We start from the raw sequence: 113,374 nt of genomic DNA, 5'->3' as shown, positions 1-113,374 counted from the left end.
GGTCTTCGTCCACGGCAAGTTCGCCGAGCTTGTCATTGACATAGTCGGCATCGATGACCAGCGGGCTGGCGAAGTCGCCGCCCTGGAACGAGGCTTCCTCGAGCAGTCGCTCCATTACCGTATGCAGGCGTCGGGCGCCGATGTTCTCGGTGCCGTCGTTGACCTGCCAGGCGATCTCGGCGATGCGGGAAATGCCGTCTTCGGTGAACTGGACATCCAGCCCTTCGGTGCCGAGCAGTGCCCGGTACTGCTTGGTCAGCGCGGCCGACGGCTCGGTCAGGATGCGCTTGAAATCGTCTGGCGTCAGCGCCGTCAGTTCGACCCGGATCGGCAGGCGGCCCTGCAGTTCCGGAATCAGATCCGACGGCTTGGAGAGGTGGAAGGCGCCGGAGGCGATGAACAGGATGTGGTCGGTACGCACCATGCCGTGCTTGGTGGAGACGGTAGAGCCCTCGATCAGCGGCAGCAGGTCACGCTGGACGCCCTCGCGGGAGACATCGCCGCCGCTGCCGGATTCGCCGCGCTTGGCGACCTTGTCGATCTCGTCGAGGAACACGATCCCGTTCTGTTCGACCGCTTCCAGCGCGCGCTGCTTGATCTCTTCCTCGTTGACCAGCTTGGCGGCTTCCTCGTCCTGCAGCAGCTTCCAGGCGTCCTTGACCGTGACGCGGCGCGTCTCGGACTTCTGCTTGCCCATGTTGGCGAACAGGCTCTGGAGCTGGTTGGTCATCTCCTCCATGCCGGGCGGCGTCATGATGTCGACCCCCTGGCTGGCCGGCGTCACCTCGATGTCGATCTCCTTGTCGTCGAGCTGGCCTTCACGCAGCTTCTTGCGGAAAACCTGACGGGTGGAGGAGTCGTCGCGACCGGCATCGTACTCGCTGCCCCGCGGACGCGGCAGCAGGGCGTCGAGAATGCGATCCTCGGCGGCATCCTGCGCCTTGTGGCGAACTTCGGTCTTGGCCTGCTCGCGCACCATCTTGATCGCCATTTCCATCAGGTCGCGGATGATCGATTCGACATCGCGGCCGACATAGCCGACCTCGGTGAACTTGGTCGCTTCGACCTTGAGGAAGGGGGCGCCGGCCAGCTTGGCCAGGCGTCGCGCAATCTCGGTCTTGCCGACGCCGGTCGGGCCGATCATCAGGATGTTCTTGGGCACGATCTCGCCGCGCATGTTCTCGTCGAGACGCATCCGGCGCCAGCGGTTGCGCAGCGCGATGGCGACGGCACGCTTGGCGTCGTGCTGGCCGATGATGTACTGGTCGAGCGAATGGACGATCTCACGCGGCGTCATCGAAGACTGGGTCAGCGCCGGCTGCATGCTGGCGGTTTCCTGGGAAGGAGTCTGAGACATGGGAATGGGGCCTCGTTACAGCTCTTCGAGCGTGATCTGGTGATTGGTGAAGACGCAGATGTCGGCGGCGATGTTGATCGACTTCTCGGTGATCTCGCGTGCGCCGAGATCGGTGTTCTCGAGCAGTGCCCGCGCCGAGGCCTGGGCGAAGTGGCCGCCGGAGCCGATGGCGATGATGCCGCGCTCGGGTTCCACCACGTCACCGTTGCCGGTAATTATCAGCGAGGCGGTCTTGTCGGCGACGGCCAGCATCGCTTCCAGGCGGCGCAGCGCGCGGTCGGTGCGCCACTCCTTCGCCAGCTCGACCGCGGCCTTGGTCAGATGCCCCTGATATTTCTCGAGTTGCGCCTCGAAGCGCTCGAACAGGGTGAAGGCGTCGGCGGTGCCGCCAGCGAAACCGGCCAGAACCTGGCCGCGATGGAGGCGGCGAACCTTGCTGGCATTGCCTTTCATTACCGTATTGCCCAGCGACACCTGGCCATCGCCGGCCAGGGCAACCTGATCGCCACGGCGCACGGATACGATTGTGGTCATGCAATTAACTCCCAATGGCGCGCCGTCAAGTCTGGCCGACGGCGCCGAAAAACCGGTGTCATCGCGTCCGAATCAAGGATGACGGGTACGACGCGATGCAGCATGAATCATCAAGTGCGGGCAGGACCTTCGGAAATCAAGCCATCGGCGAGCAACGGCGGGAAAGCGGCGAGGCACAGAGGGGCAGAACACAAAGGGCAGAAGAAGGGAAAAGACGGGAAGAATGATAGGGGGAGAGACGCAGGGGAGAAAGACAGGAGGGAAAACCGCGAAGGCGTAACGGCCGGCGAAGAGTGCCGGCCGTGTTCTGTCTCGTGCTCGCGACGTTGCAGACGTCTCGCCTGCGGGGCTCAGTTCTGCAGGCGCAGCAGCAGCGGCTCGATGCCCTGGGTCACCATCAGGTCCTGGGCACGCGAGAGTTCGCGCTTGTCCTCGTAGGGGCCGACCTGAACCCGGTGCCACAGTTGATCGCCGTTGGCGCGGACATCGGTGATCTTGGCCAGCAGGCCGAAGTCCTTGAGCCGGTTGGCCAGGCGCTCGGCATCGCCGAGATCCCGGAACGAGGCGGCCTGCAGGACATAGCGGCCACCGCTGGGCGTCGGCTGCTTGGTCTGGTTCGCGGCGTCGTCGGCAGCGGCTTCCTGCGTCGCCTTGGCGGTCGGCTCCGGCGACGAGCTATCGCTGCTGGGCGCGATGACTTCCGTTTCCGGCAGCAGCGTGTAGAACTCGAACGTCGGCGTGGCCGGCTGTTGTGCAGTGCTGTCGCCGGCATCGGCGTTGCCACCACTCTGCTGGCCCTCGCTACCGCCGCTGGTCTGAGTGGAGGTCGGGCGAGGCACGACGGCAGCGACGGGCTCCGGCGAGGAGCGGTCCAGATACTGCGACAGGGCGAAACCGGCGATCAGGCCGGCAATCGCCCACAGCCACCCCGGAATGCCGCCGAGACCACCGCCTGGACTGCTGCCGGATCGGCGCGGGCGAGCCTTCGTCGTTGCACCTTTGGGCGAAGAACGGGAGGGGGACGGGCGGCTGTTCTGAGCGGGGCGGCGTGCCATGTCTTACATCTCCTCCGGGGCGCTGACGCCGAGTAGCGCCAATCCATTGCCGATGACCTGGCGTGTCGCCAGACCCAGTGCCAGGCGTGCGTTACGCAGCTCGGCATCGTCTACCATGACTTTCTGGGCGTTGTAGCAGGTGTGGAAGTCACTGGCGAGCTCGGTCAGATACTGCGCGATCTGATGCGGCTCGCGGGTGCGGGCGGCGCGCTCGACGACATCGGGATAACGCGCCAGACGATTCATCAGCGCCTTCTCCTGGGGGGCATCGAGACGCTCCAGATTGGCCATCGCGATGGCGTGGTCGAAAGCGAGATCGTCGCTTTCGGCCTTGCGCAGCACGCTGCAGACGCGGGCATGGGCGTACTGGATGTAGTAGACCGGATTGTCGTTGGTCTGCGACCGTGCGAGATCGATATCGAACGTCAACTGGGAGTCGGCGCGTCGTGCGGCGAGGAAGTAGCGCGTGGCATCGCGGCCGACTTCGTCGATCAGATCCCGCAGCGTGACGTAGCTGCCGGCACGCTTGGAGAGCTTGACCTCGACACCGGAGCGGGTCACCAGCACCATCTGGTGCAGCACGTAGTCCGGCCAGCCCTGCGGGATGCCGGCTTCCAGCGCTTGCAGGCCGGCGCGCACGCGAGTGACGGTCGAATGGTGGTCGGCGCCCTGTTCGTCGATCACGGTGGTGAAGCCGCGCTGCCACTTGTTGTAGTGATAGGCGACATCGGGCACGAAGTAGGTGTAGTCGCCGTCGCTCTTGCGCATCACCCGATCCTTGTCGTCGCCAAAGTCGGTGGTGCGAAGCCAGAGCGCGCCGTCGGCCTCGTAGGTGTGCCCGCCGGATACCAGCGCTTCGACCGTCTCTTCGACCCGGCCTTCGGCATATAGCGACGATTCCAGAAAATAGACGTCGAACTCGACTCCGAACGCCTTGAGGTCGAGATCCTGTTCGCGACGCAGGTAGGCCACGGCAAAGGCGCGGATGGCATCTTCGTCTTCCGGATCGGCCTTGGCGGTGACTTCGCGGTCGTCGGCAGTCACGGTCTCGCCGGCCAGATAGGCCTGGGCGACATCCTTGATGTAATCGCCGCGATAGCCGTCCTCGGGCCAGCCTTCGTCGTCGGGGCCGAGGCCGAGGGCGCGGGCCTTCACGGAGCGCATCAGGTTGTTGATCTGGGCGCCGGCGTCGTTGTAGTAGAACTCGCGGGTCACGTCGAAGCCGGTGGCTTCCAGCACCCGGCACAGGCAGTCGCCGATGGCGGCGCCACGGCCATGGCCGACATGCAGCGGCCCGGTCGGGTTGGCGGAAACGAACTCGACCTGCACTTTTTCGCCGGCGCCGATCATGCTGCGCCCGAAGGTGTCACCGGCATCCAGAATCTGGCTGACGATGCCCGCGATGGCATCGGTCGCGGCGAAAAAGTTGATGAAGCCCGGCCCGGCGATCTCGGTCTTGCGGATCGCGTCGTTGTCGGGAAGGGCTGCGACCAGCTTGTCGGCGAGCTCGCGCGGCTTGCAGCCGGCCGGCTTGGCGAGCACCAGCGCCAGGTTGCTGGCGTAGTCGCCATGGGCCTTGTCGCGGGTCGGGTCGACCTTGATCGCCGGACTCACGTCTGCCGGTAGATCGCCTGTCTGCTGCAGCTTGGCGATGGCGGCTTCGAGCAGTTCTGTAATCGTCTCTTTCATGGGTTACTTCGTAGTCGTGGGGCCTGGGCTTGGGGCTCTCGGCCCGACCCGGCGCGGGGTGCCGCGGATCTGGGCGTCGTGAACCTGCCGTCACGACGCGGGAAAAAGGCAGCCATTATCGGTGATTGCGGCATGGCTTTAAACCCTAGTCCCTTCGGGAGCTATAAGTTAGAAGCTTTAAGCTGTAAGAAAAGCGAAACCATCCGATTCCGGCTCGAAAGGTGGTTGCATCCCGGCTTACGGCTNNCTCAACGTCATCGGGTCGATATCCAGCGACCAGCGGACGCGTCGCGAGGCGGCGTTCTCCAGCCAGCCGACCAGCCAGGCGCCGGCTTCGTGCAGGGCGCTGCGTTTTTCCGCCGACAGCATCAGTTGCAGGTGATACCGGTTCTGGCGCCGTTCCATGGGCGCCGGCACGGGGCCGAGACAGTGGACTGCCAGACGACGTTCGGCAAGCCAGGCGCGTACGGCATCACCGGCCGCGTCTGCGGTCTCGCGGGCGTCTTCCTCGCGGGTGGCTTCGAAACGCGCCAAGGCCAGATAGCGATAGGGCGGCAGCCCGGCCAGGCGTCGCTCTTCCAGCATCTGATAGGCCAGCGCGTCGTAGCCGCTATCCGCCAGCAAACGCAGGTTCGGGTCGTCGGGATGCAGCGTCTGGACCAGCACGCGGCCGGCTCGGTCCGCCCGCCCGGCGCGTCCGGCCACCTGTACCAGTAGCTGGGCGCTCTGCTCGAGCGCGCGGAAATCGCTGGCGTAGAGGCCGGCGTCGGCATTGACCACGACGACCAGTGTCACGTGGGGAAGATGGTGGCCCTTGGCCAGCATCTGGGTGCCCACCAGGAGGCCCGGTTCGCCGCGGCGGATCTCGGTCAGCAACTGGTCGAAGGCTTCCTTGCGTCGCGTGCTGTCCCGGTCGATGCGATAGACCGGGACGTCCGGAAACAGCGTGGTCAGCGTTTCCTCCGTGCGTTCGGTTCCGGCGCCGAGCGGCCTCAGGTCCGCACTGTCGCAGCTCGGGCAGGCGTCCGGTTGCGGCGTCTGGTGTTCGCAGTGATGACAGACCAGCCTCGGCGGCTGGCGGTGCAGGGTCATGCGCGAGTCGCAGTGGCGGCATTCGGCGATCCAGCCGCACTGGTGGCAGGCCAGCGAAGGCGAGAACCCGCGCCGGTTGATGAAGACCAGTACCTGCCCCTCGGCTTTCAGTGCCTGGCGGATGGCATCGATCACTGGCGGAATCAGGCCGCCCTGGCGCAGGCGGCCGCGCAGATCGACCAGCTCCAGCTTGGCCGGGGCATGACGACTGGCGCGCTGGGTCAGGCACAGGTGCCGGTAGCGGCCGCTGCGTGCCTGGGCCAGCGTTTCCAGCGATGGCGTCGCGCTTCCCAGCAGGATCGGCACCCCGTCGCGTTGCGCGCGGGCCATGGCCAGGTCGCGGGCGTGGTAGCGCAGGCCGTCCTGCTGCTTGAACGAGCCATCGTGCTCTTCGTCGACGATGATCACGCCGGGCCGCGCCAGTGGCGTGAAGATGGCGGAGCGGGTGCCGATGATGATCGGGGCGCGTCCGCTGCGGGCGGCCTCCCAGGCATCCAGCCGCTCCAGGTCGGTAAGCCCGGAATGCAGTGCCACCACCGGCGCACGAAAGCGCTTGCGAAAGCGCGATAGCGTCTGCGGTGTCAGGCCGATCTCAGGCACCAGTACCAGTGCTTGGCGGCCCTGTCCGAGCACGCCTTCGATCAGTTGCAGGTAGACCTCGGTCTTGCCGCTGCCGGTAACGCCATGGAGCAGGCAGGGGTGGAAGCGGTCCAGCCCTTCGTGCAACGCGGCCAACGCTGCCGACTGCTCGCGATTGAGCGGCAGGGCGGGTTCGGCCAGCAGCGCTCCCGACCACCCTTCGCCGGCGGTCAGCGGCTCCCGAATGCAGGTGATCAGCGCCTTGTCGAGCAGCCCCTGCAGTTGGGCACGGGTGTAACCTTGTGCGGTTATCGCGGAGGTGATCATGCCGTGGCGATGCTGGGCCAGGAGCTTTACCAGTTCACGCTGGCGCGGCGCGCGGCCTAGCGCGTCGAGGGCGAGGGCTTCCGAGGCGTTCAGTTTCCAGCGTTCGCGAACCCGGGCCTCGAGCGGCCGTCCCTGGCGTAGCGGGCCGGGCAGGGCATGATGCAGCGTATCGCCCAGCGAATGCTGATAGTAGCGGGCGGTGAACTGGCACAGCCATAGCCAGTCCGCCGGCAGTGGCTCGTCGTCGAGGCGCTCCGTGATCGGCTTGAGCTGCTGGGCGGGCAGTTCGCTGTGCGTGGTACATTCCATCACGACCCCGACCAGGTGGCGCCGGCCGAACGGGATCTTGACGCGCAGCCCCGGTCGCCACCCGCCTGCGGGCGGTTGACCGGCGGGGCGATAGTCGAAAAGTCGCCTCAGCGGCGTAGGAACGGCAACGCGAAGAATCCGAGGAGGCGTTGATGCGCTCTCGGGGGCGATACGGGAATCTGCCAATTGGCCTCCATGAAGAGTTCTGCTAAAATACGCCGCCTTCCGACGTAGGGTTCGTCTTTTATCCGTGGTGCGATCATCGCCTGGCGATGCCGACTACGGGATTCCAGGCGGGCCGGTCGCGCGGGAGTGAACCGCGATTCCCTATCCGTGTACGGTGCCTGGCAAGAGATCAGGTGGCGGTACACCGCAAAGCGAGGCTTCACGATGAAACAGTCTATTCATCCCGAATACAAGACAGTCACGGCGACCTGTTCCTGTGGCGCGACCCATTCGATCGGCACCACGGCCAGCGAAGATTTCCACATCGACGTCTGCTCGCAGTGTCATCCGTTCTACACCGGCAAGCAGAAGCAGGCGACCACCGGTGGCCGCGTCGAGCGTTTCAACAAGCGCTTCGGTGCTGCAGTGCGTCGCGGTTAAAAGCGCGTCTCGCTACAACCGATTGGTTGTCGAAAAGCCCGCCTTGATGGCGGGCTTTTTTGTGCCCGCTCGATGGCTTTTTAAGTTTTAAAAGGCAAGGGTTAAGTTTTAAAAGATAAGGGGCATCGGATTTATCGACTGCCCCGAAGAGATGGATAAGGAATGTTTTATGGCTGAGGCTCTAGATATAAGTGTCGCCAAATGCACCCAAGTGGTTCAAACAGGCGCTTAAAATTCGCGAAAGGCAGAAAATGGGCAAAAGTTGTGTGGGGTGGGTTTTTTCTATAATCTGATCCGACTTCAGGCAAGACACTGTCGAAAATTCCCATCATTTGTCTTTGGAAAATCCTCATGAGTGACGATAAGAGACAGGCGGCGCTCGATTACCACGCAAAGCCGATTCCGGGTAAGTTGTCGGTCGAGCTGACCAAGCCGACCAACTCCGCCAAGCATCTTGCGCTGGCCTACAGTCCCGGCGTGGCGGAACCGTGCCGGGAAATCGCGCTGGATCCGGAAAACGCCTACCTCTATACCGGCAAGGGGAACCTGGTAGCCGTCGTTTCCGACGGCAGCGCCATTCTGGGGCTGGGCAATCTGGGACCGCTGGCGAGCAAGCCGGTCATGGAAGGCAAGGGCGTTCTGTTCAAGCGCTTCGCCGGCATCAACTCGGTGGATATCGAGGTCGAGGCCGACTCGGCCCAGGCTTTCATCGATACCGTGGCCAACATCGCCAATACCTGGGGCGGCATCAACCTGGAAGACATCAAGGCGCCGGAGTGCTTCGAGATCGAGGCGGCGCTCAAGGCGCGCTGCAGCATTCCGGTATTCCACGACGACCAGCATGGTACCGCGATCGTGACCGCGGCAGGGTTGCTCAACGCGCTGGATATCGCCGGCAAGACGCTGGCCGAAGCGCGCATCGTCTGTCTCGGGGCCGGTTCCGCCGCCATTGCCTGCATGAAGCTGCTCATCGAATGTGGCGCCAAGGCCGAGAATATCTTCATGCTGGATCGTAACGGCGTCATCCATAGCGGCCGCAACGATCTCAATCAATACAAGGCGCAGTTCGCGACCGAAACGCCGCTGCGTACGCTGGACGACGCCATCGAAGGCGCCGATGTCTTCGTCGGTCTGTCCGGGCCGAACCTGTTCAAGCCCGAGCAGCTCGAGAAGATGGCCGCGAACCCGGTGGTCTTCGCCTGTTCCAATCCGGACCCGGAGATCCACCCCGACGTGGCGCGGGCGACCCGGAGCGACGTGATCATGGGTACGGGGCGCTCCGATTACCCCAACCAGGTCAACAACGTGCTGGGGTTCCCGTTCATCTTCCGGGGTGCGCTGGATGTCCGGGCCACGGCCATCAACGAGCAGATGAAGATCGCGGCCGTTCATGCCCTGAAGGATCTGGCGCGAGAGCCGGTGACCCAGGAAGTGCTGGATGCCTACGAGCTCGACTCGCTGGAGTTCGGTCGCGGCTACATCATCCCGACGCCGGTGGATTCGCGCCTGCTCGAGAAGATTCCGGCGGCCGTCGCCCAGGCTGCGGTGGAATCCGGCGTGGCACGCAAGCCATATCCCGCGCACTACCCGCTGAAGAGCGTCAAGGAGATCTACGGCTGATCGCGAGCCTGTCATCTCCAGACGACGATGCCGCCCACAGGGGCGGCATCGTCGTTTGTGGCATCCAGTGCAGGTCTTCCACGCTGTCTCGCTACACTTCTGCGGCTCGTGGCTCGTGGCTCGTGGCTCGTGGCTCGTGGCTCGTTACCAGCTGTAGAGAAGCGATACCGATGTCGTGGTATCGGTGCGCGCTTCGGCATCGGGCGGCGGGTGCGTGTTGCTCCTGACATCGTAGGAGACGCGTAGCGCGAGGTGGGAGTTCAACTGCGAGGTGATCGTCGACAGCGAACGGGTCGTGACGCTGATATGCGTTGCTTCCGCGGACAGCTCCTGGTCGAAGGAGATGTCATCGCTGAAGTGGTAGGTGTAGTCCAGTGCCGAGTAGGCCAGGGTCAGGTCGTCGCTACCGCCGGCCGCGTAGGCGTCGTGACGATAGCCCGGGCCGACTTCGGCGGAAAGCGTATGCGTCGGCCCGGTCAGCAGTTGACGGCCGTAGCCGGCGATAGTGGTGAGCTGCGAGTCGTAGCCGCTGAACCGGTCGCGCTCCCAGCGCGCAAAGCCGAACAGGTAGTTGTTGTTCTCCAGTTCGTAGCGTTCACGGGCACCGACCAGATACCGCTCGGAGGTGGTGTCGTCGTTGTCCTGGACACTGCGGGTTTCGGCGCGGAACGTATGGGTGTTGCGCCCGGTCAGCCAGGTCAGGCGAGCCTTGGCGAGCAGCGTCTGGGTATTGGCGTTGCCGGTCAACTTCGTATAACCGAGTTCCGCACTGCCGCTGAAGTTGGGGGCGTTCTCTTCCGGCGCCGGCGGTGCGTAGAAAAGCTCTGCATATGACGGTGATGCCATCAGGCAGGTGGTCAACAGCCACCAACGGCAACTAGGCAGGGACATGATATTTCTCTCAGCGTCGCTGCGACGTCCTGTTGCGGTGAAGAGCGAGTGTGGGACGAAAAAGTCGGGGCCAGAGCCCCGACTCATGTATCAGAAGATCGCTTCGTAAGTGCCGGTGCCCTGCGAGCCGCTCTCGTCTTCCAGTTCCGGACGAATACCGCGCGGCTGATACTCAGGCAAGTTGTCCTTGCGGAATATCTCGCTGATGCCGCCGGGCTGGTCATCGTGCAGGCGCTTGCCGGTATCCGGGTCGATGCGAACCTGAACGATATCGTCGGGGGCGTCCGGGATCACCTCGGGCGTGCCTTCCAGTGCCGGACCCATGAACGCTTTCCAGATCGGCAGGGCGGCTTGAGCGCCGTATTCCGCCGTGGTGGTGTTATCGTCCTTGCCGACCCAGACCGTGGCCACGAGCGAGTTGTTGAAGCCGGAGAACCAGGCGTCACGCTGATCGTTGGTGGTGCCGGTCTTGCCGACGATGTCGCTGCGATCGAGCGACAGGGCGCCGCGTCCGGTGCCGTGTTCGATGACATCACGCAGGATGCTGCGCAGGATGTAGAGCGCGTCGGGTTCCACCACGCGGGGGGCGATGCGACGCGGCTCGCCATCGATGACGGTCTGGGTCGCGCCGGGTGCGCAGTCACGGCACGCCACCAGCGGATTGGCCTGTTCGACCACGGTATTCTGGCTGCCCTGGGTGACCTTCTGAATGTACCAGGGCGACACCTGGAAGCCGCCGTTGGCGAGCACGGCGTAGGCGTTGGCGATCTCCAGCGGTGTCAGCGAGGCACTGCCGAGAGCCAGCGAGAGACCGTGGGGCAGGCGGTCCCGTGCAAAACCGAAGCGCTCGAGGAAGTTCAGCGCGTTGTCGAGTCCGAGCGACTGCAACACACGGATGGTCACCAGGTTGCGCGAGGTGTAGAGCCCGACGCGCAGACGCGTCGGCCCCTGGAACTGGCGCTCGGCATTTTCCGGGCGCCAATCGTCACCGCTGAACTGTGACATGACCACCGGCGCGTCATTGATGATGGTCGCCGCGGTCATGCCGCCTTCCTGCAGTGCAGCCAGATAGACGAACGGCTTGAAGTTGGAGCCGACCTGACGCTGGGCCTGGATGGCGCGGTTGAACTTGCTGGCGGCGAAGCTGAACCCGCCCTGAAGCGCCTCGATGGCACCGGTCTGCGGATCGAGGACGACGATGGCCCCTTCGGCGCCGGGGCGTTGCGACAGGCGCCAGTGGTCGCCTTCCTTGAGGATGCGTACCAGATCGCCGCGGCTCGCGATCGCTGCGGCATTGGCGGGAACCTCGCCGCGCCACTTGGCGCTGTGGTAGACCCTGGCCCACTTGAGGCCGTCCCAGTCCAGCGTGATCACCTTGCCGTCGGCATTGAGCACGCGCATCTGCTTGCCGTCGGTGGCGGTGACGATGGCCGGCTGGAGCGGGCCGAACGACGGCGTGCGCTCAAGCACCTTGAGCCAGTTGCTGACGTCACCGTCGACACCCTCGATCGTGGCCTGGCTGCTCTGGGCTGCCTGGCGGGCGGTTTCGATGACCTCGGGGGATTCCGAGAGCTCTTCTTCCAGGCCCTGGCGTTCGGTTCGGTCCTGCGCTTCGACCAGACTCGGCGGCACGTCCTTCTCTTCGGGGCCGCGCCAGCCGTGGCGGGTATCGTAGTCGATCAGGCCCTGCACCAGCGCATCGCGGGCCTCGGTCTGCAGACGGCTGTCGAGGGTGGTGGTGATGCGAATGTTGTCGGTATAGGCCTTGTCGCCGAAACGCTCGACGGCGTAGGCGCGGGCCATCTCCGCGACGTAGGGAGCATCGACTTCCGAACGCGCCGTATGGCGGCTGGCCGTGATCGGCGCCTTGACGGCCTGGTCGTAGCTCGCCTGGTCGATGGAGCCGAGCTCGCGCATGCGGTAGAGAATCCAGTTGCGGCGGATCAGGGCGCGCTCCGGATTGGTCAGCGGATTGAAGCTCGACGGTGCCTTGGGCAGCCCGGCGATCATGGCATACTGCGGCAGGGTCAGATCCGTCAGCGGCTTGCCGTAGTAGGTATTGGCCGCGGCGGCGATGCCGTAGGAACGGTGACCCAGATAGATCTTGTTGACGTAGAGTTCGAGGATCTCGGGCTTGCTCAGGATCTGTTCCATCTGCAGTGCCAGCAGAATTTCACGGATCTTGCGCGTGAAGGTCTGATCCAGAGTCAGCAGGTAGTTGCGTGCGACCTGCATGGTGATGGTGCTGCCGCCGGACTGGATATCACCGGAGGAGGCCAGCTCGACCGCGGCGCGCAGGAGCCCTTTGGGATCGACCCCGGGGTGGTTGTAGAAGTTGGCGTCTTCGGCGGCCAGCAGGGCGTTGATCAGCGGTTCGGGAATCTCGTCGTAGCTGACGGGCATGCGACGTTCCTCGCCGTATTCTCCGATCAGCTTGTCGTCTTCCGTATAGATGCGCAACGGAGTCTGGAGTTCGTAATTCTGGAGCTGATGCACGTCGGGCAGGCCAGGGGCGAAGTAGAGCCCGGCGCCAATGACTGCCAGCACCATGCCTGCGCAGAGCGACAGCAAAAGCCAGAAGGCAGTCGTCAGTAGGCGGGTAAAAAGCTTCATATAAAGGGGTAATCCTTGACTGGTGGCGGTCCGGCCGCGTGTTCGCTATCCCTGGCGTCGGATGATTCAGCATCGGAGCATTATATGGATGCGGTAGAGCCGGGGCCAGTTTCGCCCCTTCCGCTTCCTGCAAGTAAAGCGAAATAACTGTAACGGAACGTTCAAGTTGTCCGTGTCACCGCCGTTAAATCCGGTTAGGCTTTTCCTGCTTAGGCTTTTCCAGTTTCGGCGAGGTGAGACAGTGTTGCGCTTGAAAAGATCCTCGAAAGGATTGGTGGGAGTGGACATCACGTCTGCCACCGTCAAGCTGCTGGAGCTGGAACATCGCGCCGGCGGCTTGAGAATCGACAGTTATGCGGTGCGTCCGTTGCGTGAGGGGGCCGTGGTCGAAAGGCGCATTCGCGACAAGAGCGAAGTCGTGGATACGCTGGGCCGGGCGGTCGATCACGCCCGGCTGCAGTCTCGGCGCGCCGTGGTCGCGGTGCCCAACTCGGCCGCCATCACTCGCGTGCTGTCGTTGCCCTCGTCGCTCAGCGACGACGACATCGAGGCACGGATTCAGATGGAATCCGACAAGTACATCCCGTTCCCGCTCAATGAAGTCGCCTTCGATTTCCAGCGTCTGGGCCGCCATTCGCGTTACGACGACCAGCAGGAAATCATGCTGGTGGCCTGCCGTCTGCAGGATATCGATACGCTGTCGTCGGTTCTGGATGCCGTGGGGCTCGAGACGGTGGCCGTCGATGTCGAAGGCTTCGCGCTCGAGCGCGTCTGTCGTGCTTTGCAGACCTCCGAGGATAAGGAGGGAGATAGCACGGCACTGGTCGATATCGGCGCCAACCTGTGCGCGTTCCATGTGCTCAAGGAGGGGCGGATCGTCTATAGTCGCGACAGCCTGTGTGGTGGGCGGCAGCTCACCGATGCCATCAGCAAGCGCTACGGCATGAGTTTCGATGAAGCTGGTCGCGCCAAGAAGCGTGGTGGATTGCCCGACGATTATCGCCAGCAAGTCCTGTTGCCTTTCATCGATACCCTGATCCAGCACATCGGACGCTCGCTGCAGCTCTATTACACCTCCGCGGGCCAGCAGCAGATTCGGCGCCTGGTCCTGGCCGGCGGGTCGAGCGCATTGCCGGGCTTGGCGGAGCGATTGCGCGCCCAGAGCGGGCTGGAAGCCACGCTCGCCAACCCTTTCACGCACATGCGGATCCATCCGCGGCTGGACGTCACGGCGTTGGCCGCGGATGCGCCGGCCATGCTCACGGCCTGTGGCCTGGCCATGCGAGCGCTGCCATGACGATCGAAATCAATCTGCTGCCATGGCGGGAGCAGCGCCGCTTGCGGAAGACCCGGCGCTTCAAGCAGAGCCTGCTGCTGGTGCTGCTGCTCGGGCTGCTGGTCGGTTGGGGCATCGCTCAGTACGAAAAATCGATGGTGCGGGCGGGACAGGCCCGGTTGGCGCTGATCCAGCGGGAAACCGATGCGCTCACTCGCGATATCCAGGAGATGCACAATTTTCGTCAGCTGCGGGAGCGCATGCTGAAACAGATCGATCTGATCGGCGAGCTGCAGTCGAGCCGCCCGTTGACCATCCGCGTGCTCGATCAACTCACGGCCACGCTGGTCGATGGCGTCTACTATACCGAGTTGACTCGCAAGGGTAGCCGGCTCGAGTTGAGCGGCGTCGCGGCCTCGAATCGTCAGGTGTCCGACCAGATGCGAGCGCTCGACAACAGTCCTGCGTTCGATACGCCATTGCTCTCGGACGTGCAGTCCGCAGAAGGGCCGGCAGCGGCCAAGCGCTTTCACATGAGTGTCGATGAACATCTTGGCGACGACACTCAGGCTGGAGCTGGCCCATGAAGCGCCCGACGCTGAATGGTCCACGATGGAATGCCTTGCGGGAGGCGTTCACAGAGCAATGGCGCCAGCTGCGTGAACTGCAGTGGCGTGAACTCGATATCAGGGAGGCGGGTAGCTGGCCGGTCAGTCTTCAATGGCTGATTGCGCTGGGCGTGCTGATGGGTTCGATATGGGTCACGCAGTGGTTGTTCGCCTCCACTCCCCGGGAAACGCACGAGCGCCTGGTCATGCAGCAGCAGCAAGCGTTGCAGCGCTTCGAGACGCTCTCTTACCAGGCGGTCAATCTGCCGGCGATGGAGCATCAGATGGAAGAGCTCCAGGGGCGCATGCAGAGCGTGCTCGAGATGCTGCCCAGCGATGCGGAAGTCCCCGCCTTGCTGGACGCCATCAGTGATGCGGCGCGGCAGCAGCAGCTCGATATCGACAGCATCAAGCTGCGACCGGCAGTCGAGCAGGCGTTCTACATCGAGCAGCCTTTCGACATTCAGGTGCGCGGCGACTTTCACCAGATCGCCTCGTTTCTGGCTCGTGTCGCCGCGATGCCTCGGATCGTCACGCTTCATGATTTCACGCTGAAGCCGATGGGTGACCGCCTTCAACTGTCGATGCTGGCAAAAACGTACCGCTATCGAGAGGATGTCGATCCAGGCAAGGAGGGCGGAAAGTCGTGAGTTCACAACGATTCGTTCTCATCGGGCTGCTGTTTGCAAGCATCGTGCTGAGCGGGTGCGAGGACGCCGACCTGGAGGGGTTGCAGGCGCGACTGAATACCCTGCGAAACAATCCGAAGGGGCAGATCGCCTCGTTGCCGGAGATGCCCCGGTACGCCACGGCCAGTTACGACCAGCAGCAGCGGCGGAGCCCGTTCGTGGCCGAGCAGGCTGTCGCCGCCGCCGCCCCGAGCGAGGTCTCGCCGCTGCCGGATGCCGATCGGCCGCGCCAGCCACTCGAGGCCTTCGAGCTGGATAACCTGAGCCTGGTCGGCACGATGATCGTGGGCAAGACGCCCTCGGCGCTGATCGCCGCGCCGGACGGCAGGGTTCATCGGCTCTTCGAGGGAGATTATCTGGGCCGGGACTACGGCCGCATCATCAGCGTGGAACCCCGTGGGCTGACGCTCCTCGAGACCGTGCGCGGCCCTGGGGGAGAATGGACCGAGCGTCGTCAGCGCCTGGAAATGGCAGGACAAGACTCCGACGGTGCCAGCCGGCGGCAACAGTAGCAGGGGACAACATGACTTCTCGACGGCGCCTGGCCGCAGGCTTGGCAGCACTGACATTGTGGGGACTGGCGTTTTCCGCCTGGGCGGCACCGACCTTGACGGCGATGACCTTCACCGATCAGGGAGCCGGCCGCCTGGACGTCGGGCTCGATTTCGTCGGCGGCGTCCCGGAGATTCGCGGCTATCGTACGGAGGCGCCGCCACGGCTGGCGCTGGATCTGCTGCAGGCCCAGAGCGGCCTGACGCAATCGAGCTTTGCCATCGGCAGTGGCGGTGTCGATTCCGTCAGAGTGCTGGGGGCGGGGGCGCGTACGCGCCTGGTGTTCGATCTGGCCTCGCCCACCGATTATCGACTCGAACGTCTGGATGACAAGGTCATCGTGCATTTCGGTGACGAAGCTGCGCCGGCTGCGACCGACGCATCGCCCGAGCGTTCCGCGGCGGCGCTGCCGCGCCAGCCGGAGGTGAGCTCGATCGATTTCCGCCGGGGCGAAGACGGGGCCGGCCAGCTCGATCTGGCGCTAGATCGCGCCGGAGTGGCGGCGGAAGTCTCCGGGCAGGGGCGTCAGGTCTCGGTCTCGCTACCTGGCGTGACCTTGCCCGACGCGCAGTATCAGACGCTCGATGTCAGCGATTTCGGCACTGCCGTCGAGCGCATCGTGCCGCGTCGGAGCGCTGATGGCGTTACCTTCGATATTGTGGCATCCGATGCGGTGGAGCCGCTGGTGACCCAGAACGGGCGCCGTTTCACGATCGAACTGGCGCCCGCGGGCAGCCTCGAGCGCCCCGAGACGGACTCCGGCCCCAGCTATACCGGTCACCGCATTACCCTCGATTTCCAGGACATCCCGGTGCGTGACGTGCTGTCGATCATCGCCGAGGAGTCGGGACTCAACGTGGTCGCCAGCGATAGCGTGCAGGGTAACGTGACCCTCAATCTGACCGATGTCCCCTGGGATCAGGCGCTCGATCTGGTGCTGCGCAATCATGGCCTGTCGGCGCGACGTGAAGGCAACGTGATGATGGTGGCGCCGACCGGCGAGCTGGCCAATCTGCAGCGCCAGACGCTGGAAACCCGTGAACAGACGAAACAGCTGGCTCCGCTGGCCACGGAGTTCCTGCAGATCCGTTACGCCAAGGCCGAAGATCTGGCGGCGCTGCTGCGCGGTGGTGAGGGTGTCGGCATGATGTCGGAGCGCGGGCGTGTTACCGTCGACCCACGCACCAACACCCTGATCCTGCAGGATACGCGAGAACAGCTCGATGCCATTCGGCGAACCATCGAGCATCTCGATGTGCCGGTGCGCCAGGTGCAGATCGAGGCGCGAATCGTGATCGCCCGTGACAGCGCGACCCGCGAGCTCGGGGTCAACTGGGGGCTCTCTTCTCCGGCGGGTCGACATCTCGATCTGAGCGGGGCGGCCGATGGCGATCCCTCGACCGTGCCGACCACGTCGGACGACCCCGATACGTATGGCGGCGGCCTGGCGGTGGATCTGGGCAATGCCGTCAATCCCGCCAGCGCGTTCAGCTTCGGGTATGTTTCCGGCGACATCCTGATCGATCTGGAGCTGCGGGCGCTGGAGAGCGAAGGCAAGAGCCAGACCATTTCCCAGCCCAAGGTGATCACCGCCAACCAGCGCACGGCGATCATCAAGCAGGGCCAGGAAGTGCCTTATCAGGAAGCTTCGTCCAGCGGTGCCACCTCCACCGAGTTCAAGGAGGCCGTGCTGTCGCTCGAGGTGACACCGCAGATTACCCCGGACGACCGCATCATCATGGATCTGCGCATCAATAACGATGATATTTCCGACACCCGCTACGACGGCGCGCCGGCCATCGATACCAACGAGATCCAGACTCAGGTACTGGTCAATAACGGCGAAACCGTGGTGCTGGGCGGGATCCTGACCTCCGAACAGCTGCGGACGCTGTTCAAGACACCATTCCTCGGCGACCTGCCGGTGATCGGCAACCTGTTCCGCTATACCCAGAACAGCAACGAGAAGGTAGAATTGCTGGTATTCATCACGCCCAAGATCATCGAGGACGGACTGGCCATTCGCTGATGCGGTCGCTTCCCAATCTTTTTCTCATCGGTCCCATGGGGGCCGGCAAGAGCACAATCGGCCGCCTCCTGGCGGCCGAATTGCAGCGCGAATTCCTGGATAGCGACCATCAGATCGAGGCTCGCTGCGGGGCGAATATCCCATGGATTTTCGATGTCGAGGGTGAGCAGGGCTTTCGGGACCGCGAAACGGCCATGATCGACGAACTCACCCAGCGCAGCGACATCGTCATGGCAACCGGTGGCGGCGCGATCATGCGCGAGATCAATCGCCAACTGCTGCGGGAGCGGGGGACGGTCGTCTATCTCGCCACCACCGTCGAACAGCAGATCCGGCGCACCTCCCGGGATCGCAATCGGCCGCTGCTGCAGACGGCCAACCCCGAGCAGGTGCTGCGGGATCTGTTCGCGGTTCGCGATCCGCTCTATCGCGCAACGGCGGATATCATCGTGCGCACAGACCGCCGAGGCCCCAGGAGTGTGGTGAACGACATCCTGCGCCGGGTTTCGCATCTGACGGAGCCGCTTGGCGAATCGGTATCTCTTTCGCATCAGAGGTGATGTCTCATTCTCGTCGGCCTTTCCCGCGGCCGTCTTTTCTACACTCGTCTTCCTACATCCGTCTTCCATATCAAAGGTAATGCCCATGTCCTCCGCTTCGTCGCTTCCCGTGGAATCGCTGAACGTTTCGCTGGGTGACCGCAGTTACCCCATTCACATTGGCGCGGGCATTCTGACGAGTCGGGAACATCTGCTGCCATACCTGGCCGGGCGTCAGGTCATGATCGTGACCAACGAGGTGATCGCGCCCCACTATCTCGCGGCACTCAAGGCGACGCTCGCCGATGCCGACCTGGACGTCCGGGAAGTCATTCTGCCCGATGGCGAGGCGACCAAGTCGCTGGCCTCGGTCGAGCGCATCTGGGACGCCCTGCTGGCGGCCGGATTCAACCGCCGCTGTACCCTGATCGCGCTCGGTGGCGGTGTCATCGGCGACATGACGGGCTACGCCGCCGCCAGCTATCAGCGCGGTGTCGCTTTCGTCCAGATTCCCACCACGCTGCTGGCCCAGGTGGACTCCTCCGTGGGCGGCAAGACCGGTGTCAATCATCCGCGCGGCAAGAACATGATCGGTGCGTTCTGGCAGCCCCGGGCGGTAATCGTCGATACCGATACCCTGCGGACGCTGCCGGCACGGGAGCTCTCCGCCGGGCTGGCGGAAGTGATCAAGTACGGTCTGATCTGGGATTCGGCGTTTCTCGAATGGCTGGAGAACAACCTGCCCGCGCTGCGCGCGCTCGAGGAAGCCCCCGTTCGTCACGCCATCCGGCGCAGTTGCGAGATCAAGGCGGAAGTGGTGGCCGAGGACGAGACCGAGCAGGGCGTGCGCGCGCTGCTCAACCTGGGGCACACCTTCGGCCACGCCATCGAGGCGCATCAGGGCTATGGCAACTGGCTGCACGGCGAAGCGGTGGGGGCCGGCATGATGATGGCCGCGCAGCTCTCCTTCGAGCGCGGCTGGCTGAGCGAGGCCGATGTCGAACGTGTCGCTGCGATTCTGAAGGCGGCGGATCTCCCGGTTACGGCGCCGGCCAACATGCAGGCAGAGGATTTCCTTGCTCGCATGCGGCTCGACAAGAAGAATCTCGACGACCGGCTGCGGCTGATTCTGCTCGAAGCGCTGGGTAAGGCGTGCGTTCGAGACGATACGGACGCCGATCGGCTCGAGCGGCTGCTGGCGAATTTTCCGCGAGCCTGATCGGATCCGTTCTCGGGAGCCGGATCGTCCGTGATTCGGCCCTCGATCCCGATCCCCTGGCCAGCCTGGCTGACTTACTTCCCTTCCTTTGCCGATCACCTTGCCCTGTCGGCGCCGATTGGCGGCGTCCGTTTCCTGTCGCCTCCTCAAAGCCATCGTCTGGTACTGCTGTCGTCCGGATCCGTGTGATCGATGCCGCCCCATTACTTTGCCGCCCCATTGCCTTGTCGCTCCGTTATCTTGCCGGCACATGCGCGGTGGCGATGCCGCATGTCGACAATCTGGATGATCGCTGCTGCTTTTTCGAGGCGTTGACGATATAATTGGTATGCTCCATGCCGTATCGGTATGGGGTTCGCGCCACGATCCCACCCTGATCGGGCCACGGCTCAAAAGATTAAGACTTTAGTCTTACCCTCATGTCTAAGCCTTTGAGCTAACAGCGTATTTTGGCCAGTATTCCGCTAAGTATTCGATTTTAAATGCGTTTGCGGGGGAAATGCCCGACGGCTCAATTGCGCTGTGACGGGTAACTGGCTATTCTGTCCGGCCTTTTGGCGACCGCCAGTAGCAATATTGTCGGTGTTTCGAGACGAAAATAGGCCGGATATTCAGCCATCAATTCGGTCATAAAAATAACAAAACCTTAAATTATCTCTTTTTATTCGATCGAATGCAAGATCTGTATTCTGACACAGCTTTGTGAGGCACGCCCATGATGAGAGGTCTTCACCAGCCCGGCGAATTCCGCGACAACTGCGGTTTCGGCCTGATTGCTCATATGGAGGGGCAGGCCAGTCACGATCTGCTCAAGACGGCGATCGAATCCCTGACATGCATGACCCACCGAGGTGGTATCGCGGCGGACGGCAAGACCGGCGACGGTTGCGGCCTGCTGCTGAAGATGCCGATGAGCTTCATGCGAGCGCTGGCCCAGGAGCAACTGGACGTGACCCTGGGCGAGCGTTTCGCGGTCGGCATGGTGTTCTTCCCCGATGACGACGCTCGCGAGCAGCACGCACGGGAAATCCTGGAAGGCGAGCTGGCCGAGCGCGGCTTGAGCGTCATGGGTTGGCGCGACGTGCCCACGGACCCCAGCGTCTGCGGGCCGATGGCGCTCGAGTGCCTGCCGCGCATTCGTCAGGTGTTCGTCGAAGGGGATGCGTCCCAGTCCGACGCCGCGTTCAATGTCGAGCTGTTCATGGCTCGTCGCCTGGCCGAGCAGAAGCTGCGTCAGGAAGAAGAGTTCTACGTCTGCTCGCTGTCGTCCAAGGTGGTGTCCTACAAGGGCCTGATGATGCCCGTGGATCTGCCGACCTTCTATCAGGATCTGGGCGACGAACGTCTCGAAACCGCCGTCTGCGTCTTCCACCAGCGTTTCTCGACCAATACGGCGCCGCGCTGGCCGCTGGCGCAGCCGTTCCGCTTCATGGCGCACAACGGCGAGATCAACACCATCGAGGCCAACCGCAGCTGGGCCAATGCGCGCAAGGCCAACTTCGTCAGCGAACTGCTGCCGGAGATCGAAGGCCTCGACGAGATCGTCAACACCACCGGTTCCGATTCTTCGAGCATGGACAACATGCTCGAAGTGCTGCTGACCGGCGGCATGGATCTCTACAACGCGGTGCGCATGATGGTGCCGCCGGCGTGGCAGAACGTGGAGACCATGGACGGCGACCTGCGCGCCTTCTACGAATACAACTCCATGCACATGGAGGCGTGGGACGGCCCCGCCGGTATCGTCATGACCGACGGCCGCCATGCCGTCTGCATGCTCGACCGCAACGGTCTGCGTCCGGCGCGCTGGGTGATCACCGACAACGGCTACATCACCCTCTCCTCCGAGATCGGGGTATGGAACTATCAGCCGGAATCCGTCGTGGCCAAGGGCCGTGTCGGGCCGGGGCAGATCCTCGCCGTCGATACCCAGACCGGCGAGGTGCTGCATACCGACGATATCGATCAGCGGCTCAAGTCCGCCTACCCCTACCGTCGCTGGCTCAAGGAGCACGCCCACTATCTCGAGTCGGCGCTGACCGAGCTGGCCCGCTTCCAGCCGATGGAAACCGACGAGCTCAACGTCTATCAGAAGATGTTCTCGGTCACCTTCGAAGAGCGCGATCAGCTGCTCAGGCCGCTGGCCGAGAGCGGTCAGGAGGCGGTCGGGTCGATGGGCGACGACACGCCGATGGCGGTACTGTCGCGGCAGAACCGTCTGCTCACCGATTTCTTCCGTCAGAAATTCGCCCAGGTCACCAACCCGCCGATCGACCCGTTGCGTGAAGCGATCGTGATGTCGCTGGAAACCTGCATGGGCGCGGAACTCAACGTCTTCCAGGCCACCCCCGAGCACGCGCATCGCCTGATCCTGACCACGCCGGTGCTGTCGCCGCGCAAGTTCACCGCCCTGGTGACCCAGGAAGATCCGGCGTTCACCTCGATCCGGCTGCCGTTGCACTACGACCCGGAAACCACCTCGCTGCGCCAGGCGCTGGTAGCGCTCTGCCAGCAGGCCGAGCAGGCGGCTCGGGATGGCAAGGTGATCCTGGTGCTGTCCGATGCCGAACTCGAAAAAGGCAAGCAGCCGATCCAGGCGCTGCTGGCGACCGGCGCCGTGCACCATCATCTGGCCAGGCTGGCGCTGCGCCCGCGCGTCAATATCGTGGTCGAGACCGGCTACGCCCGTGACGCGCACCAGATGGCGGTATTCTTCGGGGTCGGCGCCACCGCGGTCTATCCGTACCTCGCCTATCAGGTGATGGCGGACATGCACCGCACCGGCGAGCTGGTCGGCAACCCGGCGGACGCGCGCGAGAACTACCGCAAGGGGATGCAGAAGGGGCTTTACAAGATTCTGTCGAAGATGGGCATCTCGCAGATCTCTTCCTACCGGGGTTCGCAGCTGTTCGAAGCCGTCGGACTGGGTTCCGAAGTCATGCAGATGTGCTTCGACGGCATGATGTCGCGCATCGAGGGCACCGGCTTCAGCGAGCTGCAGATGCAGCAGACGCTGGCGGCCCGCGATGCCTGGATTCCCCGTAAAGGCATCCGCCAGGGCGGCCTGGTCAAGTTCGTCCACGGGCACGAATACCACGCCTACAATCCCGACGTGGTGATGCTGCTGCAGCAGGCGGTCCAGCAGGGCGACTACGCCAAGTGGAAAGCCTTCGCGCGGCTGGTCAACGAGCGTCCGGTGGCCACGATCCGGGATCTGCTGAAGCTCAAGCCGGCTCCCGAGCCGTTGCCGCTGGACGAGGTCGAGCCGGTGGAAAACCTGCTGCCGCGCTTCGACAGCGCCGGCATGTCGCTGGGCGCGCTGTCGCCGGAAGCCCACGAGGCGCTGGCGCAGGCGATGAACGAAACCGGTGGCCGCTCCAACTCCGGCGAAGGCGGCGAGGATCCGGCCCGCTACGGCACCATCCGCTCGTCGAAGATCAAGCAGATCGCCTCCGGGCGCTTCGGTGTGACGCCGGCCTATCTGGTCAACGCCGAAGTGCTGCAGATCAAGGTCGCCCAGGGCGCCAAGCCCGGCGAGGGCGGCCAGCTGCCGGGTGGCAAGGTCAACGACATGATCGCGCGGCTGCGCTATGCGGTGCCGGGCGTGACGCTGATTTCGCCGCCGCCGCATCACGACATCTATTCGATCGAGGATCTGGCTCAGCTGATCTTCGATCTCAAGCAGGTCAACCCGAGCGCCCAGGTCTCGGTCAAGCTGGTCTCCGAGCCGGGCATCGGCACCATCGCCACCGGGGTGGCCAAGGCCTACGCCGACCTGATCACCGTCTCCGGCTACGACGGCGGCACCGCGGCGAGCCCGATCACCTCGATCCGCCACGCCGGGAGCCCGTGGGAGCTGGGCCTGCCGGAAGTGCACCAGGCGCTGCGCATCAACGGCCTGCGCGACAAGATCCGGTTGCAGACCGATGGCGGCCTGAAGACCGGGCTCGACGTGGTCAAGGCGGCGATTCTTGGCGCCGAGAGCTTCGGCTTCGGCACCGCGCCGATGGTGGCACTGGGCTGCAAGTATCTGAAGATCTGCCACCTCAACAACTGTGCGACCGGCGTCGCGACCCAGCATCAGGAGCTGCGCGACGAGCACTTCCGTGGCACGGTCGACATGGTCAAGCACTACTTCCGCTTCATCGCCGAGGAAGTGCGTGAATTGATGGCGCTGCTCGGCGTGCGCCAGCTCACCGACCTGATCGGGCGCACCGACCTGCTGGAAATGCTTGAAGGCGAGACTGCGGCGCAGCGCAAGCTCGACCTGAGCCCGCTACTGGCCAACGATTTCGTACCCGCGGACGCGCCGCAGTTCTGCGAGGTCCGCCGCAACGTGCCGCATGATCCGGGTGCCAAGAACCAGGAAGTGTTCGACGCGTTGCTGCCGGCGATCGAGTCGAAGTCCGGTGGCGAGTTCTCGTTCACGATCACCAACTGCGACCGCTCGGTGGCGGCTCGGGTTTCCGGCGAGATCGCCAAGCGCTACGGCGAGGCGGGGCTGGAAGATGCACCGATCACGGTCCGCTTCAAGGGTGTTGCGGGTCAGAGCTTCGGGGTATGGAACGCGCGCGGGCTGAACCTGTATCTGGAAGGCGATGCCAACGACTACGTCGGCAAGGGCATGAACGGCGGCAAGGTGGTGATCGTGCCGCCCAAGACCAGCCGCTTCCAGAGCCACGAGACGGCGATCATCGGCAACACCTGCCTGTACGGTGCCACCGACGGCAAGCTGTTCGCCGCGGGAATGGCCGGCGAGCGCTTCGGCGTGCGCAACTCCGGCACCCACGCGGTGATCGAAGGGGCCGGCGACCACTGCTGCGAATACATGACCGGCGGCCTGGTCTGTGTGCTGGGCAAGACCGGGATCAACTTCGGTGCGGGCATGACCGGCGGTTTCGCCTATGTGCTCGACGAGGATCGCGGTTTCGTCGACCGCTACAACCACGAGCTGGTGGAAATCCATCGGATCAACACCGAGTCGATGGAGGCTTACCGCCGTCACCTGCGCGAAGTGATTACCGAGTACGTGGAAGAGACGGACTCGCCACGCGGGCGAGCGATTCTCGAGGATTTCTCCGACTTCATCCGCCACTTCTGGCTGGTGAAGCCCAAGGCCGCAAGTCTCAACGGTTTGCTGGCCCAATCCAGGCGGCAGCCTGAATAAGAGGCGGCGACAGCCCGAACGGCCCCCGGTGTCAGCCACCGGGGCAGGGGCTACAGCTGCAATCCGAGAGCGTCGTCGGCCCAGTGAGGAGAAAAGACATGGCAAACCGTTTGAGTAACGACTTTCAGTTCATCGATGTAGGGCGACGCGATCCGCAGAAAAAGGATGCGCGCAGCCGGGCGAAGGAGTTCGCCGAAATCTACGAGCCGTTCAAGCCCAGCGAGGCGGCCAGCCAGGCGCATCGCTGCCTGCATTGCGGCAACCCGTACTGCGAGTGGAAGTGTCCGGTTCACAACTACATTCCCAACTGGCTCAAGCTGGTCAGCGAGGGGAACATTCTCGAAGCGGCGGAGATGTCGCACCGCACCAACTCTCTGCCCGAAGTGTGTGGCCGGGTCTGCCCGCAGGATCGCCTGTGCGAGGGCGACTGCACGCTGAACGACGGCTTCGGCGCCGTCACCATCGGCTCGGTGGAGAAGTACATCACCGATACCGCCTTCGCCATGGGCTGGCGTCCGGACATGTCCAGCGTGACCATGACCGACAAGCGCGTCGCCATCGTCGGTGCCGGGCCGGCCGGACTGGGCTGCGCCGATATCCTGATCCGCAACGGGGTCAAGCCGGTGGTGTTCGATCGCTACCCGGAGATCGGCGGTCTGCTGACTTTCGGCATTCCCGAGTTCAAGCTCGAAAAGCACGTGATGGAACGCCGTCGCGCGGTGTTCGAGGAGATGGGGGTCGAGTTCCGGCTCAATACCGAAATCGGTCGGGACATCACCTTCGAACAGCTCAACGACGAATTCGATGCGGTCTTCCTCGGCATGGGCACTTACAAGTACATGGTCGGCGGCTTTCCCGGCGAGGAGACGGAAGGCGTCTACAAGGCGCTCGATTTCCTGATCGCCAACGCCAACCATCACCTCGGCTTCGAGAAGGATCCGGCCGACTACGTGTCGATGGCCGGCAGGCGCGTCGTCGTCCTGGGCGGTGGCGATACGGCGATGGACTGCAACCGCACCTCGATTCGCCAGGGCGCGGCCAGCGTGACCTGTGCCTATCGTCGAGACGAGGAGAACATGCCGGGCTCCAAGCGCGAGGTGGCCAACGCGCGCGAAGAGGGCGTCGAGTTCCTGTTCAACCGCCAGCCGGTGGCGATCGTCGGCGAGGGCAAGGTCGAGGGCGTCAAGCTGGTACGCACCCGCATGGGGGAGCCGGACGAGAAAGGACGGCGCAGCGCGGAAGTGGTGCCGGGCTCCGAAGAGATCCTGGCCTGCGATGCGGTGGTCATCGCCTTCGGTTTCCAGCCCAGCGAGATCGAATGGTTCGACACGCACCAGATCGAGGTGGACGAGCGCGGCCGCGTGCTGGCGCCAGAGATTCCGGCGCAGATGGAACGTTTCGCCTATCAGACCAGCAACGAAAAAGTGTTCGCCGGTGGCGACATGGTGCGCGGCTCCGACCTGGTGGTGACGGCTGTCTACGAAGGGCGTCAGGCGGCGGAAGGCATCCTCGGTTATCTCGAGGTGTGAGGGTTGCGGCTCGTGCTGGCGGTAGCGCCGGCACGAGCCGCCCGGCGCTACCGATCGCGTTCAGCGGTGGTATAAAGTCGGATGAGCCTTTACAGTGGCGCGCTCGAAACGAACTGCAATTCTCAAAAGGTCACACCATGATCAGGCTTGAACGCAACATTCTCGACCAGGCAAACACGCAGCTGCGAGCGCTGGAAGACCATGTGCTGGATCAGGACGGCGGCTATCAGGCCACCATGATCAGTGGCCAGTTGAAGGCCCTGTTCTCGCTCGCCAAGCTGCATGACAGCGGGATGTCCGACGAGTGCGCCGGGATGCTCGAGGAGATCGAGCGTCGTTCCAATATCCTGGTTTCCCGCCTGCCCGAGTCCAGCTGACGCCGCGGGTCACCAGGCCCGGTTACCGAATTGCCGGATCAAAAGCGCCAACGTCATCGTTGGCGCTTTTTCGTTGAAGGCATTCGCATGAATGTCATGCAGGGCCCCGATCACGACCGGGCAATGCGGCCCATCAGGGTATCGGGGCGCTGCGGTGACTTGTCCGCCAATACCTCGCGAGCCTCGTCGAGCTTGTCGGCTTCCAGGTTGAGCAGCAGTACGCCGACGACGTTCTCAATCTCATTGTCGAGATAGTAATAGACGCCTTTGTCGTCTTCCACGTCCTCGACGGTTGTCAGCGAACTGTCGAGCTTGCCCACGGCTTTCCAGGCGAAGTCGAACACGTTCGAATAGAAGTAGGGCGTGTAATCGTAGGTCTCGTCGCTGCCGGCCATGATCCGGCCGACCGTCGCGCCCATCTGGTTGGCATTGTCGACGTGCTCTGCGTGCCAGCGGCCGAGAATGTGGTCCGGGTAGGTCACGATATCGCCGGCGGCGAAGATGGCGTCATCGCTGGTCTCGAGGCGCGCATCGACCACGACCATGCCGTCCTCGACCTCCAGCCCTGCCTGTGCTGCAAGCTCGACTCGCGGCTTGACTCCCAGTCCGAAGACCGCCGCGTCCACTTCCAGGCCGTTGCCATCGTCGAGTTCGAGCGTGACCTTGCCGTCGGCCTCGCGCCCGCCGCTGACCTTGCGGCCATTCAATAGCTCGACGCCCTTGTCGAGATAGGTCTGGTGGAAACGGTCTGCGAGGCTGGGCGGGAACATCTGGCTTCCCAGTACCTCATGGGGATGTATCAGGGTCACCCGGCATCCATTCTGGATCAGTGCCGCGGCCAGTTCCGTACCGATATAACTGCCGCCGATGACGGCAATGTGCAGCCCCTTGCCGGCAAGTCTTCTCAGGCAGTCGTAATCCTCGACCGTGCGGAAATAGCGCACGCGGTCGCTCGCCGGCAGATCGATCGTCATCGGTGCGCCGCCAGTCGCCAGCAGCAGTTTGCCGTAGCCGATGGTGTCGCCGTCATCCGTCGTCACCGTTTTCTGGTCGCGATCGATGGCCGTGACGCGAGTGCGGGTATGCAGCGTGGTGCCGTCGTCCTGCTCCGGCTGCATCCAGATCTTGTCGTAACCGAATTCGGGGTCGGTCCAGAGCTTTTTCGTTAGCGCTGGCCGCGTGACCGGGCCGTTGGGCTCGGCGCCCAGAATGCCGATCGTGCCTTGGGTGTCCTTCTCTCTGATGCCTTGAACGGCATTGGCGGCGACCATGCCGGCGCCGACGATCAGGTAGTCGTAGCGTTGCATATCCACTCCCTGGCATGCCTTGAGTTTAGACGAGACACCACCGTTCAAAGTGGCGTCGCTCGCTCGGTATTCCCGTTCGATCCTTGGGGTCGATGGTGTCAGCGTAGTTCAGTCGTGAGGCACTGTGCCAAAAACGCGAGGTCGGGAGGCATCCCGCCATCGCTGAAGGTAGAATGCGCGTCGGGTCGGTTATCCGCCGCTCGTCCATACAACAATCGCTTTCACGCATTCGGAAATCGCCGGCGTCGACCGGTCGTTTCCCTGGAGAACAAGTTCGATGTCATCCTGGTTCCCCCGCTGGCGCCGCGTCGATGCCGCTCGCCAAGATCTGGTCGCACCCGACGAGACGCTGCCACCCGCGCAGACGCTATTGATGGGCGTGCAACACGCCGTCGCCATGTTCGGTTCCACCGTGCTGGCGCCGCTGCTGATGGGGTTCGATCCCAACCTGGCGATCCTGATGTCGGGGATCGGTACGCTGCTGTTCTTCGTGATCGTCGGCGGGCGGGTTCCCAGCTACCTGGGGTCGAGTTTCGCCTTCATCGGGGTGGTGATTGCCGCCACCGGTTACGGCGGGAGCGGCGGCAATCCGTCGATCGGGCTGGCGCTGGGCGGCATCATCGCCTGCGGCGCGATCTATGCGGTCATCGGCCTGATCGTGATGGCCATGGGCACGCGCTGGATCGAGTTCCTGCTGCCGCCGGTCGTGACCGGCGCCATCGTCATGACCATCGGTCTCAACCTGGCTCCGGTAGCCGTTTCCAGCGTGGCCGGCTCCAACTTCGATGCCGCGATGGCGCTGGTGACCATCCTGTGCATCGGCCTGGCGGCGGTGCTGACTCGCGGCATGCTGCAGCGGCTGCTGATCCTGGTCGGGCTGGTTGCCGCCTACGCGATCTATGCGCTGGTCACCAACGGCCTGGGCTGGGGCACGCCGATCGATTTCTCGATCATCGAAGAGGCCGCCTGGTTCGGGATGCCCGCGTTCACCGCCCCGACGTTCAGCCCGCACGCCATGGTGCTGATCGCCCCGGTCGCGATCATCCTGGTGGCGGAAAACCTGGGCCACATCAAGGCGGTGGGAGCGATGACCGGGCGCGATCTCGATCCCTATATCGGCCGGGCCTTCCTGGGTGACGGACTGGCGACGATGGTCTCCGGGGCGTCCGGCGGCACCGGCGTGACGACCTATGCCGAGAACATCGGCGTGATGGCGGTGACGCGGGTCTACTCGACATTGATCTTCGTCGCGGCGGCGGGATTTGCCATTCTGCTCGGGTTCTCGCCGCGCTTCGGCGCGCTGATCCAGACGATCCCCGGCCCGGTGCTTGCCGGCGCTTCGATCGTGGTGTTCGGCCTGATCGCGGTTGCGGGCGCCCGCATCTGGGTCCAGAACCAGGTCGACCTGGGGGAAAATACCAATCTGATCGTCGCGGCGGTCACCCTGGTGCTGGGCGCGGGCAACTTCTCGATCGATTTCGGCGGCTTCACGCTCGACGGAATCGGTACGGCGACGTTTGGCGCGATCCTCCTGCATCTCGTCCTGCGTCACGGCACCGGAGGCGGGCGGGGTCGCGCGATCTGACGTTTGCATCTCGTCCAACTAGCGCTTCGCTTTGCGCCCGTTGGACGTTAGTCTGGGGTGATGGCATCGTNNACGATGCCATCACCCTTGTTTTCCATGATCGTATCGATCGCGCCCGAGATTAGAGTCCCAATGAGTGAGCCGCAGCCCAGCGCTATCAGTGTCGATGAAGAAGAGACTTCCGCCGGAAAGTCGATCGCCATGACCCGCGAGGTGCTGGAGCAGGATCTGATTCGTCGCCACTTCGAAGCCGTCTACCCCGACGTGGCCTTGAAGAGCCACGAAGAGCTGCAAAGCTCGATCCATCAGGTGCTGGCCTCGGCGCCGCCCGGCGTGCAGTGTCGCGACGGTGTCTATCTGTTCGCCTACGGCTCGTTGATCTGGAACCCTTGCGTGGAGGTCGACGAACGCCATACCTGCCGCCTCTACGGCTACCATCGCGATTTCTGCCTCAAGCTCGACCACGGCCGTGGCACGCCAGATACGCCCGGACTGATGCTGGCGCTGGCGCCGGGCGGCTCCTGCCGTGGCGTCGCGCTGCGGGTCCCCGGTGACAATCTCGAACGCGAGCTGACGCTGGTGTGGCGGCGCGAGATGCTGACCGGCGCCTACCGCCCGCGCTGGATCAAGCTGAAGACGGACGTCGGCCCGATCTGGGGCATCGCCTTCGTGATCAACCCGCATCACGACCGCTATATCGGTCGCCAGCCCGACGAGACGGTAGTGCATCTGCTACGGACCGGCCGCGGCGTGCTGGGGTCGTGTCGCGAGTATCTCGACAACACGGTGGGCGACCTGCATGCGCTGGGAATCCGGGATCGGCGCCTGGAGTCGTTGCAGCGCGCGGTGGCGAGCTGACGTCCGGATGTCGGCGCGGCACGCGATCCAAAATTGAGCCTTTCGATCGAGTCTGGTAATCTGACGTCCCATCCTGGCCCGACTTTCTCCCCCGGGTCTTTTCTCACGAGCTTTACGACCACGATTCGACAGGTTTTCCATGACACGATATATCTTCGTGACCGGCGGCGTTGTGTCCTCCCTGGGCAAGGGTATTGCCTCCGCTTCGCTGGCTGCGATCCTCGAGGCCCGCGGCCTCAAGGTCACCATCCTCAAGCTGGACCCGTACATCAATGTCGATCCGGGCACCATGAGTCCGTTCCAGCATGGCGAGGTGTTCGTCACCGAAGATGGCGCGGAAACCGATCTCGACCTGGGCCACTACGAGCGCTTCATCCGTACCAAGATGACCCAGAGCAACAACTTCACCACCGGCCGGGTCTACGAGCACGTGCTGCGCAAGGAGCGCCGTGGCGACTATCTCGGCGGTACGGTGCAGGTGATTCCGCACATCACCGACGAGATCAAGCATCGTGTGATCAAGGGGGGAGAAGGTTACGACGTGGCGCTGGTGGAGATCGGCGGCACCGTCGGCGACATCGAATCGCTGCCGTTCCTGGAATCCATCCGTCAGCTGCGCAGCGAAGTGGGTGCCAACCGCGCGCTGTTCATGCACCTGACGCTGGTGCCCTACATCAAGACCGCCGGCGAGACCAAGACCAAGCCGACCCAGCACAGCGTCAAGGAGCTGCGCTCGATCGGTATCCAGCCCGATATCCTGATCTGCCGCAGCGAAGTCGAGCTCGAGGAGAGCGAGCGGCGCAAGATCGCGCTGTTCACCAACGTCGAAGAGCGTGCGGTCATCCCGCTGCAGGATGCCGATACCATCTATCGCATTCCGCTGATGCTGCATGAGCAGGGTCTCGACGATATCGTCTGCGACAAGTTCCGCCTCGAGGCGCCGCAGGCGGACCTGGCCGAGTGGATCCACGTCCTCGACGCCAAGCTCAATCCGCTCAAGACGATCAACATCGCCATGGTCGGCAAGTACATGGAGCTGCTCGACGCCTACAAGTCGCTCAACGAGGCGCTGATCCATGCCGGCATCCAGACGCGGGTGAAGGTCAACGTCGAGTACATCGATTCCGAATTGATCGAACGTCACGGCACCGAGCGTCTGGCCGGCAAGGATGCCATCCTGGTGCCGGGCGGCTTCGGCGAGCGCGGCGTGGAAGGCAAGATCCAGGCCGCCCGCTTCGCGCGCGAGAACGACGTTCCCTATCTCGGCATCTGCCTCGGCATGCAGGTCGCGGTGATCGAGTTCGCGCGCCACGTGGCGGGTTGGGAAGACGCCAACTCCACCGAGTTCACCCGCGATACCCAGCATCCGGTGGTCGGCCTGATTACCGAATGGATCAACCCGGAAGGGCAGATCGAGTTGCGCGACGAGGCCTCCGATCTGGGCGGCACCATGCGTCTCGGCGGGCAGGAATGCCGACTCAAGCCCGGTTCCAGGGCGCACGAGGTGTACGGTCTGGACACGATCACCGAACGTCACCGCCATCGCTTCGAGGTCAACGAGCAGTTCGTCGAACAGCTCGAGGCCGCGGGCCTGATCGTCTCGGGCAAGAGCGGCGATCAGTCGCTGGTCGAAATGATCGAGCTGCCGGACCACCCCTGGTTCCTGGCGTGCCAGTTCCACCCCGAGTTCACCTCCACGCCCCGCGACGGCCATCCGCTGTTCACCGGCTTCGTCAACGCGGCGCTGGAGCACAAGGCGCAACGCCAGCGCCAGCATGGCATGGCGCATCAGGAGTGATCGAATGACCGGCGGGGGATGAAGCGATTCATCCCCCGCCATCGTTGGAGACGCTGGACCTGACCCGCCAACGCTGGATAAGCTCCAGAACTGCTACCATGACCGAATCATCGCGCCCGGAGTCCGCGCAAGAGCCGGGCGCTTCACCCTCGATCATTGATTTTTCAACCGACAGGACGACGTAACATGGCTGAGATCGTTGATATCCGCGCCCTCGAAGTACTCGATTCCCGCGGCAACCCCACCGTCCAGGCACAGGTCACGCTGAGCGGCGGCATCACGGGCAGCGCCTGTGCGCCCAGCGGTGCTTCCACCGGCTCTCGCGAAGCGCTGGAACTGCGTGACGGGGACAAGTCGCGCTATCTGGGCAAGGGCGTGTTGAAGGCCGTCGAGGCCGTCAACGGCAAGATCCGCGAGCGCCTTCTGGGCATGGACGCCAGCGATCAGCGCGCTCTCGACGACGCCATGCTGGCGCTGGATGGCACCGACAACAAGGCAAGCCTGGGCGCCAACGCGATTCTCGCCGTTTCGCTGGCCGCGGCCAAGGCAGCGGCGACCGAGAAGGGCGTGCCGCTCTACGCTCACATCGCCGAACTCTACGGCCAGCCGGGCCAGTACACCATGCCGGTGCCGATGATGAACATCCTCAACGGCGGCGAGCATGCCGACAACAACGTCGACATCCAGGAATTCATGATCCAGCCGGTGGGCGCGCCGAACTTCCGCGAAGCGCTGCGCACGGGCGCCGAGATCTTCCATTCGCTGAAGAAGGTGCTCTCTGCCAAAGGGCTTTCCACCTCGGTCGGCGACGAGGGCGGTTTCGCGCCGAACCTCTCCTCCAACGCCGAAGCGCTGGCAGTCATCAAGCAGGCGGTCAGCGACGCGGGCTACACCCTGGGCAAGGACGTCACGCTGGCGCTCGACTGCGCCTCCAGCGAATTCTTCAAGGACGGCACCTACGATCTCGCCGGTGAAGGCAAGCAGTACGACGCCGCAGGCTTCACCGACTATCTGGCCGATCTCTGCGACCAGTATCCGATCGTTTCCATCGAAGATGGCATGGACGAGTCGGACTGGGATGGCTGGAAAGCGCTGACCGACAAGCTTGGCGACAAGATCCAACTGGTCGGCGACGATCTGTTCGTCACCAACACCAGGATCCTGAAGCGCGGTATCGACGAGAAGATCGGCAACTCGATTCTGATCAAGTTCAACCAGATCGGTTCGCTTTCCGAGACGCTGGATGCGATCAAGATGGCGCAGGATGCCGGCTTCACCGCGGTCATCTCCCACCGTAGCGGCGAAACCGAAGACACCACCATCGCCGATCTCGCCGTGGGCACCGCCGCCGGCCAGATCAAGACCGGCTCGCTGTGCCGCTCCGATCGCGTCGCTAAGTACAACCGCCTGCTGGTGATCGAGCAGGAGTTGGGTGACAAGGCCGCCTATCCGGGCCTAAAGGCGATCAAGGGCCAATAAATGCCTGCACGGGCAAATCACTACGTTGCACGGTGCGCGGAATCCTCACCTATAACCCATAGGCTCCGGTTCCTGTGCGCCGTGCGCCTTGTGCTTTACTCCGTTCGGCTATTTATTCAACCTTCCCAAGGACGGTTTTCGCTTCAAGTCAGTCGAGCGACATCGATGGCGATCTAAAAGTAGCTTGCTGAAACTCGTAGCGAAGACTTTGGTTTGTAGATGCAAGAAGGCCGCTCATCGAGCGGCCTTCTTGCGTTCTTAGGCAGCGAGCGCCCGATTTGCGTAATGAGCTCAGGCCAGACAAGGCGAAATCAATCTAAAAAGCGGAGTTTACGAGTTGTAAATGAGCACTTTGAGATTGATTTCAACACAGTATGGCCAAGCGCAATAGCAAATCAGCGTTCGAGCAGCTCGATCTTGTTCGGCTTCCCATCCCACTCCTTGGCATCTTCCGGCGGGTCCTTCTGCTCGGCGATGTTCGGCCATACCTCGGCGAGTTCGGCATTGAGCTCGATGAACTGCTGCTGGCCTTCGGGCAACTCGTCTTCCGAGAAGATCGCCTCCGCCGGGCATTCCGGCTCGCAGAGCGCACAGTCGATGCACTCATCGGGGTGGATGACGAGGAAGTTGGGTCCTTCGTAGAAACAATCCACCGGGCAGACTTCGACGCAGTCGGTGTATTTGCACTTGATGCAGTTCTCGGTGACGACGAACGTCATGGGTGATCTCTCCTGATTGACGGCCCGGTCATGTGGCTTCTTTTGTCACAACCCTTTTCATGGCTTTTGGTCATGGCTCTTGGTCACAGCTCTTTGTCGCGGCATTGGCGGATATGAAGACGTTCTTGAAATCACCGTTTCCACGGTGCCGCCGCGTGCTGTTCGAATGGCGCCATATTTTAGGCGGGCGGCGCCAGCTCCGGCAAGCCGCGGCGTGGAACATCGAGGAATGGCGTTATAGCCACCAGGCCATTCAGCACTGCTCGCGCCAGGCATAAAGCAGGTCCAGCGCGGCCCGCGGCGTCAGCGAGTCGACGTCCAGCGACCCCAGCGCTTCCAGTACCGGGTGCGGCGTCGCGGCAAACAGGTCCGCCTGCTGCGGCCCGGCGGACTGCGTGCGGGCGTCGGTGGCGACCGGCATGGCTGCGGGCTGCTCGAGACTGGCCAGCTTGTCGCGGGCACGGGCGATCACGCGCTGCGGCACGCCGGCGAGCTGGGCGACCTGCAGGCCGTAGCTCTGGCTGGCGGGGCCGTCCTCGACCCGGTGCATGAAGACGATGCCATCCTTGTGCTCGGCGGCCGTCAGATGGACGTTGGCGACCGTCTCCTGCTGTTCGGCCAGCGCGGTCATCTCGAAGTAGTGGGTCGCGAACAGCGTGAAGGCGCGCTGGGCCGCCAGGTGTTCGGCGCTGGCCCACGCCAGCGAGAGGCCATCGAAAGTGCTGGTGCCACGGCCGATCTCGTCCATCAGCACCAGACTTTCCGAGGTGGCGTTGTGGAGAATGCTGGCGGTCTCGGTCATCTCCACCATGAAGGTCGAGCGCCCGCCGGCCAGATCGTCGCTGGAACCGATACGGGTGAAGATCCGGTCCACCGGGCCGATCTCGGCGCTGTCCGCCGGCACGAAGCTGCCGGTATGGGCGAGCAGGGCGATCAGCGCCGCCTGACGCATGTAGGTCGACTTGCCGCCCATGTTGGGGCCAGTGATCACCAGCATGCGGCGATCCTCGTCGAGACGCAGGTCGTTGGGCACGAACGGATGCTGGCTGACCTGCTCGACCACCGGATGGCGGCCGCCGACGATATTGAAGCCGGGGGTTTCCATTAGTTGCGGGCGCACGAATTCGAGGGTCTGTGCACGCTCGGCGAAGGCGCAGAGAACGTCCAGCGCCGCTAGCGCCCGGCCGGTGGCCTGCAGCGCGTCGAGATCGGCGTTGAGGGTGTCGATCAGGCTCTCGTAGAGCAGCTTTTCCCGTGCCAGCGCGCGGGACTTGGCGGAGAGCGCCTTGTCCTCGAACTCCTTGAGCTCGGGGATGATGAAACGCTCGGCATTCTTCAGCGTCTGGCGACGAATATAGTCCGCCGGCACCTCGCGTGCCTGAGCGCGGGGGATCTCGATGTAGTAGCCGTGGACCCGGTTGTAGCCGACCTTGAGACCCGGCAGGCCGGCACGTTCGCGCTCACGGACTTCGAGCTGGACCAGATAATCGCCGGCGTGCTCGGCCAGGCCGCGATACTCGTCGAGTTCAGCATCGAAACCCTCGCGGATGACGCCGCCGTCCCGGATCACCACCGGCGGGTTGTCGATCAGCGCCTGGGTGAGCGTCTCGGCGAGCTCGGGATAGGGATGAATATGACGGGCGAGATCGTTCAGTGCGCTTTCGCCTTCGATGCGCTGCAGGTCGCCCTGGAGCGCCGGCAGCACGTTGAGCGCATCGCGCAGGCGGGCCAGATCTCTCGGCCGGGCGCTGCGCAGCGCCACGCGGGCCAGGATGCGCTCGACGTCGCCGACCTCGTTGAGTGGCTCGCGAATCAGCAGGTACTGGTCATTGTCCAGCAGCAGTTGCACGGCGGCCTGGCGCCCGCCGATCTGGGCGCGATCCCGCAGCGGGCGGTTGAGCCAGCGCTTGAGCAGCCGCGAGCCCATCGGCGTGACGGTGGTGTCGAGTACGCTGGCCAGGGTGTTGTCGCCGGTGCCGCCGAGGTTGATGTCGATCTCGAGATTGCGCCGGCTGGCGGCATCGATCACTACGGATTCGTCGCGGCTCTCGACGCCCAGCGCGGTGACATGGGGCAGGCGCGACCGCTGGGTATCCCGTGCGTAGTCGATCAGCACGCCGGCCGCGATCAGTGCGGTCTCGAGATGCGTGCAACCGAATCCCCGCAGATCGGCGACCTCGAACTGGTCGCACAGCAGCCGGTGGGCGGTCTCCAGATCGAAGTGCCAGTCGTGCTGGCGGCGCAGGCCGGTTCGGGCGGCCAGCGAGGGCGGCAGGTCCAGGCTCTCGGCGGCGAGCAGTTCGGCGGGCTGCAGGCGATGGATCTCGGCCAGCATGTCGGCTTCGCCTTCGACCTCGAGCACGCTGAAGCGGCCGCTGGAGAGTTCGAGCCAGGCAAGCCCCCAGCAGTTGCCCGTCTGGTGCAGAGCCACCAGTAGGTTGTCGCGCCCGGCATCCAGCAGCGCCTCGTCGTGCAGCGTGCCCGGCGTGACGATACGCACGACGCGACGCTCGACCGGCCCCTTGGAGGTAGCGGGATCGCCGATCTGCTCGCAGATCGCCACCGATTCGCCGGACTTCACCAGCCGGGCCAGGTAGGACTCGGCACTGTGGTAAGGAATGCCGGCCATGGGGATGGGCTTGCCCGCCGACTGGCCGCGCGCCGTCAGCGTGATGTCGAGCAGCCGCGATGCCCGCTTGGCATCATCGAAGAACAGCTCGTAGAAATCGCCCATCCGGTAGAAGAGCAGTACGTCAGGATGCTCGCGCTTGATCTTGAGGTACTGCGCCATCATCGGCGTATGCTGAGTGCTCTTGCTGGAGGCCACGTCCTGCATGGTGTCTCGGAAGCTCCGTCGATTCTTGGGGCACAGAGGGGGCATCGAAATGCCGGGTCGTACGGTGAAGGGCAAGGTTACCACGCCGTGGCCGGGTCCAGCACGGCGCGGGGTCGACGGCCTGCCTGCCTTAGAGGGGATCATGCCTCAGGTCTAGTGATTTCAGCCTGAGTACCCGTCGATAACTCGTTACAGTGTCAGAAACCGGCACTCGAGGACTCCCATATGGCCCGGTTGGTGCTCAACCACCTCAGCGATTCCACCTATCGACTACTGGCGACCGAGGCCAGCAAACGTAACGTCAATGTCAGTGAGCTGGCCGTGGTTCTGCTGGAGATCGCCGTCGCCGAGCTGGCGGCTCGTCAACCGGCAGTGATGACACCGCCCGTCCGGGAGCCCCGCGAGCCGGAGTGATGCCCGCTGCTATGATGGGACTGGATCGGCGGGGCTCGATCAGCCACTTGTTTCGAGCCGGCTCGTTGCCGGGCGGCCGGACGAACACCTTGCCGGAAGCATGAACCGTTCAGCTCGGTGCTGGAACGAGCGATCAATACATGCCGCCGTTCACCGCGATCACCTGACGCGTGATGTAGGCGGCATCCGCCGAGCAGAGAAAGCTCACGGTGCCGGCGACTTCCTCGGCGGTCCCGGTGCGCTGCATGGGAATCAGCTTGCGAATCTCGTCGCGGGGCAGCTCATCGGTCATGCGCGTCTCGATCCACCCTGGCGCGACGCAGTTGACCGTGATGCGGCGCTTGGCCAGCTCGACGGCCAGCGCCTTGCTGGCGCCGATGATGCCGGCCTTGGCCGCGCTGTAGTTGACCTGGCCGCGATTGCCTATCAATCCGGACATCGACGAGAGCGCGACGATACGTCCGGGCCGGCGCCGCTGGATCATCGGCATGACCAGCGGATGCAGGACGTTGTAGAAACCGTCCAGATTGGTTCGCAGCACGCTGTCCCAGTCCTCGCCCGTCAGCGCGGGAAAGGGCTTGTCCGCGGTGATGCCGGCGTTGCAGATCACGCCGTAGTAGCAGCCGTGCTCGGCGATGTCCGCCTCCAGCACCGCCTTGACGGTTTCCCGCTCGGCGACGTCGAAGTGGACGATGCGCGCCTGGCGTCCCTCGGCTTCCACTGCGGCCCTGACCGCGTCGATGTCGTCGCCGGGGCGCCGGCAGTGCAGTACCAGATCGTGGCCGTCGCGGGCCAGGCGTCTGGCGATCGCTTCGCCGATGCCGCGATTGGCGCCGGTGACCAGAATCGTCTCGGGATGTCGTTCTTCCATGGGGCCTCGAGCGCAGAGCTGCGAATGGTGAAGTCAGGGCGTCAGGCGCCGTTCAGTGCCGGCATCGCGGCGGGGCGATAGAGCGTCAGGCTGCCGCGAGCCAGCGGCTCGGCATCGTCCGGCACCGCCGTGGCGTGCTTTCCGATGTCGTACTTTTCGATGGCATGCTTTTCTATGGCGTACAGCGCGCCGCTGACCTGGGTGACGCCATTGTCGGCGACGAAGTCGATGGTGACGGTGACACGGATCCGCTGGTCGAAATCGAAGACCGGCACGCGCGCACGATAGCGTTTGGCGCCCAGCAACAGACCCGGGGCCGGTGCCTCGCCCGATGCGACGACCCGGAAACCGGCCCAGGCGGCGACGGCCTGAGCCAGCCACTCGACACCGACCCACGCCGGGATGCCGTCGGGCTCGGCGAACAGATCGTCGCGCCGGGTCACGGTTTCGGCAGTCGCCCCCTCTTCGCGGACCTCGACCAGTTGCGTCAGCAGGCACATGCCTCTGGCGTGGGGGACCAGCGGCGCGACGGGGCAGGGGAGCGAAGGCGTATCGGATGCAGTCAAGGGAATTCCGTCGTCGTTCTTGCGTTTCTCTTTCCGGGCAAGCCAGCGCTTCAATCGGCCCGGGACAGCAGCAGACTGGCGTTGTTGCCACCGAAGGCAAAGCTGTTGCTCAGGGCATGACACAGCGGGCGCGCCGGCGTGGCGTTTTGCGTCACCAATGGCAGGGCCGGAATGTCCGGGTCGTAGTCATCGTCGAAGACGTGTATCGGCAGATGGCCGCGATCCAGAGCCAGCCAGCAGAACGCCGCCTCAAGTGCACCGGCCGCGCCCAGAGTGTGGCCGGTCAGCGCCTTGGTCGAGCTGCAAGCCGGGGGCGTGGCGAACAGCGTCGCGACGGCCGCGGCCTCCATGCTGTCGTTGAGCGGTGTGCCGGTGCCGTGGAGGTTGAGATAGTCGATCTCCGTCGGATCGCGTCCGGCCATCGCCATTGCCTGGCGCATGGCTTCGGCGGCGCCGCTGCCGTCGGGACGCGGAGCCGAGATGTGGTGCGCATCGACACTCTCGCCGACGCCGGCAAGCTGGATGCCGCCGGCCTCCGGGGTAACCACGAACAGCGCCGCCGCCTCGCCGAGATTGATCCCGTCGCGATGGCGGGAAAAGGGCAGGCAGGGCGCGTCGCTGACGGCTTCCAGGCTGGCGAAGCCGTTGACCGTGAGGCGGCAAAGGCTATCCGCGCCGCCGGCGATCACCGCGTCGCATTGGCCGCTCTTGAGCAGACGCCTGGCGCTGGCCAGCGCCCGGGCGCTGGAACTGCAAGCGGTGGAGAGGGAATAGCAGGGCCCGGCGCTGCCCAGCCGCTCGGCAATGAAACGTGCCGGCGCGCCCAGTTCCTGGCGGGCGTAGGCGAAGTCCTCTGGCAGCGGCCCTTCACGGCCGCTGGCGGCCAGCGCCAGCTCGGTTTCGCCGATGCCGGAAGTGCTGGTGCCGATCACCACGCCGATCCGATCGCTGGGCACCCGGGTCAGCAGCGGTTCGATTTCCGCCTCTAGCCGTTCCAGCGCCAGCGCCAGCAAACGATTGTTGCGGCTGCGGTGATTCTTCGGCCAGCCGGTGACGTCCGGCAGTTCGCCGACGACCCGGCCCAGGGGCAGGGGGCGGCCCGGAGTGAAGGCATCGCTGGTCGTCAGGCCGCGCTCGCCAGCGAAGAGCGCGCGAGCGATCGCATCCAGATCGTCACCCAGCGAGCAGACGACGCCGGGGCGGGACAGGCGACAGGGAAAGACAGCACTCATGAGTCAGCGTTCTTCTGCATTAGTTCTTCTCCATTGGCGCTTCTCCATCATCGCGCGCCTGCATCGGGTCGATCGTCAGTCGATAGTCGCCCTGGCGATCGTCCAGGGTCAGCGTCCTGGCGTGTTCGCGGTCCGGCACCGGGGTGATGCGGGCGGCCAGCTCGCCGCGATAGAGAATGTCGCGATGCGCCGAGTCGTCGACGACCTGCCAGGCGCTTCCGTCGAAGGCGTCACGCAAGGCGTCGAGCGGCCACAGGCTCCACTCCAGGCGCGATGCCAGCCACGCTGGCGGGATCGGCAGCGGCGATTCGCCCGGGGCGTCGCCGGCCTCGAATCGCGCGCCGTCGGCATCGCGGACCAGCGTCGTCACGCGCTGACCGTACGGCGTGACCAGCACGGCTCGCAGTCGGTCGGGATCGATGCGGATGAAGGCGATCAGCGTACGGGGTTCGCCCTCGTCAGGCTGGAACGTCAATCGACTCTTCAAGGTATCGGCGGTGGTCGCGGCGGCCAGGGGCGGCGTCGGTGATACCGGCGGCGTCAGGCTGCAGGCGCTCAGGACCATCGCCAGACAGAGTAGCCCTAGCGGCCGCAGGCTGCGCTTCATGGTCTGTTCTCCGTCGCCCGGGCGGGCGGCCGTGGGGTCTCGGTCTGTGTCGTCGAAGACTCCGCCTGCCTTTCGCAGATGGCCGCGAGCGTGTCGAGATGACGACGCGATGCGCTGACGAACGGATTGCTTCGGTCCCACGCGTATCCTGCCAGGATGGCACTGATGCGCCTCTTGATGTCGCTCGGCGCGTCGGCATGGAAGATGATCGTCTGCAGGCGGCCGTCGTACCAGGCATCGACGAAGGCGCGAAACGTCTCGATACCCTCGCGCAGCGGTACCTCGAACTCGGCATGCCAGTCGATCGCATCGCCACCCAGTTGGCGGTCGACCAGCGGCGCCGCCAGGCTGGCCGACCGCAGGGCGATGGTCACGCCGGACGAGAACACCGGGTCCAGGAATTCGCCGGCATTGCCCAGCAGCGCATAGCCGGGGCCGTGCAGACGTGTCACATCGGCGGAGTAGCCGCTGAGCTCGCCCACTGCACGCGTGGGCCGAGCGCCTTCGAGGAGCTGGCGGAAACGGGGTTCGGCATCGATCAGCGCTTGCCATCGTGCTGCCGGGGTGGCGCCGTAGGCTTCGAGGCGCTCGGTCTCGCCGACCACACCTACCGAGGCACGCTGGTGCCGGAACGGGATCAGCCAGTACCAGATGCCGGCATCGTCGGGATGCACGCCGATCAGGATCTTTTCGCGATCGTGGCTCGAATCCGCAGGGTAGGCCTCGACGTGGGTAAACAGCGCCGTGCGGGGATCCTGACGCGCGTCGCGCTCGAGATGCTCGAGCCGGGCCAGCACACGGCCATAGCCGCTGGCGTCGAGCACGAATCGGGCGGTCAGCGTGCGGGCGTTGCCGGATTCATCGACCACGTCGACCTGCGGGCGGTCGTCGTCGGCCCGGAACGCGGTGACGGTAACGCCGAATTCGACCTCTGCACCCTGGTCGCGGGCGCCATCGATCAACCGATGATCGAAATCGGCGCGTTCGACCTGGAACGTGGTGCCCCAGCCCGGGGTGAACTTCTCGCGGAAGTCGATTGCCGTCTCCAGGCCGTCGCGGGTGAACGCGGCGCCATTCTTGGGCTGGTAATCGGCGGCCAGGACGCTCTCCAGCAGACCGGCCTCCTCGAGATGACTCATGCACTGCGGCAGCAGGCTTTCGCCGATGGAAAAGCGGGGAAAGTGGCTGCGCTCGACCACCAGCACGCGTCGGCCGAAGGCTGCCAGGCGTGCGGCGGCCGCGGCCCCGGCCGGCCCGGCACCGATGACGATGACATCGTGATCGACTTCAGCCATGTTCGTTCTCCTGTTGATGGATCCGGTCTGGATCGACAGGTCTTACCCAGGGAACCAGAACCCACACGCTGGCCAGCCCGATCAGGCAGGTCAGACCCAGATAGTGCAGCGCCGGCGTGGCACTGAAGGCGAGCATGCCGAACGCCAGCAGACTGGTCAGGGTCGACAGCGTGATCGCGAGCCAGGCGGATGGCTGTCTGGCGTGCTCCACGTTGAAGATGCCGGCATCCAGCCCGATCCCCAAGACCAGCAGCAGGCCCAACTGGTTGAAGATATTGAGCGGGACGCCGCCAAGGGCGAAGGCCGCCAGCACGATCAGGGTGGCACCGAAGGGCGGCACGATCACGCGCCACGCGCGGCGCCGATACCGCCACACCAGCGCCAGCGTCATCAACGCCATCGCCAGCACGACCCAGAGCGCGGTATGGCGGCGCAGCTCGCCGAGCAAGGCGCCGATCCGGTCGACCCGATCGACATACTCGACCCTGGCTTGCGGGCCGCCCACGGCCTCGGCCACTGCCTGCAGGGTGCGCCCGGTCTCGGCGTCTCTGGCCCCGGAGACGACCACCATCGCGGCGACGCCGCCCTCCGGTGTCTCGCCCAGCCATAGCCGCTGCTGGTACTGCCCCAGCGGCGTGTCCAGCCAGTCGGACACGGTCAGCGGGGCAGAGGTGTCGAGCCGCGCCCTGGCTTTCTCGGCCACCTCGGCCGGTAATCCGGCGCGCCGGATCAGATCGTCTAATGGCTCGCCATAGAGGGAACGCACCCTTGCCAGGTTGGCCTGCTGCTGCGCTGCCGTCGGCACTGCGTCGGCCAGCGATTGAAAGTCGATTTCGAGCCCGTCGGCAATGGCGCGATCGAGCGCGGTGTCGAGCGAGTCGAGCCGGGCCAGCAGCGTTTGGGTATCCTCGGCCTGAACCAGGAAGTAACGGCTGCCGGTATCGCGATCGAGCAGTTGCTGTACCCGCTGCTCGTCCTGCATCAGCGCCGCCGGCGAGGGGTTGAGCAGCTCCAGGCTGTCGTCGCTGGTCAGGCGGACGGCGCAGATGACGACCAGCACGACGGCGCCGATCAGGGCGAGCCAGGGCGGCAACCGCCAGCGAGGTTGGCACAGCCGCCACCAGCGTGTCGCCAGACGTGCGGTGAACGGGCTGGCATGAAGCGTGAAGCGAGGCAGCCACAGCACGACCGTCAGCCAGGCACCGACAAGGCCGAAGGCGGCGAAGGCGGCCATCTGGCGCAATCCCGGCATCGGTGTCAGCGCCTGCGCCACGTAGGCGACGACGCTCGAGATCAGGCCCAGCGCGAGACTCGGCAGCAGCCGGCGCAGGCGGAACCCGGCGCCGGTGATGGCGCGATCGCACTGCAGGTGCAGCACATAATCGATGGCGATACCGATCAGGCTGGCGCCGAAGGCTAGCGTCAGCAGGTGCAGGCGGCCGAAGAAACCCAGGGTCAATGTCAGCGCGAACAGCGAGCCGGCCAGCAGTGGCACCATCAGTTGCAGCAGCACCCGGGGCGAGCGAAAGACGAACCCGATGATCAGCAGCACCCCGAGCAGGGAGGCCGCGCCGATGGTGGACATCTCGTGCTTCGCCTGGCGCGCGCCGGCGGCGGCGTGGAACACCAGGCCGGAGCGCAGCAGCTCGGCGTCGGGATGCTGCTGCTGGAACTGCTCGAGCGTCGCGTGCAGAGCGTTCTGCATCGGCTGGTCGTAGGGCGAGCCCTCGAGTTCGCCGATCAGCACGCTCCACTGTCGGCCGTCGCGACCCAGCGTCAGCAGGCCATCGGCGGCCCCGATGGGGCTGCCGGGCAGGCGTGCAAGCCAGGTATCCAGCAGGCCGAAAGGGTCGGCGACGGGGTCCGGGCGTGCCGTCGGCGAGAACAGCCGGCGCAGCGCCGGCTCCACCAGCGTGCCGGCGTCGCCGCGATCGATGGTTTCCTGCCATTCCGGTGTCAGCAGGCGATAGCGCCACTGGCCCATCCAGTCGTGAGGATCGGCATCGGCCAGATCCAGCTCGCGCCAGTCGATGGCCGCAAGCTGGCAGTCGTCGACCAGCGTCTGCAACGCCTGCCCCAATGCCCGGGTCGTCGTGACGCGCTCGTCGTCGCCGAGCAGCAGCAGGAAGCGATTCTCGAAGCCGCGTCCCAGTTCGCGGTCCGCCTGCTCGATCAGCGGCGCCTGCCGATCGGCGGGCAGCAGCGCGGTGAGGTCGGTATCGGCGGGCAATCCGTGGCGCAGCATCCATCCGAGCCAGATGGTGCAGAGCGCCAGAACCGCGAACCAGAGCCAGCCGAGCCGGCGATAGCCTGCGCGGCTCATGAACCGTTCAGCGGGTGCTGGTCGAACAGACGAACCTCGAGCCGGTCGCCATTCGGCGTGCGCATGTCGAGACGATCGATGGTGCGATCACCCTGCAGGGTGATTCCGGCGATACGTTCACGCAGCGCCGCTTCTTTCGGGGTCAGCGCGACCTGCCAGGCATCCTGATCGCCGGAGAGCGCCAGCGTGAAGCGCGACTCCAGCGCCTGCCAGTCCCCTTCCAGCAGTTGCAGGAACAGCTGGGCCACCTGTTCGCCGCCGGGGGGCGCACTTTCGCCGCTGCCATTGGTGATCGCTTCCGGGGTGAGCTCGATGCGCTCCTCGACCGGGGTTTCGAGCTGCCAGACGACGCGCTTGCCGCGCTCGAAGAGGAACGTGCCCCGGCTGGTGAGAGAGCTATCGAGATCCGCCAGTTCGCGCTGCTGTTCGAAACTGCCTGCCAATGCCGGGGTGGCGGCGAGCTGGCGTTGCAGGTCGTCCAGATCGAAGGCCTGGGCGCTCAATGGCGCCAGTAGAAGCAGAAGCGTGATCAACCATCGGCGAAGCGGCATGCGGAAGTCCTTTTGGGGTTTCAGGTCTCGAGTGGCGAGGGTCAGCCGGCGGGTCGCCCGTCCTCGGAGCCGGCGTCCGGGTGGGCGTCGTCGCAATCCAGCCAGAAGGGAAAGAAGTTGAACCACTGCAGCGGCGTCTTCTCGCATTGCCGTGTCAACCAGTCGACATAATGCTGCATGGCGCTGTCGATCCAAGCTGCCCGATCCCGGCGGCTCAGTTCGCTGGTATCGTCGAAGTGGTCGAAATCGACGCGGTAGCCCTTGGCCTCGCGAAAGCAGCCGATGGTGTAGACCGGACAGCGCAGCAGGCTGGCCAGCCAGAACGGCCCCTCCGGGAATCGTGCCGGGTGGCCCAGAAAGGGCAGGGTACGGGCGCGGCCGCTGTCGCTGATCGGCACGCGGTCGGCGGCGATGACCACGAAACCACCTTCCGCGATCCGGCGGCCCAGCTTCATCGCCGTCGTCGGGGTGATCTCGCTGACCTCGATGATCTCCGGCGGATTCTCGCGGTGGGTCGAGCGAGCGAGGACTTCGTCGAACTGCTGCGCGTTACGGGTGTGCATCAGCAGCGTCGCGCGGAAATCGTCCTGCATGTCGCTCATCGCGGTGCAGATCTCCATGTTGCCGACATGGGAGACGAGCATGATGCCCCCGCGTCCGCCGGCGACCGCCTGGCGAAAGCGCTCTCGAGTGTCGCCCTCGAAGCTGAGCGCCGGCGGGATGCCGCTCCAGGCGTCGATCTTGTCCATCAGGCTCTGGCCGAAGCTGCGGAAGTGGCGCAGGCTCAGCCAGGTCAGATGGCTGGGGGGCTGACCGTGAAGATGCCGCCACAGCCTGGTCAGGTAGGTATGAGAAGCGCGTCGGTGCAGACCGTGGGCGATGTAGTAGTAGACGATCACCAATAGCAGCATGATCTGGAACGGTAGCCGGCCCAGCTTGCGCCGGATCCAGACCATGGCGCGAATGCCGCCGGCGGTGCCGGTTTCGCGAATTCTCGACCAGTGATTGGGATTGCTGCTGATCGGTGTCATGAAGGCGTTTCCTGGCGGCGTCGCAAGAGGATGGGAAGACGTCCGAGCATGCCGAGCGCCAGACGCAGATGCATGCGGGCCAGCAGCACGTTGTCTCGCCACAGCTTGAAGTGGGAGACGCCATCGATCGGATAGTGCACCCGCACCGGCAGATTGCCGACGCGCCCGCCCTGCCAGTGCCAGCGCACCGGCAGCTCGCTGTCGAACTCCATGCGGTCCCCGCAGGGGTGTTCGGCGATCAGGCGATTGACGGCGGCAACCGGATAGAGCTTGACCCCGCACATGGTATCGCGGAGGTCGAACGACAGCGTCGCCAGCCACACCAGCGAGTGGGTGATGTAGCGGGAATAGAAACGGTGTCTGGGGACGCTGGCGTCGAACCGCGGATAGCCGAGCAGCAGGATCTCGTCGTCGGCGCGAAGCCCTTTGATGAAAGGCGGCAGGTCGCTGGCCTCGTGCTGGCCATCCGCGTCCACCTGGAGCACGTGGGTGAGCCCGCGCTCGGCGGCTCGCGCCAGCCCTGCGCGGATGGCGGCGCCCTTGCCGCGATTGACGGGCAGCCTGACCAGGTCCACCTGTGGATCGCGGGCGAGATCGTCCAGCACGCCGGCACAGTGGGCGTCGCTACCGTCGTCGATCAGGATGATCGGCAGGTCCAGCAGCCGGAGCCGCGCCAGCGTCTGGCCGATGGCTTCGGCGTGGTTGTAGACGGGGACCAGCACCGCGATGCGGGCGGTATCTTCACTCGACATCGACTACCTCTTCAGCTCTTGCCGGGCCGTTAGCGCGATGCGGCCGCTGACGTGCTTGCCGCGCTGGCTGTCGCACTCGAGGCGCAGGCTCGCCCCGGCGTCGTCCTGGCGATGCTCGAGCGTCATCTCGAAGCGGTCGCCGGGCAGCAGCGGCTGCGGGAATCTCAGCCGCTCGAGGCCGCTGAAATCGGCGTCAATGGCGAACAGCCGGCGCGCCTGCTGCATCGCCCAGTGTACCAGCGCGATGCCGGGGAGGACGGGCTGGCCGTCGAAGTGACCGTCGACATAGATGCAGTGCTCGGGCACTTCCAGAATGATGCGCCAGCCGCTCTCGTGCGGGCGCTCGCCCAGCCAGCGCGGTGCGCGTCGGTCTTCCAGATCCTGAAACAGCCGCTGACGAATCTCCGCGCTCAGCTTGCCCTGGGTGTTGGTGGGCCAGTGATCGACGAAGCGCCAGTAGCGGGGCAGCGCCGGGGTCTCGAAGCGCGCGGCGAGTGCCCTGCGCAGCCGTTTCACCGTTTCGCGACGCTGTCGGTGGTCATGTGGCATCGCGTCGGGTGACAGCTGGATGACCGCGGCCAGCCGCAGGTCGCGCCGCTGCAGTGTCCAGGTGGTCGCCCGTTCGACGCCGGGCAGCGTGGCGAGGGCGCGATCCATGGCCGTCAGCGAGAGTCGCTTGCCGCCGATCTTGACGATGCGGTCGGCCCGGCCCAGCAGCTCGAACCCGTCATCGGTCGGCGCGATCAGGTCGGCCTGGCGCTGCCACTGGTTCGGCGTCTCCAGATGGGAAGAGCGCAGCCACAGGCGACTCTCCTCGTCATGACGCACCTCGACGCCGGGCAGGGCGGTCCACGCCGAACCGCGCTGCTGAACGCGCCAGGCGATGCCGCCGGTCTCGGAGCTGCCGTAGATCTCGTGAACCGGCTTGCCGAGCCGCTCGAAGACCTGGTCACTGGCACCCTTCGATAACGGCGCGCCGGAGCTGTATATGGTCTCCAGGACGGCGCGCTCCGGCTGCCAGTCGAGCGCTTCCGGTAGCCGCGACAGTGCCGGTGGGGCGCTGACGAGAACGATCCGGCGGCCTTCCGTCTTACAGCACCGCAGCCAGGTATGCAGGGTCTCCGGGTAGCGGCAAGGCTGCGCCGAGAAGGGGCTGGCCTCGCAGAGCGGACGCAGGATCGAGAACAGTAGTCCGTAGATATGCTGGTGGCTGACCTGGCTGACCACCAGTTGGCCGCGCAGGGGCCAGAGCGATGCCTGGGTGGCGAGTTCGGCATCCAACTGGTCGAAACGCTTGTCGATCCGCTGCGGATCGCCGCTGGAGCCGGAGGTATAGAGCGAAACGGCGACGGCGGGCAGCGGTTCGGAGGACCACCGAGGCGGTCGGCTCGGGAGCCTTGTCGACGGCATCTGTTCCGGCGTCTGCCCGCTCGATCCCAGAACGACGCCCGCGTCGCGCAGGCCCGATAGCGTTTCCGGCTGGTTGTCCGCCGGCAGGACGACGCGGTCGCCGCGTTCCCAGATCGCGATCAGGGCGGCGCCGAATTCGATCGGATCCGGCTCGTAGAGTCGCCAGCTGTCGCTGTCGTTGGGCGTGTCGAGCAGCTGTTGCTGCCAGGCGCCGATCCGTCCGTGCCACTCGCCGACGCTGAACCAGCGCGCGGGCGTATTGCCCTCCGGCGGTAGCCAGGCGAAGGGCTCCGAAAGAGGGCGATGGCGCCATGGGCGCGCGCTCAATTCACGAAACGTCATGCGGCCTCTTTTCGTCGTGTCCTGCTGCGTCATGCATTCTCTCGTCATGCGCTGCGGCCCGGCGCTTGACGCGCTGGCGGATGCACCATTCGCCCAGGAACATCGCAAGCATCAGCGCGTAGACGATGCCGCCGTTGTACCAGGCCCAGACGTCGAGATCGGCATGGATCGCGGTGATCAGCGCCACGCTGCCGTTGAGCACGAAGAACACGCACCAGGCCTGAGTGACTCGGCGGGTATAGCGTACGGCATGAGGCGGCAGATCCGGTTCCTGGCGACGGGCGAGTCGCTCGATCAGCGTTGGCGGGTGACGCAGTCCGTGGGAGAAGAGCAGCAGCAGGGCGAGGTTCACCACCACCGGCCACAGGCGAAGCCCCAGCTCGGCACTGTCGGTCATCATCAACAGCAGGAGCAGCGGCAGCAGGCCCCAGCCCCAGCGGCGCTGTGCCGGCGGCAGGCGCCACCAGGCGATGGCGGCGAGCGCGATCAGCAAGGGCCAGGCACCGTAGTGCGGCAGCAGATAATGCACCACCAGCGGCCAGAGCAGGCCAACGAGACCCGCTGCGGCCCACAGGAGGCGGTTGCGGCCCTGGGCAGGCGCTGACGGAATCAAGAGGACACCGCCGGGTTCATTTCTGGCGACGCGATTCGACCAGTGCCGCCAGGCTTCGCAGGTTGGCGAAATGCTGGCGCGACGATTCCGCTTCGGACTCCAGCGTGATGCCATAGCGCTTCTGCAGCGCGAGCCCCAGTTCCAGCGCATCGATGGAGTCGAGCCCCAGCCCTTCGACGAACAGCGGCTCGTCGGGGTCGATGTCATCCGGCGTGACATCCTCCAGTTCCAGGGTCTCGATGATCATCTCTTTGAGTTCGTGTTCCAGCGCTGTCGTTGCCATCGGTCTTGGTCGTCCTTGTCACTCGTTCATTATCAGTTGCGGGCGCTCGATCCCGCATCGGGCGCGTTGCCGGTGGCGTCCGGCGTGCAGGCCTGTCGTTTCGGCCTCGGGAAATGTCATGCGGTAAACGTCATGTCATGGGCTGCGGATCATGGCCGAACGCTGGCGAGTTGCCAACCACGGCGGCTCATGGGACACGCCACGGTCGCACGCTTGTCCATCAGCCAGTCGATGATGTCGAGTGGCTGCAAGGTCGGCGTCTCCACCGTGACCGAGGTTTCCGAGAGTCGTCGTGCATCGGGGGCCGGGGCCTGGCCGATTCGAAGGGCAACGGCTGCCGAGCAGGATTCCGGCGCGTAGGCGGCGAAGCGTCGAGGAACGGGCTGGTCACTGAAAACGACCACGACGCTCGAATGGTCGTCGGCGAGATAGCCGCGCGCCTCGGCGATCAAGGCGGCCCACTCGCCGCCGCTGGCTGCGATCGCCTGCTGGCTGCGTCGATTGCCGCTGGCGATCGAGTAGACGCCGGCGATGGCATTGTGTACCGACAGGCCGAAACGCGCCGGCGACAGCGGCTCGCCTTCAGTCAAGCCGTACAGCATCTCCAGCGTGCGCTCGCCGTCGCCATGACGAGAGGCGTGAAGCACGATGGCGTCTGCACTGGGATCGAGGTCCAAGAGCATGTCGCAAACCGCGCGTCCGAGCAGGTTGAGACGGCGCCGCAACATCGAGGGAATGGCCTTGCCGGCAGGCTTGTCACGCGTGTCGAGCCGGGATTCCCCGTCGGTTTCGCGGTGAGGTGTCCAGGCTCGCCAATCCTGTAGGTAAAGGTCCGTCATGGCGTCGTTTCAACGATCCGTATTGCTGCAACTTTACGCATCATAACGGAAAATAAGGTCAGCGCGGTGCAAGCTTTATGCATTCTGAAGGAGGGTGGCGCCATGGGCGGAGGGCATCAGAGCGCCGAACCGGGGTTCGACGCACCCCGGGAGGACGATCCCTTGGGCCTGAATAAGCCTACCCTCGGTTTCCTCGGTTGAACTTGATACAGATCAAATATCGACGGGCGTTGGCCCACAAACCGGCCCCTAGCGACTACAGGGATCGTCGAGCGGGACGTCGCGAGGCCGGAAACGGCGGGAGATGGTGTCGATGGCGATGTTGAGGCCGGCGGTGACCAGCAGCAGAAAGAAGGCCTGATCGAACATCAGGTACTGGAAGCTGGAGTCGATGTAGAAGCCCAGCGTGGCGACACCCAGCATGCCGAGCAGGGCGGTTTCGCGCATGATGACTTCCGCGCGATAGCAGAGCAGTGCCAGCAGGTTGGGGTAAAGGCGCGGCAGCAGTTCGTAGGCGTAGCGTCCGGAGGCCGGCAGATCCGCCATGCCGATCGTCAGGCCGTCGGCGTGGCGTGCGACCAGAAAGGCGATCAGCGCGCCGTTATGCAGGGCCAGGGCGAGCCAGGCCGGCAGCATCGAAGGCCCCAGCATCAGCAGGAAGATGAAGGCGAGCATCAGTTCCGGCGTCGAGCGCAATACGACCAGCAGCAGCCGGCCGCCGAAGCGCTGCCATGGGTGGCCGAAGTGAAAGCTGGCCAGCGGCCACAACAGCAGCGCCAGTACCAGGCTGCCGACGGTGCCCATCAATGCCAACAGTAGCGTATTGCCGATGGCCGGCAGCAGGTCCGGCAGGCTGGACAGCCACGACCCCAGACCGGCCAGGTTCCCGTCGAGTAGCGGTGCCGGCCACAGATCATGGCTGACGAAGCGCCATAGCAGATGGCCATCGACATCGGGCCACGGCCCCAGAAAGAACAGCGCGCCGATCAGCAGCGGTAACAACAGCCGGCGATGCCCCCACCACGGCAGCGTGGCGACGAGGGCATAGAAGAGCCACAGCAGTGCCCCGGCTTCACCGAAACGCCCCTCGCGGAAGGCGCTCTCGAGATAGAAGCCGAGCGTCGGCAGCCCCACGAAGCCGAGCAGCACGCTGGCCCGCATGGCGCATTCGAAACGGTAGCGGGTGTAGCTGGCAAGCCGTTCCCAGACCAGCGGCAGCTCGGCATAGAGAAAGCGGGACAGCCGGTCGGTGCCGGCAGGCAGCGCCTCCGTCGGGGCTTTCGGCGTGAGTTCCAGAATCTCTGCGTAGACCTTGGCAAAGATCCCGGCGTAGGGGATCGCCAGCGCGGCGAGCGCGGTGACCGCGGAGAGGCCGAAGACCTGCAGGAACAGCAGCGCCCAGAACAGCTCATGGATGGCGCGCATGAAGGCGCAGAAGGCGCGCACGAGCCGCGAGCGATGAAAGATCAGCGCCAGCGGGAAGCCGAGCACGGCGCCGATGAGGGTTCCCCATAGCGCGACGCTGACGGTCAGGGCGATCGCTCGAAGCGGGCTTTCCAGCGCGACGAAGTCGGGCCGGACGAAACCTTGCGCCATTCGCCACACTTCCCCCCACGGATCGACGGCGACGATCCGCAGGTCGGCGAAGGGGAGCAGCAGCAGGCACAGCAGAATCAGCGCCAGCGAGCGGCGTGCCAGAGTGAGTCCAGGGCTATTGCCTTGCAGCAGTCCGGGAGGCGCGCTCATGTCGTGGCATCTACCTCGGTCCCGCGACTCGATTTCCTCGCATCCGGATAAAGCGCGTCCAGCTGGGCGAGCGTCAGCTCTCGCGCTGGGGCATCCAGGACTATCCGACCGTCACGCAGGCCGATGACCCGATCGAAATGCGCTAGCGCCAGCCGATGCTGGTGCAGGGCGATGACGCTGGAGGCATGGCGAGTCTGGATATGCTCCAGCAGTCGCAGCGCCTGATGAGGATCGACGCTGGCCAGCGGTTCGTCGCCAAGGAAGACCTCGCGCTGCTGGTAGAACGCTCTGGCGATCGCGACCCGCTGGCGCTGACCGCCGGAAAGCTGCGCCACGGGGCGGCGCAGCAATCCTTCGAGGCCCAGCTCGTCAGCCAGGGCTTCGATGGTCTGCCACGCCTGGCGACGAGGCTTGAGGAGGTTGAAGAGGTTGCTCAGCGCGGCGTGCCGTTCGAGCTGCCCCATATAGATGTTGTGATAGACCGAGAGCAGTGGCACCAGCCCGTGTCCCTGCGGGCACCAGGCGGCGGTATTGCCCAGCCGGCGACGAATCTCGGCAAGCAGCGTCGACTTGCCGGCGCCGCTCTGACCCAGTAGCGCCACGCGCTCGCCGGCTTCCAGGGAGAGCGTCAACGCCGGCAGCACCACCTGCGTCCCGTAGCCCAGGTCGGCGCTATCGAAAGTCAGTAGCGGCATGGGTCTCAGCGCAGCAGGCCGATGGACTTCCCGACCGACTCGATCGGGCCGTAGTCATCGTTGCTGGCCGGAATGAAGCCCGAGCGCGGAAAGCTCTCCAGCAGTGCCGGATCGGTCATGTCGACCAGTGCCTGCTGCACCTTCTGCGTGAAGCCTTTGCCGTAACGCTCGTCGGCGTCGCCGCGCAGCGTCCACTGATAGTCCGGATAGGTCGGCGATTCCCAGATCACTTCGACCTTGTCGGTATCGACGCGCCCATCCTCGACGGCAGCCTGCCAGACGGTGAAGTTCACCGCGCCGACATCGTAGGTGCCGGATTCCACCAGCGCGATGGTGCGCGTGTGATCACCGGAGAAGCCCACGCGGGAGAAGACCTGCTCGGGAGCCTCGTCGAAGCGCTGGCGAATGAAGTGCTCCGGCATCAGGCGACCGGACGTCGAGGTCTTGGCGCCGAACGTGAACGAGTGGCCGGCCACGGATTCGGGCAGCGCTTCCTGCTGCGGCTCGATGCCGGTGGCGGTATTGGCGATGAAGTAGCTCACGAACTCGGCATCTTCCTTGCCCTGGGCGATGGCTTGCGAGCCGGGCACCAGTTGGCGGGCCTGGACGCCGGAGAGGCCGCCGAACCAGGCAAGCTGTACCTGGTCGTTGCGGAAGGCGGTGACCGCGGCGCCATAGGACGTGACGGGAACGTATTCGACATCGACGCCGAGCCGATCCGAGAGGTAATCGGCAACCTTGGAGAAGCGTTCGACCAGGCGAGACTGGTCCTCATCGGGGATGGCCGTGAAGCGGAAAGTCTCGTCGGCATGGGCGAGCGAACAGCCGATCGACAGAACCAGGGCAAACATCCAGCGCATGGGAAACGGGCCTCGATGATTTCAGAAGGCGGCCATGATAACCGCATGAGCGCATCGGCATTAAGCCGCGTGTGGTTATCCATGTTGATGGACGTCTGGCTGCCCGGTGACTCGAAGGCCGAGAGACTGTCGTCACTTATCCTTCGGCGGGAATTTGGTCGGCCGCAGGCTCTCCTTGATCTTCTTGAGATGAGGCAGGAACGACTCGCCTCGGCGCAGCGTCACGCCTGTCGCGAGCACGTCGATCAACGCCATGTGGATCATTCGCGAACTCATCGGCATGTAGACTTCCGTGTCTTCCGGCAGGTCGACCGGCAGGATGTCGGTGCAGACTTCCGCCAGCGGCGACCCATCGCGAGTGATGCCGATGACCAGTGCACCGCTGTCGCGGGCCACCTTGGCGACTTCCACCAGTTCACGGGTGCGGCCGGTATAGGAAATCACCACGATGACGTCGCCGGTATGGGACGCCGCCGCGATCATGCGCTGCATCAGCACGTCGTTGTAGGCGGCCACCGGCAGGTTGAAGCGGAAGAACTTGTTCTGCGCATCGAAGGCCGCCGGCGCCGAGGCGCCGAGGGCGAAGAAGCTGATCTGGCGGGCCTGGGAGAGATGATCGACGACGCGCTCGATCCGCTTCGGGTCGATCTCGCGGCGAGCCTCGTCCAGTGCGGCGATGGTCGCGCCGATGATCTTGTCGGTATAGGCCGCCGCATCGTCGTCGCTCTCCACGCTGCGGCTGACGTAGGGCGTTCCGCCTGCCAGACTCTGGGCCAGCTGGATCTTGAAGTCCGGATAGCCTTTGGTTTCGAAATTGCGACAGAAGCGGTTGACCGTGGGTTCGCTCACCGTGGCAGCCTGTGCCAGAGTGGCTATGCTCATGCCAATTGCCGCGTTGGGGTCCTGCAGGATGACGTCGGCGACCTTGCGTTCCGAGCGATTGAGGTCGTCGACCCGCGAACGAATGCGGGCGATGAGATCGTGCATTGCCATGGTTGCGGGGCATCTCCTTGCGGCGGAATGACGGGTGAATCATCACAGGCCCTGCATCCTAGCGTCTGCCGGCAACAGCGCCAAGCGGTGATAGGCCGTGATCGCCAGGTTACGCCCTCGTGGCCCTGCGGCGCGGTATACTGGTAGGAGGCGGTAATTTAATGACGAAGTCGAATGTCAAATGACGCCTGGATGGCGTATTTTATTCGTAAATTAACGACACTGGCGGAGGGAGGCAATGACTCGAGAGGCAACGCCCAACGTGGACTTGGCTCTGTTCGGCGCGCTTGGCGACTTGGCGCTGCGCAAACTTTACCCGGCACTCTATCATCTGGATCGCGATGGCCTGCTGGGTACCGATACCCGAATTCTGGGGCTGGCACGTCGCGAGCATGACATCGACAGTTTCCGCAGCACCGTACTCGGGACGCTCAAGAAGCGCATCAAGCCCAAGGAGCTGGAGCAGAGGTGTCTCGACCGCTTCCTGGCCCGGCTCGAGTACGCGCAGCTCGATTTCGACACCGTCGACGGCTACGAGAAGATTCGGGACTGGCACGCCCAGAGCCCGGATCCCCTGTGTCCGCTGACCATCTACCTTGCCGTGCCCGCCAGCATCTACGGGGCGATCTGCGCCAATCTCGAGCAGAGCGGCAGCCTGGATGGCGAATCGCGGGTGGTGGTCGAGAAACCGATCGGTTATGACCTCGAGTCCTCGCATGAGATCAACGACGCCATCGGTGCCGTCTTCCCCGAATCTCGCATCTATCGCATGGATCACTATCTGGGCAAGGAAACGGTCCAGAACCTGATCGCACTGCGTTTCGCCAACCCGATGTTCGGCAACCAGTGGAACCAGAGCCAGATCTCCCACGTCGAGATCACCGTGGCCGAGCAGGTTGGTATCGAAGGGCGCTGGGGCTACTTCGACAAGGCCGGCCAACTGCGCGACATGGTCCAGAACCATCTCCTGCAGCTGCTGACCATGCTCGCCATGGATCCGCCGGCCAACCTGGACGCGGATGCCATTCGCGACGAGAAGGTGAAGGTGCTCAAGGCGCTCAAGCCGCTGGAAGGCGAGGACCTCAACCGCCACGTGGTTCGCGGGCAGTACGTCGCCGGCACCATAGACGGCGAGAGCGTCCCGGGGTATCTCGACGAAGAGGACGCCAACACCTCCAGCACCACCGAGACCTTCGTCGCCATGCGTCTCGAAGTGGCCAACTGGCGCTGGGCCGGCGTGCCGTTCTACCTGCGTACCGGTAAGCGCATGCCGGAGAAGCTGTCGCAGATCGTGATTCACTTCCGCCAGCAGCCGCACTACATCTTCGATCCGGACCAGCGCAACCTCGCTGCCAACAAGCTGGTGATCCGGCTGCAGCCGGAAGAGGGGATCGCGCTGCAGGTGCTGACCAAGGACGGCGGCCTCGACAAGGGCATGCGCCTGCGCCCCGGCCCGCTGCATCTGGATTTCAACCACGCCTTCCCCAAGGAGCGGATTCCGGACGCCTACGAGCGCCTGCTGCTGGAGGTCATGAAAGGCCAGCAGTATCTGTTCGTGCGTCGCGACGAAGTCGAGTACGCCTGGAAGTGGGTCGATCACCTCATCGCTGGCTGGGAAAAGCGTGATATTCCGCCGCGTCGCTATCCGGCGGGCTCCTGGGGGCCCGTGGCCTCCATCGCGATGATCACGCAGGACGGTCGCTCCTGGTATGAAGACTACTGACAGCGCTCGCGAGCAGATCGGTGCGCAGCTGGCTGTCGCTGCCGCCCAGGCATTGACGGCGGACCTGGCCAGCCAGCCACGCGCGCTGCTGGTCGTCTCCGGCGGTTCGACCCCGCTGCCGTTCTTCCGGCGGCTGGCCGAGCAGCCGGTGGCGTGGTCGCGGGTCGATATCACCCTCGCCGACGAGCGCTGGGTGCCCGAGGAGCACGCCGACAGCAATGCGCGCCTGGTCCGGGAAACGCTGCTGACAGGGCCGGCCGCCGCGGCGACCTTTCACTCGCTGACCACCTCCGACCCCACGCCGGAGCAGGGCGCGGCGACGGTCGCCGCCCGTCTGGCGACGCTGCCGTGGCCGGCCAGCCTGGTCGTGCTCGGCATGGGCGATGACGGCCATACCGCTTCGCTGTTCCCGGATAGCGGCGAGCTTTCGCTGGCGCTGAGTACGGATGAGAGCGTCGTCGCGGTACGCGCGCCCAGCGTGTCGCAGCCTCGCATTACCTTGAGCGCGGCGCGATTGCATGACGCGCGCCGCCTCGCGCTGCATCTGGTCGGCGACGCCAAGAAGGCGGTGCTGGCCCAGGCGCTCAGCGGGGATGACGTCCGCGAACTGCCGATCCGTGCCTTCCTGGCCTGTCCGCTTACCCTCTACTGGGCGCCTTAGCGCCTGCCGGCACCTGCCCGCCGACCGAGCGAGTGCCGATATTCTTCAAAGGAGTCTCCTCTCTATGTCATCCGCTCAACGTTTGCCCGCTTCACACATCGAGCGTCTGGACGAAATCTGCCGCTCCGGCGCCATCATCCCCGTTCTCGTCATCGAGCGTCTCGAACATGCCGTACCGCTGGCCAAGGCGCTGGTCGAGGGCGGTCTGAATGTCCTCGAAATCACGTTGCGTACCGAGTGCGCGGTCGAGGCCATCAAGCAGATCAAGCAGGCGCTGCCGGATGCGATCATCGGCGCGGGCACCGTGCTGGGCATCGATCAGTACCGGGTCTGCGAGGAGATCGGCGTCGATTTCGTCGTCACGCCCGGCACGACGCCGGCCCTGTTCGAGTATGGCGCCGGCAGCGACGTGCCGCTGCTGCCGGGCGTGGCCACGGTTTCCGAGGTCGTCACCGGCTGGGAGTACGGCTATCGCCGTTTCAAGTTCTTCCCGGCGGAAGCGAATGGCGGTGCCAAGGCGCTGAAATCCTTCGGCGGTCCGCTGCCGGAAGCGCTGTTCTGCCCGACTGGCGGGGTCACCGTGGACAACGCCGCAGACTATCTGGCGCTACCCAACGTGATGTGCGTCGGTGGTTCCTGGATGGCGCCAAAGTCGCTCATCGATAACGAAGATTGGGCGGGTATTACCGAACTGACACGGGAAGCCACGCAGCGCTATCCGCGCTGAACCGGCATCGAGCGCCCGGTCTTCCGGGCTCGGGCGCTCGGGCCGCGCTCCCTGGTGATCGACCGGGTCGACCGGGATTAGCGATGGGGTATCAGTCCTCGAGGCGCGCCAGAAGACGCTGACCGCGACGCGAGCGGCGAGTACGCCGCATGCCGGCCGATGCCAGTTTCCAGCCAACGATGCGCGCCATTCCTACTGCCATGCCGGAGGCCGCACCCCAGAGCAGCGCCTGACGCCATTCGACATCATCCTCGTCGGGATTGATCGGTGGCTCGAAAACGCCCTTGCGAAAGGTCTGTTTGAGGCTTTGACGAGCCAGCACGCCGGATAAAACCGCCGTGCTCGTGCCAACGATGGTCCACAGTGTCTGAGGCTTCACGAAATTCTCCTTCCTGGATAGATTGTCCCGATAGTCTGGTCGATCCTTCGAAGACTCACCAGTCGAATGCCCGAGGCGCACACCGGGCGAATTCGACGGCCAGGGCTTACGGTTTGGGGTTTAGGATCATGGACATGGAGGATCACGGCTTCGGCAGGCACGACGGCGTTCTGCCGCCTGACGTTCTGGCGTCTACCGCTCGATCGCCGTCGCCACGCCCTGGCCACCGCCGATGCATAGCGTCGCCAGTCCCTTGTGGACGTCGCGGCGCTGCATCTCGTGCAGCAGCGTCACCAGAATGCGGGCGCCGGAGGCCCCGATTGGGTGACCCAGCGCGATGGCGCCGCCGTTGACGTTGACCTTGCTGCCGTCCCAGCCGAGATCCTTGGCCACGGCCAGCGTCTGGGCGGCGAAGGCTTCATTGGCCTCGATCAGGTCCAGCTCGTCGATCGTCCAGCCGGCACGTTCCAGACAGCGTCGGGTCGCCGGTACCGGGCCGATGCCCATGGTCGCTGGGTCGACGGCGGCGTTGGCGTAGGCACGGATCGTCGCCAGCACGGGTAGCCCAAGGGTCCTGGCCCGTTCGGCGCTCATGATGAGCAGGGCGGCGGCACCGTCGTTGAGCGAAGAGGCGTTGCCGGCGGTGACGCTGCCGGTCTTGGAGAACGCCGGCTTGAGCTTGCCCAGCGATTCGGCGGTAACGCCGTCGCGGGGCTGTTCGTCGCGCTCGATCATGATGGGGTCGCCGCGCCGCTGAGGCACGCTCACCGGCGTGATCTCGGCATCGAAGCGTCCGGCTTCGCGAGCCTGCGAGGCACGCCGCTGGGATTCGGCGGCATAGGCATCCTGCTCTTCGCGGGAGATGCCCCAGCGCTCGGCCACGTTCTCCGCCGTGATGCCCATGTGATAGTCGTTGAAGGCGTCCCACAGGCCATCGTGGATCATGCTGTCGAGCAGCTCGGCGTGACCCATGCGCAGGCCGGTGCGGGCCTTGGGCAGTACGTAGGGTGCCAGGCTCATGCTCTCCATGCCGCCGGCGACGATGATCTCGGCATCGCCGCAGCGGATCGCCTGGACCGCCAGGTGCACCGCTTTCAGCCCGGAGCCGCAGACCTTGTCGATGGTCATCGCTGGCACGCTGTCCGGCACGCCGGCTTCGATCGCGGCCTGGCGCGCGGTGTTCTGGCCCAGGCCGGCGCGCAGCACGTGCCCCATGATCACCTCGTCGACGCCGGTCGGGTCGATGCCTTCCAGAACGCGTCGAATGACGGTCGCGCCCAGCGTTACCGCTGGAACGCTGGAAAGGCCGCCCTGGAATGTGCCGATCGGCGTGCGCGTGGCGGCGACGATCACCACGTCGCGCATGGGCGTGGTCGGTCCGGAAACGTCAGGCATGGGAAGTCTCCCGTTTGTCGATCAGCTTGCAGCCTGTGGCTGCGGAAATTTCCTCGAGGGTGACACCGGGTGCCAGCTCGACCAGGGCCAGCCCTTCCTCGGTGATATCCATCACGCCCAGGTCGGTAATGATCCGATCGACCACGCCGACCCCGGTCAGCGGCAGCGTGCATTCGCTCAGGATCTTGTGCTCGCCCTTGGCCGTGTGGCTCATCAGCACCACCACGCGCTGCACGCCAGCGACCAGATCCATCGCGCCGCCCATGCCCTTGACCATCTTGCCCGGGATCATCCAGTTGGCGAGGTCGCCTTTCTCGGAGACCTGCATCGCGCCCAGAATCGCCAGGTTGATATGGCCGCCGCGAATCATGGCGAAGGATTCGGCATTGTCGAAGTAACTGCTGCCCGGCAGGGCGGTGACGGTCTGTTTGCCGGCGTTGATCAGATCGGGGTCGACGGTCTCTTCGGTCGGGAAGGGGCCGATGCCGAGCAGGCCGTTCTCCGACTGTAGCCAGACGTCCATGCCCTCGGGAATATAGTTCGCTACCAATGTCGGCTGACCGATGCCGAGGTTGACGTAGAAGCCGTCACGCAATTCGCCGGCGGCGCGCTCTGCCATCTGTTCCTTGGTCCAGGCCATCTCAGTTCACCTCCCTGAGCGTGCGTTTCTCGATGCGTTTTTCCGGTGTCGGATTATGGACGATGCGATGCACGAAGATCCCCGGCAGATGGATATCGTCGGGATCGATGGCGCCCGTCTCGACGATCTCTTCGACCTCGGCGACGCAGACCTTGCCGGCCATCGCGGCCAGCGGGTTGAAGTTGCGCGCGGTCTTGTTGAAGCGCAGATTGCCCGCCTTGTCGGCGACCTTCGCCTTGATCAGGGCGACGTCCACCGGCAGGCCGCGCTCCATCACGTAGTGCTCGCCATCGAATTCGCGCACCTCCTTGCCTTCGGCGATCCTGGTGCCGTAGCCGGTCTTGGTAAAGAAGGCGGCGATGCCGGCACCGCCTGCGCGCAGGCGCTCGGCCAGCGTGCCCTGCGGGCAGAATTCGAGCTCCAGTTCGCCGGAAAGGTACTGGCGCTCGAACTCCTTGTTCTCGCCGACATAGGAAGAGAGCATCTTCCTGATCTGACGCGACTCGAGCAGCAGCCCGAGGCCGAAGCCGTCGACGCCGGCATTGTTGCTGGCGACCGTCAGATCCTTCTTGCCGGTGTCACGCAGGGCGACGATCAGCGATTCGGGGATGCCGCACAGGCCGAAGCCGCCAACGGCGAGAGTCATGCCGTCTTCGATGAGACCTTCCAGCGCTTCAGCGGCGCTGCCAAACACTTTGTCCATGAGTCCTCGTCCTGTGAAACGGAAGTCGTGCAAAAGATCGCTTCGAAGCCGCTGTGCCGCAACGTTCGCTCCGTTCAGATTGGCAATGAACGTGCGGACACGCGCTATCTCAAGCGATCGATGGAGGAAGACATTACCACCCGAGCGAGAGCGACGTGGGCAGGTTAGACGATAGTAGCAGCGCCGCCAGGAAGGCGGCGCTGGTTGTCTCGATGAAGGTGGATGGCGGCCTAGCGGGGCAGGTCGTCGAGATCGTCGGTGCCGGGCAACGAGACGAAGGCGCCGGCACGAGTGGCCGCGAAGGCACCGCAGCGACAGGCGAACGTCAGCGCCTCGGTCAGCCGGGTTTCGTCGGCCAGCCAGTCGGCGAGTGTCTCGCAGGTCACGTCGTCTCGCGCCAGGGAGGCCAGCAGGCCGCCGATGAAGGCGTCGCCGGCCGCGGTGGTATCCACTGCCTGAACGCTGGGCGGAATCGCCTGCAGCTGGCGATCGGCCAGGTGCGCGCTCACCGGCCCCGGGCCGTCGGTGATCACGATCAGTCGGGTGCCCTTGGACAGCCTGGCGCTGATCCATTCCTCGGCGCTGCGATCACCGCGCAGGATGTCGAGCTCTTCGGCGGAGAGCTTGATGACATGAGCGCGTTCGAGCAGCTGTTCGACCAGGGGCACATCGATCTTGCCCTGGGGCCACAGCATCGCGCGCAGGTTGGCATCGACGCTGATCAGACAGCCGCCGCGCCGCGCAATGCTGGCGAGATCCAGCGTGGTGCGGGCAATGGCGGCATCGGTCAGGCTGTTGCTGCAAAGATGGACCAGCGCGGGCTCGGTGAAGATGCCCGGCGGCAGGTGCTCGCGACGGTAGAGCAGATCCGCGGCGGGCGGACGGTAGAAGTCGAACTGGCGCTCGCCGCGGCTGTCGCGGGAAACGAAAGCCAGTGCCGTGCGAGCCTCGCGGGTGCGCACCACGTATTGGGTGTCGACGCCGTAGCGGGTCAGTTCGTCGATCAGGAAGTCGCCGAAACGGTCATCACCGATCATGCCGAGAAAGAGGCTGGGGACACCCTGGCGGGCGCAGGCCACGGCAGCATTGGCGGGCGCGCCGCCGGCGTAGGGCGTAAAGGTCTCGGGGCCGCTGTCGTCACCCAGACGGCTGGACAGCATGTCGACGAGGGCTTCGCCGAAGGCGATGATGGGAGTCATGGGTCAACCGGCTCTCTATGTCGAACGAAAATCGAGGTGCGGCGTGCTTGATCTCATCGAAGCTGATTTCATCGAAACTGATCTCAAACAGGATGCCGCACCGAACGTCATCACGGCACGCGGTAACTGCGGGCTTCCTCAAGCAGCGCAAACCACGTCGGGCGATCGAGTTCGAGATTACTGCTCAGCAGCAAATTGTCGATACGTCTTTCATTCAACGTTCCGATCACTGGAATCGGCTGGCCGGGAAGGCGCCGCAGCCAGGCCAGTGCCAAGCCGGCCGTGGTCGAGTTGAGCTGGTCGGCCAGCCGCGAAAGCGCCGTGCCGAGAACGTCTTCGAACACCGAGCCGCCGCCCAGCGGCGACCAGGCCATCGGTGCCAGTCCGTCGGCCAGGACGGCGTCGTAGAAACCATCGAACAGCGCGTCGGGATGGGCCAGCGAAAGCTCGAGCTGGTGAGCGCCGAGCCGGTGATGCATCGCGGCTTGCAGGCGCCGCCACTGTTCGGGCAGGAAGTTGGAAACGCCTACGGCGCCGACCTTGCCGGCAGCGATGGCGTCATCCAGTGCTCGGGCCGTGGCTTCGGCATCCATCAGTGGGTCGGGGCGGTGCAGCAGGAAATGATCGAGCCGGTCGACGCCGAGGCGGGAGAGTGAACTGTCGATGACCTGGGCAAGATAGCGCTCGGACGTGTCGTAATGCTTGACTCCGAACGGAGAGATGTCGCGATGCGGCAGGACGATATCGCCTTTGGTCACCACTCGAACCCGGGACTTGAGCGCCGGGCGATGCGACAGCGCCTCGCCGAACAACTGCTCGCACTTGTGGTTGCCGTAGATGTCGGCGTGATCGAACCAGTGCAGGCCCTGATCGACGCGCGCTTCCAGCCAGTCGGCGAGCTTCTCTGGCTCGTTGAAGTCGGGCCTTTCGTGCAGCCGCATCATGCCCAGAATGAACGGGGCATCGAAGTAGAGATCTTCGCTCACGCCGGGGTTTCCTCTCGGCTGATCGTGGTGGCGAGCAGATGCTGGCCATCCGGCACCAGCCAGACGGGATCGACCCGGGTGCAGGCCGCTTCGATGCACAGAAAGCGCTGGCCGACGGCGGCGGGGGTATCTCCCGGCAGGCCGTTGCCCGGGTGCCAGACGACGGTGGAGTCGCTGCCCTGCTTGCTGATCCGCAGACGTCGTTGGCCATCGTCGAGAACGACAGGGCGGTTCGACTGGTAGATACGGTCCAGCGCGCCACGAATGCCCAGTTCCCCCTGCTGATGATGCTCGGCAAAGTGTTCGAGCTTGTCCAGATAGCGGGCGCCGGCCAGCCCTTCGATACGGCACCGGTGCGTATCGGCGACGGCAAAATAGGTGTGCAGCGCGCCGGTCAGCTTGACCGGGGTGGTGCCGGCGTGGCGAGTCATCAGTTCGACGCTCAGGCGCTGGGCGTTGGCGTGAACCACGGCATTGGGAACGAGCTGATCGTGCAGCCGCTCTTCGGGGGAGAGGTGAATCTCGACCCCGCCGCCGGTCACGCTCTCGTCGACGGCATCGATGCGCCATTGCACTGTGCGGGCGGGGCCATGCATCGGGCCCTTGCCGTCCGGCGACTCGTCGGCGAACCACGGCCAGCACAGCGGGATCCCGCCGCGAATGGCACCGGGCATCGGCTGCGGCGTCGGGGTGACCCAGAGCCAGCCATCCTCCGTGCCGGATGCCGGTCGGACGCCTTGCCCGGCTTCGGGGGCGAAAGGTAAAAAGTGCAGAACCTGAGCGCCCTGCAACGAAATCGCCAGCTCGCCCCAGTCGGCATTGATCAGCAGCACGCGCCGACCTTCCCATTCGGCTTCCCGCTGACCGTTCGTCGCGTCGATCAGCTGCCGCAGCGTATCGGGAATCATGTCACCTCCTCGTTGTGCAGGGCTTCCGCCGCACCCAGAAGGCCGGTCCACGGCGCCGTCACCACCCAGGTGGGAATTCCCGCATTGTAGGCGCTCAGCCGGCCCTTGTCGGCAAAGGCGCGACGGAAATCGCTGCGCGGCAGCCACTCGATCAGACGTGGCGTGATACCGCCGCAGAGATAGACCCCGCCCAGCGCGCCGAGGGTCAGCGCGGCGTCGCCGGCCACGCTGCCGAGGATCTTGAGAAAGCGCATCAAGGTCTCGCGGGCAACGCGATCGCCCGCCCGGGCGGCCCCGGTAATCTCCGCCGGGGTGTTGTAGTGGGCGGTGACATTGAGTAGTGCCGCATGGGCGAGATAGAGATCGAGCAGGCCCTGGCCGCACAGCAGACGTTCGATCGAGACCCGGCCATAACGGGCTCGGAAATGGTCGAGAAGCTGGTATTCGCGCTGATCGGTAGGGGCAAAGGTGGCGTGGCCGCCTTCGGTCGTCAGCGGAATCCAGGCGCGCCGACTGGGGACCAGTCCGGCGACGCCGAGCCCGGTTCCCGGGCCGATCACCAGGCGCGGGCGTCGAGGTTCGGCCTCGCCTTCACCGATCTTGACCAGTTCCTTTTCGTCGATGTGAGGAATGCCGAGGGCCTGGGCGGTGAAGTCGTTGATGACCTTGAAATTCGACAGGCCGAGTTCCTCGGCGACGGCCTTCTTGGAGAACGCCCAGTCGTTGTTGGTCATCTTGACCCAATCTTCGTGCACCGGGCAGGCGAAGGCCAGGCACGCCTCGTCGGGCGTCTCTGCGCCGACCTGTTTCAAGTAGGCCTGGATGGCCTCGACCAGCCCGCCATAGCGCGCGCAGGGGAGCGTCTCGATCGATTGCAGCTCGACGCTGCCGGGCATCACCAGCGCAAAACGTGCGTTGGTTCCGCCTATGTCGCCGATCAGGGCGGGAATCGTCATTGGTGCCCTCCGGGCAAGTCGGCGGCATCGAAACCGCCAAAGGTGGCCGCGCCTTCCTCGGCACCGCCGACCAGCTGGCGGAACCCGGCGAACAGTTCGCGGCCCATTCCATGATGATAGTGGTTCAGGTCGCAGGTCGCCGGTTCGCGTTGCGCCCAGGTTTCGGCATCCACCAGGGCCTCGAGCACGCCGTTATCCGGGTCGAGCAGCACCGTGTCGCCGTCGCGCAGATAGGCGATCGGGCCGGCATCGACGGCTTCCGGAGTGATGTGGATGGCCGCCGGTACCTTACCAGAGGCGCCGGACATTCGTCCGTCGGTGACCAGCGCGACCTTGTATCCGCGATCCTGCAGCACGCCGAGAAACGGCGTCAACTGGTGCAGTTCCGGCATGCCGTTGGCGCGCGGCCCCTGGAAGCGCACGACGACGATGACGTCGCGATCCAGCTCGCCGCTCTCGAACGCGGCCTTGACCTGGCTCTGGTCGTCGAAGATCCGCACCGGCGCCTCGACCCGGCGGAACTCCGGTTTGACGGCGGAAACCTTGATCACCCCGCGTCCCAGGTTGCCGTCCAGCACGGCCAGCCCGCCGGTGGGGGAGAACGGGCGCGTTACCGGCCGCAGCACGTCTTCGTCGAGGCTCTGTCGGGTGCCTTCTCGCCAGATCAGCTTGTCATCTTCCAGGAACGGCTCCTGGGTGTAGGCGGTCATGTCGGTGCCGAAAGCGGTGCGGACATCGGCATGCATCAGGCCCGCGGACAGCAACTCGCGGACCAGGAAGCTGACGCCGCCGGCGGCGTGGAAGTGGTTCACGTCCGCCTGCCCGTTGGGGTAGATCCGGGTCAGCCCGGGAATCACTGTCGACAGCTCGGCGAAGTCGTCCCAGGTGATGGTCAGGCCGACGGCGGCGGCCATCGCCACCAGATGCAGCGTGTGGTTGGTCGATCCACCGGAAGAGAGCAGCCCGATCATGGCGTTGACGATGGCATGGGCATCGATCTGCTTGTAGAACGGGTGATAGCTGCCCCCCTGGTCACTGTTGCGGATCACCTGCTCGGTGCTGAATCGGGTGATCGCGTCGCGCAGCGGCGTGTTCGGATTGACGAACGAGGTGCCCGGCATGTGCAGGCCCATCATCTCGAGCATCAGCTGGTTGGAGTTGGCGGTGCCGTAGAAGGTGCAGGTGCCCGGGCTGTGGTAGGAGTCCGACTCGGCTTCCAGCAGCGCATCGCGGCCAACCTTGCCTTCGGCATAGAGCTGGCGGATCCGGGACTTCTCGGCGTTGGGCAACCCGCTCGGCATCGGTCCGGCAGGAACGAACACCGCCGGCAGGTGGCCGAAGCGCGCGGCACCGATGAACAGACCCGGCACGATCTTGTCACACACGCCAAGATACAGTGCACCGTCGAACATGTTGTGCGACATCGCCACGGCCGTCGACATGGCGATCACGTCGCGAGAGAACAGCGACAGCTCCATGCCGGGCTGGCCCTGGGTCACACCGTCGCACATGGCCGGCACGCCGCCGGCGAACTGCGCGGTGCCGCCCATGCCGCGAGCGGCTTCCTTGATCAGCTCCGGGAAGTGCTCGAGCGGCTGATGAGCGGAGAGCATGTCGTTATAGGAAGAGACGATGCCGACGTTGGCGCTGTTCATCAGCTTCAGGCTGTTCTTGTCGCCGGCATTGCAGGCGGCGAAGCCATGGGCCAGGTTGCCGCAGGAGAGTTCGGCGCGGTGGACGCCGCGACGATGCTGTTGCTCCATGCGTTCTTCATAAAGGCGGCGGCGATCGGCCGATCGAGCCTCGATACGTCGGGTTACGCGGTCGACGGTAGAGTTGAGCGTCATGGGGTTGCCTCATCGAGCTGTCATGGTTATTTGGTAAACTTACCAAAAATTATGGCATTTGTTCGCGAATGAGCCTTTTGTATTAGTCTTTCGGAGTAATATTTTTTCATGCGCCGATGTTCTAGACTGGTGTTCTAGACTATTGGCAGTTCGCGGTGATCGAGCGTCGCCGTTCGATTGCGCCACACACGACTGCGTGATCAGGCGCGACCGTGCCACATTCCCCAAACCAAACGTTCGAGTTACGTCAGTCATTAGGAGGAGAGCACCATGACATTGCGTGTCGCCATCAACGGATTCGGCCGTATCGGCCGTAACGTACTTCGTGCCATGTACGAAAACGGTTATCGCGACCGGATCGAAATCGTCGCCATCAACGATCTGGGCGACCCGGCACTTAACGCACACCTGCTGCGTCACGACAGCGTGCACGGGCATTTCGGCTTCGACGTCACTCACGACAGCGATACCCTGAGCGTAGACGGAGATAGCATTCGCATCCTTTCGGAGCGTGATCCGTCGCAGTTGCCCTGGAAATCGCTGAATGTCGACCTGGTGATGGAGTGCACCGGGCTGTTCACCAAGCGCGAGGCCGCAGCCAAGCACATCGATGCCGGTGCGGAACGGGTATTGATTTCCGCACCCAGCGGCGATGCCGACGCGACGATCGTGTTCGGTGTTAACGAAGGGACGCTGAAGGCGGAGCATCGGGTGGTTTCCAACGCTTCCTGCACCACCAACTGCCTGGCGCCGGTAGCCCAGGCGCTGCAGGAGAGCGTGGGTATCGAGAATGGCCTGATGACCACGGTGCATGCCTACACCAACGACCAGAACCTGTCCGACGTCTACCACAAGGATCCATATCGCGCGCGCAGTGCCACGCAGTCGATGATCCCGACCAAGACCGGTGCCGCCGCGGCCGTCGGGCTGGTGCTGCCCGAACTGAACGGCAAGCTCGACGGGCTCGCGGTGCGGGTGCCGGTCATCAACGTATCGCTGGTGGATCTGGTCTTCACCGCCGGTCGCGAGACGAGCAAGGAAGAGATCAACGAGATCGTCGAAAAGGCAGCGGCCAAGTCGCCGGTACTGGCAGTGAACTCGCAGCCGCTGGTGTCGATCGATTTCAATCACGACCCCAATTCATCGACTTTCGATGCCAACCACACGCGTGTGAACGGTCGCCTGGTCAAGGTCATGGCCTGGTACGACAACGAGTGGGGCTTCTCAAACCGCATGCTGGATACGGCACTGGCCATGCAGGCCGCCAGCTGAGGTGAATATCGGTTTCGCTGGCTGAACGCCTGGCAAGAGTGGCTCGAAAGCGAGTCGCAAGCGACAGTCAAAGGCGATAGCCGAAAACGATGAAGCAGGATCGAGGGGTGGCAGAGCGTCTGCCGCCCCTCTTTGTCTGCCGCCCTTCCTTTTTGGTGTTTTTGGTATTTTCTCCCTCCGGTGCACCCTCACGACGTGTCCCGCTCGGCTAGAAAGCGGCAGGCCGCCGAGTCGCATACGCTCGAAGTAACGCCAGTTTTGCATTCAAGTCATCCAATCCGTTGTCGATACAACACTGTATGCTGGACAATTGCGGTGGTGGGCTTGGACTTGTCAGGCTGACCCTCTAGTGTAAGTCTGCACAGGCTCTATCTTTCCACCATGCATTGAGGTTGGCGGCGTCATGCAGGACAACATCATCAACGCACATCGCCTGATTGGCGAGACCATTCGCGATCCTGAAGAAAAGCGGCTCGGGAAGATCGTGGGTGTCGACCAGTCGCGTGCCGTGCCAGTGATCTTCGTGATCTGGCGGGAGCGGGCAGGCGTGCAGCGTTTCGAGCTGACTCGCGACGAGCTGCGCCAGCTGACGGATGCCTGCTGCCGTGCTCAGTCGAAGGGGCGCGATCATCGAGCCAGTGGGCACGATGAGGTGCGAACTTCATCTGACGAGACATCCTCTTCGCCCGCAGTCGCTCAGCGTCGTGTCGGCTTTCGCTGACGCGATCTCGTTTCACCACCCAGCCGCTTGGAAACAGCACTGCGGCTAGACGAGGCCGGAGTGCATGGATTCACGGGATGCCTTCGTGCATGACGATGGAGCTTTGGGCGCGGAAGCCCGACAGTGGTTGCAATCCTTGCCGGGTACGGTCTACGTCACCGACTCGGCCTGGTGGTTGGGCGAGCTGCGTTTCGTCGCCGATTCCATCGGCGCGCTGGGCCATCGTCCGGCCACGGACTATCTGGCCCGACCCGAGCTATGGCTGGCGCAGATCCCCGAATCCGAGCGCCGGCCGCTGCTCGAACGACTGCAGCAGGCTCTGAACGAGGGCGAGCTCTCGGTGCGGTTGTCCTATGCCATCGAAAGGCGAGACGGCTCCGAGTGTCAAGTCGACGACAGCCTTCATATTCAGCGTGACGCGGACGGCGAGGTCGTGACACTCGTCGGCTTCCTGCAGCCGCGCCCGCCTGCCGTTCCCGCGAATCCTGCCGCCCCCGCGGATGACGCCGGCTTGTCCCGGCAATCCCTGCTCGACCACAGCGGCGATGTGATCATGGCGCTCGACGAGGATCTGGAGTGTCATTACGCGGCGGGCAACACCCAAGGCGCGCTCGGTGTCAGCGCAGCGTCGCTGCTGTCGACGTCTCTCTTCGCCCTGATGGCGCCCGAAGATGGCTCCCGGGTCAGGCGCCTGTTGATCGAAGGGGCCGCCGAGGCGAGTTCGCCCATGGTGGAGCTGCGGCTGAGGCACCGAGATGGGGGATATCGCTGGTTCGAGATCCATTTTTCGCCTTATCCGCTGCCGTTGGGGCAGACGCTGGAGCCCCCGGTCATGCCGGGCTGGGTTGCCATCGCGAGGGATATCACCCAGCGCCGCCAACAGTCGCTGCAGTGGAACGCGTACACCGCTACCGACGAACTGACCTCGGCGCTCAATCGGGTGCCTTTCATGGGCCTGATGCGACATGCGTTCGCCAGCGGAGACGTCGGCGCCAGATTCACGCTGATCGTGTTCGATGTCGACCATTTCAGTGACATCAATCGCGACTGGGGGCGCGAGGGCGGCGATCTCGTGCTCAGTTGCATCGGCGAAATGTGTCGGGCGACGTTGAGAGAGCGGTTCAGCTTCGGTCGACTGGGCGACGATTCCTTCGCGCTGCTGATGAGCGGCAAGTCGCTGCAGGAAACGGCCGCCATTGCCGATAAGCTGCGCGGACGTCTGGCCTCGACCCGGGTGGAGTTTCATGGTCATTGGCTGTCGTTCTCGGTTAGTCTTGGGGTCGCCGAACGGCGCAGTGACGAGACTGCGGAAGCCATGCTGGCGCGTGCCGAGGCGGGAATGCAGAATGCCAAGCAGCGCGGGCGGGATCGCGTTCAGCAGGCGCCATGAGCCGCTGTGCCAGTCGACGTTGCGCCAGTCGAACCTGCGCCAAGCCAGTCAAAAGAAGGAGAACGATGATGGGACGATTACTGCTGGCCTCGCTGCTCAGCCTGATGTGTCTACCGGCGTTGGCCGACGAAGTCGAGGGCCCGCACGTTCAGGGCGAGACTTTCGAATATGCCACGGGCGGCCAGACCTACCAGGGCTATCTTGCCTACAACGCCAGCGATGACGAGCCTCGCCCCGGCGTACTGCTGGTCCATGAATGGTGGGGGCTCAACGACTACATCAAGCACAAGGCCGATCAGCTGGCGGCGCTGGGCTTCGTGGCGCTGGCGGTAGACATGTATGGCGACGGCAAGGTGGCCCAGCACCCCCAGGATGCCAAGGCGTTCTCCAGCCAGGTCATGCAGGACTGGCCCTCCGCCCGGGCACGGCTGGAAGCGGCGATGGCGGCGCTGCGTGAACACCCCGCGGTGCGCGAGGATCGCATGGCAGCGATCGGTTACTGCTTTGGCGGTGGCGTGGTGATGAACATGGCGCTGGCGGGCATGCCGCTGGAAGCGGCGATCAGCTTCCATGGCAGCCCGACCCAGGTCGTCACCAACCCGCAGCCGTTCGACGGCCTGGTGCGCATCTACAATGGCCAGGATGATTCGCTGGTCGATGCCAAGGCGCTCGACAGCATGGCAGCGGCACTGACGAAGAATGGTGCGGACGTTCGCGTGGTGCAGTACCCCGGTGCCAAGCACGCCTTCACCAATCCGGATGCCGACGAGCTGGCCAAGGAGAACGATCTCCCGCTCGGCTACGACGCGGCGGCGGATGCTGCCTCCTGGCAGGCCGCGCTGCTGACGCTGGACAAGGCGCTGAACCAGTAGACTGAAGGCGGGCTACGGGCTACGGGCTACGGGCTACGGGCTACGGGCCAGGCAGCAGAAAGCCACGAACGACCGCGTTCGTGGTTTTTTCGTTGACGAGCTGAAAACTATTCGCTGGGGCGACTGAGGGCGAGCACGCGTTTGGCGAGGGCAATCATTTCCGGGTCGCCGGTATGCTTGTCGGGCACGTCGGAAAGCTTGACCACGGGCAGCCAGTGCTGGCCTTCCGGTCTCGCCTCGACCATCTTGATCACCATGTTCATCGGCTCGACGCCCACGTCGTTGGTGAAGTTGGTGCCGATGCCGAACGCCATGCCGACGCGGCCCTGGCAGAACGACTGGATTCGCTCGACCTTTTCCGGCGTCAGCGCGTCGGAGAAGATGATCGTCTTGCTGCGCGGGTCGATCCCCAGCCGCTCGTAATGCGCGATGGTTGAGGCCGCGAAGTCGATGGGGTCCGCGCTGTCGTGCCTTACGCCATCGAAGAGTTTGGCGAACTTCTTGTCGAAGCTCTCGAAGAAGGCGCGGGAAGTGAACGTGTCGGTCAGGGCGATGCCAAGGTCGCCCCGATAGACATCGACCCAGTGCTCCAGCGCCAGGCTGTTGGCCATCTTGAAGCCGAAACGGGCGCCGTGAAACATGAACCATTCGTGGGCGTGGGTGCCGATGGGCTTGACGCCGTGGCGCATGGCCAGCAGTACGTTGCTGCTGCCGCTGAAGGCTTCGCCGCCGTGATGACGAAGCGCGCCGACCACCCGGTCATGAACGTCGAAGGAAAACCGCCGCCGGGTGCCGAATTCGGCGATCTTCAGGCCCAGCCGCTGATACTGTTCGATCTTGGCTCGGGTGCGAGCCTCGACCGTTTCATCGTCATCGCGCTCGACACCACGCAGGCGATACCAGAGCTCGCTGATCAGCGCCATCAGCGGGACTTCCCACAGGATGGTGCGATACCACAGCCCCTCGATAGCGACCGAGAGTTCGCTGCCGCTCTGCTCGATGATGACCTCGGCCGGGTTGAAGCGAAAGCCGGCCAGAAAGTCCAGGTAGGTCGGGTCGAGATAGGGGCAGGTGACCTCGAGATAGCGCTTTTCCGCGTCGGTAAGCACGAGGCTGGCCATGGCATCGACTTCGCGGCGCAGGGCGTCGCCGAATCCTTCGGGAAACGCATGCTCGCCGCGATTGATGAAGGCGTAGCGGGCCTGCGCATAGGGAAAGCGCTTGATCACGGCGTTCTGCATCGTGATCTTGTAGAAGTCGTTATCGATAAGCGAAGTCAGCATGAAAACTCGTCATCAGCATGAACACAATCCGCGGCCGTTAGCGCCAGCGAGCGTTTCTTCAATGAGATCGGCTACAGGAAAGCCATGATACCGAACATTGTCGCGACGAAGCCGCCGAACAGCAAAAGTCCGGCCAGCGAAAGCAGAATCAACAGGTAGCCCAGTATCAACCCGGCGAGCGCCCAGCCATCGCCGGATTCCTGCCGCTGGCGAATCTGACGCCGGGCCAGATGACCGCAGACCACGCCGCCCAGTGCTGCTGGCGGCACGAACGTGCCTAGCACGCTAAGCGCAAAGGCTGCCAGCGCCATGATGTTGGTGGGCGCTGGCGTTGGCGGGCCGGGAGGCGTCGGGACGGATGTCATCGGCTTGAAGTAGCTCTCGTCTTGGCTGTTGCCAGAGTATCGCACGCTTGCCCGCGGCTCTCGAAGTTTTCAACATAGACTGAGCGACGAGCGACGAGCGACGAGCGACGAGCGACGAGCGACGAGCGACGAGCGACGAGCGACGAGCGACGAGCGACGAAAGACCGGAAAAGCAACGGGGGAGATCGGATGGCATTGCGGGTCGAGAATATCGGTAGCCTCGCGGCTACCCGTGCGTCGCTCTGGAACGATGTGGTCGGCGACCGTTATCCGTTTCTGCGCCACGAATTTCTGGCGGCGCTGGAAGCCTGCGGTTGTGCCGATACCGATACCGGCTGGGAGCCGGATCACCTGATGGTCTTCGACGACGATCGGCCGGTGGCGGTCCTGCCGCGCTACGCCAAGTATCACTCGCGTGGCGAGTACGTATTCGACTGGTCCTGGGCGGATGCCTGGGAGCGCGCCGGCGGCGATTACTATCCCAAGTCGCTGTCGGCGATTCCGTTCACGCCCGCCTCGGGGCCGCGGCTGGCCGTGGTGGACGATGTGGATCGGCGGGCGGTGATCGCGGCGCTGGCGCCGGTGATCCGCGATACCGGCTTGCAGAGCTGGCATCTGCTGTTTGCCGACAGCGGCGAGGTGGACGACTGGCAGGCAGCGTTCGATGCGCCGCTGATGGAGCGCCAGGCCGTGCAGTTTGCCTGGTGCGACGACGGATTCGGCAATTTCGACGGCTTTCTGGCGCGGATGAGCTCGCGCAAGCGCAAGGAGATCCGCCGGGAGCGTCGCAAGCTGGTGGAGCAGGGCTTCGTGTTCGAGCGGCTGACGGGGGCGCGGATCGACGACGAGGCGCTGGCGCAGTTTTATCGCTGCTACTGCATGACATACCTGGAACGGGGCCAGCGTCCCTATCTGTCGCTCGAGTTCTTTACCCGGCTGCGCGACGACCTGGGCGATACGCTGCTGCTGGTCCGCGCCAGCGTGGAAGGGCGGGCCGTGGCAGCTGCGCTCTGCCTGCAGGGAAGTGACACGCTCTACGGCCGCTACTGGGGCAGCGAAGTCGAGGCGGACTTTCTGCATTTCGAAACCTGCTACTACCAGGGGATCGAGCACTGCCTGGCACAGGGCTTGTCCCGCTTCGATCCGGGAACGCAAGGGGAGCACAAGCTGACCCGAGGTTTCGCGCCGGTCATCAGCCGCTCGCTGCACTATCTCGATCATCCGGGGTTTCGGGATGCCGTCGAGGATTTCTGCCGCGAGGAGCGGGCCTACGTCCATGCCTATTTCGAGCAGTGCCGGTCTCGACTGCCGTTCAAGGAGCCGCTGCCTTGAGTACGAGACGCTAGGCGCGTGCTGCTGTCGTGCCGACGTGAGTGATATGCTGAACCCAGGTTAAATTAGGCGGCGGGTCTTGCCGCGACGAGGACAGATATTCGATGGGCTTTCTCACTGAAGCGGCTGTGCTGCTGGGCGCAGCCATCCTTGCGGTTCCCCTGTTTCAGCGTCTGGGTCTGGGGTCGATCCTGGGCTACCTCTGCATCGGTCTGCTCGCGGGCCCGTCGATCAGCGGCTTCATCTCCGAGCCCGAATCGGTGCTGCATTTCTCCGAGTTCGGTGTGGTCATGCTGTTGTTCATCATCGGTCTGGAGCTGGAGCCGCGTCGTCTTTGGTCGATGCGCAAGCGTCTACTGGGTCTGGGAACGCTGCAGATGGCGGGCTGCGCAGCGCTTTTGATGCCGGTCGGGCTCCTGCTGGATCTGCCGCCAAGTATCGCCATCTTCCTCGGGCTCACGCTGGCGCTGTCATCGACCGCCTTTGCGCTGCAGGTGCTCAACGAACGCCGTCAACTGGCGACGCCGCACGGTCAGAGCGCGTTCTCCATTCTGCTGTTTCAGGATCTGGCGGTGATACCGCTGCTGGCGCTGCTGCCGTTTCTGGCCGGGCGTGCCGATGCCGCGCCCGGCGACGGCTGGCTCATCGCCCGCAGCATTGGCGTGGTGATCGCCGCCATCGCCTTCGGTCGCCTGGTATTCCCTCGCGTGCTGGCGCTGATCGCACGTAGCGACGTGCACGAGATATTCACCGCCGCGGCACTGTTTCTGGTGCTGGCGATGGCGCTGGTCATGGAGTGGGCGGGGCTGTCGATGGCGCTGGGTGCCTTCCTTGGCGGTGTGATGCTGGCGGACACCCCGTACCGGCACGAGCTGGAAGCCAATATCGAGCCTTTCAAGGGGCTGCTGTTAGGGCTCTTTTTCATTGCCGTCGGCATGTCGGTCAACCTGGCATTGGTGCTGGACAACGTCTGGCTGGTGCTGGGGCTGGCCGTTGCGATGACGCTGGCCAAGTCCGTGGTACTGGTGATCGTCGGCCTGCTGGCGCGATTGCCCCGTCCGGAAATCCCCCGGCTGGCGACGATCATTTCCCAGGGCGGCGAATTCGACTTCGTGCTGCTGACGGCGGCGGTGGCGGCCGGCGTCATCGATCAGCGCATCGCCAGCCTGTGTATCGCGGCGGTCACGCTGAGCATGGCGGCCACGCCGTTTTTGTATCAACTAGGGGAGAAGGCGGGTGATCGTCTCAAGGAGAGCCGGCCGTTCGATACCGACTTCGGCGACGATACGCCGCCGGTGATCATTGCCGGCCTTGGCCGCTTCGGGCAGATGGTCGGGCGTATGCTGAAAATACAGGGGATCAATTTCACGGCGCTGGACCCCAATATCGCTCAGGTCGAGTTCATTCGCCGTTTCGGTTCGCGCATCTTCTATGCCGATGCGACCCGGCTCGATCTGCTGCGCGCGGCGGGCATCGACAAGGCGCGCCTGCTCGTCATCGCGGTGGATGGCGAGAACACCGCGCTGACCATCGCGAGACTGGCAAAGACGCATTTTCCGCATCTCACCGTCTATGCGCGGGCGCGCAATCGCCATCACGCCTGGCAGTTGATGGAGATCGGCGTCGATGGCGTGGTCCGTGAAACGTTCGCCTCGAGCATGGAGATGAGCGTCGAGGTCCTCAAGGGATTGGGGTATCCCAGCGCCAACGCCATCAATGCGGTGCGCACCTTCCGCGATTTCGACAACCAGTTGCTCAAGGATACCTATGCGCATCGCAACGATACCGAGCAATTGATGGCGACCGAGAAGGCGGCCATGGCCGAGTTGCAATCCCTGTTCCAGCAGGAGCTCAACCGGGGGCGCGCCGGCAGACGCGAAGAGGACACCGACTCCGACGATCGCGAGGAGATGCGCGATGACGCAGACACCGTTGCAGAGACTGAAACGTCGGCTCGCGGCGCTTGAGCTGCCGACCGGCACCGGGCTGGAACTCGACGCCGGCGTCACGCCGCTTTCCGGTGGCGACAGCGGCGCGGGGCTGTGGCGAATCGAGGGTGCGAGACCTTGCATCGTCAAGCAGGATTCGGCGGCGCGCGTCGCCGGAGAGGCCGATGGGCTGCGGGCGCTGGCCAGCGTTTGCCGTCTGCTCGTCGTACCGGCTGTCGTTGCCGAGGATGACGACCTGCTGGTGATGGAAGCCCTGGATGCCACGGGGCGACGCGACGGCGCAGCGCTGGGTGAAGGGCTGCGCCAGATGCACCGCGATTCCCGAGAGCCGCAGGGCGAGCACGGCTGGCCGCGGGACAATGCCTGCGGCGCGACGCCTCAGCCCAACGCGCCGCTAGCGGACGGCCGTGTCTTCCAGCGTGACCGCCGTCTGCTGCCGCTCACGAGGCTGTGTCGCGAGCAGGGGTTGCTGGATGCCGGTCTCGCCGAGCGTATCGAACGTGTCGCCGAGTCGCTCGAAAGCTGGCTGCCCGATACGCCGCCCTGCCTGGTGCACGGCGATCTATGGTCGGGCAACGTGCTGTTCACGCCCGCCGGACCTGCCATCATCGATCCGGCGGTCTACCGGCATTATTCGGAGGTGGATATCGCCATGCTGACGCTGTTCGGCGGGCCGGGCGATGCCTTCTTCGAAGCCTACTGGGATGGCGATCGTCCCGTCGACTGGGAGCGGCGCGAGGCGCTGTTTCAGCTCTATCCGCTGCTCAATCATCTCTCTCTGTTTGGCCGGGGCTATCTCGGTGGCGTCTCGCGCGCGGTGGATCGCATACTGGCCGGATAGAAGTGGACTCTGCTCAGGTTCGGCTCGCTGTGCGAATCTCCGAAGGCGCAATCGCTTCACCGATGACATGGTGGCCACGTGTATTGAGCGTGACTGCATAGAGCGACGTGGTAGCGCAGATATAGAGTCGGTTGCGACTGACGCCACCAAAGCAGACGTTGGCTACGGTTTCCGGAATCAGAATGCGACCAAGGCGTTTGCCATCCGGCGCGTAGCAGTGGACGCCGTCCCCGGCGCTCGTCCAGAGGTTGCCGGCGACATCCAGACGGAAGCCATCGAACAGCCCGCAGTCCGAGACCGCGAAAATCTCGCCGCCGACGAGGCGGTGACTCTCCTCGACCCGAAAGCGACGAATATGCCGGGGGGCATCGGCTCGGTGGGTCGCACCGGTATCCGACACGTAGAGCCAGGCTTCGTCGGGGGAGAACGCCAGGCCGTTGGGCTTTTCGAAATCCTCGGCAACGCGATGCAGTTGGCCATCGACGGTCAGGCAATAGACGTGGCAACCCATCTCGGAAGTTCTCAGCCCCCCTTCGTAATCGCTGTCGATGCCGTAGCTGGGATCGGTGAACCAGATCGAGCCGTCCGACCTGACGGTGACATCGTTGGGGGAATTGAGTCGGCTGCCCTCGTAGGTATCGGCCAGCGTAATGATACGGCCGTTGTGTTCGGTACGGGTGACGCTACGGCTACCGTGCTCGCAGGTAACGAGGCGGCCTTCCCGGTCCAGTGTCTGGCCGTTGCTGAAAGCGGAAGATTGACGAAAGATGGAAACATGACCGTCATTCTCGTCGTAACGCATGATGCGGTCGTTGGGGATGTCCGACCACAGCAGATAGCGCCCGGCAGCGAAATAGGCCGGCCCCTCGCACCAGCGGCCTCCTCGCCAGAGAGAGTCGAGCTGGCCGTTGGGCAGCACCAGGGAAGAGAAACGTTCGTCCTCGATAACGAGCCAGTCGGGGTGGGGCATGATAGGCATTCTTCTCTTGGTCTTGGGAAAGCTCTTGTCTTGGAAAAGTTCTTATCTTGAAAAAAGCTCTTGTCTTGAAAAGCTTCGATCTCGAAAAACGTCCAGTGTCGAGTGTCAAGCCAATCGTGTCTTTGCGACGATAGGAGGAGACCGGACGCTGATCATGGCATGTGGGTCCGGCCTGGCCGTGTCATTTCGTTCGTGCGGCAGGCTTGCCGGGTGAAGACGACGTCACCGAGGGAAGAGAAATGCGTTCGAAGAAGGTGTCGAGCATGCGCGGGCCGACATCGCCGATATCATAGCGCTCAGGATCACGCAGCCAGTCATGCAGGAGGCCCAGAATCATCGACATCAGCATGCGAGAGGCAATTTCCGGTTCGACGTTATCGATCAGGGTTCCGGTATCACGCGCTTCTTCGAAGCGTTCGACCATCGTTTCATAGCAGTCGCACGCCAGTTGATCCTGCAGCGCGAGAATATCGACATCGCTGGCGGACTCGCTGCAGTGCAGCAAAATGGTGTGCACGCGGCGCGAGCGCGGACCCTGTAGTCGCTCGAGAGCGTGAAGCGTGGCAAGGCGCAGGCTTTCCAGCGGCGCGTTGGGCTGGTCGGGATCCTCGACATCATCGAGTAACTGGCGCAGTGGCATCTTGACGCGATCGAGCATGGCGTGGAACAGATCGGACTTGTTCTTGAAATGCCAATAGACCGCGCCGCGCGTCATGCCGGCTTGCCGGGCTATCTGCTCGAGCGAGGTTCGTGACACGCCGCGTTTGAGAAAAATGACCTCGGCAGCGTCCAGTAACGCCTCGCGGGTTGCCTCGGCTTCGGCCTTGGTGCGTTTGGGCATGATGGTGTCGTCGAAAGGTGAGTGGGGGCGTGACATCGGACCGGCGTTTCTTATGTTGTGATTAAAACTGCCGCGACAAGAGCATAACCAATTTTCTGCAAGTTTACATTCATGTATGTATGCCTGTAAGCTCGCTGGATTACCCTAGGCATCCTTTCTTCCAGGACGGAGACTCATGCGCCCTAATCTCATGAATTGCACCCTCGGCTTCGGTGGGGCGTTGTTGCTGTCATTGGCCTTGGCCGGCTGTGGCGGCGATGATCAGCAAAGTGCTCAGCAAGGTGGAAACCAGCAGCAGAAGCCGCCCACCAAGGCCGAGGTCATGGAGGTCGAGGCGCATGATGTCTCGCTTTCCAAGGAATACCCGGCCCAGATTCGCAGTAATCGTGAAGTGACCGTGATGGGTCGTGTCGAAGGCATCCTCGAGGCGCGTCACTACCGCGAGGGCAGCATGGTCGAGAAGGGCGACGAGCTCTTCACCATCGAGCAGGCGCCTTATGAAGCGACCGTCAAGCAGCGCCAGGCGGACGTGCAGAGCGCCAAGGCGGAAGTCTATCGTGCCCAACGTGATGCCGAACGCTATCAGCGCCTGTACAACCAGAACTCCATCAGTCAGCAGCAGCGTGATCAGGCCCAGGCCGATCTGCGCACGGCTCAGGCGGCCCAGGCTCAGGCTCAGGCAGCGCTGGACAGTGCCCAGATCGATCTCAGCTATACCGAGGTCAATGCGCCGGTCAGCGGCATGATCAGCCTCAGCGAGATCAACGTCGGCAATCTGGTACAGCCGCCTCAGGAGCTGGCGACCATTACGCCGCTGGATCCGATCGAGGTACGCTTTTCGCTGCCAGCCGATGACGCCTTTGCGCTGCGTCAGCAACGCCAGCAGGGGGATGCCGATCAGGCCAACGTGGCCGTGCTGACCGCGCCCGGTACGGAAAGCGCTTCCCGTGATGCGCTTCAGCTCCGGGGCCGGCTGGACTTTCTGGGTTCGCGAGTGGATGAATCCACCAGCACGGTACAGGCCGAAGCCGTATTTCAGAACGACGATCAAATCTTCCTGCCGGGCCAGTTCGTGCGCGTGACGCTGCCCAACATGATGCGTTACGACGTCTACGCCGTGCCGTCGATCGCCGTGACCGAAGGGCTCAAGGGGCCGCAGGTTTTCGTGCTCGACGACGAAGGCAAGACCGAGACGCGATTCGTGTCGCTGGGCGAGATCGCCGGTGACTGGCAGATCATCACCGAGGGGCTGAACCCCGGAGACCGGGTCGTCGTGTCGGCAATCGGCAGCATCTCCGCCGGCGATCAGATCGATGCACAGCCGTTCAGCGGCAAGGTGCCCAAGCCGCAGAACAACGCCGGTGAGAATCCCTCCCAGGAGCCCGACGCAAAAGGTGGTGAAGGCGTCGCGGGCGCCCAGCGTGATGCGCAAGAGGCGAACGGCGGACAGAACGGAGCCAACTGATGAATTTTTCCAGCGTTTTCATCAGGCGGCCGATATTCGCCACCGTCGTCTCGGTCATCATTACGCTGATCGGCTTGATGGCGATGCGCACCTTGCCGATCGAACAGTATCCGCCGGTGGTACCGCCGACGATCAGCGTGTCGGCCACCTATCCCGGCGCCAGCGCGCAGACCGTTTCCGACACGGTGGCCTCCGTCATCGCCCAGGAGATCAACGGCACCGAGGACATGATCTACCTGACCTCGTCGAGTTCCGACAGCGGTCAGATGTCGATGAGTGTCTATTTCAACATCGGCACCGACCCTCAGACGGCGACGATCAACGTCAACAACCGGGTCCAGAGGGCGCTGTCGCAGTTGCCGAGCGAAGTGCAATCACAGGGCGTTACCGTTGAACAACGCTCCTCGAGCATCCTGCTGTTTGTTGGACTCACCTCGGACTCGGACGCCTACGACTCGCTCTACCTGACCAACTACGCCAACATCAACGTCACCGACGAGCTGTCACGGCTTCCCGGCGTAGGGCAGGCGGAGGTATTGGGGAGTCAGGAATTCGCCATGCGCGTCTGGCTCAATCCGGACAAGCTGGCGCAGTACGATCTGACGCCGGCCGAGGTTTCTTCGGCCATACAGGCTCAGAACGCTGTCGTCGCGGGCGGCAAGCTCGGCGCCGAGCCGCAGGCCAATCCGACGCCCTACACCTACACCATCACCACTCAAGGTCGTTACGAAAACGTCGACCAGTTCCGCGAAATCGTGCTGCGGACGAATCCGGATGGCTCCTCGCTGCGGCTGAGCGACGTGGCGCGGATCGAACTGGGCAAGAACAGTTACGGCATCCAGGCCTACGTCAACAACAAGCCGATTGCGCCGATCGCCATCTATCTGCAGCCGGGTGCCAACGCGCTGGACGTGGCCAAGGAAGTCAAGACCTCGATGGCGGATCTCAAGACGCGCTTCCCGCCGGGGTTGGATTACGATATCCCCTACGATACCACGCTGTTCATCGACGCTTCCATCGAATCGGTGGAGCACACCTTCATCGAGGCGCTGCTTCTCGTTGCGGTGATCGTGTTCCTGTTCCTGCAGAGCTGGCGCTCGACGCTGGTGGCGATGTCGGTGGTGCCGATTTCGGTGGTGGGCACGTTTGCCGGCATGTATCTGCTCGATTTCTCGATCAACCTGCTCTCGCTATTCGGCATGATATTGGCGATCGGTATCGTGGTGGATGATGCGATCGTGGTCATCGAGAACGTCGAACGCATCATGGAAGAGGACGAGGAGGCGACGCCGCTCAGTGCTGCGCTCGAGGCAATGAAAGAGGTCTCTGGCGCTGTCATCGCGACGGCGTTCATCATGTCGGCGGTGTTCGTGCCGGTAGGCTTCATGAGCGGTCTGACGGGTCAGATGTACCAGCAGTTCGCGATCACCATTGCGATCTCGGTGGCGATCTCGGCGATCGTGGCTCTGTCGTTCACGCCGGCCATGAGCGCGATCTTCCTCAAGCATCAGGATCGCATGAAGCAGTCCGGGTTCGTGCGTGCCATCCGCAAGCCGTTCGACTGGTTCAACAAGATATTCGACAAGATCACCGATTTCTTCATGGCGATCACCAACTTCATCATCCATCAGTTGTGGCTGGTGGTGGTGGGCCTGGCGGTTGCCGGCGTCGCTTCCTGGATGATCTTTGCCCAGTTACCGGCGGCGCTGCTGCCTTCCGAGGACCAGGGGGTCGCCCTGGCCGCCGTCAACTTGCCGGCAGGGTCGTCGGTGGCGCGTACGGATGCCTACGTGCAGGAGCTTAGCCAGCGGCTTCGTGATGAGGTGCCGGGGATCAATTACGTTACCGGCATCCCGGGCTTCGATATTCTGTCGAGTTCGCCGAATACCGCCAAGGGTACGGTCTTCATTACCATGAAGCCGTGGCAAGAGCGCGATATCACCGTCGATCAGTTGACCCAGAAGATCATGCAGATCGGCGGCCAGATTCCGGGAGGCAAGACGGTTGCCTTCAACCTGCCGCCGATTCAGGGGCTGTCGCCGACCGGCGGATTCACTGGTTTTCTTCAGTCCTACGGCGGCGATACCTCGCAGCAGTTGGCGGAGGCGGCCGGCAAGGTCATGCAGGCAGCGGCCGAACGGCCGGAACTTGCAGGTGTCTTCTCGTCACTCGATACCAATGTGCCATCCTACCGGGCGGACGTCGATACCGAGAAGGCGCGTAGTCTGGGTGTCGATATCGCTGACCTGAACACCACCATGGCGAGTACGTTCGGTAGTTCTTTCGTCAACTATTTCACGAGTTCGGGACGTAACTTCCAGGTCTATCTGCAGTCCGAGGATGATTTCCGTCGCAACCCGGATGATTTGAACAAGGTCTACGTGCGCGGTGGCGACGGTCAACGCATTCCACTATCCGAGCTGGTGACGCTCACCCGCGACAAGGCGCCAACGGTGCTGCAGCGCTACAACACCTATTCGGCGGCTCAGTTCTCCGGTGGTCCGGCGCCTGGCTACAGCTCCGGGCAAGCGGTACAGGCGATGCAGGAAGTCGTCTCCAGTACGCTGGGCTCCGATTACGGAATGGGTTGGAGCGGCGAGGCCTATCAGCAGGTCAATGTGGGCACCGCGGCAACGTTGGCGTTGTCGTTTGGCGTGGTCATGATGTTCCTGATCCTGGCAGCGCAGTACGAGAGCTGGACTTTGCCCTTGGCGGTGGTGTCGGCGGTGCCGTTCGCCTTCGTCGGTGCCATCTTGGCGGTCTACCTGGCTGGCTTGAGCACCAGTGTCTACCTGCAGGTGGGCTTGCTGGTAGTCGTCGGATTGGCGGCAAAGAACGCCATCCTGATCGTCGAGTTCGCCGAACAGCAGCGCAAGCATGCGGGACTGTCGGTGGTCGATGCGGCCAAGGTGGCGGCACGCCAGCGCTTCCGTCCGATCGTGATGACGTCACTGGCATTCATCGGCGGGACCTTGCCGCTGGCATTGGCATCCGGTGCCAGTGCGGCAAGCCGTAACCAGATCGGTACGCCGGTGGTCGGTGGGATGATCTCCATCACGCTGCTGGCGACGATTTTCGTGCCGGCAACCTATGTGTTGATCATGAAGGTCACCCATGGGTTACAGGCGAAATTTGGCAATGGCGAACGGCGTCACGACGGTCAACCGGAGGCGCGCAACAGTCGATAATCGACTGCGTCAAAATGACCAATAATTCGGTCCTTTGAAGGCAACCCCCCTTGGGGGTTGCCTTTTTTGTTGGCTGCCCTTCATCGGCTGCGGTGAGGCCTCAAAACAGGCTTTGACGCTTTCCGGCCGGTGGCATATATCTTTAATCAGGCTGAAGGGGCGGTTACGAGGGAGTCAATACCGTCAGACGACTGCCATCCGCTCGTGAATCATCCGCTCAGGACTTCGGCTGACAGTTGCCGTCGTCGTCGAACTCGTTGATTAACGTCGGTTATGGTCGGGTTAGCCACCTCAGCGCAGGATGAGGGTCCAAGCTGGTTAATGTCGACTGGTGGATCGATGTTCAGGGAGGCTGAACATGACGCAGGCCGCAGTTCATGGAAAGAACAGCCGGACGGCCGCGAGAATCTCGGGTGATTCCCGTTGCGTTTCGCCGGTATCGAGTCAAGTCTCGCGAATAGCGGGGAGCGGGTCACTGTCGAATGGGGCATTGTCGCGGCCACTTCCCGCTCCGCCCAGGCGCAATCGGCGCGTGCTGTTCGTGACCACCGAAATTGCCGATTTCATCAAGGCTGGCGGGCTGGGAGATGTATCTGCCGCCTTGCCTCGTGCGCTGAAACCCCAGTACGACGTGCGCATTCTGATGCCGGGCTATCGGCAATTGCTGTCGGCCGGACGACAGATCGTGCGTTTGGTCAGTCTGCCCGCCAGCCATGACTTGCCTGCCTGCGAGATCGGCCGTCTTATCTGCGAGGATGGCCTGGTCGTTTATGTCGTGCTGTGTCCTGAACTCTATGATCGGGTCGGTAACGCCTACGGGGACGAACTGGGGGTAGGCTGGGCCGACAACGATATCCGCTTTGCGCGATTGGCAATGGCGGCCGCCGAGATCGTCAATGATCCGACCCTGCTCGATTGGCAGGTGGAGCTCCTGCATCTCAACGACTGGGCGACCGGATTGACGGCGGGTTATGTCCGCTGGCTCGGCAAGCGTTACGTACCCTCGATCTATACCATCCACAATCTCGCCTATCAGGGCATCTTTTCCGCCGAACGGCTCCCGGCGCTCGGTATCCCGGCATCCGCGTTTCATATCGATGGGGTGGAGTTTCACGGCCAGCTCTCCTTCATGAAGGCGGGACTCTCCTACGCTTCCCATGTGACGACCGTCAGCAGCAATTACGCTGACGAGATCACCACGGCTCCCCTCGGCTGCGGGCTGGAGGGCTTGCTCAAGAAACGTGCGCTGGAAGGGCGGCTCAGCGGTCTGCTCAACGGCATCGATGACCATTGGGATCCGCGCACGGACCCTCACCTGGCGCCCAACTTCGGCATCAACGACTGGCATGGCAAGCGTGCCAATACGCAGCGCGTGCGCCGGATGTTCGGTCTGGATCCGAGCAGTGGCCCACTGTTTGCGGTGGTTTCCCGGCTGGTGGCGCAGAAAGGGCTCGATCTGACCATTCAGGTCGCCGACGCCATCGTGCGAGCCGGCGGGCAACTGGTGGTGATCGGGCGCGGCGAGTACGCCATCGAGCAGGCGCTGGTCGAGATGGCCGCGCTCTATCCCGGCCAGGTCGGGGTCAATATCGGCTTCGACGAGGGCGAGGCGCGGCAGATCTATGCCGGCAGCGACTTCCTGCTGATGCCGTCACGTTTCGAGCCCTGTGGCCTGAGCCAGCTTTACGCGCAACGCTTCGGTTCGTTGCCGATCGCGCATCGCACCGGCGGCCTGGCGGATACGATCCAGGATGGCATCAATGGCCTGCTGTTCGACGACATGAGCCTGGAAACCTATCGCGCCACCGTGCTGCGTGCGTTCGACCTGTTCCGTGCGACCGATCTGTTCTACGCCATGCGGCGAGCGGCGATGGCGGGGCGCCTGCATTGGCGCCAGGCCGTGATTCCCTATCGGCGACTCTATGCCGACCTGTTGACGGAGGCGATAGTGCGAACCGAAGACGTCGTGACAAGCCCATGATGACTACTGCCGACAATCGCACGCCCGGCAAGATGTCGCCTTCATGGCCACGGAGCTTCAAGCTTCAGCGCAGGAACCTGGCCGAAGCGGCCTGGACGCTGGCATTGTCTTCGTCTTTCTCCACGGTCTCGTCGGGTGGCAGCGCGAGCCAGGCGACGTGGCCCTGGGACGACGGCGACTGGATGCGGGCCAGGGTCGGACGCCACGGTGGCGATATGCCGCTGGCGCTCTACCGCCTCGACGCCTCGGACTGGTATGTCTCTCGATTCCCGCCGCCCCTGAACTGGAACCATCTGGCGCAGGAGCTGGTGCCTTACGTCGCCGATCTGGGGTTTACCCATGTCGTGCTCGACGAGGCGCTCATCGCCCAGCCCGAAGCCGTGGTCTGCCAGTTCGTCGAAACCTGCCATGTCGCCGGCGTAGGTGTCATGGTCCGGTATCCGGCAGCCTCGCCAACGCCTGAATCCGCGTTTCTCGCCTGGTGCCAACGCTGTCATATCGACGGCTTCGAGGAAGTCGATGGAACTTCCCGTGCCAGCGGCTGCCACCTGTTCCAGAGCGAGACCACCGAGCTGTTGCTGACATTGCATCGGCGGCCACGCTGGCAGGTCGCGAGCGCTCACTATCTGGCGCTCGCCCCGGCCGAGCGCTCCCGCTGGCATGCCGATTGGATCGAGGCATTGACGCCACACGAAACCGATCGGGGGCTGCTGGAACAGATGCCGGATGAGGCATCGACGTTCGGTCAGTGGCGACAGTCCATTCATGGCGACGACTGGCAGCGTTTCGCAGCGTATCGAGCCAGCCTGGCATTGATGTGGGCGCTGCCCGGCGACAAGCAGGTGGCCATGGGCGTCGAACTGGGTCAGGCATTGTCCGAGCCTCGGGAAGCCGCCATGCACTGGCCGCTACTGTTCGAAAGCCGTCACGCGGGCATATTGCGCATGATGGCCGATCTCAACCGGCTTTACGTCAACGAGCCGGCAATGCAGATCCGCCACGACGGTCAGCTCGGTTTCGAATGGCTGGTCGACGACGATAGCGATAACTGCGTGATCGTTTTCGCCCGGCACACCGAAAGCGGCCATGCCAGCATGATCTGCCTCTGCAACTTCCAGGCCTCCGTCCACTACCACTACCGGTTGGGTGTTCCCAGCGCCGGCTGGTGGCGGGAAATCTTCAACAGCGACAGCGTCTTCTACGGCGGTAGCAATGTAGGCAATAGTCGCGGCGCGACGACGAAGCCGATTCCTAGCCATGGTCACGCCCAGTCGTTGACCGTGACGGTACCGCCGATGGCCGCGCTGTTCCTGCGTCACGAAAACTGGATCGAGGAAACCCCATGAGCGCGTCTTCCGGTTCCAGCGACTCGAGTATGGCCGCCACGTCATCCGATGCCACATCATCTGGTTCCACATCATCTGGTTCCACGTCATCTGGTGCCACGTCATCCGAGGTCATGGAAATGAATGAGGCGGCCTGGACGCCGTTCTACGGCGCATCACTGACCGCCGAGGGGCGCGTTCGCTTTCGCCTGTGGGCACCCAGCGCGCAGCGGGTGGATCTGGAGTGCGAAGGCATGGCGCCGCAGCCGATGAACCCGATGGCGGAGGGAGATTTCGAACTCGAGCTCGACTGCCCGCCGCAGGCCGCCTATCGCTATCGCGTGTTCGTCGAGGGTGACGATGACGGCATGCCCGTGCCCGACCCCGCCTCGAAAGCGCTACGCGGTGGCGTCGACGGGCTGACCTGCGTGGTCGACCCGAATCGCTACACATGGCGCCACGATGAATGGACAGGCCGGCCATGGGAAGAGACGGTCATCTATGAGGTTCATCTGGGTGCCAGCGGCGGAATCGACGGATTGCGCCGACGGCTACCCGAACTGGTGGAACTGGGCGTGACCGCCATCGAACTGATGCCGCTCGCCGAATGTCCGGGGGAGCGCAACTGGGGGTACGACGGCGTCCAGCCCTACGCCGTGGCGGCCTATTACGGTACGCCGGAGGCGCTCAAGGCGCTGATCGACGATGTCCACGGGCACGGGCTGATGATCTTTCTCGATGTGGTCTACAACCACTTCGGCCCGGATGGCAATTTCCTGGCGCACTACGCCAAGGCGTTCTTTCGCGATGACCTGCAGACGCCCTGGGGCGATGCCATCGATTTCCGTCGTCCGCAAGTGCGCCGCTTCTTCATCGATAACGCCCTGATGTGGCTGCTCGAATATCGTTTCGACGGGCTGCGGTTCGATGCCGTCCACGCCATCAGCGAGCGGGATTTTCTGGTCGAGCTGGGGCAGACCTTGCGCGAGCGGGTCGGTTCGACTCGTCACTGCCACCTGATGCTGGAAAACGAGCATAACCAGGCCAGCCTGCTGGACCCGACGCTGTTCGACGCGCAGTGGGCCGACGACTGGCACAACACGATGCATGTCCTATTGACCGGCGAGCGCGAGGGGTACTACGCCGACTTCGCCGAGCACACCACGGAAAAGCTGGCGACCGCGCTGGGCGAAGGATTCATCTATCAGGGCCAGCCTTCACGCAAGGGCGAGGCGCGCGGCGAGCCCAGCGGGCATCTGCCGCCGACGTCGTTCATCGACTTTCTGCAGAATCACGACCAGATCGGCAACCGCGCACTGGGGGAGCGTCTATCCCGGCTGGCCGAGCCGGACGCGCTCGATGCGGCAACGCTGATGCTGCTGCTCTCTCCCGCCATTCCGCTGCTGTTCATGGGCGACGAGTGGGGCTCGACACAACCCTTTCTGTTCTTTACCGACCATCGCGACGCCCTGGCGGATGCGGTACGGGAAGGCCGTCGCCGCGAATTCGCCGAGTTCGGCGCTTTCGAGGACCCGGCGCAGCGCGAGCGCATTCCCGATCCCAATGCCCTGGCCACGTTCGAAGCGTCCCGTCTCGATGAGGCGAGCACGCCGGCACAGCATCGTTACCAGACGCGTTTTCGCCACTGGCTGGAGTTACGCCATCGCCACATCGTTCCCGGGCTGAAAGGATGCAGCACCGCCGGGTCGCGCGTGCTCGGCGACAAGGCCGTCCAGGGACAGTGGCGGCTAGGCAACGGCCAGGTACTGACCGTTGCCATCAACCTCGCCTCGCAGCCGGTATCCGTGACCCCGCCGGGGAAACCGCTGACCTGTTCGCGAGACGGGGTAGTCGATCTCGTCGAAGGCGGCCAGTTGCCGGCACTGACGAGCGTCGTCTGGCTCCAGCCAATGGATGGCATTTCAGGAGAACCAATCGCATGAGTACTGCCCAGGAACCCGGTCCCGACGCAGGCGCCCAACTGCGCCAACTGGCAGAGTCGGTTGGTTTGCTGTGCGAATGGGACGGCAGCGACAACCAGCCCCAGACGCTGTCCGAAGATCGCCAGCGCACGATGCTGGCCCGCCTTGGCTGGCCGGCGGGTGACGCTGAGGAGGTCGCCGCCAGCCTGGCCCGTTGGCAGGCGCGACGATGGCCCGCCGCGTTCGAGCACCTGCCGCCGATGCTGATCGCCGATCAGGGCCAGCTCACCCAGGTGCCCGTCGCCGACAGCGGCGGGTGCGCCTTCGCCATCCGGCTCGAAAGCGGCGAGACGATGGACGGCCATCTCGACGATAACGGCTGTCTGCCCGCGATTCAGGAGACGGGCTATCACCATCTCTGTTTCCTGACGGAGCGGGGCGACGACAGCGTGTCCCGGATTCTGGCGGTGGCGCCGCCGCGCTGCTTTACCCTGGACGATATCGCCCGGGAGCATCGTCATGCCCAACCGAGCTACTGGGGCGTAGCGGTCCAACTCTACGGGCTGCGGCGCGAGGGCGATGCCGGTATCGGCGACCTGCAGGCGCTGGACGACCTCTGCGCGGTGGTGGCGCGCGCCGGTGCCGATGCGGTTGCCATCAGCCCGCTGCATGCGTCGTTTGCCGCGCATCCCGAACGATTCAGCCCCTACTCGCCCTCCAGCCGGCTGTTCTACAACGTCTGGCACGCCTCGCCGGAGTGTGTCTTCGATGCGGAGACCCTGGCGCGGGCGCAGGCGCCTTTCAGCGAGGCGATGGCGCAGCAGGCCGGTCTCGAGTTGATCGACTGGCCGACCAGCGCGCGCCTCAAACTGTCGATGCTGGAACGGCTGTTCCTGCACGTGCAGCGTGACGAGAGCGCGCTCGCCTGGCGCTCGCAACTGGTCGCCTTCCGTCGCGATGGCGGCGGAAGCCTCGAACGTCACTGTCTTTTCGAAGTGCTTCAGGCGCATGCCGAGCATGCCGACTGGCGACAGTGGCCCGAGGCATGGCGGGATCCCCGCGGGGCAGCGGTGGAAGCGTTCGCCGAACAGCACCGGGAAGCGATCACGTTTGCCGTCTTCCTGCAGTGGCTGGTGGCGGCCGGGCTCGATCGCGTGCAGAACAACGCGCGTCAGGCTGGAATGGCGGTCGGCCTGATCGCCGATCTGGCCGTGGGCGCCGATCCCACCGGTAGCCAGGCCTGGAGCGATCCGGAAGAGCTGTTTCCGGGGCTCAGCGTGGGCTCGCCGCCGGACGACTTCAATGCGCACGGCCAGAACTGGGGCGTGGCAGCGTTCTCCCCCCAGGGGCTGGTCGATTCCGGCTATCGAGGATTCCTGGCCATGCTGCGAGCCAGTCTGGCCCATGCCGGCGGTTTGCGGATCGACCATATTCTGGGGCTTTCGCGGCTATGGCTGGTTCCGGAGGGAGAAACGGCCCAGCAGGGGGCCTATCTGCGCTACCCGCTGGACGATCTGCTGCGACTGGTATCGCTGGAGTCCTGGCGGCATCGGGCCATCGTCATCGGCGAGGATCTGGGGACCGTCGAAGCGGGGCTGCGGGATCGGCTGGCGGCGCGGGGCGTGCTGGGCATGAGCGTGATGTGGTTCGAGCGAGAGGGCGAGGCGTTCCTGCCGGCCGAGGCGTGGCGCCAGACCACCATGGCTACCACCAGCACCCACGATCTGCCCACGGTGGCAGGCTGGTGGCTGGAAAATGATCTGCGCTGGCGGAACCGGCTGGGGCTACTGAAAGCGGGCGAGGATCCCGCCGAACTCAGCGAGCAGCGGCGTCAGGATCGACGCCGCCTGGTCAGCGCCTGCGAACTCGACGGTATCGCCAGCGATGACGGTATCGCCAGCGATAGCGTGGATGTCGAAGATGTCATCGATGCCGTACTGGTGCATGTGGCAAAGACCTCGACGCCGCTGGCACTGTTTCCGCTGGAAGATCTGCTGGGATTGAAAGAGCAGGCCAACCTGCCCGGGACCTTCGACGAGCATCCCAACTGGCGACGACGGCTACCGGTACCCGCGCCCCAGGCGTTGAAGGATCCGGTGGTGCAGCAGCGCCTGTCACGCATCGATGGCATACGCCGGGGGCGCCGAACATGAGACCGCTTCGCGCCACTGTCAGGTTGCAGCTGCATGCCGACTTCACCTTCGACGATGCCCTTCGGCAGGTCGACTACTACGCTGCGCTGGGCATCAGCCACTTCTATCTTTCGCCCTTTCTTGCCTCGCGAGCCGAATCGGCCCATGGGTATGACGGTATCGACCCGACCCGGGTGGACTCGGAGCTGGGTGGCGAGGCAGGGCTGGCCCGGCTGGTCGAAGCGCTGCACGCGGCGGACATGGGCATCCTGGCCGACATCGTGCCCAATCATCTGGCGGTGGGCTCCGAAAATCCCTGGTGGCAGGACGTGCTGGCGCATGGCCGTACCAGTGAGTACGCCCGATTCTTCGACATCGACTGGGAACAGTCCGGCGCCGACGGCAAGCTGTTGTTGCCGTTTCTCGGCGACCGTTACACGCAGGTATTGGAAAACGGTGAGCTGACGCTGGAATGGGACGCGCAAAGAGCGGCCTTTTTCGTCGCCTACCATGAGCACCGGTTTCCGCTGGACCCGGCCCATACCGCTGCGCTATTGGCATCGGCCGACGCCGATGCTGATCGAGACGGCCCGACACCCGAACGATTCCGGTCACCGGAAACCAGCCACCCAGAGCGCGGAGCGGACGATCCGCTCATCGCGGCCACCCTCGCCCGTCATGACCCCGCAACCGAGGAGGGCAGGGCGCGACTGCACGCGCTGCTGGAGCGTCAGGCCTATCGGCTGGCCTATTGGCGCACCGCCAACGACGCGCTCAACTGGCGTCGATTCTTCGATATCACCGAACTGGTCGGCGTGCGGGTCGAGGACGAGAGCGTTTTCGATCTGTCTCATGCCTACATGCTCTCGCTGGTCGAACGCGGCTGGATCGACGGGCTGCGCATCGATCATATCGATGGCCTGGCCGATCCCCGCGGTTACGCACTGCGCCTGCGCGCGCGTCTCGAAGCGATCGCTGGACGCCGTCGCGCCCTCAATGGCGAACGCTACGAGGATCGACGCCCCATCTATGTAGAAAAGATCCTGGGTCACGACGAGCGTCTGCATACGGATTGGGACGTGGATGGCACCACGGGGTACGAATTTCTCGATCTGGTTTCCGGCATCCAGCACGATCCGGCAGGACGCGAGCCGCTGACTCGCCTGTGGCGAGAGGTCAGCGGACGTACGGACGATTTCGCTGCCGAGGTGCAGACAGCTCGTCGGGAAATGCTCGACGGCGCCCTGACCGCCGAGTTCGAAAGATGCATTCGGACGGTCGACGCTCTGGCCCGGCTCAGACCCGAGACACGGGAGTTCACGTCGCCGGCGATCCGCCGTGTGCTGGGAGCACTCGCGGTCGGCTATCCCGTCTATCGCAGCTACGCCGATCAGGATGGTCGGCCCGATGCCGACGCCGAAGACTTCGACCATGCCATGCAGGTGGCCCGATCGCAGCTGTCGGCAGCCGATGCGGCCTGGCTCCCGCTGCTCGATGACTGGCTGGGAGGCGAAGCGCCCGGCGCTTTCGACGAACCCGAGCGTACGCTGCGCCTGAAAGCGGTGACCGGTTTTCAGCAGCTGACATCGCCGCTGGCGGCGAAGGCGGTCGAGGACACCGCGGGTTATCGCTCGGCGGTGTTGCTGTCCCGCAACGACGTCGGCTGCGAAGGGGCGCATTTTGCCTATGCACCGAAACGTCTGCACGAGGCGAACCGGGAGCGCCTGGCGAGCTTTCCCCGTACGTTGCTGACCACCGCGACGCATGATCACAAGCGTGGCGAAGACGTCCGCGCCCGGCTGGCGGCGATGAGCGAAATGAGCGACGTGCTGGTACCGAGGATGCGGGCCTGGGCAGGCGACCAGCGCCTCTACGATAGCGGCGAGACGCCCAGCGGCGGGGATCGCCTGATGATGCTCCAGCTGTTGCTGGCGGCCTGGCCCCTGGAACTGAAGCTGGAGCCTGACGCCGAGTTCGCCGACCGGAACCGCCAGGCGCTGAACGACTTCGCCGACCGAATCGTCGCCTGGCAGCAGAAGGCGATGCGCGAGGCCAAGCTCGCGAGCCACTGGCTGGCACCCGACGAAACCTATGAGCAGGCGGGCGAAGATGCCGTGCGCTGTGCGCTGAGCGGTGGCGATCTGACGCGGGAACTGGCCGAGGCGGCAGCGCTGCTGGACCTGCCCGGGGCGATCAACGGCCTGGCGCAGACGGTGTTGCGGCTGTGTTCGCCGGGCATACCGGATCTCTACCAGGGCACCGAGTTCTGGGACCAGTCGCTGGTCGATCCCGACAACCGCCGCCCGGTGGACATGGCTGCGCGCCGTGAGGCATTGGGGAGCGCCGAGATGCCGGACTCGGCCTGGAAGCATTGGCGGGACGGTATCGTCAAGCAGGCGGTCGTGCAGCGGCTGCTGAATCTGAGGCGGGAGCATCCGCGCCTCTTCAGCGAAGGAGAGTACCTGCCATTGGAGGCCGGCGGCGCCTACGCGGATTACGTCATTGCCTTCGCCCGCCGGACGCCGACCCTGACTCTGATAGTCGTCGTGCCGCGCCTGTCGAGGGTGCTGTCGCCGTCATCGGCGCAACGGGAGCTGCGGTGGTCGGATACGGCGCTGTCTCTCGAGACGCTGGGACTGACAGGGAGCGGAGACCCCTGGCTGACGTCGGCACCGGTAGCGTCGTCGTCCGAGTTGTCGCTACATCAACATTTGTCGGATTTCCCTTGCGGAGCTTGGGTATGGACATCCTGAACCCGCTACTTTGAAAGTGAGGCGTCGGTCCAGCCGGCGCCGGTCTTGCATGAATTTGGCGGGGCAGGGATGACCCCGCCACGCAACGAAAAGAGAAAGGAGGGCGTCATGATGACCAGTCGCGAACAACGTGTACGGATGCTGGCTTATCGCATTTGGGAGTCGGAAGGCCGCCCTGAGGATCAGGAAGCGCGCCATTGGGAAATGGCCGAGCGAATCGTCGAGGCCGAAAACGCGCGCGAGGAAGAGCACGAATGGCGTACCGCGTCCGATGAACCTTCCCTGTTGGAAGGTGAGGAGCCGCCGGCCGAGCCCGAAGAACTCGGCATCGACGAAATGCGGCTGCCACTGGACGATCCGGAAACGGAAGCCCGCAAGGAAGAGGACACGGGTGTCGAGGTGACGACGCAGCCGGGACGCGCCAAGTCTGCCTCGCGGAGCAAGGCGGCGAGCGGCGGAGCGGGAAGCGATAAACCGGCCCCACGCAAGCGTGCCACGAAAGCCTCGAGCGCCGAGAGCGACAAGGTCAAGCCAGCACCCAAACCACGGAAGCCCCGTGGCAAGAGTGAATGATTTCTCGTCTGGAACACAGGCGGCAAGGTCGATTTGGCTCATTGGGAGAGCAGGACATGAGTGACATGGGATTGGGCCGTGAAGCGGCAATGGGTCATATCGTCCAGGAAGCGAGCTTGTCGCGCTCGCGGATTCGAGAAGGCTTGCCCTATCCGTTGGGGGCAACCTGGGATGGGCTCGGGGTCAATTTTGCACTGTTTTCGGCGAATGCGACGCGAGTCGAACTTTGCCTGTTCGATGAAACCGGAAAGGAAGAAGTGGAGCGGGTCGTTTTGCCGGAGTATACCGACGAGGTCTGGCACGGTTATCTGCCGGACGCTCACCCCGGCCAACTCTATGGTTATCGGGTTCATGGTCCCTATGATCCGGAAGCGGGGCATCGTTTCAATCCCAACAAGCTGCTGATCGACCCCTATGCCAAGCAGCTGGTGGGTGAGCTGGTCTGGGACGATGCACTCTATGGCTACACCATCGGCCATGAGGACGGCGATCTCAGCTTCGACGAGCGTGACAGCGCCCCGTTCATGCCCCGCTGCCGGGTCATCGATCCAGCCTTTACCTGGGGGCGCTCCGGCGAAATCCGCGTGCCGTGGAGCGATACCGTCATCTACGAGACGCACGTGCGCGGCTACACCATGCGTCACCCGGATGTGCCGGAAGCACTGCGCGGCACGTTTTCCGGCCTCGCCGTGCCCAAGGTGATCGATTATCTCAGCGATCTTGGCATCTCCTCGCTGGAGCTGATGCCGATCCACGCCTTCGCCGATGATCGTCATCTGCAGGAAAAGGGACTGCACAACTACTGGGGCTATAACACGCTCGCATTCTTCGCCCCCCATCCGAACTACATGGCCAGCGAGTCGATCAGCGAGTTCAAGCAGATGGTGGCGCGTTTTCACGCTGCGGGTATCGAAGTCCTGCTCGACGTGGTCTACAACCACACGGCGGAAGGCAACGAGATGGGGCCGACGTTATCCTTCAGAGGAATCGACAATGCCTCCTATTACCGCCTGATGCCGGAAGAGCCGCGCTTCTATATCAACGATACCGGTACCGGCAATACGCTGAATCTGTCGCATCCGCGGATTCTGCAGATGGTCAACGACTCCCTGCGCTACTGGGCGGACGAGATGCGTGTCGACGGTTTCCGTTTCGATCTGGCGACGATCCTGGGACGCGAGGCCGAAGGTTTCGACGAAGGCGGCGGCTTCCTCGATTCCTGCCGACAGGATCCGCTGCTGTCGCAGTGCAAGCTGATCGCCGAACCCTGGGACTGCGGGCCCGGCGGTTACCAGGTCGGCAAGTTCCCGCCCGGATGGGCGGAGTGGAACGACCGGTTCCGCGATGACATGCGCGGGTTCTGGCGCGGTGACGAAGGCAAGCTGCCGGCCTTCGCCAATCGTCTGACGGCCTCGGCCGACCTGTTCAATCACAGAGGGCGCAAGGCCTTTTCGTCGATCAACTTCGTTACTGCCCACGACGGTTTCACGCTGCGGGATCTGGTCAGCTACAACGACAAGCATAACGAGGCCAACGGCGAGGACAATCAGGACGGTCACGACGACAACGTCTCCTGGAATCACGGGGCCGAGGGAGAGACCGACGATCCCCAGATCCGGGAGTTACGCATGCGTCAGATGCGTAACCTGCTGGCGACGCTGATGCTTTCACAAGGCACGCCGATGCTGTTGGCCGGCGATGAATTCGGCCGTACGCAAGGCGGCAATAACAATGCCTATTGCCAGGATGGCGAGATCGGCTGGATCGATTGGGATCTTTCCGACGAAGGCCGCGAACTGCTGGCTTTCACCCGCTATGTGATTCGTCTGCGTCGCCAATACCCGATTCTGGAGCGCGGGCGCTTCATGACCGGCGAGCTGAACGAGAATCTGGGCATCAAGGATGTCACCTGGCTCACGCCGGCAGCTGAAGAGATGGGCGTGGAGCATTGGCACGATGGAGAAGTCAAGGCGATTGGGGTGGTCCTCAATGGTCACGCGCAGCCCACTGGTATCTGTCGTTATGGCTCCGACGTAACGGTTTTTCTTGCGCTCAATGCCGGAGATCAGGATATCGACTTCGTACTGCCGGACGTGCCTGGTGGTAGCGAATGGCGCAGACGTGTCGAGACCTTCGATCCGGGCGCTGCCAACGTACGTTGCCCGATGCAGAGCGATTATCAAGTCAAGGCCCGAAGTCTTTCGCTTTTCGAACTCATCGAAGCGGAGGCTCCGTATTGCTGATCATCTGGAGCCTGCGAGGCAGCAGGTTGCCTGTGGCTGACAGTGGCTCTCGCACATCATGGATAGATGATGCTTTTCACTCCGGCGCCTGTCATGACAGGGCTTTGCGACAGGGCCGGATCATTCGTCCACGAGAGCAGTAATGAAAGCAGTGATATAGCGCGACATTGCCGTCCGGGACGGCAATGCCGGAACAGCAACTCCACCCCAAGGATGGAAGGAGGCGCCAATGGTTACGCGCTCATCGCCGTATCAGACGCCGGATGCGTCATCATCGTCGGGAGACGAAAGCGCCCACGCGGCAGCGCATTCACCGCGTATCGCCATCGAGGCCGTGCAGCCCTCGCTGGAACAAGGGCGTTTCGCAGCCAAGGCGATCGCCGGTCGACCCGTGACCGTCTCCGCGGTGATCTTCGCCGACGGTCACGATGTGCTGGCCGCTGCCGTGAACTGGTGCGATGACCAGGGCCAGCACCGCCGCGAACCGATGCACCTCATGCGTCCGCTGGGCAAGGATCTCTGGGAAGCGGCGTTCACCCCCACGCGGGTCGGTCGGCATACCTTCGTGATCGAGGCGTGGTGGGATGTGTTCGGCACCTACCGCGACGAGCTGTTCAAGAAGCATCAGGCCGGCGTTCCGGTCGGGCTCGAACTCGAGGAAGGGCGGCGTCTGCTGGTGGCCGCTGCCGAGCGGATGGAAGGCGAGGCGCGCGAAGCACTGGAAAACATTCATGAACGTTTCCAGGCCTGTGACAGCGACGGCGAGCGGGTCGGCATCATGCTCGACACGCGGACCGCCCAGTGGATGCATGCCGCCGATGCCCGGCCGCACCTGACGCGCAGCAACTCGGTCTACCCGCTCGAGGTGGAACGCCGGGGGGCCCAGTTCGCCAGCTGGTACGAGCTGTTCCCGCGTTCGGAAACCGACGACCCCAACCGTCACGGTACTTTCGGCGATGTCCACAAGCGCTTGCCGATGATTCGCGACATGGGCTTCGACGTGCTCTATTTCCCGCCCATACATCCGGTGGGCCGCGCCCACCGCAAGGGCCGCAACAACACCCTCCAGGCCGGCCCGGACGATCCCGGCAGCCCCTATGCCATCGGAAGCCAGGAGGGCGGCCACGAGGCGATCCATCCCGAACTCGGCACGCGCGAGGATTTTCGCGCCCTGGTCCAGGCCGCTGCCGAGCACGGCCTGGAGATCGCGCTGGATTTCGCTATCCAGTGCTCGCCGGATCACCCCTGGCTCCAGGAGCATCCCGGCTGGTTCTCGTGGCGGCCGGATGGCTCGATCCGTTACGCCGAGAATCCGCCCAAGAAATACCAGGACATCGTCAACGTCGACTTTTATGCCGAGGACGCGGTGCCCTCGCTGTGGTTGGCACTGCGCGACGTGGTGCAGGGCTGGGTGGACGAAGGGGTGAAGATCTTCCGCGTCGATAACCCCCACACCAAGCCGCTGCCGTTCTGGGAGTGGCTGATCGCCGACATCCGCGCGCGCGACCCGGGGGTGCTGTTCCTCGCCGAGGCGTTCACGCGGCCGGCGATGATGAAGCGCCTGGGCAAGATCGGCTTCAACATGAGCTACACCTACTTCACCTGGCGCAATACCAAGGCCGAACTGACCGACTACCTGACCGAGCTCAACGAATCGCCGATGCGCGAGTGCTACCGGCCCAACTTCTTCGTCAACACGCCGGACATCAACCCCTACTTCCTGCAGTCTTCCGGCCGTCCCGGGTTTCTGATCCGCGCCGCACTGGCCACCATGGGCTCCGGGCTGTGGGGCATGTATTCCGGCTTCGAGCTGTGCGAGGGCGAGCCGGTGCCGGGCAAGGAGGAGTATCTCGATTCGGAGAAGTACCAGATCAAGCCGCGCGACTATACCGCGCCCGGCAACATCAGCTACGAGATCGCCCAGCTCAATCGTATTCGCCGCGAGAATCCGGCGCTGCAGACCCATCTCGGGGTTGCCTTCTATCCGGCATACAACGAGCGCCTGCTCTACTTCGGCAAGCGCACCGACGATCTGGGCAATTTCGTTCTGGTGATGATCAATCTCGATCCGTTCGAAGCCCAGGAAGGGGCCTTCGAGCTGCCGCTGTGGGAGTTCGCGCTTCCCGACGATGCGGCCCTGCACGTGGAAGACTTGATGTCCGGTCATCGCTGGACATGGCAGGGCAAGTGGCAGTCGATGCGGCTGGAACCATGGCACTTGCCATTCGCCATCTGGCGCATCCACCCGGTGCGCTGATCAGCCAAGGAGGAAGGCACCATGATGGATGCCAGCAGCGAGTCGCACGCCGTCGAGACCATCGATTTTCTCGAGGATCCGCTATGGTACAAGGACGCCGTCATCTACCAGGTACACGTCAAGTCGTTCTTCGATGCCAACGATGACGGAATCGGCGACTTCCAGGGGCTGATCGACAAGCTGGACTACATCGTCAGCCTGGGCGTGAACGCTATCTGGATCCTGCCGTTCTACCCATCGCCGCGCCGCGATGACGGCTATGACATTGCCGAGTACACCGGCGTCAGCCCCGACTACGGCACGCTCGAGGATGCCCAGCGTTTCATCGAACAGGCGCACAAGCGCGGCCTGCGAGTGATCACCGAACTGGTCATCAACCACACCTCGGATCAGCACGAGTGGTTCCAGCGCGCCCGCCGCGCGCCGCCGGGCTCGCCGGAGCGCGACTTCTACGTGTGGTCGGACAGCGATCAGAAATATCCCGGCACGCGGATCATCTTTCTCGATACCGAATCGTCCAACTGGACCTGGGACCCGGTGGCGGGTGCCTACTTCTGGCACCGTTTCTATTCCCATCAGCCGGATTTGAACTTCGACAATCCGCAGGTGCTCGACGAAGTGCTCAAGGTGATGGCGTACTGGCTGGACATGGGAGTCGACGGCCTGCGCCTGGATGCGATTCCCTATCTGGTCGAGCGCGAAGGCACCAACAACGAGAACCTGCCCGAGACGCACGAGGTGCTCAAGAAGATCCGGGCGGTGATCGACGAGCGCTACCCCGATCGCATGCTGCTGGCCGAGGCCAACCAGTGGCCCGAGGACACGCGGCCCTACTTTGGCGGCAACGAGAGCGGCGAGGGCGACGAATGTCACATGGCGTTCCATTTCCCGCTGATGCCGCGCATGTACATGGCATTGGCCCAGGAGGATCGCTTTCCGATCACCGACATCCTGCGTCAGACGCCGGAGATCCCCCCCAATTGTCAGTGGGCGATCTTCCTGCGCAACCATGACGAGCTGACCCTCGAGATGGTCACCGACAAGGAGCGCGACTATCTCTGGAACCACTACGCCGCCGATCGCCGCGCGCGCATCAACTTAGGCATCCGCCGGCGCCTGGCGCCGCTGCTCGAACGCGATCGCCGACGGATCGAACTGCTCAACAGCCTGCTGCTGTCGATGCCGGGCACGCCGGTACTCTATTACGGCGACGAGATCGGCATGGGCGACAACATCTATCTGGGCGATCGCGATGGCGTGCGCACGCCGATGCAGTGGTCGATGGATCGCAATGGCGGCTTCTCGCGGGCCGATCCGGCCAAGCTGGTGCTACCGTCGGTCATGGATCCGTTGTACGGCTTCCAGGCGGTCAACGTCGAAGCCCAGACCCGCGATCCGCACTCGCTGCTCAACAGCATGCGACGCCTGCTGGCGGTGCGCAGTCAGCATCGTGTATTCAGCCGCGGCACCATGCAGCCGCTCTATCCGGCCAACCGGCATATCCTCGCCTACCTGCGCGAGCTGGTGCTCGACAATGGCGAGAGCGAAGTGTTGTTGTGCGTCGCCAACGTGGCACGCAACGCTCAGGCGGTGGAGCTCGACCTGTCGTCATTTGCCGGCCAGGTGCCGGTGGAGATGGTCGGTGGCAGCGCCTTCCCGCCGATCGGCAAGCTGTCGTATCTGCTGACATTGCCGCCCTACGGCTTCTACTGGTTCCTGCTGGCGCCCGAGACGGCGATGCCCGCCTGGCACGTGCCGGCGCCCGAGGCGATGCCGGATTACGTCACGCTGATCGTCAAGCGTCATCTGGAAGAGATCCTCGACGCCCCGTCGCGCGGCATGCTCGAGCACGAAGCGCTGCCCAAGTACCTGCCCAAGCGGCGCTGGTTTGCCGCCAAGCAGTCGCGGATCGACCGGGTACACATCCTTTATGCCGTGCGCATCGAGGATACTCGGCACTCCATGCTGCTAAGCGAGATCGAGGTTCAGCACTCGCAGGGTAGCGATCGCTATCTGCTGCCGCTGGGCTTTCTCGGCGAGGACGATCGCAGCGGTGCCGTGGCTCAGCAGCTCGCCTTGGCGCGGGTGCGTCGCGGGCGCGATGTCGGCCTGTTGACCGATGCGCTCGGGCTGGATGCCTTCGCGCTGCGCATTCTCGACCTGCTGCGTAGCGGGGCGAGCCTGCCTTGCGCCGACGGCGAGATCCGCTTCGTGCCGACGCCGGCGCTTGACGAGCTGGAACTGCCCGAGGATGTCGATGTCGCCCACAACAACGTCGAGCAGTCCAACAGCTCGGTGATCATCGGCCACCAGGTGGTACTCAAGCTGTTCCGGCGTCTGGAGCCCGGCGTGCATCCCGAGGCCGAGTTCGGTCGCTACCTGAGCGAACAGGGTTTCGAGAACGTGCCGCCATTGTATGGCGAGGTGGCGCGCCGCAACGCCGCTGGCGAAGCCCAGACCCTGATGCTGGTGCAGGGCTTCATCGCCAACCAGGGCGATGCTTGGTCATGGACACGCAACGCGCTCGAACGGGCGATTCGAGAGGCGGGCGAGGAGAGCGAGTCCAGTACCGAAGAGAGTGGCTACAGTGCCTTCGACGAACTCGAGGGATTCGCCACGACCCTGGGCCAGCGCCTGGGCGAGCTGCATCGGGTGCTGGCGTCGCCGAGCGATAACCCCGACTTCGCACCGGAACTGGCTGATAAAACGCATGTGACCGCCTGGACGCAGCGAGTCCGCGAGCAGATCGAGAAAGCGCTCGACCTGCTGGCGCGCCACAAGGGCAATGCCAGTGAAGCCGACCAGGCACTGGCCGACCGGGTGCTGGCCGAGCGCGATGCGCTGATGTCCGCCGTCGAGCCGCTGGCGCAGCGCGCCAGGGGGAGTCTGCTCACGCGTATCCATGGCGATCTGCACCTCGGTCAGGTGCTGGTGGCCCACGACGATGCCTACATCATCGACTTCGAAGGTGAACCCGCCCGCTCGCTGGAAGAACGACGCGCCAAGGACTGCCCTTTGCGCGACGTCGCCGGCATGCTGCGCTCCTTCGACTATGCTGGCGCCAAGATGGACGAAGCCGCTGTCGGCAAGTCGAGCGACGAGAGTGTCAGCGAGGTGACTCATGATGTCGCCGAGCGCTACCTGATTGCCAGTCGTCGTGCCTTCCTTGAGGCCTATTGGCAGAGTACCGCCGATATCGCCCACCGCTGGACTTCCCCGGAAGGCGCTGATGCCGCACTGGAACTGTTCGTGCTGGAAAAGACGGTCTACGAGATCGCCTACGAAGCTGCCAATCGCCCCGCCTGGCTGGGCGTGCCGCTGCGCGGCCTGGCAGCCATCGTCGACCAATTGTCCACGAGCGAACAACTGTCCAAGAGAGAGTCACAATGACCGATCTGAACGTCACTACCGTCAAGGACGACGCCCTCTGGTTGTCCGCCGATGATGCCGAGGCGCTGGTTCGGGGTAGCCACGGCAACCCGTTTTCCGTGCTCGGCGTGCATGCCTGTGGCGAGGAGAGTGAGGAAACCTGTCTGCTGCGGGTCTACCTGCCCGGTGCGTTGGGTGTGGATGTGCTCGACCGTGATACCGGCGAGCGTCGTTGCAGCCTGACGGGCATCCAGAAGCCCGGGCTGTTTGCCGGCAGGTTGCCGCATGTTGCGCCGTATAAACTGCGCATCCGCTGGCCAGGCGGCGAGCAGGAAACCGAGGATCCCTACTCGTTCGACCTGCTGCTCGGCGAGATGGATCTTTACCTGATTGGCGAGGGCAATCACCGTAACCTGGGGCACTGCCTGGGCGCCCAGTCGATGGAAATCGATGGCGTGTCCGGGGTGCGCTTCGCCGTCTGGGCGCCCAATGCTCGGCGTGTCTCGGTGGTGGGCAACTTCAATGGCTGGGACGGCCGGCGGCATGTGATGCGCCTGCGTCATCCCGCCGGGGTCTGGGAGCTGTTCATACCCCGCCTGGGGCCGGGCGAAGCCTACAAATACGAGATTCTCGATGCCCACGGCACCCTCGCGCTCAAGGCCGACCCGGTGGCGCTGGCCACCGAGACGCCGCCGCACACCTCATCGGTGGTCGCCGATACCACGCCGTTCACCTGGCACGATGCCGAGTGGATCGCCCATCGCGGCGATCATCAGGCGCCCGACCGGCCGATCTCCGTCTATGAAGTGCATGCCGCCTCGTGGCGCAAGCATGGCGGGCACGACGGCGTCACCTATAGCTGGCGCGACCTGACCGAACACCTGATCCCCTACGTGCTCGGGATGGGGTTCACCCACGTCGAATTGCTGCCGATCATGGAACATCCCTTCGGCGGCTCCTGGGGCTACCAGCCACTAAGCCAGTTCGCGCCCAGCGGGCGTTTTGGCAAGCCCGAGGACTTCGCCTACTTCGTGGATGCCTGCCACCAGGCTGGCCTTGGGGTGATCCTCGACTGGGTGCCGGCGCACTTTCCTACCGACCCGCATGGTCTGGCGCGCTTCGATGGCACGGCACTCTACGAGTACGAGCATCCTTTCGAGGGCTTCCACCAGGACTGGAACACCTACATCTACAACCTGGGACGGCGCGAGGTGCACGGCTTCATGCTGGCCTCGGCGCTGTACTGGCTGCGCCATTTCCACATCGATGCGCTTCGCGTCGATGCCGTGGCCTCGATGCTGTATCGCAACTACTCGCGCAACGAGGGCGAGTGGATTCCCAATCAATACGGCGGCCAGGAGAATCTCGAGGCGATCGAATTCCTGCGCCATTTGAACGACGTGGTCGCGGAGGAGGTGCCTGGCGCGGTGGTGATCGCCGAGGAATCCACCGCCTGGCCGGGCGTGACCCAGCCAACCCGTGATGGCGGCCTGGGCTTTGCCTACAAATGGAACATGGGCTGGATGCACGACACCCTGGAGTACATCGCCAAGGATCCGGTCTATCGCTCGTATGCCCATCACGAACTGACCTTTCCGATGGTCTACGCGTTCTCCGAAAAGTACGTGCTGCCGATCTCGCATGACGAGGTGGTGCACGGCAAGGGGTCGCTGATCAACAAGATGCCGGGCGACGAATGGCAGCGGTTCGCCAACCTGCGCGCCTACCTGTCGATCATGTGGACCCAGCCCGGCAAGAAGCTCTTGTTCATGGGCTGCGAGTTCGGTCAGTGGCGCGAATGGAATCACGACCGCGAGCTCGACTGGTCGCTGCTCGGCGAGTCTCACCATGCCGGCATCCAGCGCCTGATCGGCGATCTCAACCGGCTCTATCAGGAGAAGACGCCGCTGCATCAGCGCGACACCGAGCCGGAGGGCTTCGCCTGGGTGGTGGGCGACGACAGCACCAACAGCGTATTCGCCTGGCTGCGCTGGAACCTGATCGGCGAGCCGCTGCTGGTGGTGGCCAACATGACCCCGGTGCCGCGCCACGATTATCGGCTCGGCGTGCCGGTCATGGGCGCCTGGGAGGAGATATTCAATAGCGACGCGCAGTGCTATGGCGGATCCAACCTGGGCAACATGGGGCAGATCCAGGCCCTCGATGCGCCGCTGCACGGGCAGACGGCCAGTATTTCGCTGACGCTACCGCCGCTGGGGGTGGTGTTACTCGTGCCCGGCGCGTCGGGCGAGTAACGCCCGGGTTACGCCGTTGGTCCAGGCAAAGCCGTCCTGCAGCGGATATTCGCCGCCGGTAGCGAAATCCGCGCCCGGGTAGAGCACGTACTTTTCGACCAGCTTGTGTTCGCGGCGATAGAGATCCTCGACCAGGGCCAGCCAGCGGTCGGCGATGTCGTCGGCGAGTTCGGTGAATCCGTAGCGCCGCAGCCCTTCGGTCGCCATCCACTGTAGCGGTGCCCAGCCGTTGGGATGGTCCCACTGCTGGTGACTATCGGTGATCTCCGTGGTGGCGAGTCCGCCTGGCGCCATGAGGCGGTTGGCGACGATATTGGCAACCCGCTCTGCCTGTGCTTCGGAGGCTGCGCCGACGAACAGCGGGACGACGCAGGCGGCCGTCAGGTGAACGCTACTGCGGCCGCGCGTGAAATCGTAGTCATAGTAGGCGCCTCGCGAATCGCTCCATAGATACTCATCCATGGCGGCCCGCCGGCGAAGGGCTCGACGTCGAAAGTTTCCCGCCTTGCGATGGTCGCCAACGATGGCATGGAGACGTTCCAGTGTCTGCTCGAGGTGAAACAGCAGGGCATTGAGCTCCGGCGTAACGAAGTGAGTCGTGCGGATCGAGCCGAGATTCTGCACGTCGTCCAGCCAGCGACCGCTGAAGTCCCAACCAGTTTCCGCGCCGGCGCGGAGATTGCGATAGAGCTGCTCCGCTGGGCGATCCGAGCCTTGGGCCAACTCGTAGTCCTCGCGGTAAGACTCCTCCCGCGGCGTGGCGCGGTCGTCCCAGTGGCGATTCAGCCAGGCCGCCTCGTCTAGACGGACGCAGCGTCGGTGAGATTCTCCGGGCGACAGCCTCTCTTCGCCATTCATCCAGAAGGCATACTCCCGCTCCAGTTGAGGCAAGTAGTCGACGGCGTTCCGCAAGCCCTGACGTTCGGTCAGCTCGACCATCATCGAGAACAGCGGCGGCTGGGAGCGGCTCAGGTAGTAACTGCGGTTGCCGTTGGGCATGTGGCCGTAGCGCGAGATCAGGTCGGCACAGTTATCGGTGACGGCGCACATCAGGTGATTTTCACCGCTGGCAGCCAAGCCCAGCATGGTGAAGTAGGAATCCCAGTAGTAGTACTCGCGGAAGCGTCCACCGGGGACGACATAGTCATGGCACAGTTCGAGCAGCGACGACCAGCGCGGGTGCTGGCGGGAATTGCGGGTGAGGATGGGCCAGAGACTATCGATATGCGTGACCAGGTCGTGCTCGGGGCGGGACTCGTAGCCCTTGCCGGGGAGCATGTCACTGTAGAAATGATCGGCCACGAAGGCTCTCAGATCGAATCCTGGCCGGTTTCGCTGCTGCTCGTAGGCCTCCATGATCTGCGCGGGTGGCAGCTGCGGGATGCAGTCGGCAAACGTCTTGGAATCATGAAAGATATGGGCAAGAGCGACCGCTTCGAACAACTCCCCGTAACGGTCATAAGGCGTGACCGCCGCTTCGTCTATGGATTCAGCGTCTTCGAACTTCACCTGAATACTGTCGAGCATGCCTTTTCCTGTGTGACGAACACATTGTCGGTGGCGAAAATATTATCTCTGACAAAGCCTTGTCGATCGCGAAACATGGGCGATGTCAAAAGCATTAACGATGGCAAAAGCATTGACGATGCAAAAAACATTATCGATGGCAAAACAGCGGCACCATCATTCCTCATATTGCCATAGCAGGCCACCATCTACCGGCAGCGATGCCCCAGTCATGTAGTCGGCGTCGTCCGAGGCCAGGAATTCGACCACGCCGGCCACGTCTTCGGGTCGGCCCAGCCGGTTGAGCGGAATGTTGCCAAGCAGATGGCGCAGCTTCTCCGGATCTTCGTCGAGTGCCGAATTGATCGGTGTCTTGATCGCGCCGGGCGCCACGCTGTTGACCGTGATCCCGAGCGGCGCCAGCTCGACGGCCAGGTTGCGGGTCAGCATGCGCATGCCGCCCTTGCTCATGCAATAGCTGGTAAAGCCTGGAAACGGCAGATCCTCATGCACCGAACTCATGTTGATCACGCGGCCGCCGCGGCCTTCGTCACGCAGATGGCGAACGAAGGCCTGGGTCGTGAAGAAGACGCCTTTCAGATTGGTCTGCATGACCTTGTCATAGTCAGCCTCGTCGAGGTCCAGAAAAGGGGAGTCGATCTCCAGGCCGGCGTTGTTGACCAGGATATCCAGCCGGCCCATGGCCTCGACGCTCTCATCGATCAGGCGCCGGTTGGTCTCGACATCGCCGATGTCACCGGTGACGATCGCGGCTCTTCGGCCGTGGGCGCGAACGCGCGCTGCGGTTTCCTCGGCGCGCTCGGAAGGACGGCTGCCGCTGACGACTACATCGGCGCCGGCCTGGGCGAGTCGTTCGGCGACGGCACGGCCGATGCCCTGGGTGCTGCCGGTGACCAGGGCCACCTTGCCTGAAAGGCGCATGTTGCTCTCCTTGCGTAGGAATCCTTGCGTGACACTTCGATCGAGGCGCGCCGACGTTTCAGATAACACCCAGAGAGGGCTTCTGTCAGACGCGTCTGTTGAAGATAGAGCAGCATCGAGGTCAGGACCAAAATCGGTTTGGCGTTGTCGTGACTCCCCTTGGATAGCATGATGTCCGACGACAAGCCATCGAAGGCTCGATAGGCATGCAGACAGGAGTCACCGTGAGCGGATTGAGACAGTTGGGATGGATGTGGGTGCTGGCCCTGACGTTGATGATCAGTCTGCCGGCATCGGCGCAGTCCTTGACATCACTGGTGGGCGGCGGTCAGAGCAGCGAGCCGAGTGCGGCATCGGCGCCGTCTCCGCAAGAGCTGCGCACTTCCCTCGATCAGATCATCGCCACACTCGAAAACAGCGACCAGCGCCAGGCCTTGCTTGACCATCTCAAGCAATTGCGCGACGTCACCGCGGCGGATACCGAACAGGCGAGCGGTTCGGCCGGGCTATTGGGCGCACTGGCGCAATCGTTTTCATCGCTGGAGACGGACGGGCTCGACAACCCGATTCGGTACTGGTCGGCGCGGGCCAGCCAGGCGGGCAAGGATGTGTCGGGGCTGCTCGACGATCCTCGGCGGTTGCAGGGCATCCTGCTGGACCTGCTGTGGGTGACGGGATTGTGGGTCGGCGTGACGTTGCTGATCGCCATGCTCTGGCGCTGGGCGGTGCGTCAGTTTGGGTTGCCCTGGCACTTGCCCGAGGATCCGACGACCTGGATGCTGATCCGCCACATCATCCGGCGCGTGGTGCCATTGGCCATCGGCTTCGCCGTCGCGCTGACGACCGTCCATCAGGTCGAATCCGCATCGGTGGGTATCGCTCTGGCCATGGTCGCGGCCTACGCCACGCTTTGCGGGGCGGTCTTCTCTTCGGTCTGTGAAATCGTCTTCTCGCTGTTCGGCAACGGCCATCGACACACGGCGCTGCGCATATTGCGCCAGCGTGGCGCCCGCTGGTTGTTCGCGCTTGGCGCGCTGGTCGCGCTGGGCGATGCCGCGCATGCCGAGGCGCTGGTAGTGCCACTGGGCGAAGGGCTGACGGCGCTCGTTGCGCTGGTTGCCAATGTCTGCGCCGCCCTGCTGCTGGGCATCTTCGTCATGGTGTTCCGGCGCCCCATCCGGCATCTGATTCGCAACCGACCCTACTCGCAGCGTCAGGAACGTCGTGCGACGACGGAACTGATCCGTGCGTTCAGCCGGATCTGGCACATCCCGATTCTGATCATGGTGGGAGTCTCGCTGATCGCGATGATCCTGTCCGCTGAGGATTCGCGCAGCGCGTTCTTCCGGGCGATCGTGACCGCGGGTCTCATGATCGCGACGCTGGTCGTCACCGGGCTGATTCATCGGCGCGGCGAGAACGCCCGGGAGAAATCCTCATCGGAGTATGCGTCACGGCTGGTGCGCTTCGGTTTCACGCTGGCCCACCTGGTGAGCTGGGTAATCTTCGCCGAACTGGCGATGCGGGTCTGGGGTTCGTCGCTCTGGGCCGTAGGCGGCTCGGCGGGTATCGGCCAGCAGATCGCCAAGGGCGTCTTCGGCCTGGGGATGACGTTCCTGGTGGCGTGGCTGGTGTGGATTCTGGCCGATACCGCGATCAAGCACGCGCTGTTGCGCAGCAGCCGCCGCCATGGTCGTCGGGCCAATGCCAGTGCCCGCGCCCAGACCATCACGCCGCTGTTGCGCAACACCGTCTTCGTGACCATCGCGGTGATCGCTTTCATCATTGCACTGGCGAACCTGGGCGTGAACGTGACGCCGCTGCTGGCGGGTGCCGGTGTCATCGGTCTGGCAGTCGGTTTCGGCGCCCAGACGCTGGTCCAGGATCTCATTACCGGGCTGTTCATCCTGATCGAGGACTCCCTGGCGATCGACGACTTCGTCAACCTGGGATCGCACATGGGTACGGTCGAGGCGCTGAGTATCCGTACCGTCAAATTGCGCGACCTGGACGGTATCGTGCATATCATTCCGTTCAGCCAGATCCAGGGAATTCAGAACTACTCCCGGGAATTCGGTATCGCGTTGATGCGAATCCGTATCGCCCATCACATGAAGATCGACGAGGCGATCGAGATCGTGCGCGGGATCGCCGAGGACCTGCGCAACGACCCGATGATGCGCCACTACATCTGGTCCGCGCTGGAGGTCCAGGGGATCGAGAGCTTCGATGCCGGCGCGGCCATCCTGCGGGTTCGCATGCGTACGGCGCCGATCATGCAGTGGGACGTGGCGCGTGCCTTCAATTTGCGTCTCAAGCAGCGCTTCGACGAGCAGGGCATCGACCTGGCCATGCCGCGAATGAGCGTGGTGATGGAACAGGCGCCGGTGGCTGCCGGCAGCACCGGGCCAAGAGAATCGGTGACGGCACCGGGCGCGCCGGATCCGCAATGACCGGTGGGCCAGACAGCCCGAGGCAGATAGTTCAAGACAGACAGTCCGGCAGCCGTTCATAGCGATTGGCCGTACGGCGGGCTAGCGCAGCACCCACTCCCGGAAGGCGCGCATCGGTTCGGTCAGGTGCCGGTGTTCGGGCGTGAAGAGAGAGAGGCGGCCGCGGCTGGGCAAGGTTTGCGGCAGTGCCTGGACCAGGGTTCCCTGATCCAGCTCGGCCGCCAGCAGCCGCATCCAGCCCAGCGTGATGCCTTGGCCCGCCAGTGTCGCGTTCATCAACAACTGGAAGCTGTTGGCCCGCAGCGTGTGAACGGGCGGCTGCCACGCCAGGCCGAGTTCCCGGAACCAGAGCTCCCAGGTCAGCCAGTCGTGATAGTGATCCTCGACCACCATCAGCGTGTGCCGGGTGAGCAGCGCCGCCGGGTCCAGGATCTGTCCATGGCGTTCCAGATAGACCGGGCTGCAGACGGCGGCGACGCTCTCCTGCTCGAAGATGGCATCGGCGTAAACCCCGGGCGGGTCCACCTCGTTGTGCACGTGGTAGTAGATACCGAGGTCGAACTCCGCCAGATCCAGCCGGTGCGGGTCCTCGACGGTCAGGATGCGAATTTCGATATCGGGATGGGCGCGCTGGAAGTCGGGCAACTGACGCGCCAGCCAGATCGAGGCGATGGTCGGGCTGGACGCCAGGGTCAGCTGGCGATCGTCGCCACGCCGGCGCAGGCGGGCCGTTTCGTCACGCAGATCACGCAGCAGCCGCTGAACGACGCGAAAGTAGTGTTCACCCGCCGGGGTCAAACGCAGCCCATCGTAGTGGCGCTCGAAGAGCGGTCTGCCGAGGTCGCTCTCCAGGCGCTTGATCTGCCGGCTGACGGCGCTCTGGGTCAGGTGCAGTTCGCTGCCGGCCTGAGTGAAGCTGCCATGGCGCGCGGCCGCTTCGAAAGCGCGAAGGCAGGAGAGTGGCGGGAGGGGATCACGCGAGGGCATGCAGGCATCCGGAGCCATGGGATCACGGCTCCGGAGCATAACACGGGAGGCTCCGATACCGGCCTCCGCGGGGCCTTTCACCGTCAGATCGCCGTCCGCGGAATCTCCCGCGTCCAGGACTTCTCGCTGACCAGCGTCTCGCCCTCGTGGGCGATCTGCTCGGCGCTGAGATAGAACGTCTGTTCGTCGCAGTGCAGGTGGTAGCGACTGGTGACTTCTACCGCGAACTGCGCTTCTTTATCGCCATGGCCTTCGTCGCGGCTGGCGCGGTAGACCCACTCGATATCAGCACGGGTCCGCGTGGCGTCGGTCGGGTGGCTGGTATAGATTTCCTTCGCCTTCTGCTCGACGCGCAGGCCGTGATCGGCGAAGCGGATATCGCCCATGTCGTCCTCGACGGTCACCGTGACCTCGCCGCTGCCGACATCCTCGCTGATGGTGCGCTTGGGCTGACCGGCACGCAGGGTGTCGACCCGGCAGGGCGTGGCGCTCTCCGGCGGCTCGAACGGCATGGGTACGTATTCCGCCTTGCAGATCGGCAGCGACAGCGTCGGCGTGCCGGCCTTGAGGATGAGGTCGGCGCGTTTCTTCGGCGACCACACCAGCGGAAAGCTGGCACTGGAGAGCGCCACGCGCAGGCGATGCCCCTCGGGCAGGCGGTAGCCGATCAGGTCCAGCGCCATGCGTATCTGTATTGGCTCGCCCGGTACCGGCGGGGCGATCGTGCCCGGATCGTCTCGCAAGTTGAGGTTGAGCGTGGCGTAGCTGATCAGCGCGCTCTCGCCGCTCGGCGCCACGTCGCACAGGCGCACGTGCAACTGGCCGCAATCCTCGGCACTCGTCAGCGTGGCGGTGAGTGTGGGCTGGCCGAGGATATCGAGACCGTAGAGATAGGGCTCGGAGTCGAAGGTCAGCGCCAGGCCGTCGTCGCGGCGCTGATCGGGCGGGAAGTCCGCGCCGAACCACAGTGGAATGTATTCTCCCTGCAGCGAGCCGGCGGTGAGCGGGGAGGCGATCGCGCGGTCCTGGCTCAATCGGCCGTTCGGCGTCAGACCGGTGTCGCCCAGCGCAAGCGACCACTCTTCGACCTCATCCGCCGGCGCGGGCCAGCCACGGGTGTGAACCCACCGGCCGGGGCGCTCCAGATACCTGGGCGCCGGCGGCACGCCATCCTGCAGGTAGAAGGTGCACTCGGGCTCGTCCATGATTCCGGTGTCGATGTCCTTGAGCCAGTAGTCCCACCAGCGCAGCGCCTCCTGCAGGAAGCCGATGGCGGGATCGGGAATCGCGAAGTGCGGGTACTTGTGCATCCACGGCCCCAGCAGCGCCTTTTTCGGGCAGGAGAGATTCTCCATCATCCGCGGGATCGTATTGATGTACGAATCCCCCCAGCCGCTGATCATGTAGACCGCTGCCTCGATATCTTCGTAGCTCTCGCAGATCGAGCCATGCTTCCAGTAGTCGTCCCGGTGCTGATGCGTGAGCCAGGGATCCATCAGCAGCGGCATGTGGTCGAGCCGGTGCTTCCACATCTCGCGCCAGCGTTCGCCCACCAGCGCCGGGTCGGGCACGGCGGCGGAAAAGCTCAGCATGGTCGCCGCCCAGCCGAGATTCTCCAGCAGCATGTTGCCGCCCTTGTAGTGGATGTCGTCGGCGTAGCGGTCGTCGGTGGAGCACAGCGTGATGATCGCCTTGAGCGGTTCGGGGCGCAGCGCCGCCACCTGCAGGCCGTTGAAGCCGCCCCAGGAGATGCCCATCATGCCCAGCTTGCCGTTGCACCAGGGCTGGCTGGCGATCCAGTCGATCACTTCCAGCGCGTCGACCTGCTCCTGCGGGGCGTACTCGTCGAGCATCAGCCCGTCGGATTCACCGTTGCCGCGCATGTCGACACGCACGCAGGCGTAGCCGTGACCGGCAAAATAGGGATGGGTCAGCTCGTCGCGCACCGCCGTGCCATCCCGCTTGCGGTAGGGCAGGTATTCGAGGATCGCCGGCACCGGAGTCGCTTCGGCATTCTCGGGTAACCAGATTCTGGCGGCCAGGCGGGTGCCGTCGGTCAGCACGATCCATTGGTTCTCGATTTCACGCACGCGGTGCGGAAAGTCCTGTTTGATCTTCATGCGTCATCCTTGGCTGCGCGGGAGGAAGTTGAGCGTGTCGGCACGGCATCCAGCCGTTCGGGATGCTTGAGCCAGACCCACAGCGAGCCGGTAGCCAGCAGCACGATCAGCATGGCGGGCAACCCGCCCAGGTTGGAGAGCATCTTGATACCGTCGATGCCGACGAAGCTGACCATCACCCAGGAGACCATGCCGACGATCACGCCCCAGATCACCTTCATCGGCACGCCGGCATTGAGATCGGAGTCCGCCGTCAGGCCGCGAGTGCAGAGGTTGCCGATGGCGTCGGTCTGCGAATCCGCCGCGGTGACGTAGGAGATGTAGGCGATGAACAGCAGCAGCGGAATCCACACCTCGGAGAACGGCAACTGGCGGAACAGCTCGTAGAGCACGTTTTCGACGCCGCGATCGTTGAGTACGGCATAGAGATCGACGCCGGCAGTGTCGGCGTGAGCCTGAAAGTAGAGCGCGGTACCGGAGAAGATCAGTATCCACACGCTGGCGAACAGCGCCGGGTAGAGCAGATTGACGCGCAGGAACTCGCGCACGGTGTAACCCCGCGAGATCTTGCCCAGGAACAGCGCCGCCACCGGCGCCCAGGCGAACCAGACCGCCCAGTAGAAGATCGACCACCACTGCGGCCACGGATCGTTCCCAGCAGCGCCGGTGAACAGGCTTTTGGTGAAGAAGTTGTCGAGATAGACACCGAACGATTCGACGCCCAGCGCCAGGCAGAACACCGTCGGCCCGACGATGAACATGAACACGCCGAGAATCGCGAGCAGAATGGCGTTCAGCGACGACAGCCGGGCGATCCCCTTCTGCAGGCCGCTGGCGGCGGACAGCACGAAGGTCACCACGATGATGGCGATGATCACGCCGAGTCGCAGCGGGCTGGTCTCGCCGCCGAGATATTGACCCGCGCCGCCGGCCAGGGTCAGTGCGCCGGTCCCCAGCGACGAGGCCATGCCGGCCACCAGCGCATAAAGCGAGATGGCGTCGATCAGACCGCCGAAGCGCTTTACCTTGGGGCCGAAGATCGGCTCCAGCATGCTCGAGATCGAGAAGCGCAGGCGCAGGTTATAGAAGGCCAGCGCGAAGATCAGCGCCGGGACGGCGTAGATCGCGTAGGGCGTGAACGACCAGTGCAGGAACATGGTCGACATCGCGAACAGAATGGCATCGCCGGAGCCGGCTTCGAGCCCGGCGGACTCGGGCGGGGCCATGAAGTGGTAGAGCGGCTCGGCGGTGGTCCAGAACAGCACGCCCACG

At 64.2% G+C, this 113,374-nt stretch carries 84 protein-coding genes and 2 pseudogenes (1 of these 86 running past the window's edge); 41 read left to right on the top strand and 45 right to left on the bottom strand.

Features of this window, described 5'->3' with window-relative positions:
• Nucleotide 1: 1 nt before the first annotated feature.
• The 5 genes and pseudogenes from hslU to DOM32_RS04915 all read right to left on the bottom strand — a co-directional run.
• Nucleotides 2-1,324 (bottom strand): annotated as a pseudogene (gene hslU / locus DOM32_RS04935) (ATP-dependent protease ATPase subunit HslU); the annotation flags it as partial.
• Nucleotides 1,325-1,372: 48 nt separating this feature from the next.
• Nucleotides 1,373-1,891 carry an ATP-dependent protease subunit HslV gene (gene hslV / locus DOM32_RS04930; RefSeq protein WP_071231846.1) on the bottom strand — a complete coding sequence of 173 codons (519 nt, stop codon included), beginning with the start codon at nucleotides 1,889-1,891 and terminating at the stop codon, nucleotides 1,373-1,375.
• Nucleotides 1,892-2,241: 350 nt separating this feature from the next.
• The gene (locus DOM32_RS04925; protein WP_071231847.1) at nucleotides 2,242-2,946 is read right to left on the bottom strand and encodes an SPOR domain-containing protein; all 705 of its coding nucleotides are present in this window, start codon (nucleotides 2,944-2,946) and stop codon (nucleotides 2,242-2,244) included.
• 3 nt (nucleotides 2,947-2,949) lie between these two features.
• On the bottom strand, nucleotides 2,950-4,635 hold the full coding sequence (argS, locus tag DOM32_RS04920) for an arginine--tRNA ligase (protein WP_110631727.1): 1,686 nt from the start codon (nucleotides 4,633-4,635) through the stop codon (nucleotides 2,950-2,952).
• Nucleotides 4,636-4,872: 237 nt separating this feature from the next.
• Entirely contained in the window at nucleotides 4,873-7,113 is a 2,241-nt protein-coding gene (locus tag DOM32_RS04915) for a primosomal protein N' (RefSeq protein WP_208625310.1), read from the bottom strand.
• 219 nt (nucleotides 7,114-7,332) lie between these two features.
• Between DOM32_RS04915 and rpmE the strand changes: the two genes are divergently transcribed.
• Nucleotides 7,333-7,548, top strand: coding sequence for a 50S ribosomal protein L31 (gene rpmE, locus DOM32_RS04910; protein WP_071231850.1), 216 nt, complete (start codon nucleotides 7,333-7,335; stop codon nucleotides 7,546-7,548).
• Between the two features lie 351 nt (nucleotides 7,549-7,899).
• Nucleotides 7,900-9,168: a malic enzyme-like NAD(P)-binding protein gene (locus DOM32_RS04905; RefSeq protein WP_071231851.1), complete on the top strand. Its 1,269-nt coding sequence runs from the start codon at nucleotides 7,900-7,902 to the stop codon at nucleotides 9,166-9,168.
• A gap of 144 nt (nucleotides 9,169-9,312) precedes the next feature.
• On the opposite strand, the gene DOM32_RS04900 is transcribed toward DOM32_RS04905, so the two are convergent.
• Nucleotides 9,313-10,059: a DUF481 domain-containing protein gene (locus DOM32_RS04900; RefSeq protein ID WP_071231852.1), complete on the bottom strand. Its 747-nt coding sequence runs from the start codon at nucleotides 10,057-10,059 to the stop codon at nucleotides 9,313-9,315.
• Nucleotides 10,060-10,149: 90 nt separating this feature from the next.
• Nucleotides 10,150-12,672: a penicillin-binding protein 1A gene (locus DOM32_RS04895; RefSeq protein WP_071231853.1), complete on the bottom strand. Its 2,523-nt coding sequence runs from the start codon at nucleotides 12,670-12,672 to the stop codon at nucleotides 10,150-10,152.
• A 244-nt stretch (nucleotides 12,673-12,916) separates the two neighbouring features.
• Between DOM32_RS04895 and pilM the strand changes: the two genes are divergently transcribed.
• The 11 genes and pseudogenes from pilM to DOM32_RS04845 all read left to right on the top strand — a co-directional run bounded on the left by pilM (nucleotide 12,917) and on the right by DOM32_RS04845 (nucleotide 26,657).
• A complete protein-coding gene (pilM, locus tag DOM32_RS04890; RefSeq protein ID WP_071231922.1) occupies nucleotides 12,917-13,969 on the top strand; it encodes a type IV pilus assembly protein PilM in 1,053 nt (350 codons plus the stop codon).
• Nucleotides 13,966-14,535 (top strand): PilN domain-containing protein, encoded by a 570-nt coding sequence (locus tag DOM32_RS04885; RefSeq protein WP_071231854.1) that lies wholly within the window; start codon nucleotides 13,966-13,968, stop codon nucleotides 14,533-14,535. Before pilM ends, DOM32_RS04885 begins: the two co-directional genes overlap by 4 nt.
• Nucleotides 14,532-15,206, top strand: a complete 675-nt coding sequence (locus DOM32_RS04880) for a type IV pilus inner membrane component PilO (RefSeq protein ID WP_071231855.1) — start codon at nucleotides 14,532-14,534, stop codon at nucleotides 15,204-15,206. The genes DOM32_RS04885 and DOM32_RS04880 overlap by 4 nt, the downstream gene beginning before the upstream one ends.
• Nucleotides 15,203-15,757: a pilus assembly protein PilP gene (locus tag DOM32_RS04875; RefSeq protein WP_083387333.1), complete on the top strand. Its 555-nt coding sequence runs from the start codon at nucleotides 15,203-15,205 to the stop codon at nucleotides 15,755-15,757. Before DOM32_RS04880 ends, DOM32_RS04875 begins: the two co-directional genes overlap by 4 nt.
• Nucleotides 15,685-16,425 (top strand): annotated as a pseudogene (locus tag DOM32_RS18350) (AMIN domain-containing protein); the annotation flags it as partial. The gene DOM32_RS04875 and the pseudogene DOM32_RS18350, both read left to right, overlap by 73 nt.
• 45 nt (nucleotides 16,426-16,470) lie before the next feature.
• Nucleotides 16,471-17,826 carry a type IV pilus secretin PilQ gene (locus tag DOM32_RS04870; protein ID WP_420876610.1) on the top strand — a complete coding sequence of 452 codons (1,356 nt, stop codon included), beginning with the start codon at nucleotides 16,471-16,473 and terminating at the stop codon, nucleotides 17,824-17,826.
• Entirely contained in the window at nucleotides 17,826-18,386 is a 561-nt protein-coding gene (gene aroK / locus DOM32_RS04865) for a shikimate kinase AroK (protein ID WP_071231857.1), read from the top strand. The genes DOM32_RS04870 and aroK overlap by 1 nt, the downstream gene beginning before the upstream one ends.
• An 85-nt stretch (nucleotides 18,387-18,471) precedes the next feature.
• A complete protein-coding gene (gene aroB / locus DOM32_RS04860) occupies nucleotides 18,472-19,584 on the top strand; it encodes a 3-dehydroquinate synthase (protein WP_071231858.1) in 1,113 nt (370 codons plus the stop codon).
• A 715-nt stretch (nucleotides 19,585-20,299) separates the two neighbouring features.
• Nucleotides 20,300-24,751 carry a glutamate synthase large subunit gene (gene gltB, locus DOM32_RS04855; protein ID WP_110631721.1) on the top strand — a complete coding sequence of 1,484 codons (4,452 nt, stop codon included), beginning with the start codon at nucleotides 20,300-20,302 and terminating at the stop codon, nucleotides 24,749-24,751.
• Nucleotides 24,752-24,849: 98 nt separating this feature from the next.
• Entirely contained in the window at nucleotides 24,850-26,280 is a 1,431-nt protein-coding gene (locus DOM32_RS04850; RefSeq protein WP_071231860.1) for an FAD-dependent oxidoreductase, read from the top strand.
• 137 nt (nucleotides 26,281-26,417) lie between these two features.
• The gene (locus DOM32_RS04845; protein ID WP_071231861.1) at nucleotides 26,418-26,657 is read left to right on the top strand and encodes a hypothetical protein; all 240 of its coding nucleotides are present in this window, start codon (nucleotides 26,418-26,420) and stop codon (nucleotides 26,655-26,657) included.
• Nucleotides 26,658-26,767: 110 nt separating this feature from the next.
• On the opposite strand, the gene DOM32_RS04840 is transcribed toward DOM32_RS04845, so the two are convergent.
• Nucleotides 26,768-27,964: an NAD(P)/FAD-dependent oxidoreductase gene (locus DOM32_RS04840; RefSeq protein ID WP_071231862.1), complete on the bottom strand. Its 1,197-nt coding sequence runs from the start codon at nucleotides 27,962-27,964 to the stop codon at nucleotides 26,768-26,770.
• Nucleotides 27,965-28,241: 277 nt separating this feature from the next.
• On the opposite strand from DOM32_RS04840, the gene DOM32_RS04835 reads away from it, so the two are divergent.
• The 4 genes from DOM32_RS04835 to eno all read left to right on the top strand — a co-directional run bounded on the left by DOM32_RS04835 (nucleotide 28,242) and on the right by eno (nucleotide 33,684).
• On the top strand, nucleotides 28,242-29,549 hold the full coding sequence (locus DOM32_RS04835) for a solute carrier family 23 protein (protein ID WP_071231863.1): 1,308 nt from the start codon (nucleotides 28,242-28,244) through the stop codon (nucleotides 29,547-29,549).
• A 132-nt stretch (nucleotides 29,550-29,681) separates the two neighbouring features.
• Nucleotides 29,682-30,407: a gamma-glutamylcyclotransferase gene (locus DOM32_RS04830; RefSeq protein ID WP_157957020.1), complete on the top strand. Its 726-nt coding sequence runs from the start codon at nucleotides 29,682-29,684 to the stop codon at nucleotides 30,405-30,407.
• Between the two features lie 139 nt (nucleotides 30,408-30,546).
• Nucleotides 30,547-32,205 (top strand): CTP synthase, encoded by a 1,659-nt coding sequence (locus DOM32_RS04825; protein WP_071231865.1) that lies wholly within the window; start codon nucleotides 30,547-30,549, stop codon nucleotides 32,203-32,205.
• Nucleotides 32,206-32,391: 186 nt separating this feature from the next.
• Nucleotides 32,392-33,684, top strand: a complete 1,293-nt coding sequence (gene eno / locus DOM32_RS04820; RefSeq protein WP_110631715.1) for a phosphopyruvate hydratase — start codon at nucleotides 32,392-32,394, stop codon at nucleotides 33,682-33,684.
• Nucleotides 33,685-34,079: 395 nt separating this feature from the next.
• Here eno and fdxA read toward each other — a convergent pair whose 3' ends face one another.
• Nucleotides 34,080-34,403: a ferredoxin FdxA gene (fdxA, locus tag DOM32_RS04815; RefSeq protein WP_110631712.1), complete on the bottom strand. Its 324-nt coding sequence runs from the start codon at nucleotides 34,401-34,403 to the stop codon at nucleotides 34,080-34,082.
• A gap of 253 nt (nucleotides 34,404-34,656) precedes the next feature.
• Nucleotides 34,657-37,239, bottom strand: coding sequence for a DNA mismatch repair protein MutS (mutS, locus tag DOM32_RS04810; RefSeq protein WP_110631709.1), 2,583 nt, complete (start codon nucleotides 37,237-37,239; stop codon nucleotides 34,657-34,659).
• A 225-nt stretch (nucleotides 37,240-37,464) separates the two neighbouring features.
• On the opposite strand from mutS, the gene DOM32_RS04805 reads away from it, so the two are divergent.
• Nucleotides 37,465-37,653: a hypothetical protein gene (locus DOM32_RS04805; protein ID WP_071231869.1), complete on the top strand. Its 189-nt coding sequence runs from the start codon at nucleotides 37,465-37,467 to the stop codon at nucleotides 37,651-37,653.
• Nucleotides 37,654-37,786: 133 nt separating this feature from the next.
• Here DOM32_RS04805 and fabG read toward each other — a convergent pair whose 3' ends face one another.
• The 17 genes from fabG to hexR all read right to left on the bottom strand — a co-directional run bounded on the left by fabG (nucleotide 37,787) and on the right by hexR (nucleotide 54,662).
• Nucleotides 37,787-38,524, bottom strand: coding sequence for a 3-oxoacyl-ACP reductase FabG (fabG, locus tag DOM32_RS04800; protein ID WP_110631706.1), 738 nt, complete (start codon nucleotides 38,522-38,524; stop codon nucleotides 37,787-37,789).
• Between the two features lie 41 nt (nucleotides 38,525-38,565).
• Nucleotides 38,566-39,090, bottom strand: coding sequence for a hotdog family protein (locus tag DOM32_RS04795; protein ID WP_110631703.1), 525 nt, complete (start codon nucleotides 39,088-39,090; stop codon nucleotides 38,566-38,568).
• Between the two features lie 50 nt (nucleotides 39,091-39,140).
• Nucleotides 39,141-40,322, bottom strand: coding sequence for a beta-ketoacyl-ACP synthase (locus tag DOM32_RS04790; protein ID WP_110631700.1), 1,182 nt, complete (start codon nucleotides 40,320-40,322; stop codon nucleotides 39,141-39,143).
• A 19-nt stretch (nucleotides 40,323-40,341) separates the two neighbouring features.
• On the bottom strand, nucleotides 40,342-40,929 hold the full coding sequence (locus DOM32_RS04785) for a DUF3261 domain-containing protein (protein WP_071231873.1): 588 nt from the start codon (nucleotides 40,927-40,929) through the stop codon (nucleotides 40,342-40,344).
• On the bottom strand, nucleotides 40,926-42,224 hold the full coding sequence (locus DOM32_RS04780) for an NAD(P)/FAD-dependent oxidoreductase (RefSeq protein WP_071231874.1): 1,299 nt from the start codon (nucleotides 42,222-42,224) through the stop codon (nucleotides 40,926-40,928). The genes DOM32_RS04785 and DOM32_RS04780 overlap by 4 nt, the downstream gene beginning before the upstream one ends.
• Nucleotides 42,217-44,547 carry an MMPL family transporter gene (locus DOM32_RS04775; RefSeq protein WP_071231875.1) on the bottom strand — a complete coding sequence of 777 codons (2,331 nt, stop codon included), beginning with the start codon at nucleotides 44,545-44,547 and terminating at the stop codon, nucleotides 42,217-42,219. The genes DOM32_RS04780 and DOM32_RS04775 overlap by 8 nt, the downstream gene beginning before the upstream one ends.
• Nucleotides 44,544-45,098 (bottom strand): outer membrane lipoprotein carrier protein LolA, encoded by a 555-nt coding sequence (locus DOM32_RS04770; protein WP_071231876.1) that lies wholly within the window; start codon nucleotides 45,096-45,098, stop codon nucleotides 44,544-44,546. The genes DOM32_RS04775 and DOM32_RS04770 overlap by 4 nt, the downstream gene beginning before the upstream one ends.
• 41 nt (nucleotides 45,099-45,139) lie before the next feature.
• The gene (locus DOM32_RS04765; RefSeq protein WP_071231877.1) at nucleotides 45,140-46,129 is read right to left on the bottom strand and encodes an LpxL/LpxP family acyltransferase; all 990 of its coding nucleotides are present in this window, start codon (nucleotides 46,127-46,129) and stop codon (nucleotides 45,140-45,142) included.
• Nucleotides 46,126-46,881 carry a glycosyltransferase family 2 protein gene (locus DOM32_RS04760; protein WP_071231878.1) on the bottom strand — a complete coding sequence of 252 codons (756 nt, stop codon included), beginning with the start codon at nucleotides 46,879-46,881 and terminating at the stop codon, nucleotides 46,126-46,128. Before DOM32_RS04760 ends, DOM32_RS04765 begins: the two co-directional genes overlap by 4 nt.
• 3 nt (nucleotides 46,882-46,884) lie before the next feature.
• Nucleotides 46,885-48,633: an ApeI family dehydratase gene (locus DOM32_RS04755; protein ID WP_083387336.1), complete on the bottom strand. Its 1,749-nt coding sequence runs from the start codon at nucleotides 48,631-48,633 to the stop codon at nucleotides 46,885-46,887.
• The gene (locus DOM32_RS04750; protein ID WP_071231879.1) at nucleotides 48,620-49,246 is read right to left on the bottom strand and encodes a COG4648 family protein; all 627 of its coding nucleotides are present in this window, start codon (nucleotides 49,244-49,246) and stop codon (nucleotides 48,620-48,622) included. The genes DOM32_RS04755 and DOM32_RS04750 overlap by 14 nt, the downstream gene beginning before the upstream one ends.
• A gap of 16 nt (nucleotides 49,247-49,262) precedes the next feature.
• Entirely contained in the window at nucleotides 49,263-49,529 is a 267-nt protein-coding gene (locus DOM32_RS04745) for a phosphopantetheine-binding protein (RefSeq protein WP_071231880.1), read from the bottom strand.
• Nucleotides 49,530-49,678: 149 nt separating this feature from the next.
• Complete coding sequence (locus DOM32_RS04740; RefSeq protein WP_071231881.1) at nucleotides 49,679-50,368, bottom strand: beta-ketoacyl synthase chain length factor; 690 nt, start codon at nucleotides 50,366-50,368, stop codon at nucleotides 49,679-49,681.
• 249 nt (nucleotides 50,369-50,617) lie between these two features.
• Nucleotides 50,618-52,114, bottom strand: a complete 1,497-nt coding sequence (locus DOM32_RS04735) for a PhnE/PtxC family ABC transporter permease (RefSeq protein WP_071231882.1) — start codon at nucleotides 52,112-52,114, stop codon at nucleotides 50,618-50,620.
• A complete protein-coding gene (locus DOM32_RS04730; RefSeq protein WP_071231883.1) occupies nucleotides 52,111-52,809 on the bottom strand; it encodes an ATP-binding cassette domain-containing protein in 699 nt (232 codons plus the stop codon). Before DOM32_RS04730 ends, DOM32_RS04735 begins: the two co-directional genes overlap by 4 nt.
• A 5-nt stretch (nucleotides 52,810-52,814) precedes the next feature.
• The gene (locus DOM32_RS04725; RefSeq protein WP_071231884.1) at nucleotides 52,815-53,669 is read right to left on the bottom strand and encodes a putative selenate ABC transporter substrate-binding protein; all 855 of its coding nucleotides are present in this window, start codon (nucleotides 53,667-53,669) and stop codon (nucleotides 52,815-52,817) included.
• 132 nt (nucleotides 53,670-53,801) lie between these two features.
• Nucleotides 53,802-54,662, bottom strand: coding sequence for a transcriptional regulator HexR (gene hexR, locus DOM32_RS04720; protein WP_071231885.1), 861 nt, complete (start codon nucleotides 54,660-54,662; stop codon nucleotides 53,802-53,804).
• Nucleotides 54,663-54,900: 238 nt separating this feature from the next.
• On the opposite strand from hexR, the gene zwf reads away from it, so the two are divergent.
• From zwf to DOM32_RS04705, 3 genes are all read left to right on the top strand, one after another.
• Nucleotides 54,901-56,385, top strand: a complete 1,485-nt coding sequence (zwf, locus tag DOM32_RS04715) for a glucose-6-phosphate dehydrogenase (RefSeq protein WP_071231886.1) — start codon at nucleotides 54,901-54,903, stop codon at nucleotides 56,383-56,385.
• Complete coding sequence (pgl, locus tag DOM32_RS04710; protein WP_071231887.1) at nucleotides 56,372-57,046, top strand: 6-phosphogluconolactonase; 675 nt, start codon at nucleotides 56,372-56,374, stop codon at nucleotides 57,044-57,046. Before zwf ends, pgl begins: the two co-directional genes overlap by 14 nt.
• A 64-nt stretch (nucleotides 57,047-57,110) precedes the next feature.
• Nucleotides 57,111-57,773 (top strand): bifunctional 4-hydroxy-2-oxoglutarate aldolase/2-dehydro-3-deoxy-phosphogluconate aldolase, encoded by a 663-nt coding sequence (locus DOM32_RS04705; protein WP_071231888.1) that lies wholly within the window; start codon nucleotides 57,111-57,113, stop codon nucleotides 57,771-57,773.
• 91 nt (nucleotides 57,774-57,864) lie between these two features.
• Here DOM32_RS04705 and DOM32_RS04700 read toward each other — a convergent pair whose 3' ends face one another.
• The 9 genes from DOM32_RS04700 to edd form a co-directional block, all read right to left on the bottom strand.
• Nucleotides 57,865-58,152, bottom strand: a complete 288-nt coding sequence (locus DOM32_RS04700) for a DUF4235 domain-containing protein (protein ID WP_071231889.1) — start codon at nucleotides 58,150-58,152, stop codon at nucleotides 57,865-57,867.
• A 192-nt stretch (nucleotides 58,153-58,344) separates the two neighbouring features.
• Nucleotides 58,345-59,517, bottom strand: coding sequence for an acetyl-CoA C-acetyltransferase (locus tag DOM32_RS04695; RefSeq protein ID WP_071231925.1), 1,173 nt, complete (start codon nucleotides 59,515-59,517; stop codon nucleotides 58,345-58,347).
• Nucleotides 59,518-59,539: 22 nt separating this feature from the next.
• Complete coding sequence (locus DOM32_RS04690; RefSeq protein WP_071231890.1) at nucleotides 59,540-60,187, bottom strand: CoA transferase subunit B; 648 nt, start codon at nucleotides 60,185-60,187, stop codon at nucleotides 59,540-59,542.
• Nucleotide 60,188: 1 nt separating this feature from the next.
• Entirely contained in the window at nucleotides 60,189-60,890 is a 702-nt protein-coding gene (locus tag DOM32_RS04685; RefSeq protein ID WP_071231891.1) for a CoA transferase subunit A, read from the bottom strand.
• A gap of 230 nt (nucleotides 60,891-61,120) precedes the next feature.
• Complete coding sequence (locus tag DOM32_RS04680; RefSeq protein WP_071231892.1) at nucleotides 61,121-62,089, bottom strand: carbohydrate kinase family protein; 969 nt, start codon at nucleotides 62,087-62,089, stop codon at nucleotides 61,121-61,123.
• A gap of 110 nt (nucleotides 62,090-62,199) precedes the next feature.
• A complete protein-coding gene (locus DOM32_RS04675; RefSeq protein WP_244179809.1) occupies nucleotides 62,200-63,075 on the bottom strand; it encodes an aldo/keto reductase in 876 nt (291 codons plus the stop codon).
• Nucleotides 63,072-63,983, bottom strand: coding sequence for a D-hexose-6-phosphate mutarotase (locus tag DOM32_RS04670; protein WP_071231893.1), 912 nt, complete (start codon nucleotides 63,981-63,983; stop codon nucleotides 63,072-63,074). Before DOM32_RS04670 ends, DOM32_RS04675 begins: the two co-directional genes overlap by 4 nt.
• Entirely contained in the window at nucleotides 63,980-64,939 is a 960-nt protein-coding gene (gene glk / locus DOM32_RS04665) for a glucokinase (RefSeq protein ID WP_071231894.1), read from the bottom strand. The genes DOM32_RS04670 and glk overlap by 4 nt, the downstream gene beginning before the upstream one ends.
• Nucleotides 64,936-66,786: a phosphogluconate dehydratase gene (edd, locus tag DOM32_RS04660; protein ID WP_110631697.1), complete on the bottom strand. Its 1,851-nt coding sequence runs from the start codon at nucleotides 66,784-66,786 to the stop codon at nucleotides 64,936-64,938. The genes glk and edd overlap by 4 nt, the downstream gene beginning before the upstream one ends.
• Before the next feature lie 270 nt (nucleotides 66,787-67,056).
• Between edd and gap the strand changes: the two genes are divergently transcribed.
• From gap to DOM32_RS04640, 4 genes are all read left to right on the top strand, one after another.
• A complete protein-coding gene (gene gap, locus DOM32_RS04655; RefSeq protein WP_110631694.1) occupies nucleotides 67,057-68,058 on the top strand; it encodes a type I glyceraldehyde-3-phosphate dehydrogenase in 1,002 nt (333 codons plus the stop codon).
• A 403-nt stretch (nucleotides 68,059-68,461) separates the two neighbouring features.
• Entirely contained in the window at nucleotides 68,462-68,779 is a 318-nt protein-coding gene (locus DOM32_RS04650; protein WP_110631691.1) for a hypothetical protein, read from the top strand.
• 64 nt (nucleotides 68,780-68,843) lie between these two features.
• Nucleotides 68,844-70,169: a sensor domain-containing diguanylate cyclase gene (locus DOM32_RS04645; protein WP_110631688.1), complete on the top strand. Its 1,326-nt coding sequence runs from the start codon at nucleotides 68,844-68,846 to the stop codon at nucleotides 70,167-70,169.
• Nucleotides 70,170-70,234: 65 nt separating this feature from the next.
• The gene (locus DOM32_RS04640) at nucleotides 70,235-71,041 is read left to right on the top strand and encodes a dienelactone hydrolase family protein (RefSeq protein WP_110631685.1); all 807 of its coding nucleotides are present in this window, start codon (nucleotides 70,235-70,237) and stop codon (nucleotides 71,039-71,041) included.
• Nucleotides 71,042-71,148: 107 nt separating this feature from the next.
• Here the strand turns inward: DOM32_RS04640 and pncB are convergent, their stop codons facing one another.
• Nucleotides 71,149-72,324, bottom strand: a complete 1,176-nt coding sequence (gene pncB, locus DOM32_RS04635) for a nicotinate phosphoribosyltransferase (protein ID WP_110631681.1) — start codon at nucleotides 72,322-72,324, stop codon at nucleotides 71,149-71,151.
• Between the two features lie 71 nt (nucleotides 72,325-72,395).
• A complete protein-coding gene (locus tag DOM32_RS04630; RefSeq protein ID WP_244179808.1) occupies nucleotides 72,396-72,689 on the bottom strand; it encodes a DUF4190 domain-containing protein in 294 nt (97 codons plus the stop codon).
• Between the two features lie 189 nt (nucleotides 72,690-72,878).
• Between DOM32_RS04630 and DOM32_RS04625 the strand changes: the two genes are divergently transcribed.
• The 3 genes from DOM32_RS04625 (at nucleotide 72,879) to DOM32_RS04615 (ending at nucleotide 76,811) form a co-directional block, all read left to right on the top strand.
• On the top strand, nucleotides 72,879-74,021 hold the full coding sequence (locus DOM32_RS04625) for a GNAT family N-acetyltransferase (RefSeq protein WP_110631678.1): 1,143 nt from the start codon (nucleotides 72,879-72,881) through the stop codon (nucleotides 74,019-74,021).
• Nucleotides 74,022-74,125: 104 nt separating this feature from the next.
• Nucleotides 74,126-75,988: a monovalent cation:proton antiporter-2 (CPA2) family protein gene (locus DOM32_RS04620; RefSeq protein ID WP_110631674.1), complete on the top strand. Its 1,863-nt coding sequence runs from the start codon at nucleotides 74,126-74,128 to the stop codon at nucleotides 75,986-75,988.
• Complete coding sequence (locus DOM32_RS04615; protein WP_071230538.1) at nucleotides 75,939-76,811, top strand: fructosamine kinase family protein; 873 nt, start codon at nucleotides 75,939-75,941, stop codon at nucleotides 76,809-76,811. Before DOM32_RS04620 ends, DOM32_RS04615 begins: the two co-directional genes overlap by 50 nt.
• 13 nt (nucleotides 76,812-76,824) lie before the next feature.
• On the opposite strand, the gene DOM32_RS04610 is transcribed toward DOM32_RS04615, so the two are convergent.
• Together DOM32_RS04610 and DOM32_RS04605 are read right to left on the bottom strand one after the other, a co-directional pair.
• Nucleotides 76,825-77,781 carry an SMP-30/gluconolactonase/LRE family protein gene (locus tag DOM32_RS04610; RefSeq protein ID WP_083387211.1) on the bottom strand — a complete coding sequence of 319 codons (957 nt, stop codon included), beginning with the start codon at nucleotides 77,779-77,781 and terminating at the stop codon, nucleotides 76,825-76,827.
• 190 nt (nucleotides 77,782-77,971) lie between these two features.
• On the bottom strand, nucleotides 77,972-78,631 hold the full coding sequence (locus DOM32_RS04605; protein WP_071230607.1) for a TetR family transcriptional regulator: 660 nt from the start codon (nucleotides 78,629-78,631) through the stop codon (nucleotides 77,972-77,974).
• Between the two features lie 175 nt (nucleotides 78,632-78,806).
• Here DOM32_RS04605 and DOM32_RS04600 point away from each other — a divergent pair, with 175 nt between their 5' ends.
• From DOM32_RS04600 to glgB, 12 genes are all read left to right on the top strand, one after another.
• Nucleotides 78,807-80,096, top strand: a complete 1,290-nt coding sequence (locus tag DOM32_RS04600; protein WP_244179807.1) for an efflux RND transporter periplasmic adaptor subunit — start codon at nucleotides 78,807-78,809, stop codon at nucleotides 80,094-80,096.
• Entirely contained in the window at nucleotides 80,096-83,284 is a 3,189-nt protein-coding gene (locus tag DOM32_RS04595; protein WP_110631669.1) for an efflux RND transporter permease subunit, read from the top strand. The genes DOM32_RS04600 and DOM32_RS04595 overlap by 1 nt, the downstream gene beginning before the upstream one ends.
• Before the next feature lie 490 nt (nucleotides 83,285-83,774).
• On the top strand, nucleotides 83,775-85,265 hold the full coding sequence (gene glgA / locus DOM32_RS04590) for a glycogen synthase GlgA (RefSeq protein ID WP_244179806.1): 1,491 nt from the start codon (nucleotides 83,775-83,777) through the stop codon (nucleotides 85,263-85,265).
• Nucleotides 85,262-86,611: an alpha amylase C-terminal domain-containing protein gene (locus DOM32_RS04585; protein ID WP_110631663.1), complete on the top strand. Its 1,350-nt coding sequence runs from the start codon at nucleotides 85,262-85,264 to the stop codon at nucleotides 86,609-86,611. The genes glgA and DOM32_RS04585 overlap by 4 nt, the downstream gene beginning before the upstream one ends.
• Complete coding sequence (gene treZ, locus DOM32_RS04580; protein ID WP_244179805.1) at nucleotides 86,608-88,533, top strand: malto-oligosyltrehalose trehalohydrolase; 1,926 nt, start codon at nucleotides 86,608-86,610, stop codon at nucleotides 88,531-88,533. Before DOM32_RS04585 ends, treZ begins: the two co-directional genes overlap by 4 nt.
• Entirely contained in the window at nucleotides 88,530-90,665 is a 2,136-nt protein-coding gene (gene malQ / locus DOM32_RS04575) for a 4-alpha-glucanotransferase (protein WP_110631657.1), read from the top strand. Before treZ ends, malQ begins: the two co-directional genes overlap by 4 nt.
• Complete coding sequence (treY, locus tag DOM32_RS04570) at nucleotides 90,662-93,397, top strand: malto-oligosyltrehalose synthase (RefSeq protein ID WP_110631654.1); 2,736 nt, start codon at nucleotides 90,662-90,664, stop codon at nucleotides 93,395-93,397. The genes malQ and treY overlap by 4 nt, the downstream gene beginning before the upstream one ends.
• Before the next feature lie 108 nt (nucleotides 93,398-93,505).
• Nucleotides 93,506-93,970, top strand: a complete 465-nt coding sequence (locus DOM32_RS04565; protein ID WP_071230546.1) for a DUF2934 domain-containing protein — start codon at nucleotides 93,506-93,508, stop codon at nucleotides 93,968-93,970.
• A 56-nt stretch (nucleotides 93,971-94,026) separates the two neighbouring features.
• Nucleotides 94,027-96,213 (top strand): glycogen debranching protein GlgX, encoded by a 2,187-nt coding sequence (gene glgX / locus DOM32_RS04560; RefSeq protein ID WP_208625305.1) that lies wholly within the window; start codon nucleotides 94,027-94,029, stop codon nucleotides 96,211-96,213.
• Nucleotides 96,214-96,442: 229 nt separating this feature from the next.
• The gene (locus DOM32_RS04555) at nucleotides 96,443-98,470 is read left to right on the top strand and encodes an alpha-1,4-glucan--maltose-1-phosphate maltosyltransferase (RefSeq protein WP_083387204.1); all 2,028 of its coding nucleotides are present in this window, start codon (nucleotides 96,443-96,445) and stop codon (nucleotides 98,468-98,470) included.
• Between the two features lie 21 nt (nucleotides 98,471-98,491).
• Nucleotides 98,492-101,860 carry a maltose alpha-D-glucosyltransferase gene (treS, locus tag DOM32_RS04550; protein ID WP_071230548.1) on the top strand — a complete coding sequence of 1,123 codons (3,369 nt, stop codon included), beginning with the start codon at nucleotides 98,492-98,494 and terminating at the stop codon, nucleotides 101,858-101,860.
• Nucleotides 101,857-104,094 carry a 1,4-alpha-glucan branching protein GlgB gene (gene glgB, locus DOM32_RS04545; protein WP_071230549.1) on the top strand — a complete coding sequence of 746 codons (2,238 nt, stop codon included), beginning with the start codon at nucleotides 101,857-101,859 and terminating at the stop codon, nucleotides 104,092-104,094. The genes treS and glgB overlap by 4 nt, the downstream gene beginning before the upstream one ends.
• Here glgB and treF read toward each other — a convergent pair.
• Together treF and DOM32_RS04535 are read right to left on the bottom strand one after the other, a co-directional pair.
• Nucleotides 104,065-105,621 carry an alpha,alpha-trehalase TreF gene (gene treF, locus DOM32_RS04540; RefSeq protein WP_071230550.1) on the bottom strand — a complete coding sequence of 519 codons (1,557 nt, stop codon included), beginning with the start codon at nucleotides 105,619-105,621 and terminating at the stop codon, nucleotides 104,065-104,067. The genes glgB and treF overlap by 30 nt on opposite strands.
• Nucleotides 105,622-105,777: 156 nt before the next feature.
• Nucleotides 105,778-106,542 (bottom strand): SDR family NAD(P)-dependent oxidoreductase, encoded by a 765-nt coding sequence (locus DOM32_RS04535; protein WP_071230551.1) that lies wholly within the window; start codon nucleotides 106,540-106,542, stop codon nucleotides 105,778-105,780.
• 224 nt (nucleotides 106,543-106,766) lie between these two features.
• On the opposite strand from DOM32_RS04535, the gene DOM32_RS04530 reads away from it, so the two are divergent.
• Nucleotides 106,767-108,995 (top strand): mechanosensitive ion channel domain-containing protein, encoded by a 2,229-nt coding sequence (locus tag DOM32_RS04530; protein ID WP_244179804.1) that lies wholly within the window; start codon nucleotides 106,767-106,769, stop codon nucleotides 108,993-108,995.
• 81 nt (nucleotides 108,996-109,076) lie between these two features.
• Here the strand turns inward: DOM32_RS04530 and DOM32_RS04525 are convergent, their stop codons facing one another.
• The 3 genes from DOM32_RS04525 to DOM32_RS04515 all read right to left on the bottom strand — a co-directional run.
• Nucleotides 109,077-109,982 (bottom strand): LysR substrate-binding domain-containing protein, encoded by a 906-nt coding sequence (locus DOM32_RS04525; protein ID WP_071230610.1) that lies wholly within the window; start codon nucleotides 109,980-109,982, stop codon nucleotides 109,077-109,079.
• An 83-nt stretch (nucleotides 109,983-110,065) separates the two neighbouring features.
• Entirely contained in the window at nucleotides 110,066-112,102 is a 2,037-nt protein-coding gene (locus tag DOM32_RS04520) for a CocE/NonD family hydrolase (RefSeq protein WP_071230553.1), read from the bottom strand.
• Nucleotides 112,099-113,374, bottom strand: the 3' portion of a protein-coding gene (locus DOM32_RS04515; protein ID WP_071230554.1) for a BCCT family transporter. Its footprint extends 293 nt past the window's final position; 1,276 of the gene's 1,569 nt are visible here — the last part of the coding sequence; its start codon lies beyond the right edge, outside the window; it ends in the stop codon at nucleotides 112,099-112,101. Before DOM32_RS04515 ends, DOM32_RS04520 begins: the two co-directional genes overlap by 4 nt.

It is taken from the genome of Salinicola salarius (genome assembly GCF_003206135.1).
Classification (GTDB): Bacteria; Pseudomonadota; Gammaproteobacteria; order Pseudomonadales; family Halomonadaceae; genus Salinicola; species Salinicola salarius.
Note: the sequence above shows the minus strand (reverse complement) of the source record. Positions and strands in the feature narration are given on the sequence as shown.

What these genes read in the sequence shown, in the direction of transcription:
- hslV (WP_071231846.1), bottom strand. Translation starts at nt 1,891, where the DNA reads ATGACCACAATCGTATCCGTGCGCCGTGGCGATCAGGTTGCCCTGGCC.
- DOM32_RS04925 (WP_071231847.1), bottom strand. Translation starts at nt 2,946, where the DNA reads ATGGCACGCCGCCCCGCTCAGAACAGCCGCCCGTCCCCCTCCCGTTCT.
- argS (WP_110631727.1), bottom strand. Translation starts at nt 4,635, where the DNA reads ATGAAAGAGACGATTACAGAACTGCTCGAAGCCGCCATCGCCAAGCTG.
- rpmE (WP_071231850.1), top strand. Translation starts at nt 7,333, where the DNA reads ATGAAACAGTCTATTCATCCCGAATACAAGACAGTCACGGCGACCTGT.
- DOM32_RS04905 (WP_071231851.1), top strand. Translation starts at nt 7,900, where the DNA reads ATGAGTGACGATAAGAGACAGGCGGCGCTCGATTACCACGCAAAGCCG.
- DOM32_RS04900 (WP_071231852.1), bottom strand. Translation starts at nt 10,059, where the DNA reads ATGTCCCTGCCTAGTTGCCGTTGGTGGCTGTTGACCACCTGCCTGATG.
- DOM32_RS04895 (WP_071231853.1), bottom strand. Translation starts at nt 12,672, where the DNA reads ATGAAGCTTTTTACCCGCCTACTGACGACTGCCTTCTGGCTTTTGCTG.
- DOM32_RS04885 (WP_071231854.1), top strand. Translation starts at nt 13,966, where the DNA reads ATGACGATCGAAATCAATCTGCTGCCATGGCGGGAGCAGCGCCGCTTG.
- DOM32_RS04880 (WP_071231855.1), top strand. Translation starts at nt 14,532, where the DNA reads ATGAAGCGCCCGACGCTGAATGGTCCACGATGGAATGCCTTGCGGGAG.
- aroK (WP_071231857.1), top strand. Translation starts at nt 17,826, where the DNA reads ATGCGGTCGCTTCCCAATCTTTTTCTCATCGGTCCCATGGGGGCCGGC.
- aroB (WP_071231858.1), top strand. Translation starts at nt 18,472, where the DNA reads ATGTCCTCCGCTTCGTCGCTTCCCGTGGAATCGCTGAACGTTTCGCTG.
- gltB (WP_110631721.1), top strand. Translation starts at nt 20,300, where the DNA reads ATGATGAGAGGTCTTCACCAGCCCGGCGAATTCCGCGACAACTGCGGT.
- DOM32_RS04850 (WP_071231860.1), top strand. Translation starts at nt 24,850, where the DNA reads ATGGCAAACCGTTTGAGTAACGACTTTCAGTTCATCGATGTAGGGCGA.
- DOM32_RS04845 (WP_071231861.1), top strand. Translation starts at nt 26,418, where the DNA reads ATGATCAGGCTTGAACGCAACATTCTCGACCAGGCAAACACGCAGCTG.
- DOM32_RS04840 (WP_071231862.1), bottom strand. Translation starts at nt 27,964, where the DNA reads ATGCAACGCTACGACTACCTGATCGTCGGCGCCGGCATGGTCGCCGCC.
- DOM32_RS04835 (WP_071231863.1), top strand. Translation starts at nt 28,242, where the DNA reads ATGTCATCCTGGTTCCCCCGCTGGCGCCGCGTCGATGCCGCTCGCCAA.
- DOM32_RS04830 (WP_157957020.1), top strand. Translation starts at nt 29,682, where the DNA reads ATGAGTGAGCCGCAGCCCAGCGCTATCAGTGTCGATGAAGAAGAGACT.
- DOM32_RS04825 (WP_071231865.1), top strand. Translation starts at nt 30,547, where the DNA reads ATGACACGATATATCTTCGTGACCGGCGGCGTTGTGTCCTCCCTGGGC.
- eno (WP_110631715.1), top strand. Translation starts at nt 32,392, where the DNA reads ATGGCTGAGATCGTTGATATCCGCGCCCTCGAAGTACTCGATTCCCGC.
- fdxA (WP_110631712.1), bottom strand. Translation starts at nt 34,403, where the DNA reads ATGACGTTCGTCGTCACCGAGAACTGCATCAAGTGCAAATACACCGAC.
- mutS (WP_110631709.1), bottom strand. Translation starts at nt 37,239, where the DNA reads ATGCAGGACGTGGCCTCCAGCAAGAGCACTCAGCATACGCCGATGATG.
- DOM32_RS04805 (WP_071231869.1), top strand. Translation starts at nt 37,465, where the DNA reads ATGGCCCGGTTGGTGCTCAACCACCTCAGCGATTCCACCTATCGACTA.
- fabG (WP_110631706.1), bottom strand. Translation starts at nt 38,524, where the DNA reads ATGGAAGAACGACATCCCGAGACGATTCTGGTCACCGGCGCCAATCGC.
- DOM32_RS04790 (WP_110631700.1), bottom strand. Translation starts at nt 40,322, where the DNA reads ATGAGTGCTGTCTTTCCCTGTCGCCTGTCCCGCCCCGGCGTCGTCTGC.
- DOM32_RS04785 (WP_071231873.1), bottom strand. Translation starts at nt 40,929, where the DNA reads ATGAAGCGCAGCCTGCGGCCGCTAGGGCTACTCTGTCTGGCGATGGTC.
- DOM32_RS04780 (WP_071231874.1), bottom strand. Translation starts at nt 42,224, where the DNA reads ATGGCTGAAGTCGATCACGATGTCATCGTCATCGGTGCCGGGCCGGCC.
- DOM32_RS04775 (WP_071231875.1), bottom strand. Translation starts at nt 44,547, where the DNA reads ATGAGCCGCGCAGGCTATCGCCGGCTCGGCTGGCTCTGGTTCGCGGTT.
- DOM32_RS04770 (WP_071231876.1), bottom strand. Translation starts at nt 45,098, where the DNA reads ATGCCGCTTCGCCGATGGTTGATCACGCTTCTGCTTCTACTGGCGCCA.
- DOM32_RS04765 (WP_071231877.1), bottom strand. Translation starts at nt 46,129, where the DNA reads ATGACACCGATCAGCAGCAATCCCAATCACTGGTCGAGAATTCGCGAA.
- DOM32_RS04760 (WP_071231878.1), bottom strand. Translation starts at nt 46,881, where the DNA reads ATGTCGAGTGAAGATACCGCCCGCATCGCGGTGCTGGTCCCCGTCTAC.
- DOM32_RS04755 (WP_083387336.1), bottom strand. Translation starts at nt 48,633, where the DNA reads ATGACGTTTCGTGAATTGAGCGCGCGCCCATGGCGCCATCGCCCTCTT.
- DOM32_RS04745 (WP_071231880.1), bottom strand. Translation starts at nt 49,529, where the DNA reads ATGGCAACGACAGCGCTGGAACACGAACTCAAAGAGATGATCATCGAG.
- DOM32_RS04740 (WP_071231881.1), bottom strand. Translation starts at nt 50,368, where the DNA reads ATGACGGACCTTTACCTACAGGATTGGCGAGCCTGGACACCTCACCGC.
- DOM32_RS04735 (WP_071231882.1), bottom strand. Translation starts at nt 52,114, where the DNA reads ATGAGCGCGCCTCCCGGACTGCTGCAAGGCAATAGCCCTGGACTCACT.
- DOM32_RS04730 (WP_071231883.1), bottom strand. Translation starts at nt 52,809, where the DNA reads ATGCCGCTACTGACTTTCGATAGCGCCGACCTGGGCTACGGGACGCAG.
- DOM32_RS04725 (WP_071231884.1), bottom strand. Translation starts at nt 53,669, where the DNA reads ATGCGCTGGATGTTTGCCCTGGTTCTGTCGATCGGCTGTTCGCTCGCC.
- hexR (WP_071231885.1), bottom strand. Translation starts at nt 54,662, where the DNA reads ATGGCAATGCACGATCTCATCGCCCGCATTCGTTCGCGGGTCGACGAC.
- zwf (WP_071231886.1), top strand. Translation starts at nt 54,901, where the DNA reads ATGACTCGAGAGGCAACGCCCAACGTGGACTTGGCTCTGTTCGGCGCG.
- pgl (WP_071231887.1), top strand. Translation starts at nt 56,372, where the DNA reads ATGAAGACTACTGACAGCGCTCGCGAGCAGATCGGTGCGCAGCTGGCT.
- DOM32_RS04705 (WP_071231888.1), top strand. Translation starts at nt 57,111, where the DNA reads ATGTCATCCGCTCAACGTTTGCCCGCTTCACACATCGAGCGTCTGGAC.
- DOM32_RS04695 (WP_071231925.1), bottom strand. Translation starts at nt 59,517, where the DNA reads ATGCGCGACGTGGTGATCGTCGCCGCCACGCGCACGCCGATCGGCACA.
- DOM32_RS04690 (WP_071231890.1), bottom strand. Translation starts at nt 60,187, where the DNA reads ATGGCCTGGACCAAGGAACAGATGGCAGAGCGCGCCGCCGGCGAATTG.
- DOM32_RS04685 (WP_071231891.1), bottom strand. Translation starts at nt 60,890, where the DNA reads ATGGACAAAGTGTTTGGCAGCGCCGCTGAAGCGCTGGAAGGTCTCATC.
- DOM32_RS04680 (WP_071231892.1), bottom strand. Translation starts at nt 62,089, where the DNA reads ATGACTCCCATCATCGCCTTCGGCGAAGCCCTCGTCGACATGCTGTCC.
- DOM32_RS04670 (WP_071231893.1), bottom strand. Translation starts at nt 63,983, where the DNA reads ATGATTCCCGATACGCTGCGGCAGCTGATCGACGCGACGAACGGTCAG.
- glk (WP_071231894.1), bottom strand. Translation starts at nt 64,939, where the DNA reads ATGACGATTCCCGCCCTGATCGGCGACATAGGCGGAACCAACGCACGT.
- edd (WP_110631697.1), bottom strand. Translation starts at nt 66,786, where the DNA reads ATGACGCTCAACTCTACCGTCGACCGCGTAACCCGACGTATCGAGGCT.
- gap (WP_110631694.1), top strand. Translation starts at nt 67,057, where the DNA reads ATGACATTGCGTGTCGCCATCAACGGATTCGGCCGTATCGGCCGTAAC.
- DOM32_RS04650 (WP_110631691.1), top strand. Translation starts at nt 68,462, where the DNA reads ATGCAGGACAACATCATCAACGCACATCGCCTGATTGGCGAGACCATT.
- DOM32_RS04645 (WP_110631688.1), top strand. Translation starts at nt 68,844, where the DNA reads ATGGATTCACGGGATGCCTTCGTGCATGACGATGGAGCTTTGGGCGCG.
- DOM32_RS04640 (WP_110631685.1), top strand. Translation starts at nt 70,235, where the DNA reads ATGATGGGACGATTACTGCTGGCCTCGCTGCTCAGCCTGATGTGTCTA.
- pncB (WP_110631681.1), bottom strand. Translation starts at nt 72,324, where the DNA reads ATGCTGACTTCGCTTATCGATAACGACTTCTACAAGATCACGATGCAG.
- DOM32_RS04630 (WP_244179808.1), bottom strand. Translation starts at nt 72,689, where the DNA reads ATGACATCCGTCCCGACGCCTCCCGGCCCGCCAACGCCAGCGCCCACC.
- DOM32_RS04625 (WP_110631678.1), top strand. Translation starts at nt 72,879, where the DNA reads ATGGCATTGCGGGTCGAGAATATCGGTAGCCTCGCGGCTACCCGTGCG.
- DOM32_RS04620 (WP_110631674.1), top strand. Translation starts at nt 74,126, where the DNA reads ATGGGCTTTCTCACTGAAGCGGCTGTGCTGCTGGGCGCAGCCATCCTT.
- DOM32_RS04615 (WP_071230538.1), top strand. Translation starts at nt 75,939, where the DNA reads ATGACGCAGACACCGTTGCAGAGACTGAAACGTCGGCTCGCGGCGCTT.
- DOM32_RS04610 (WP_083387211.1), bottom strand. Translation starts at nt 77,781, where the DNA reads ATGCCCCACCCCGACTGGCTCGTTATCGAGGACGAACGTTTCTCTTCC.
- DOM32_RS04605 (WP_071230607.1), bottom strand. Translation starts at nt 78,631, where the DNA reads ATGCCCAAACGCACCAAGGCCGAAGCCGAGGCAACCCGCGAGGCGTTA.
- DOM32_RS04600 (WP_244179807.1), top strand. Translation starts at nt 78,807, where the DNA reads ATGCGCCCTAATCTCATGAATTGCACCCTCGGCTTCGGTGGGGCGTTG.
- DOM32_RS04595 (WP_110631669.1), top strand. Translation starts at nt 80,096, where the DNA reads ATGAATTTTTCCAGCGTTTTCATCAGGCGGCCGATATTCGCCACCGTC.
- DOM32_RS04585 (WP_110631663.1), top strand. Translation starts at nt 85,262, where the DNA reads ATGATGACTACTGCCGACAATCGCACGCCCGGCAAGATGTCGCCTTCA.
- treZ (WP_244179805.1), top strand. Translation starts at nt 86,608, where the DNA reads ATGAGCGCGTCTTCCGGTTCCAGCGACTCGAGTATGGCCGCCACGTCA.
- malQ (WP_110631657.1), top strand. Translation starts at nt 88,530, where the DNA reads ATGAGTACTGCCCAGGAACCCGGTCCCGACGCAGGCGCCCAACTGCGC.
- treY (WP_110631654.1), top strand. Translation starts at nt 90,662, where the DNA reads ATGAGACCGCTTCGCGCCACTGTCAGGTTGCAGCTGCATGCCGACTTC.
- DOM32_RS04565 (WP_071230546.1), top strand. Translation starts at nt 93,506, where the DNA reads ATGATGACCAGTCGCGAACAACGTGTACGGATGCTGGCTTATCGCATT.
- glgX (WP_208625305.1), top strand. Translation starts at nt 94,027, where the DNA reads ATGAGTGACATGGGATTGGGCCGTGAAGCGGCAATGGGTCATATCGTC.
- DOM32_RS04555 (WP_083387204.1), top strand. Translation starts at nt 96,443, where the DNA reads ATGGTTACGCGCTCATCGCCGTATCAGACGCCGGATGCGTCATCATCG.
- treS (WP_071230548.1), top strand. Translation starts at nt 98,492, where the DNA reads ATGATGGATGCCAGCAGCGAGTCGCACGCCGTCGAGACCATCGATTTT.
- glgB (WP_071230549.1), top strand. Translation starts at nt 101,857, where the DNA reads ATGACCGATCTGAACGTCACTACCGTCAAGGACGACGCCCTCTGGTTG.
- treF (WP_071230550.1), bottom strand. Translation starts at nt 105,621, where the DNA reads ATGCTCGACAGTATTCAGGTGAAGTTCGAAGACGCTGAATCCATAGAC.
- DOM32_RS04535 (WP_071230551.1), bottom strand. Translation starts at nt 106,542, where the DNA reads ATGCGCCTTTCAGGCAAGGTGGCCCTGGTCACCGGCAGCACCCAGGGC.
- DOM32_RS04525 (WP_071230610.1), bottom strand. Translation starts at nt 109,982, where the DNA reads ATGCCCTCGCGTGATCCCCTCCCGCCACTCTCCTGCCTTCGCGCTTTC.
- DOM32_RS04520 (WP_071230553.1), bottom strand. Translation starts at nt 112,102, where the DNA reads ATGAAGATCAAACAGGACTTTCCGCACCGCGTGCGTGAAATCGAGAAC.